Source organism: Streptomyces sp. NPDC047072 (genome assembly GCF_040643855.1).
Classification (GTDB): domain Bacteria; phylum Actinomycetota; class Actinomycetes; order Streptomycetales; family Streptomycetaceae; genus Streptomyces.
Genome location: NZ_JBEYVC010000002.1, coordinates 1 through 111,161 on the forward strand (window position 1 = coordinate 1; position 111,161 = coordinate 111,161).

At 71.4% G+C, this 111,161-nt stretch carries 107 protein-coding genes, 1 tRNA gene, 1 other RNA gene, 5 pseudogenes and 1 riboswitch (1 of these 115 running past the window's edge); of the genes and pseudogenes, 59 read left to right on the forward strand and 55 right to left on the reverse strand.

Annotated features, from left to right (window positions below; genetic code table 11):
- Positions 1–90: 90 nt before the first annotated feature.
- The 5 genes and pseudogenes from ABZ896_RS00915 to ABZ896_RS00935 form a co-directional block, all read left to right on the forward strand.
- A pseudogene (locus tag ABZ896_RS00915) lies at positions 91–495 on the forward strand (RpiR family transcriptional regulator); the annotation flags it as partial.
- 25 nt (positions 496–520) lie between these two features.
- Positions 521–847 (forward strand): MazG-like family protein, encoded by a 327-nt coding sequence (locus tag ABZ896_RS00920; RefSeq protein ID WP_360919765.1) that lies wholly within the window; start codon positions 521–523, stop codon positions 845–847.
- A 99-nt stretch (positions 848–946) separates the two neighbouring features.
- Positions 947–2,098, forward strand: coding sequence for an aminopeptidase P family protein (locus tag ABZ896_RS00925; protein ID WP_360919768.1), 1,152 nt, complete (start codon positions 947–949; stop codon positions 2,096–2,098).
- A 160-nt stretch (positions 2,099–2,258) separates the two neighbouring features.
- A complete protein-coding gene (locus tag ABZ896_RS00930) occupies positions 2,259–3,881 on the forward strand; it encodes a DHA2 family efflux MFS transporter permease subunit (RefSeq protein ID WP_360919771.1) in 1,623 nt (540 codons plus the stop codon).
- A 321-nt stretch (positions 3,882–4,202) separates the two neighbouring features.
- Entirely contained in the window at positions 4,203–6,803 is a 2,601-nt protein-coding gene (locus tag ABZ896_RS00935) for a LamG-like jellyroll fold domain-containing protein (protein WP_360919774.1), read from the forward strand.
- Here the strand turns inward: ABZ896_RS00935 and ABZ896_RS00940 are convergent.
- The 7 genes and pseudogenes from ABZ896_RS00940 to ABZ896_RS00970 all read right to left on the reverse strand — a co-directional run bounded on the left by ABZ896_RS00940 (position 6,790) and on the right by ABZ896_RS00970 (position 12,420).
- Positions 6,790–7,374 carry a hypothetical protein gene (locus ABZ896_RS00940; protein WP_360919777.1) on the reverse strand — a complete coding sequence of 195 codons (585 nt, stop codon included), beginning with the start codon at positions 7,372–7,374 and terminating at the stop codon, positions 6,790–6,792. The two genes, ABZ896_RS00935 and ABZ896_RS00940, sit on opposite strands and share 14 nt — an antisense overlap.
- A 2-nt stretch (positions 7,375–7,376) precedes the next feature.
- Positions 7,377–7,970, reverse strand: coding sequence for a hypothetical protein (locus tag ABZ896_RS00945; protein WP_360919780.1), 594 nt, complete (start codon positions 7,968–7,970; stop codon positions 7,377–7,379).
- Between the two features lie 117 nt (positions 7,971–8,087).
- An RNA gene (rnpB, locus tag ABZ896_RS00950) (RNase P RNA component class A) lies at positions 8,088–8,493 on the reverse strand.
- 85 nt (positions 8,494–8,578) lie between these two features.
- Positions 8,579–9,409, reverse strand: a pseudogene (locus ABZ896_RS00955) (DMT family transporter); the annotation flags it as partial.
- A 19-nt stretch (positions 9,410–9,428) separates the two neighbouring features.
- Positions 9,429–10,250, reverse strand: coding sequence for an AraC family transcriptional regulator (locus ABZ896_RS00960; RefSeq protein ID WP_360919783.1), 822 nt, complete (start codon positions 10,248–10,250; stop codon positions 9,429–9,431).
- Between the two features lie 46 nt (positions 10,251–10,296).
- Positions 10,297–10,875 (reverse strand): Uma2 family endonuclease, encoded by a 579-nt coding sequence (locus tag ABZ896_RS00965; protein ID WP_360919786.1) that lies wholly within the window; start codon positions 10,873–10,875, stop codon positions 10,297–10,299.
- A 114-nt stretch (positions 10,876–10,989) separates the two neighbouring features.
- Entirely contained in the window at positions 10,990–12,420 is a 1,431-nt protein-coding gene (locus tag ABZ896_RS00970; RefSeq protein WP_360919789.1) for an RNB domain-containing ribonuclease, read from the reverse strand.
- 64 nt (positions 12,421–12,484) lie between these two features.
- Between ABZ896_RS00970 and yaaA the strand changes: the two genes are divergently transcribed.
- Positions 12,485–13,267 carry a peroxide stress protein YaaA gene (gene yaaA / locus ABZ896_RS00975; protein WP_360919791.1) on the forward strand — a complete coding sequence of 261 codons (783 nt, stop codon included), beginning with the start codon at positions 12,485–12,487 and terminating at the stop codon, positions 13,265–13,267.
- 63 nt (positions 13,268–13,330) lie between these two features.
- A complete protein-coding gene (gene eda, locus ABZ896_RS00980; protein WP_360919794.1) occupies positions 13,331–13,972 on the forward strand; it encodes a bifunctional 4-hydroxy-2-oxoglutarate aldolase/2-dehydro-3-deoxy-phosphogluconate aldolase in 642 nt (213 codons plus the stop codon).
- Here the strand turns inward: eda and ABZ896_RS00985 are convergent.
- From ABZ896_RS00985 to ABZ896_RS00995, 3 genes are read right to left on the reverse strand one after another with little or no spacing between them, the layout of a single operon-like run.
- Positions 13,955–15,094, reverse strand: a complete 1,140-nt coding sequence (locus ABZ896_RS00985) for a bifunctional RNase H/acid phosphatase (protein ID WP_360919799.1) — start codon at positions 15,092–15,094, stop codon at positions 13,955–13,957. The two genes, eda and ABZ896_RS00985, sit on opposite strands and share 18 nt — an antisense overlap.
- A gap of 12 nt (positions 15,095–15,106) precedes the next feature.
- Positions 15,107–15,850: a C4-type zinc ribbon domain-containing protein gene (locus ABZ896_RS00990; protein ID WP_360920245.1), complete on the reverse strand. Its 744-nt coding sequence runs from the start codon at positions 15,848–15,850 to the stop codon at positions 15,107–15,109.
- Positions 15,847–16,704, reverse strand: a complete 858-nt coding sequence (locus tag ABZ896_RS00995; protein ID WP_360919802.1) for a Nif3-like dinuclear metal center hexameric protein — start codon at positions 16,702–16,704, stop codon at positions 15,847–15,849. Before ABZ896_RS00995 ends, ABZ896_RS00990 begins: the two co-directional genes overlap by 4 nt.
- Positions 16,705–16,892: 188 nt before the next feature.
- Here ABZ896_RS00995 and ABZ896_RS01000 point away from each other — a divergent pair, with 188 nt between their 5' ends.
- Positions 16,893–18,101, forward strand: coding sequence for a hypothetical protein (locus ABZ896_RS01000; RefSeq protein ID WP_360919805.1), 1,209 nt, complete (start codon positions 16,893–16,895; stop codon positions 18,099–18,101).
- A gap of 474 nt (positions 18,102–18,575) precedes the next feature.
- Here ABZ896_RS01000 and ABZ896_RS01005 read toward each other — a convergent pair.
- Positions 18,576–19,364 (reverse strand): annotated as a pseudogene (locus ABZ896_RS01005) (SDR family NAD(P)-dependent oxidoreductase); the annotation flags it as partial.
- On the opposite strand from ABZ896_RS01005, the pseudogene ABZ896_RS01010 reads away from it, so the two are divergent.
- Positions 19,363–20,192, forward strand: a pseudogene (locus ABZ896_RS01010) (helix-turn-helix transcriptional regulator). The pseudogenes ABZ896_RS01005 and ABZ896_RS01010 sit on opposite strands and share 2 nt — an antisense overlap.
- Here the strand turns inward: ABZ896_RS01010 and ABZ896_RS01015 are convergent.
- From ABZ896_RS01015 to ABZ896_RS01025, 3 genes are read right to left on the reverse strand one after another with little or no spacing between them, the layout of a single operon-like run.
- Positions 20,116–21,066, reverse strand: coding sequence for a 3-oxoacyl-ACP reductase (locus ABZ896_RS01015; RefSeq protein ID WP_360919808.1), 951 nt, complete (start codon positions 21,064–21,066; stop codon positions 20,116–20,118). The pseudogene ABZ896_RS01010 and the gene ABZ896_RS01015 overlap by 77 nt on opposite strands.
- Positions 21,067–21,075: 9 nt before the next feature.
- Positions 21,076–22,152, reverse strand: coding sequence for a Zn-dependent alcohol dehydrogenase (locus ABZ896_RS01020; RefSeq protein ID WP_360919811.1), 1,077 nt, complete (start codon positions 22,150–22,152; stop codon positions 21,076–21,078).
- Positions 22,153–22,165: 13 nt separating this feature from the next.
- A complete protein-coding gene (locus ABZ896_RS01025; protein ID WP_360919814.1) occupies positions 22,166–23,023 on the reverse strand; it encodes a MaoC/PaaZ C-terminal domain-containing protein in 858 nt (285 codons plus the stop codon).
- Positions 23,024–23,324: 301 nt separating this feature from the next.
- Here ABZ896_RS01025 and ABZ896_RS01030 point away from each other — a divergent pair, with 301 nt between their 5' ends.
- The 3 genes from ABZ896_RS01030 to ABZ896_RS01040 all read left to right on the forward strand — a co-directional run bounded on the left by ABZ896_RS01030 (position 23,325) and on the right by ABZ896_RS01040 (position 25,778).
- Complete coding sequence (locus ABZ896_RS01030) at positions 23,325–24,641, forward strand: sensor histidine kinase (RefSeq protein ID WP_360919817.1); 1,317 nt, start codon at positions 23,325–23,327, stop codon at positions 24,639–24,641.
- Positions 24,642–24,845: 204 nt separating this feature from the next.
- Positions 24,846–25,052: a hypothetical protein gene (locus ABZ896_RS01035; RefSeq protein ID WP_360919820.1), complete on the forward strand. Its 207-nt coding sequence runs from the start codon at positions 24,846–24,848 to the stop codon at positions 25,050–25,052.
- Positions 25,053–25,145: 93 nt separating this feature from the next.
- The gene (locus ABZ896_RS01040) at positions 25,146–25,778 is read left to right on the forward strand and encodes a response regulator transcription factor (RefSeq protein ID WP_360920248.1); all 633 of its coding nucleotides are present in this window, start codon (positions 25,146–25,148) and stop codon (positions 25,776–25,778) included.
- Between the two features lie 441 nt (positions 25,779–26,219).
- Here the strand turns inward: ABZ896_RS01040 and ABZ896_RS01045 are convergent, their stop codons facing one another.
- The gene (locus ABZ896_RS01045; protein WP_360919822.1) at positions 26,220–27,002 is read right to left on the reverse strand and encodes a hypothetical protein; all 783 of its coding nucleotides are present in this window, start codon (positions 27,000–27,002) and stop codon (positions 26,220–26,222) included.
- Positions 27,003–27,031: 29 nt separating this feature from the next.
- Complete coding sequence (locus ABZ896_RS01050) at positions 27,032–27,571, reverse strand: SigE family RNA polymerase sigma factor (protein ID WP_360919825.1); 540 nt, start codon at positions 27,569–27,571, stop codon at positions 27,032–27,034.
- Between the two features lie 216 nt (positions 27,572–27,787).
- Here ABZ896_RS01050 and ABZ896_RS01055 point away from each other — a divergent pair, with 216 nt between their 5' ends.
- The 6 genes from ABZ896_RS01055 to ABZ896_RS01080 all read left to right on the forward strand — a co-directional run bounded on the left by ABZ896_RS01055 (position 27,788) and on the right by ABZ896_RS01080 (position 33,592).
- Entirely contained in the window at positions 27,788–29,491 is a 1,704-nt protein-coding gene (locus ABZ896_RS01055) for an MFS transporter (protein ID WP_360919828.1), read from the forward strand.
- Between the two features lie 173 nt (positions 29,492–29,664).
- Positions 29,665–30,315, forward strand: coding sequence for a class I SAM-dependent methyltransferase (locus tag ABZ896_RS01060; protein WP_360919831.1), 651 nt, complete (start codon positions 29,665–29,667; stop codon positions 30,313–30,315).
- 22 nt (positions 30,316–30,337) lie between these two features.
- Positions 30,338–31,237 (forward strand): N-acetylmuramoyl-L-alanine amidase, encoded by a 900-nt coding sequence (locus tag ABZ896_RS01065; RefSeq protein WP_360919834.1) that lies wholly within the window; start codon positions 30,338–30,340, stop codon positions 31,235–31,237.
- A gap of 86 nt (positions 31,238–31,323) precedes the next feature.
- Positions 31,324–32,142, forward strand: a complete 819-nt coding sequence (locus ABZ896_RS01070) for a DUF5336 domain-containing protein (RefSeq protein WP_360919837.1) — start codon at positions 31,324–31,326, stop codon at positions 32,140–32,142.
- Between the two features lie 105 nt (positions 32,143–32,247).
- Positions 32,248–33,258 (forward strand): LLM class F420-dependent oxidoreductase, encoded by a 1,011-nt coding sequence (locus ABZ896_RS01075; protein ID WP_360919840.1) that lies wholly within the window; start codon positions 32,248–32,250, stop codon positions 33,256–33,258.
- Positions 33,259–33,298: 40 nt separating this feature from the next.
- Positions 33,299–33,592, forward strand: a complete 294-nt coding sequence (locus ABZ896_RS01080; RefSeq protein WP_360919843.1) for a hypothetical protein — start codon at positions 33,299–33,301, stop codon at positions 33,590–33,592.
- A gap of 104 nt (positions 33,593–33,696) precedes the next feature.
- Here ABZ896_RS01080 and ABZ896_RS01085 read toward each other — a convergent pair whose 3' ends face one another.
- Genes ABZ896_RS01085 through ABZ896_RS01095 form a run of 3 tightly spaced genes read right to left on the reverse strand, consistent with a single transcriptional unit; the run spans position 33,697 to position 36,877 of the window.
- Positions 33,697–34,767: a prenyltransferase/squalene oxidase repeat-containing protein gene (locus tag ABZ896_RS01085; protein ID WP_360919845.1), complete on the reverse strand. Its 1,071-nt coding sequence runs from the start codon at positions 34,765–34,767 to the stop codon at positions 33,697–33,699.
- On the reverse strand, positions 34,764–35,507 hold the full coding sequence (locus ABZ896_RS01090; protein ID WP_360919848.1) for a class I SAM-dependent methyltransferase: 744 nt from the start codon (positions 35,505–35,507) through the stop codon (positions 34,764–34,766). The genes ABZ896_RS01085 and ABZ896_RS01090 overlap by 4 nt, the downstream gene beginning before the upstream one ends.
- Complete coding sequence (locus ABZ896_RS01095; RefSeq protein ID WP_360919852.1) at positions 35,501–36,877, reverse strand: glycosyltransferase family 4 protein; 1,377 nt, start codon at positions 36,875–36,877, stop codon at positions 35,501–35,503. The genes ABZ896_RS01090 and ABZ896_RS01095 overlap by 7 nt, the downstream gene beginning before the upstream one ends.
- Positions 36,878–37,087: 210 nt before the next feature.
- On the opposite strand from ABZ896_RS01095, the gene ABZ896_RS01100 reads away from it, so the two are divergent.
- Entirely contained in the window at positions 37,088–37,723 is a 636-nt protein-coding gene (locus tag ABZ896_RS01100; protein WP_360919855.1) for a TetR family transcriptional regulator, read from the forward strand.
- A gap of 14 nt (positions 37,724–37,737) precedes the next feature.
- Here ABZ896_RS01100 and ABZ896_RS01105 read toward each other — a convergent pair whose 3' ends face one another.
- The 3 genes from ABZ896_RS01105 to ABZ896_RS01115 are packed head-to-tail and all read right to left on the reverse strand — an operon-like array spanning position 37,738 to position 40,344.
- On the reverse strand, positions 37,738–38,601 hold the full coding sequence (locus tag ABZ896_RS01105; RefSeq protein WP_360919858.1) for a tetratricopeptide repeat protein: 864 nt from the start codon (positions 38,599–38,601) through the stop codon (positions 37,738–37,740).
- Between the two features lie 45 nt (positions 38,602–38,646).
- A complete protein-coding gene (locus ABZ896_RS01110; RefSeq protein WP_360919861.1) occupies positions 38,647–38,880 on the reverse strand; it encodes a ferredoxin in 234 nt (77 codons plus the stop codon).
- Positions 38,881–38,886: 6 nt separating this feature from the next.
- Positions 38,887–40,344 carry an aldehyde dehydrogenase gene (locus tag ABZ896_RS01115; protein ID WP_360919863.1) on the reverse strand — a complete coding sequence of 486 codons (1,458 nt, stop codon included), beginning with the start codon at positions 40,342–40,344 and terminating at the stop codon, positions 38,887–38,889.
- Between the two features lie 175 nt (positions 40,345–40,519).
- Between ABZ896_RS01115 and ABZ896_RS01120 the strand changes: the two genes are divergently transcribed.
- Together ABZ896_RS01120 and ABZ896_RS01125 are read left to right on the forward strand one after the other, a co-directional pair.
- On the forward strand, positions 40,520–41,545 hold the full coding sequence (locus tag ABZ896_RS01120) for an MBL fold metallo-hydrolase (protein ID WP_360919866.1): 1,026 nt from the start codon (positions 40,520–40,522) through the stop codon (positions 41,543–41,545).
- 184 nt (positions 41,546–41,729) lie between these two features.
- Positions 41,730–42,113: pseudogene (locus ABZ896_RS01125) on the forward strand (SpoIIE family protein phosphatase); the annotation flags it as partial.
- Positions 42,114–42,135: 22 nt separating this feature from the next.
- Here ABZ896_RS01125 and ABZ896_RS01130 read toward each other — a convergent pair.
- Positions 42,136–42,444, reverse strand: a complete 309-nt coding sequence (locus ABZ896_RS01130; RefSeq protein ID WP_360919868.1) for a hypothetical protein — start codon at positions 42,442–42,444, stop codon at positions 42,136–42,138.
- Positions 42,418–42,545, forward strand: a riboswitch (cobalamin riboswitch). (Overlaps the previous gene by 27 nt.)
- Positions 42,546–42,660: 115 nt before the next feature.
- Between ABZ896_RS01130 and ABZ896_RS01135 the strand changes: the two genes are divergently transcribed.
- The 7 genes from ABZ896_RS01135 to ABZ896_RS01165 all read left to right on the forward strand — a co-directional run bounded on the left by ABZ896_RS01135 (position 42,661) and on the right by ABZ896_RS01165 (position 49,672).
- A complete protein-coding gene (locus tag ABZ896_RS01135; protein WP_360919871.1) occupies positions 42,661–43,845 on the forward strand; it encodes a prenyltransferase/squalene oxidase repeat-containing protein in 1,185 nt (394 codons plus the stop codon).
- Positions 43,842–44,459, forward strand: a complete 618-nt coding sequence (locus tag ABZ896_RS01140) for an SCO2322 family protein (RefSeq protein WP_360919874.1) — start codon at positions 43,842–43,844, stop codon at positions 44,457–44,459. Before ABZ896_RS01135 ends, ABZ896_RS01140 begins: the two co-directional genes overlap by 4 nt.
- Entirely contained in the window at positions 44,452–45,534 is a 1,083-nt protein-coding gene (locus ABZ896_RS01145; RefSeq protein WP_360919877.1) for a CbiQ family ECF transporter T component, read from the forward strand. The genes ABZ896_RS01140 and ABZ896_RS01145 overlap by 8 nt, the downstream gene beginning before the upstream one ends.
- Positions 45,531–47,348, forward strand: a complete 1,818-nt coding sequence (locus ABZ896_RS01150) for an ATP-binding cassette domain-containing protein (protein WP_360919880.1) — start codon at positions 45,531–45,533, stop codon at positions 47,346–47,348. The genes ABZ896_RS01145 and ABZ896_RS01150 overlap by 4 nt, the downstream gene beginning before the upstream one ends.
- Positions 47,345–48,193, forward strand: coding sequence for an ECF transporter S component (locus ABZ896_RS01155; protein ID WP_360919882.1), 849 nt, complete (start codon positions 47,345–47,347; stop codon positions 48,191–48,193). The genes ABZ896_RS01150 and ABZ896_RS01155 overlap by 4 nt, the downstream gene beginning before the upstream one ends.
- A 227-nt stretch (positions 48,194–48,420) precedes the next feature.
- Positions 48,421–48,840 carry a transglycosylase SLT domain-containing protein gene (locus ABZ896_RS01160; protein WP_360919884.1) on the forward strand — a complete coding sequence of 140 codons (420 nt, stop codon included), beginning with the start codon at positions 48,421–48,423 and terminating at the stop codon, positions 48,838–48,840.
- Between the two features lie 181 nt (positions 48,841–49,021).
- Entirely contained in the window at positions 49,022–49,672 is a 651-nt protein-coding gene (locus tag ABZ896_RS01165; RefSeq protein ID WP_360919886.1) for a YoaK family protein, read from the forward strand.
- A gap of 88 nt (positions 49,673–49,760) precedes the next feature.
- Here the strand turns inward: ABZ896_RS01165 and ABZ896_RS01170 are convergent, their stop codons facing one another.
- Positions 49,761–50,594: an alpha/beta hydrolase gene (locus tag ABZ896_RS01170; protein ID WP_360919889.1), complete on the reverse strand. Its 834-nt coding sequence runs from the start codon at positions 50,592–50,594 to the stop codon at positions 49,761–49,763.
- 194 nt (positions 50,595–50,788) lie between these two features.
- Here ABZ896_RS01170 and ABZ896_RS01175 point away from each other — a divergent pair, with 194 nt between their 5' ends.
- From ABZ896_RS01175 to ABZ896_RS01185, 3 genes are read left to right on the forward strand one after another with little or no spacing between them, the layout of a single operon-like run.
- The gene (locus tag ABZ896_RS01175; RefSeq protein ID WP_360919893.1) at positions 50,789–53,257 is read left to right on the forward strand and encodes a helix-turn-helix domain-containing protein; all 2,469 of its coding nucleotides are present in this window, start codon (positions 50,789–50,791) and stop codon (positions 53,255–53,257) included.
- Between the two features lie 11 nt (positions 53,258–53,268).
- Positions 53,269–54,069, forward strand: coding sequence for a hypothetical protein (locus ABZ896_RS01180; protein WP_360919896.1), 801 nt, complete (start codon positions 53,269–53,271; stop codon positions 54,067–54,069).
- A gap of 54 nt (positions 54,070–54,123) precedes the next feature.
- A complete protein-coding gene (locus ABZ896_RS01185; RefSeq protein ID WP_360919899.1) occupies positions 54,124–54,957 on the forward strand; it encodes a Fic family protein in 834 nt (277 codons plus the stop codon).
- Here the strand turns inward: ABZ896_RS01185 and ABZ896_RS01190 are convergent.
- Genes ABZ896_RS01190 through ABZ896_RS01205 form a run of 4 tightly spaced genes read right to left on the reverse strand, consistent with a single transcriptional unit; the run spans position 54,857 to position 57,537 of the window.
- On the reverse strand, positions 54,857–55,336 hold the full coding sequence (locus tag ABZ896_RS01190) for a pyridoxamine 5'-phosphate oxidase family protein (RefSeq protein ID WP_360919902.1): 480 nt from the start codon (positions 55,334–55,336) through the stop codon (positions 54,857–54,859). The genes ABZ896_RS01185 and ABZ896_RS01190 overlap by 101 nt on opposite strands.
- Positions 55,333–55,773, reverse strand: coding sequence for a hypothetical protein (locus tag ABZ896_RS01195; protein WP_360919905.1), 441 nt, complete (start codon positions 55,771–55,773; stop codon positions 55,333–55,335). The genes ABZ896_RS01190 and ABZ896_RS01195 overlap by 4 nt, the downstream gene beginning before the upstream one ends.
- 46 nt (positions 55,774–55,819) lie before the next feature.
- Complete coding sequence (locus tag ABZ896_RS01200) at positions 55,820–56,416, reverse strand: DUF6461 domain-containing protein (protein ID WP_360919907.1); 597 nt, start codon at positions 56,414–56,416, stop codon at positions 55,820–55,822.
- On the reverse strand, positions 56,368–57,537 hold the full coding sequence (locus ABZ896_RS01205) for a steroid 3-ketoacyl-CoA thiolase (protein ID WP_360919910.1): 1,170 nt from the start codon (positions 57,535–57,537) through the stop codon (positions 56,368–56,370). The genes ABZ896_RS01200 and ABZ896_RS01205 overlap by 49 nt, the downstream gene beginning before the upstream one ends.
- A 223-nt stretch (positions 57,538–57,760) precedes the next feature.
- Between ABZ896_RS01205 and ABZ896_RS01210 the strand changes: the two genes are divergently transcribed.
- From ABZ896_RS01210 to ABZ896_RS01230, 5 genes are all read left to right on the forward strand, one after another.
- The gene (locus ABZ896_RS01210) at positions 57,761–58,996 is read left to right on the forward strand and encodes a cytochrome P450 (RefSeq protein ID WP_360919913.1); all 1,236 of its coding nucleotides are present in this window, start codon (positions 57,761–57,763) and stop codon (positions 58,994–58,996) included.
- A gap of 123 nt (positions 58,997–59,119) precedes the next feature.
- Complete coding sequence (locus ABZ896_RS01215) at positions 59,120–61,438, forward strand: nucleic acid/nucleotide deaminase domain-containing protein (protein WP_360919916.1); 2,319 nt, start codon at positions 59,120–59,122, stop codon at positions 61,436–61,438.
- Positions 61,401–61,937, forward strand: a complete 537-nt coding sequence (locus ABZ896_RS01220) for a hypothetical protein (protein WP_360919919.1) — start codon at positions 61,401–61,403, stop codon at positions 61,935–61,937. The genes ABZ896_RS01215 and ABZ896_RS01220 overlap by 38 nt, the downstream gene beginning before the upstream one ends.
- Positions 61,934–63,421: a PrsW family glutamic-type intramembrane protease gene (locus tag ABZ896_RS01225; protein ID WP_360919923.1), complete on the forward strand. Its 1,488-nt coding sequence runs from the start codon at positions 61,934–61,936 to the stop codon at positions 63,419–63,421. The genes ABZ896_RS01220 and ABZ896_RS01225 overlap by 4 nt, the downstream gene beginning before the upstream one ends.
- Entirely contained in the window at positions 63,418–63,756 is a 339-nt protein-coding gene (locus tag ABZ896_RS01230) for a hypothetical protein (RefSeq protein ID WP_360919926.1), read from the forward strand. The genes ABZ896_RS01225 and ABZ896_RS01230 overlap by 4 nt, the downstream gene beginning before the upstream one ends.
- On the opposite strand, the gene ABZ896_RS01235 is transcribed toward ABZ896_RS01230, so the two are convergent.
- Positions 63,757–65,760: a bifunctional glycosyltransferase 87/phosphatase PAP2 family protein gene (locus ABZ896_RS01235; protein WP_360920251.1), complete on the reverse strand. Its 2,004-nt coding sequence runs from the start codon at positions 65,758–65,760 to the stop codon at positions 63,757–63,759.
- Between the two features lie 238 nt (positions 65,761–65,998).
- On the opposite strand from ABZ896_RS01235, the gene ABZ896_RS01240 reads away from it, so the two are divergent.
- On the forward strand, positions 65,999–66,670 hold the full coding sequence (locus tag ABZ896_RS01240; RefSeq protein ID WP_360919929.1) for an O-methyltransferase: 672 nt from the start codon (positions 65,999–66,001) through the stop codon (positions 66,668–66,670).
- A 7-nt stretch (positions 66,671–66,677) separates the two neighbouring features.
- Here the strand turns inward: ABZ896_RS01240 and ABZ896_RS01245 are convergent, their stop codons facing one another.
- The 3 genes from ABZ896_RS01245 to ABZ896_RS01255 form a co-directional block, all read right to left on the reverse strand.
- Positions 66,678–67,070, reverse strand: a complete 393-nt coding sequence (locus ABZ896_RS01245) for a hypothetical protein (protein WP_360919932.1) — start codon at positions 67,068–67,070, stop codon at positions 66,678–66,680.
- A 159-nt stretch (positions 67,071–67,229) separates the two neighbouring features.
- Positions 67,230–67,751: a hypothetical protein gene (locus tag ABZ896_RS01250; protein ID WP_360919935.1), complete on the reverse strand. Its 522-nt coding sequence runs from the start codon at positions 67,749–67,751 to the stop codon at positions 67,230–67,232.
- Between the two features lie 5 nt (positions 67,752–67,756).
- Positions 67,757–68,440 carry a hypothetical protein gene (locus ABZ896_RS01255; protein WP_360919938.1) on the reverse strand — a complete coding sequence of 228 codons (684 nt, stop codon included), beginning with the start codon at positions 68,438–68,440 and terminating at the stop codon, positions 67,757–67,759.
- 475 nt (positions 68,441–68,915) lie between these two features.
- Between ABZ896_RS01255 and ABZ896_RS01260 the strand changes: the two genes are divergently transcribed.
- Positions 68,916–69,878, forward strand: coding sequence for a peptidoglycan-binding domain-containing protein (locus ABZ896_RS01260; protein ID WP_360919941.1), 963 nt, complete (start codon positions 68,916–68,918; stop codon positions 69,876–69,878).
- A 132-nt stretch (positions 69,879–70,010) separates the two neighbouring features.
- Here ABZ896_RS01260 and ABZ896_RS01265 read toward each other — a convergent pair whose 3' ends face one another.
- Both ABZ896_RS01265 and ABZ896_RS01270 read right to left on the reverse strand, forming a co-directional pair.
- The gene (locus ABZ896_RS01265) at positions 70,011–70,676 is read right to left on the reverse strand and encodes an HAD-IA family hydrolase (RefSeq protein WP_360919944.1); all 666 of its coding nucleotides are present in this window, start codon (positions 70,674–70,676) and stop codon (positions 70,011–70,013) included.
- Positions 70,677–70,835: 159 nt separating this feature from the next.
- Positions 70,836–71,414: a TMEM165/GDT1 family protein gene (locus ABZ896_RS01270; RefSeq protein WP_360919947.1), complete on the reverse strand. Its 579-nt coding sequence runs from the start codon at positions 71,412–71,414 to the stop codon at positions 70,836–70,838.
- Between the two features lie 352 nt (positions 71,415–71,766).
- Here ABZ896_RS01270 and ABZ896_RS01275 point away from each other — a divergent pair, with 352 nt between their 5' ends.
- From ABZ896_RS01275 to ABZ896_RS01290, 4 genes are all read left to right on the forward strand, one after another.
- Positions 71,767–72,411 carry an HNH endonuclease family protein gene (locus ABZ896_RS01275; RefSeq protein ID WP_360919950.1) on the forward strand — a complete coding sequence of 215 codons (645 nt, stop codon included), beginning with the start codon at positions 71,767–71,769 and terminating at the stop codon, positions 72,409–72,411.
- Positions 72,412–72,495: 84 nt separating this feature from the next.
- On the forward strand, positions 72,496–74,142 hold the full coding sequence (locus tag ABZ896_RS01280; RefSeq protein WP_360919953.1) for an alkaline phosphatase D family protein: 1,647 nt from the start codon (positions 72,496–72,498) through the stop codon (positions 74,140–74,142).
- A gap of 168 nt (positions 74,143–74,310) precedes the next feature.
- Positions 74,311–76,503: an FAD/NAD(P)-binding protein gene (locus tag ABZ896_RS01285; protein WP_360919956.1), complete on the forward strand. Its 2,193-nt coding sequence runs from the start codon at positions 74,311–74,313 to the stop codon at positions 76,501–76,503.
- Between the two features lie 85 nt (positions 76,504–76,588).
- Complete coding sequence (locus ABZ896_RS01290; RefSeq protein WP_360919959.1) at positions 76,589–77,038, forward strand: DoxX family protein; 450 nt, start codon at positions 76,589–76,591, stop codon at positions 77,036–77,038.
- A 76-nt stretch (positions 77,039–77,114) separates the two neighbouring features.
- On the opposite strand, the gene ABZ896_RS01295 is transcribed toward ABZ896_RS01290, so the two are convergent.
- Entirely contained in the window at positions 77,115–77,636 is a 522-nt protein-coding gene (locus ABZ896_RS01295; RefSeq protein WP_360919962.1) for a superoxide dismutase family protein, read from the reverse strand.
- A 153-nt stretch (positions 77,637–77,789) separates the two neighbouring features.
- On the opposite strand from ABZ896_RS01295, the gene ABZ896_RS01300 reads away from it, so the two are divergent.
- On the forward strand, positions 77,790–78,410 hold the full coding sequence (locus tag ABZ896_RS01300) for a VTT domain-containing protein (protein WP_360919965.1): 621 nt from the start codon (positions 77,790–77,792) through the stop codon (positions 78,408–78,410).
- Between the two features lie 2 nt (positions 78,411–78,412).
- On the opposite strand, the gene ABZ896_RS01305 is transcribed toward ABZ896_RS01300, so the two are convergent.
- Both ABZ896_RS01305 and ABZ896_RS01310 read right to left on the reverse strand, forming a co-directional pair.
- Positions 78,413–78,637, reverse strand: coding sequence for a DUF2277 domain-containing protein (locus ABZ896_RS01305; RefSeq protein ID WP_360919968.1), 225 nt, complete (start codon positions 78,635–78,637; stop codon positions 78,413–78,415).
- Positions 78,638–78,666: 29 nt separating this feature from the next.
- Positions 78,667–79,677, reverse strand: coding sequence for an NADP-dependent oxidoreductase (locus tag ABZ896_RS01310; RefSeq protein WP_360919971.1), 1,011 nt, complete (start codon positions 79,675–79,677; stop codon positions 78,667–78,669).
- 111 nt (positions 79,678–79,788) lie between these two features.
- On the opposite strand from ABZ896_RS01310, the gene ABZ896_RS01315 reads away from it, so the two are divergent.
- Positions 79,789–80,337, forward strand: coding sequence for a helix-turn-helix domain-containing protein (locus ABZ896_RS01315; protein ID WP_360919975.1), 549 nt, complete (start codon positions 79,789–79,791; stop codon positions 80,335–80,337).
- Between the two features lie 130 nt (positions 80,338–80,467).
- Positions 80,468–81,382, forward strand: coding sequence for a 2-dehydropantoate 2-reductase (locus tag ABZ896_RS01320; protein WP_360919978.1), 915 nt, complete (start codon positions 80,468–80,470; stop codon positions 81,380–81,382).
- Between the two features lie 37 nt (positions 81,383–81,419).
- Here the strand turns inward: ABZ896_RS01320 and ABZ896_RS01325 are convergent, their stop codons facing one another.
- From ABZ896_RS01325 to ABZ896_RS01335, 3 genes are read right to left on the reverse strand one after another with little or no spacing between them, the layout of a single operon-like run.
- A complete protein-coding gene (locus ABZ896_RS01325) occupies positions 81,420–81,965 on the reverse strand; it encodes a GNAT family N-acetyltransferase (RefSeq protein ID WP_360919981.1) in 546 nt (181 codons plus the stop codon).
- Between the two features lie 42 nt (positions 81,966–82,007).
- Positions 82,008–82,757: a hypothetical protein gene (locus tag ABZ896_RS01330; RefSeq protein ID WP_360919984.1), complete on the reverse strand. Its 750-nt coding sequence runs from the start codon at positions 82,755–82,757 to the stop codon at positions 82,008–82,010.
- Positions 82,758–82,807: 50 nt separating this feature from the next.
- The gene (locus tag ABZ896_RS01335) at positions 82,808–83,191 is read right to left on the reverse strand and encodes a helix-turn-helix domain-containing protein (RefSeq protein ID WP_360919987.1); all 384 of its coding nucleotides are present in this window, start codon (positions 83,189–83,191) and stop codon (positions 82,808–82,810) included.
- A gap of 100 nt (positions 83,192–83,291) precedes the next feature.
- Here ABZ896_RS01335 and ABZ896_RS01340 point away from each other — a divergent pair, with 100 nt between their 5' ends.
- Entirely contained in the window at positions 83,292–83,699 is a 408-nt protein-coding gene (locus ABZ896_RS01340; RefSeq protein WP_360919989.1) for a RidA family protein, read from the forward strand.
- A gap of 90 nt (positions 83,700–83,789) precedes the next feature.
- On the forward strand, positions 83,790–84,125 hold the full coding sequence (locus tag ABZ896_RS01345; RefSeq protein ID WP_360919992.1) for a hypothetical protein: 336 nt from the start codon (positions 83,790–83,792) through the stop codon (positions 84,123–84,125).
- A 46-nt stretch (positions 84,126–84,171) separates the two neighbouring features.
- Here ABZ896_RS01345 and ABZ896_RS01350 read toward each other — a convergent pair.
- Positions 84,172–84,243, reverse strand: a tRNA-Val gene (locus ABZ896_RS01350).
- 220 nt (positions 84,244–84,463) lie between these two features.
- On the opposite strand from ABZ896_RS01350, the gene ABZ896_RS01355 reads away from it, so the two are divergent.
- On the forward strand, positions 84,464–85,234 hold the full coding sequence (locus tag ABZ896_RS01355; RefSeq protein WP_360919995.1) for a DUF4097 family beta strand repeat-containing protein: 771 nt from the start codon (positions 84,464–84,466) through the stop codon (positions 85,232–85,234).
- 74 nt (positions 85,235–85,308) lie between these two features.
- Complete coding sequence (locus ABZ896_RS01360; protein ID WP_360919997.1) at positions 85,309–86,688, forward strand: hypothetical protein; 1,380 nt, start codon at positions 85,309–85,311, stop codon at positions 86,686–86,688.
- Between the two features lie 12 nt (positions 86,689–86,700).
- Here the strand turns inward: ABZ896_RS01360 and ABZ896_RS01365 are convergent, their stop codons facing one another.
- Positions 86,701–88,374 (reverse strand): SpoIIE family protein phosphatase, encoded by a 1,674-nt coding sequence (locus ABZ896_RS01365; RefSeq protein ID WP_360920000.1) that lies wholly within the window; start codon positions 88,372–88,374, stop codon positions 86,701–86,703.
- Between the two features lie 96 nt (positions 88,375–88,470).
- Between ABZ896_RS01365 and ABZ896_RS01370 the strand changes: the two genes are divergently transcribed.
- Positions 88,471–88,686: a zinc ribbon domain-containing protein gene (locus ABZ896_RS01370; RefSeq protein WP_360920003.1), complete on the forward strand. Its 216-nt coding sequence runs from the start codon at positions 88,471–88,473 to the stop codon at positions 88,684–88,686.
- A gap of 47 nt (positions 88,687–88,733) precedes the next feature.
- Positions 88,734–89,441 carry a DedA family protein gene (locus ABZ896_RS01375; RefSeq protein ID WP_360920006.1) on the forward strand — a complete coding sequence of 236 codons (708 nt, stop codon included), beginning with the start codon at positions 88,734–88,736 and terminating at the stop codon, positions 89,439–89,441.
- On the opposite strand, the gene ABZ896_RS01380 is transcribed toward ABZ896_RS01375, so the two are convergent.
- The 3 genes from ABZ896_RS01380 to ABZ896_RS01390 are packed head-to-tail and all read right to left on the reverse strand — an operon-like array spanning position 89,365 to position 93,820.
- Positions 89,365–90,177 (reverse strand): HAD family hydrolase, encoded by an 813-nt coding sequence (locus ABZ896_RS01380; RefSeq protein WP_360920009.1) that lies wholly within the window; start codon positions 90,175–90,177, stop codon positions 89,365–89,367. The genes ABZ896_RS01375 and ABZ896_RS01380 overlap by 77 nt on opposite strands.
- The gene (locus tag ABZ896_RS01385) at positions 90,177–92,633 is read right to left on the reverse strand and encodes a phosphoribosyltransferase (RefSeq protein ID WP_360920012.1); all 2,457 of its coding nucleotides are present in this window, start codon (positions 92,631–92,633) and stop codon (positions 90,177–90,179) included. Before ABZ896_RS01385 ends, ABZ896_RS01380 begins: the two co-directional genes overlap by 1 nt.
- A gap of 14 nt (positions 92,634–92,647) precedes the next feature.
- Positions 92,648–93,820: an HpcH/HpaI aldolase/citrate lyase family protein gene (locus ABZ896_RS01390; RefSeq protein ID WP_360920015.1), complete on the reverse strand. Its 1,173-nt coding sequence runs from the start codon at positions 93,818–93,820 to the stop codon at positions 92,648–92,650.
- 164 nt (positions 93,821–93,984) lie between these two features.
- Here ABZ896_RS01390 and ABZ896_RS01395 point away from each other — a divergent pair, with 164 nt between their 5' ends.
- Entirely contained in the window at positions 93,985–94,746 is a 762-nt protein-coding gene (locus tag ABZ896_RS01395; protein WP_360920018.1) for a TerD family protein, read from the forward strand.
- A gap of 7 nt (positions 94,747–94,753) precedes the next feature.
- On the opposite strand, the gene ABZ896_RS01400 is transcribed toward ABZ896_RS01395, so the two are convergent.
- The 6 genes from ABZ896_RS01400 to ABZ896_RS01425 all read right to left on the reverse strand — a co-directional run bounded on the left by ABZ896_RS01400 (position 94,754) and on the right by ABZ896_RS01425 (position 99,328).
- On the reverse strand, positions 94,754–95,491 hold the full coding sequence (locus ABZ896_RS01400) for a Tellurium resistance (protein ID WP_360920020.1): 738 nt from the start codon (positions 95,489–95,491) through the stop codon (positions 94,754–94,756).
- Between the two features lie 132 nt (positions 95,492–95,623).
- Positions 95,624–96,772 (reverse strand): DUF475 domain-containing protein, encoded by a 1,149-nt coding sequence (locus tag ABZ896_RS01405; protein WP_360920023.1) that lies wholly within the window; start codon positions 96,770–96,772, stop codon positions 95,624–95,626.
- Between the two features lie 124 nt (positions 96,773–96,896).
- Entirely contained in the window at positions 96,897–97,472 is a 576-nt protein-coding gene (locus tag ABZ896_RS01410) for a TerD family protein (RefSeq protein WP_360920026.1), read from the reverse strand.
- 181 nt (positions 97,473–97,653) lie between these two features.
- On the reverse strand, positions 97,654–98,229 hold the full coding sequence (locus ABZ896_RS01415; protein ID WP_007381726.1) for a calcium homeostasis/redox stress adaptation protein: 576 nt from the start codon (positions 98,227–98,229) through the stop codon (positions 97,654–97,656).
- 96 nt (positions 98,230–98,325) lie between these two features.
- Positions 98,326–98,784 carry a peroxiredoxin gene (locus tag ABZ896_RS01420; RefSeq protein WP_020136458.1) on the reverse strand — a complete coding sequence of 153 codons (459 nt, stop codon included), beginning with the start codon at positions 98,782–98,784 and terminating at the stop codon, positions 98,326–98,328.
- A 112-nt stretch (positions 98,785–98,896) separates the two neighbouring features.
- Positions 98,897–99,328 carry a DUF3052 domain-containing protein gene (locus ABZ896_RS01425; protein ID WP_232646584.1) on the reverse strand — a complete coding sequence of 144 codons (432 nt, stop codon included), beginning with the start codon at positions 99,326–99,328 and terminating at the stop codon, positions 98,897–98,899.
- Between the two features lie 343 nt (positions 99,329–99,671).
- Here ABZ896_RS01425 and aceE point away from each other — a divergent pair, with 343 nt between their 5' ends.
- Together aceE and ABZ896_RS01435 are read left to right on the forward strand one after the other, a co-directional pair.
- The gene (gene aceE / locus ABZ896_RS01430; RefSeq protein ID WP_360920031.1) at positions 99,672–102,404 is read left to right on the forward strand and encodes a pyruvate dehydrogenase (acetyl-transferring), homodimeric type; all 2,733 of its coding nucleotides are present in this window, start codon (positions 99,672–99,674) and stop codon (positions 102,402–102,404) included.
- Positions 102,405–102,499: 95 nt separating this feature from the next.
- Complete coding sequence (locus ABZ896_RS01435; RefSeq protein WP_360920034.1) at positions 102,500–103,237, forward strand: potassium channel family protein; 738 nt, start codon at positions 102,500–102,502, stop codon at positions 103,235–103,237.
- 168 nt (positions 103,238–103,405) lie between these two features.
- Here the strand turns inward: ABZ896_RS01435 and ABZ896_RS01440 are convergent, their stop codons facing one another.
- Positions 103,406–103,717 (reverse strand): small hydrophobic protein, encoded by a 312-nt coding sequence (locus tag ABZ896_RS01440; protein WP_360920037.1) that lies wholly within the window; start codon positions 103,715–103,717, stop codon positions 103,406–103,408.
- Between the two features lie 262 nt (positions 103,718–103,979).
- Positions 103,980–105,599 (reverse strand): MFS transporter, encoded by a 1,620-nt coding sequence (locus ABZ896_RS01445; protein ID WP_360920040.1) that lies wholly within the window; start codon positions 105,597–105,599, stop codon positions 103,980–103,982.
- Positions 105,600–105,665: 66 nt separating this feature from the next.
- On the opposite strand from ABZ896_RS01445, the gene ABZ896_RS01450 reads away from it, so the two are divergent.
- From ABZ896_RS01450 to ABZ896_RS01460, 3 genes are read left to right on the forward strand one after another with little or no spacing between them, the layout of a single operon-like run.
- Entirely contained in the window at positions 105,666–106,301 is a 636-nt protein-coding gene (locus ABZ896_RS01450) for a TetR family transcriptional regulator (protein ID WP_360920043.1), read from the forward strand.
- 54 nt (positions 106,302–106,355) lie between these two features.
- The gene (locus ABZ896_RS01455; RefSeq protein ID WP_360920046.1) at positions 106,356–107,573 is read left to right on the forward strand and encodes an alpha/beta hydrolase; all 1,218 of its coding nucleotides are present in this window, start codon (positions 106,356–106,358) and stop codon (positions 107,571–107,573) included.
- A gap of 58 nt (positions 107,574–107,631) precedes the next feature.
- Positions 107,632–108,492: a DUF4429 domain-containing protein gene (locus ABZ896_RS01460; protein WP_360920049.1), complete on the forward strand. Its 861-nt coding sequence runs from the start codon at positions 107,632–107,634 to the stop codon at positions 108,490–108,492.
- A 1-nt stretch (position 108,493) separates the two neighbouring features.
- Here ABZ896_RS01460 and ABZ896_RS01465 read toward each other — a convergent pair whose 3' ends face one another.
- Together ABZ896_RS01465 and ABZ896_RS01470 are read right to left on the reverse strand one after the other, a co-directional pair.
- Positions 108,494–109,510, reverse strand: coding sequence for an aldo/keto reductase (locus tag ABZ896_RS01465; protein ID WP_360920052.1), 1,017 nt, complete (start codon positions 109,508–109,510; stop codon positions 108,494–108,496).
- Entirely contained in the window at positions 109,507–109,995 is a 489-nt protein-coding gene (locus tag ABZ896_RS01470; RefSeq protein WP_360920055.1) for a MerR family transcriptional regulator, read from the reverse strand. Before ABZ896_RS01470 ends, ABZ896_RS01465 begins: the two co-directional genes overlap by 4 nt.
- A gap of 97 nt (positions 109,996–110,092) precedes the next feature.
- Here ABZ896_RS01470 and ABZ896_RS01475 point away from each other — a divergent pair, with 97 nt between their 5' ends.
- Both ABZ896_RS01475 and ABZ896_RS01480 read left to right on the forward strand, forming a co-directional pair.
- Positions 110,093–110,563 carry a GNAT family N-acetyltransferase gene (locus tag ABZ896_RS01475; protein ID WP_360920058.1) on the forward strand — a complete coding sequence of 157 codons (471 nt, stop codon included), beginning with the start codon at positions 110,093–110,095 and terminating at the stop codon, positions 110,561–110,563.
- 20 nt (positions 110,564–110,583) lie between these two features.
- Positions 110,584–111,161 carry the 5' portion of a serine hydrolase domain-containing protein gene (locus ABZ896_RS01480; RefSeq protein WP_360920060.1) on the forward strand. Its footprint extends 250 nt past the window's final position, so the window shows 578 of its 828 coding nt (coding positions 1–578); it begins with the start codon at positions 110,584–110,586; its stop codon lies off the right edge, out of view.

The following is a 111,161-nucleotide window of genomic DNA, read 5'->3' on the forward strand; positions in this document are numbered from 1 at the left end:
CCAGGGCTATCGAACGGGGGTTGACCGGGGGAGTGGTGGTGGTCATGGCTGCTCCTCAAGGGGCTCGTGTGCCGGGTCGAGAGGTGTGTGGCGAGCGCGCGGGCGGCGGGGCTCGCGGAGGCGGGCGGCGGCACGCTGCTGGCGCTGGGCCTCGCGACGCCGGCCGCGGGTGCGGCGGCGGCCGGTGCGATGGCGGGCGCGTCCGCGGTGCACGCCCCCAACGGCTTCTTCAACGCGGGCGGCGGCTACGAGTACGCGGCCACGCTGGGCCTGACGGCGGCGGGGCTCGCGGTGACAGGCCCGGGCCGCCTCTCCCTGGACCACGCGCTCGGCCACACGGTGAACCGCGGCTGGATGGTGCCGGTCGCCCTCGCGGCGACGGGGCTGGTGACGGCGGCGGTCGTGGGGGCGCGGAGCCGGCGGCTGCGGGAGAAGGACACCGACGACACGCAGACGGCCCTGTTCGAGGAGCAGGAGGCGTTGTTCGGGGAGTGAGGGCCGAGGTGGCACTCTGCTCCGTATGAGCGATCACGACATCTGGGCCTGCGTCGACGAACTCTGGAGCTGGCTGGAGGCCGGTCAGCCCCTCGGTGGGCGTGAAGGACTGCTGCTGCGGATGCTGAAGCTCGCCGAGGAGGTCGGGGAGGTGTCCGAGGCGGTCATCGGGGCGACCGGGCAGAACCCCCGCAAGGGCGTCAGCCACAGCTGGGAGGACGTGCAGGGCGAGCTGTGCGACGTGGTGATCACGGCCCTGGTCGCCCTGCGCACCCTCACCCCCGACACCCGCGAGACCTTCATGGCGCATCTGGCCCGTGTCAGGGAACGCTCGCTCGGCCCTGCCGCGTAACGGGACGTTCACCCGTTCGGCCTACGCCCCCGGGCGGCCCGCCCCGCGCTCCTCGGACGATGAACCGGACGACGTGCACCCCACCGTCGGAGGATCCGGATGAACGAGGCCCCCGCCCCCTTCGCGGAGAACGACGCCCCCGCCCCTTTCGCGGAGCAGGACTACGCGGCTCGGATGACCCGCACGGCCAGGGCCGCGGCGGAGGCGGAACTCGCGGGCCTGCTGGTGACCCCCGGCCCCGACATGGTGTGGCTGTGCGGCTACCGCCCGCCCGCGCCGGCGGAGCGCCCGACCCTCCTGGTCCTCACCCCCGGCTCCGAGCCCCGTCTGCTGGTCCCGGCCCTGGAACGCCCCGACGCGGAGGCCGCGCCCGGCGCGGGGGCGCTGCGCGTGTCCGAGTGGCACGACGGCCAGGACCCGTACGCGGCGGCCTCCGGCCTCCTCCTGCCCAGCGGCCGCTACGGCGTCTCCGACACGACCTGGGCGCTGCACCTGCTGGGCCTCCAGGAGGCGCTGCCGCTGACCACGTACCGGGCGCTGACCACGGTGCTGCCGATGCTGCGCGCCGTGAAGGACGAGCCCGAGGCGGCCCGCCTCACCGCGGCGGCAGCGGCCGCGGACGCGGCGTACGAGGAGATCCTCGCGGTCCGTTTCGCCGGCCGCCGCGAGAGCGACGTGGCCGCCGACCTGGCCCGGCTGCTGCGCGAACACGGGCACAGCCAGGTCGACTTCGCGGTGGTCGGCGCGGGCCCGAACGGCGCGGACCCGCACCACGAGGCCGGCGACCGCGTCATCGAGCAGGGCGACACGGTCGTCCTGGACTTCGGCGGCCTCAAGGACGGCTACGGCTCCGACACCACCCGCACGGTCCACGTCGGCGAGCCGACGGACGAGGAACGCACGGTCCACGACCTCGTCCGTACGGCCCAACAGGCGGCCTTCGAGGCGGTCGCGCCCGGTGTCCCCTGCCAGGAGATCGACCGCAGGGCCCGCCGGGTCGTCGAGGACGCGGGCTACGGCGACCACTTCGCGCACCGCACCGGCCACGGCATCGGCGTCACCACCCACGAACCCCCGTACCTGGCCGAGGGCGAGGAGACCCCCCTCGCCCCCGGCATGTGCTTCTCCATCGAACCGGGCGTCTACCTGCCCGGACGCTTCGGAGTCCGCATCGAGGACATCGTCCTGTGCACCCCGGACGGGGGCCGCCGCCTCAACACGACGGACCACGGGATGGCGATCGTGGAGTGAGCGCGGGGTCCGCGACGGCCTCTTCGCGTCCGAAAGATGGTTGCGCCCCCGCGACCGCTCTCCCTAGCGTGGCGGCGACGAGCGAGCCGTCTCGACCGGCCCGCCGACGCTCCGGGCGACCAGCCGTCGTCCGGAGCCGCTGCCGACCGGGAGGACGTGGATGACCAGCACCGCTGCCGACACGGGAAACACCACCGAGGGTCCGGGCGACGACGACACCAGGATCACCGCCGACATACTCAAGGTGGCCGGGGCCGTCGTCGTCGGCATGATCATGGCCATCCTGGACATGACGGTCGTGAACGTCGCCCTGCCCACCTTCCTCACCGAGTTCAAGGTCGACGCCTACTCCACGGTCGCCTGGACCATCACCGCCTACACGCTCGCGCTCGCCGCCGTCATCCCCGTCACGGGCTGGGCGGCGGACCGCTTCGGCACCAAGCGCCTCTACGTCACGGCCCTGGCGCTGTTCACGTTCGGCTCGATCCTGTGCGCGTTCGCCTGGAACATCGAGGCGCTGATCGGCTTCCGGGTCCTGCAGGGACTGGGCGGCGGTATGCTCGTCCCGCTCGGCATGACGATCATGACGAAGACGGCCGGCCCGCACCGGATGGGCCGCCTGATGGCGATCCTCGGCGTGCCGATGCTGCTGGGCCCGATCGCCGGCCCCATCCTCGGCGGCTGGCTCATCGACGCCGTCTCCTGGCACTGGATCTTCCTGATCAACCTGCCCCTCGGGGTGATCGCGATCGTCTACGCCCTGGTCGTGCTCCCCAAGGACTCGCCCGAGCCCAGCGAGACCTTCGACTTCGTCGGCATGCTGCTGATGTCCCCGGGCCTGGCCCTCTTCCTCTACGGCGTCTCGTCCATCCCCGGCGAGGGCACCGTGGCCGCGACCAAGGTCCTCGTACCCGGACTCGTCGGCCTCGTGCTGATCACGGCGTTCGTGGTGTGGGCGTTCCGGCCCGAGCACCCGCTGCTGGACCTGCGGCTGTTCAAGGACCGCAACCTGACGGTGGCGACCATCGTGATGTTCCTGTTCGCCGGGTCCTTCTTCGGCGCGATGCTGCTGGTGCCGACCTACTTCCAGCAGGTGCGCGGCGAGGACGTCCTCAAGGCGGGTCTCCTGGTCGCCCCGCAGGGCATCGGCGCGATGCTGACCATGCCGATCGCGGGCACCCTGGCCGACAAGATCCCGGTGGGACGGATCGTGCCGGTCGGCATGGCCACGGCCCTCGCCGGCATCATCGGCCTCGCCCTCAGCGCCGACCCCGACACGCCGTACTGGCGGGTCATCCTCTTCCTGTTCGTGATGGGGCTCGGCATGGGCGGCTCGATGATGCCGACCTTCACCTCGGCCCTGAAGACGCTCCGCGAGCACCAGGTCGCCCGCGGTTCGACGCTGATCAACGTCATTCAGCAGGTGGCGAGTTCGGTGGGCGTGGCGGTGATGTCGGTGGTCCTGACCAACCAGCAGAACGCCTCGGAGGCGTTCTCGGCGCTCCGCGCCCTCGGCGACGCCAAGCAGGCGGGCGTACAGCCGCCGGCCTGGGCGACGGAGACCGCGCAGCGGCTGGGCGACGCGTTCCAGTCCACCGCGATCTCCGATCTGGCGGGCGCGTTCGAGACGACGTACTGGGTGGCGGTCGGCGCGATGGTGATCACCCTGGGCGCGTCCCTGCTGCTGCCGCGCAGGCGCGAGGAGTCGAAGCTGCTTGAGGGCGAGGGCGAGGGCGGCGGGGGCGAGGGGGACCGCGCGACACCGCCGGTCGGCCTCCACTGAATTGTTAGCGCACACATTCCGGAGGAGGCAAGACCACCCGGCCGCGCACACCGGTAAACAGACGGCACAGCTTTTGTTTGAGCACTCTTGACTGTTCAACAGTGTTGACCCGGTATTGATCCCGCCGTAGAAAGACGGAGCCGCGAGAACGGCGGCCCGTCCGTCCCTCCACGCCCCGATCAAGCGCTCTGACCGGCTACAACACCCTCACCCTTCCATGCGATCCGCAGGCGTGACGACGTCCGAGGGCCCGGAATGTGAGCGCACACATTTCCGTCTCCTGAGCTTTTCGTCTCCTGAGCACCGTGAAGGAACTCCCGCATGCCCGCAGAAGCCGGACCCTCCCGCAGAACCGTCCTCACCGCCCTCGGCGCGGCCTCCCTGGCCTTCGCCGGGTCCGTTCCAGCCGTAGCCGCTCCCACGGTGGTGGACTCCCCCACCGCCCTCCCCGACCCGTCGGCCCACTGGACCTTCGACGAGGGCACCGGCACCACCGCCGCCGACTCCTCCGGCAACGCCCACACCGCCACCCTCCAGGGCGCGGCCGACTGGGACACCGGCAAGGTCGGCGCCCACAGCCTCGGCCTCACGGCGGGCGGCAACGCCACAACTCCCGTTGCCGTTGTGGACACTTCCCAGGCGTTCACGGTGTCCGCCTGGGTCAACCTCGCCCAACTCGGCGGCTACCAGACCGCCGTGAGCATCGACGGCAAGGTCGTCAGCGCCTTCTACCTGGGCCTGCGCGACGACACCGGCACGTTCGCCTTCGCCCGCCTCGCCTCGGACGCGACCCAGGGCGCCGCGGTCGCGGCGGCCGCGTCCGCCCCGACGGCCGGCACCTGGACCCACCTGGTGGGCGTCAACGACCCGACGTCCGGCGTGACCCGCCTGTACGTCAACGGCGTACTCGAAGGGGAGACGGCGTACTCCGCGGGCTGGGCGGGCACCGGGGCCACGGCGATCGGCCGCGCCCTGTACGGCGGCGGCCAGGTCGACCAGTGGCACGGCCAGATCGACGACGTACAACTGTTCCCGACGGCCCTCACCCCGGACCAGGTCGCGACGCTGGCCGGGGTCCCGGTGGAGTCCACAACTCCCCTGCTTAGCGTGGACGTTGCCCACCCCGCCCACGCGGTCTCCCCCATCCTCCCTGGCCTGATGTTCGAGGACATCAACCACTCCGGCGAGGGCGGCATCTACGCCGAACTGGTCCAGAACCGCTCGATGATGGCGAGCGACACGGCGGCGGTGCACTGGTCGGCGGTGGGCGGCACGACGCTGACGCTGGACGCTTCCGCTCCCCTGAACGAGGCCCTGAACCGCTCCCTCAAGGTGGAACTGCCAAGCGCCACAGGGGCTGTTGGCCGTTCCGGTGTCGCGAACGACGGCTTCTGGGGCATCCCGGTACGCCCCCGAACCACGTACACGGCCCGCCTGTTCGCGAAGGCGTCCCGCCGCATGGGCCCGCTGACGGTGGCGATCGAGTCGGCGGACGGGGGGACGGTGTACGCCTCGGCGCGCCTGTCCCATGTCGGTACGACCTTCCCGGACCGCCCATACGAACTGACCCTGCGCACGGGGGCGGACGCCCCGGTGACCGGCGATGCCCGCCTGACGGTGACGACGGCCGACCCGTCCGCCTCCGGCGAGACCCTGTGGCTCCAGCACGTCTCCCTCTTCCCGCCCACGCACAACAACCGCCCGAACGGCCTGCGCGTGGACCTGATGGAGAAGCTGATCGCCCTGAAGCCGAAGTTCCTCCGCTTCCCGGGCGGCAACTTCCTGGAGGGCAACACGATCGCGACCCGCTTCAACTGGAAGAACACGATCGGTCCGGTCTGGGCGCGCCCCGGCCACATGGACGACGCGTGGGGCTACTGGTCGACGGACGGCCTGGGCCTGCTGGAGTACCTGGAGTGGGTCGAGGACATGCGGGCCCAGCCGGTCCTGGCGGTCTTCGCGGGTTACACGCTGAAGGGCGACCACGTCACGGGCGACGCCCTCCAGCCCTTCGTCCAGGACGCGTTGGACGAGATCGAATACGTAACGGGCCCGGTCACCAGCACATGGGGCGCGCGCCGCGCGGCGGACGGCCACCCGAAACCGTTCCCCCTGGAGTACGTGGAGATAGGCAACGAGGACTGGTTCGACGGCTCGGGCTCGTACGACGCCCGCTTCACGGCGTTCTACGACGCGATCAAGGCGAAGTACCCGCACCTGAAGCTGATAGCGACGACGACGGTGACGAGCCGCACCCCGGACTTGATAGACGAGCACTACTACTTGGCCCCGTCAGCCGCCCAGGCGGCCACCCACAAGTACGACAACAGGGACCGGGCGTCGACGAAGGTCTTCGTAGGCGAATGGGCGGCACAGGAGGGCCGCCCGACCCCCGACCTGAACGCGGCGCTGGGCGACGCGTCCTGGCTGGCGGGCCTGATCCGCAACTCCGACCAGGTCCTGATGGAGTGCTACGCCCCGCTGTTCTCCAACGTGAACAACAACGTCTGGGCAACGAACTTGATCGCCTACGACAACCTCACGAGCTACGTCTCGCCGAGCTACTGGGCGCAACAGATGCTGACGAGCAGGTTGGGCGACACGGTCCTCCCGGCAACGACGCGGGCGCTGCCGGGCCTGGCGACGGTGGTCACGCGCTCGGGTCGCTGCCTCTACCTGGCGGTGGTGAACTACGGGACGGAGAAGCTGGATGTACCGGTCGAGTTGACGGGCCTGGCGAAGGGGGTGAGGAAGGCGGCGACGGCAACGGTGCTGACGGGGCCGTCTGCTACGGCGACGAACACTCTGACGGAGCCGACGACGCTGGTCCCCAGAACCACGGCGGTGACCGGAGCGGCCCCGACCTTCACAACAACCCTGCCCCCGCTGTCGGTCACGGTCCTGGAACTCACCTTGACCTGATGTCGGTGATCTCCACGGAAGGCTCCGTACCCGCCGAGGCGGTGCTGATCAGAGACGGCGTGTAGCTCAGGCTGGTCTGGTCAGTGAGCTCGGCGGTCTGAATGACCGACCCGGACTCGTCACCGTGGATCTCGTAGGTGATCTCGTACGTCGCGTCCGGGTCGAGGACCCCGCTACTACCCAGGTAGGTCAGCTCAGGCTCCACGGTCAGATTGCAGCCCGCCGATCCGAAGCACTGGCGCTCGGTGGTGCGCAACTCGATCGAGAAGCTGTCGACGTCGACTTGGGCGTACGTCGGTTCCGTGGCGGGGGTGACGAGATCCAGGTCCGGGACGCTCGACGCGACGGCGGCGCCGGTGCTCGGCTTGTCGTCGTCGTTGGTGGACCCCTTTGTGGCCCCCACGACGACGATGCCCGTGGTGACGATCGCGGCGATGACAGCGGCGGCCGAACCGATGATGACGGCGTTGGTGCGGCGTTTCTTAGGCGGGCCGGGCGGTCCGGGCGGCGGAGGGGGGACGGGCGGCAGGGGCGGGACGGGAAGCTGCGGACTGCTCTCGACATCGACCATCGTCAGCCCCACCCTCCCAGCAGACCGGAACTGAGCTGAGCACTACAGATGTTGTAGTCCCCGGACGCGTGAGCCTTCTTGGTCTTCCCACCGACCGTGACGGAGCAGTGGATGTCCCCGGACCCCTGAAGCTGAGCGGTGACGTTGAAGTACACGGCCTCATCGTCGACCGGCAGCGTGGCCTCGAACTCACCGTTCTTGAAGGCACCGTCACGACTGTCGGAATCGGACCCATAGGTGATGTCGAGCGGCCCGAGAGCGCCGGCAGGAGCCGTACCCCACACCTTGAAAACAACGACCTTCTTGCCGGCCTTGTTCTTGCCGTCGCCCTCTTCGCCGTTGCCCCCGGAAGCGGCGGCGGCGGAGGCATCGGCCGCCTTGTCCCCCTTCGACACGGAGCCACCGGCCTTGGCACCCTTGGAGCTACCCGCCCCGCCCCCCACAACAGCACCGACAAGCGCAATGAGAACGAAGAGCCCGACAAGACCAAGACACCCCAGCCCGACGACCTTCCCCGCACCAACCTTCTTCGGCGGCGGAGGCGAGAACGGCGCCTGCCCAAAGGGCTGTTGCGGCGGATACTGCTGCTGATTCATGATTCCCCCTGGGGCGTGTGTGGTGCAGTGCAAGGTGTGTGACTTGCACCGGTCCCGCACGGTTTCCCAAAGAGAACTGATTCACCTGATCGTGGGACAGAGGCCCACAGGCAGCGGCAGACGAGTCGGGCTGTACGCCGGGTTCTGTGCCCCGGTCCCTCGCGGGAGTCGGGGCGACGGCCATCCATCTAGGGCCTACGTTGCCGTAGGCCTCGTGCGGTCTACCCGGGGGCTCGGGCGGGCAGCCCTCGAACGTCCCCGCAGAGTGCGTTTTACCGCGCTCCTTTTGACCTTGCTCCGGGTGGGGTTTACCTAGCCGCCTGAGTCGCCTCAAGCGCTGGTGGTCTCTTACACCGCCGTTTCACCCTTACCCGGTGCCGAAGCGCCGGGCGGTTTGTTTTCTGTGGCACTGTCCCGCGGGTCACCCCGGGTGGCCGTTAGCCATCACCCTGCCCTGTGGAGCCCGGACGTTCCTCGGGGAGCCCCCCGAGAGGGGATTCCACGCGGCCGTCCGCCCGGCTCGTCTGCCGTGCGGACCATGTTACCGGGGACTCGGGGCAGGCCGGTTCGGCGGTCACGCGAACCGGCCCCGCCGTCGCCAGTACCGAGCCCGCCAGGATCAGCGCGAAGGCGACACCTACGCCCACTGTCAGGGGCTCGGAGAGGAACAGCACCCCCGCCACCACCGCCACCGCCGGGTTGACGTACGTGATCACCGTCGCCCTCGTCGCGCCCACCTCCTTGATCAGTTCCAGGAAGGCGACGAACGCGACCGCCGTGCAGATCACTCCCAGGCCGGCAAGGGCGGCGACAACAGAGGCCGAGGGCATCGAGGACGGCCAGGTCAGGACCGCGGAAGGGGCGTATACCAACGCCGCCAGCGCCAGGCACGGGGCCGTCAGCTGGAGGGATGGGATGTCCTTCAGCCAGCGGGCCGCTATCAGCGGGGCCGTCGCGTAGCCCACGACCGTCACCAGCACCTCCGCCATCGACTTCGCGTCGCCCCCCGTGAGGTGCGGAACGGTCAGGACTCCCACCCCCGCCAACCCCAGCGCCAGGCCCGTCACCCTCCGCGCTCCCAGCCCCTCCGTGTCGCCGAAGAAGCGTGCCAGCAGCACGCCGACTATCGGGACGCCCGCTATTAGCAGGCCCGCCGTCGAGCTGGAGAGGTGGCGTTCCGCGTCCGTCAGCGTGTACCAGGGGCCCATGATCTCTATGACCGCGAAGGCCAGCATGGGGCGCCAGTGTGACCGTACGACAGCAGACAAGCCCCCTTGCCTCACCGCGAACGGCAGCAGGAGCAGCGCGCCCACCGCGCAGCGGACGAACACCACGAACGGGGCCGAGAGCGGGGCGTCCACCGCCACTTTGATCATCAGGTAGGGGATGCCCCACACCACTCCCATCAGGGAGAACAGGAACCAGCCGCGTGCAGTCATGCGGACATCGTCGGCGGACTCAACGGCCCGCGTCTTGAACGCTGTTGCGGTACGCCGCCGGGGTCACCCCCAGCACACGGCGGAACCAGCGGGTCAGGTGGGCCTGGTCCGCGAAGCCCACCAGGCCGGCCGCCTCGGCGGGGCGGACGCCGGCGTCCAGCAGAGCGCGTGCCCGGTTCACGCGGTATTGGGCCAGCCAGGCGTACGGGGGGATCCCCATCGCCGTACGGAAGGCCCGTAGGAGTTGGTAGCGGGACATGTCCAGGTCGGTGGCAAGGTCGGCGAGGGACGGGGGTGCGAGGAGTTCGTCGGCCAGGCGGTCTCGTACCCGTTGCGCGATGGCGTCCGCGCCCGGGATCACGCAGGGGGCCATACGGGCCGTGGAGTGGCGGCCGGAGAGGGCCGTCAGGAGCCAGGGCAGGCGGGACTCCGTCTCCAACGGGTCGGGGCAGGCACTGAGTTCGCGGTGGGCGAGGCGGAGGGCCGCGGCGAGTTCCGGGTCGTCTATGAGGGGGTCGCGGAAGTGCGGGAGGCCTACGGTGCCGTCCTTCAGCAGGGAGGACTCCGCGTACAGGGCGCGGTAGGCGTAGCCGTCCGTGGGGGTGCCCGGGCCGCCTGTGTGCATCTCGCCGGGGGCCAGGACGACGATCGAACCTGGGCCGGTGCGGATGTGTCCGCCGCGGTAGTCGATGATCTCCGAGCCGCCCACGCAGACGCCGATGGTGTACTCGTCGTGGGCGTGCGGGGCGTAGACGTGCTTGTCGAAGCGGGCGGTCAGGAGGTCCACTGGGGGGCCACAGCGGCCCAGCCTCGCCCTCGTCCACAACGCCTGCTCGGCCACGGCCCGTCCCCCTGTTCGTCGTCCACAGGGTGCAACGACGTGGGGCTCAGAGAAAGTCCGCGGTGTCCAGGTCGAAGGCGAAGGGCTCGGGGAGGGTGAGCGGCTTGCCGAGGGGGCGGGTGTCGTGTTCCCGGTAGTCGTCCCGCTCAGGGTTCCTGAACAGGGTGACCGACGAGGCTTCGCGATCGACGAGCAGATAGAGGGGGATACCGCCGCGGGCGTAGCAACGGCGCTTGGCCTCGCGGTCGGCCTTGGGCCTGGTGGACGTCACCTCCAGCACCATGGCGACGCCGTCGCAGGGCATCCAGGAGTCGGCGCCCCGGTAGAGGCGCAGCTTCCTTGGAGCGAACGTGCCGTCCGGGATCACGTGGTCTTTCGGGCAGCCGCCCCCGCTCTGCAGCTTCAGCCCCTTGTTCCCGGAAAACTGCATATCGGTCTGGGATCGCCTATACACCTGGTTCACGATCAGCTCGATGTAGTCCTCGTGGTCCCCGTCCGGCGGCGGCGTCACAACGATCTCCCCCTCGATCAGCTCAGCCCGGAAACCCTCCGGAGTGTCCAGGGCGAGGAAACCCTCCAGCAGGACCTCTGCCTGCGTGAGCGGCTCGTGGGCCACGGCAGTCATGTCACGCCCCTCCTTCTGTCGCTCGCCAGACTGGGACATCGGAAGATCACCTGTCCATGAGATCGGGAACCGTTCCCTCGATCGTGGCACACGATCGGTGTCTCGGGCACGCGGTCAAGCGGGCGCGAAGCGTACCTTCGCCCGGCTCGCAGACGTGCCCGGATCCGCCCCCACGACCCTCACCCGCAGTCGATCACCCAGTGACAGTCCAGGGCCGTCGATGCGGCCAATGACCGCCGGATCCGACAACTGCACGGTGCCAGAACCCCGTTGACGCTCCTCCAGCTCCACCACGCACCCGTCGAACACCTCCCCCACCCGGTCCTTCAACAGCGCCGCCTCGACGATGTCCACGCACTCCCGTTCGGCCTTCGCAGCGAGTCGGCCGCCTGAGGACATCTCCCCCGGCAACCCAGTAAGCGCCGCGAGCACCCACTCCGGTACGGCCGACCCCGCCACCGCCGCCAGGCAGATCTCCGAGGCGTACCGGTCCGCCAACCTCCGTAGCGGCGCCGTGCAATGCGCGTACGGCGCCGCCACCGCCGCGTGGGTCGTGAGGGGCGGCAGGACTCCGTCCCGGAAGACCGTGTAGCCCGCGCCCCGCAACAGCGTCGTGCACTCCTGGAGGAACGCCGCGTGGTGCGGGTTCCGTGGGTCCAGGGAGCGGACCAGGGCCGCGTACGACACATGATGCGGCCAGTCGATGTGCAGGGCCTCGGCCGTGCGGCGCAGGCGGCCGACCGCTCCGGACGGGGCCGCGGGGAGGGTGCGGAGCACGCCCGTGCCGTAGGCGAGCATCAGGTCCGCCGCAGCCATGCCGGTGAGCAGGGAGATCTGGGCGTTCCAGCCGTCGGCGGGCACCCCCACCCGGTACGTCAGCTCGTACCCCCCGTCCCGCTCCACGATCTCCTGTTCCGGAACCCGCAGCGAGATCCCGCCCCTCTCGACCTCCAGCGCCTCCCGCACCTCACCGACCTCCTTCAACAGCAGGAGCGGCTCCTCGGCGGTACCCGTGTCGATCGCCCTCTGCACGCCCTCGTAGTCCAGCTTGGCCCGGCTGCGGACCAGGGCCCGGTGCACCTCGGCGGCGGTCGTACGGCCTTCCGCGTCGAGGTCGATCGTCCACAGGGCGGCCGGGCGCAGCTGGTCCGGGAGGAGGCTGGCCGCGCCCTCGCTCAGTACCGGCGGGTGCAGCGGGACGCGGGAGTCCGGGAAGTACAGGGTCATCACGCGGCGGTGGGTCTCCGCGTCGAGGAGGCCGCCGGGTACGACGAAGGCGGCGACGTCGGCGATGGCGTACCGGACGCGGTAGCCGCTGCCCCGCCGGGACAGGTGCATCGCCTGGTCGAGGTCGGTGGAGGCGGGCGGGTCGATGGTGAAGAGGGGGATGTCGGTGGCGTCGGCATGCACCCCGGGTGCAGGGACCGCGGAAGCCTCGGCCGACACCTCCGGCGGGAACTCCGACCGCACCCCCAGCTCCGTACGCAGGCCCGCGCACGCGGCCCTCAGCTGATCGTCGGTCACACGCATGCGGCGGCGGGGCATACAGCGAGGGTAAGCAGATCGGGCGCCGTACGCTGTCCGGGAGCTCAACAGAAGGAGATCTTCCGTGCTGGTCCTGCTGCCGCCCTCCGAGGGCAAGGCCTCCTCCGGCCGTGGCGCCCCGCTGAAGCTGGAGTCGCTGTCGCTGCCGGCCCTCACCGAGACCCGCGCGACCGTGCTCGACACGCTCGTCGAGCTGTGCGCCGGGGACGAGGAGAAGGCGCGCGAGGTGCTCGGACTGAGCGAGGGGCTCAGAGGAGAGGTCGCCAAGAACGTCGAACTCCGGACCGCCGGGACGCGGCCCGCCGGGGAGATCTACACGGGAGTGCTCTACGACGCCCTCGACCTGGTTTCTCTCGACGCCGCGGCGAAGAGGCGTGCAGGGCGTTCCCTTCTCACGTTCTCGGCGTTGTGGGGAGCGGTTCGGGTGACCGACCGGATTCCGTCGTACCGCTGCTCGATGGGGGTGAAGCTGCCGGGGCTCGGCCCGCTGGGCTCCTACTGGCGTACGGCGATGACGGCGGCGCTGCCCGAGGCGGCCGGCGACGGGCTGGTGCTGGACCTGCGGTCCTCGGCGTACGCGGCCGCGTGGAAGCCGAAGGGCGAGGTGGCGGGGCGGACGGCGACCGTACGGGTGCTGCACGCGCCGACGCGGAAGGTCGTCAGCCACTTCAACAAGGCGACCAAGGGGCGGATCGTACGGAGTCTGCTGGTGGCCGGGATCGCTCCGAAGGGCCCGGCGGAGCTGGCGGAGGCGCTGCGGGACCTCGGGTACGTCGTGGAGGGCGAGGCGCCCGCGAAGGCGGGACAGGCGTGGTCGCTGGACGTGCTGGTGGACGAGATCCACTGAGCCGTCATTGCGCCCTCTGCAATGAGCTTTGCGCCAACTGCATCACTTGGCCATGATGACGTCATGGCATCCTCCCCGTCTCCGCTCGACCTCGCACCCGTCGTCCCCGTCGTCGTTGTCAACGACGCGTCCGACGCTGTACCGCTCGCCCGTGCGCTGGTCGCGGGCGGGCTGCCGGCCATCGAGGTGACGCTGCGGACGCCCGTCGCGCTGGACGCGATCCGGGCGATCGCCGCGGAGGTGCCGGAGGCGGTGGTCGGTGCCGGGACCGTGATCACGCCCGGGCAGGTGAAGGAGTCGGTGGCGGCGGGCGCGCGTTTCCTCGTCAGCCCGGGCTGGACGGACGTCCTGCTGGAGGCGATGCGGGCGTCCGGGGTGCCGTTCCTGCCGGGGGTGTCGACCACCTCGGAGGTGGTGGCGCTGCTGGAGCGCGGGGTGACGGAGATGAAGTTCTTCCCGGCGGAGGCGGCGGGCGGGACGGCGTATCTGAAGTCGCTCGCGGGGCCGTTGCCGCAGGCGCGGTTCTGCCCGACGGGCGGGATCGGGCCCGGCAATGCCCCCGACTACCTCGCCCTTCCCAACGTCGGCTGTGTGGGCGGGACTTGGATGCTGCCCGCGGAGGCGATCGCCGCGCGGGACTGGGGACGGGTCGAGGCGCTGGCGCGGGAGGCCGCCGGCCTTTCCGCCCTACGGCCGCAGGTGTGACGTGTCGTTGAAGAGCCGCACGCTCGCGTTGCCGTCGGCGTAGTAGGCGACCGCGGAGAGCGAGGCCGCGGAGAGTTCCATGCGGAACAGGGACTCCGGCGGGGCGCCCAGGGCGAGACGGACGAACGTCTTGATCGGGGTGACGTGGGTGACGAGCAGGACGGTGCGACCCGCGTACGCCGCGACGAGCTTGTCCCTGGTCGCGGCGATCCTCGTCGCGGTGGCCGCGAAGCTCTCGCCGCCGCCGGTGGGTCGGGCCTCGGGGTCGGCGAGCCACTTGGTCAGGTCGTCGGGGTAGCGCTCGCGGACCTCGCCGAAGGTGAGGCCCTCCCAGGCGCCGAAGTCGGTCTCGATGAGACCGTCCTCCACGGTCACCTCGATGCCGAGTCGCTCCGCGACGGCTGCGGCGGTCTGGCGGGTCCTTGTCAGCGGCGAGGCGAGGATGTGCTGGATCGTTCCGCGCGCGGCCAGTGCCTCGGCCGCCCTCTCGGCCTGCTCGCGTCCGACATCGGAGAGCGCCGGATCCGTACCGCCGCTCCCCGAGAACCGCTTCTGCGGAGTCAACGGTGTCTCCCCGTGCCGCAACAACACGAAGGTGGCAGGCGCGCCCATATCAGCCGGGGCCCACCCGGACCGAGCCACGTTGACAGCGGCCCGGCGATCGGCCTCAGCCTTGACGGCGGCACCAGAAGACGGCTCACGGATCGAGCTCGCCGAACCCCCCGAATCCATCGCCTCGTTCGCCAACCGGTCCGCCCTCTTGTTCCGTTCCCGCGGGATCCACTCGTACGTCACCCGCCCCGGCGGAAAGATCCGCCCCGCCTCCAGAGCCAGCGGCTTCATGTCCGGGTGCTTGATCTGCCACCGCCCCGACATCTGCTCGACGACCAGCTTGGAGTCCATGCGGACGTGCACCGAGGCGGCGGGGTCCAGCGCGTGCGCGGCGCGGAGCCCGGCCACCAGCCCCCGGTACTCGGCGACGTTGTTGGTCACGACGCCGAGATACTCGTACGCCTCGACGAGCACCTCCCCCGTCGCCGCGTCCAGCACCACGGAGCCGTACCCGGCGGGCCCGGGGTTGCCCCGCGACCCGCCGTCCGCCTCGACGATGAACTCCCGCACGTCCAGGGCTCCTTACAGGCCGGAGTCGGACGTACGCACGAGGATGCGACGGCAGTTCTCGCAGCGCACCACGGTGTCGGGCGCGGCCGCGCGGACCTCGTTGAAGTCCGTGATGGCGAGTTCCTGGCGGCAGCCCTGGCAGGTGCGCTGGTACAGCTTGGCCGCGCCGATCCCGCCCTGCTGCTCGCGCAGCTTGTCGTAGAGCTTGAGGAGGTCCGCGGGGACGGAGGCGGCGATGACCTCGCGCTCCTTGGTGACCGTCGCGACCTCGCCGTCGATGCCCTCGAACGCCGCCTCCCGGCGCGCGGTCGCGTCGTCGACCTTGCCCTGCACCGCGCCGACCCGCTCGGTCAGCTCGGCGACCCGCTCCTGCGCGGACTCCCGGCGCTCCATGACCTCCAGGACGATGTCCTCGAGGTCGCCCTGGCGCTTGGCGAGGGAGGCGATCTCGCGCTGGAGGTTCTCCAGGTCCTTGGGGGAGGTCACGGCACCGGAGTCCAGGCGCTGCTGGTCGCGGGCGGCGCGCTGGCGCACCTGGTCCACGTCCTGCTCGGCCTTGGTCTGCTCGCGGGCGGTGTCGCTCTCCTCGGTCTGCGCGGCCACGAGCAGGTCGCGCAGCTGGGTGGCGTCCTTGGTGAGCGCCTCGATCTCGGCGTGCTCGGGCAGCGACCTGCGCTTGTGCGCCAGCTGCTGGAGCCGTACGTCGAGGGCCTGGACGTCGAGAAGGCGGATCTGGTCGGCGGGCGCGGCGTTCAGTTGGGGGCTCCCATTGAGCTAGAGGTCGGGTTGGACGCCGCGTGGGCGGTCCAGGGGTCGGTGACCGTCTTCGAGACGTGGACGCGCAGGTCCCAGCCGTGGCGGTCGGAGATCTCGTCGAGCTGGGCGGCGGCCAGCTCGCACCAGGGCCACTCGGTGGCCCAGTGCGCCGCGTCGAGGAGCGCGAGGGGGGTCTGCGCCACGGCCTCGGAGACCGGGTGGTGGCGCAGGTCCGCGGTGAGGAAGGCGTCGACGCCGGCCGCCCGGACCTGGTCGAAGAGGCTGTCACCGGAGCCGCCGCTGACGGCGACCGTGCGGACGACCGCCTCGGGGTCGCCCGCGACGCGGATGCCCTGCGCGGTGGCGGGGAGGCGTTCGGCGGCGCGGGCGGCGAAGTCGGCGAGGCGCATCGGGGGGTCCAGCTCGCACACCCGGCCGAGCCCCCGGCGCCCTTCCGGGTCGGTCGGGTCGGGCACGAGCGGTCGTACGACACGAAGGTCGAGCGCGCCCGCGAGCGCGTCGGAGACGCCCGGGTCGGCGGTGTCCGCGTTGGTGTGGGCGACGTGCAGGGCGATGTCGTTCTTGATGAGGGTGTGGACGACCCGGCCCTTGAAGTGGGAGGCCGCGACCGTCGTCGTACCGCGGAGATAAAGGGGGTGGTGGGTGACCAGCAGGTCCGCGCCCAGCTTCACCGCCTCGTCGACGATCTCCTGGACCGGGTCGACGGCGAACAGGACCCGCGCGACCTCCTGGTCGGGGTCGCCCACGACGGTGCCGACCGCGTCCCAGGACTCGGCCCGCGCGGCGGGCCAGAGGTTCTCCAGCGCGGCGATGACTTCAGACAGACGGGGCACGGAGGAAAGGCTACCTGCCTGTTCTGTCGGGCTGAACCTGTCCGGTTCCCGGCCGCCCCGCTCAGCACAGTCGCCCCGGATTCCTCAGGCGAATCGTTCCTGGGCCACCCTTATGTGTGAAGCGGAAGCCCGCCCGTCCCACGCCCGTGCGTACGAAAACTAGTTTCGTCGCCGGAGGTGACCGGACGATGACGGCCTGTGCCATCGAACCAGCGGCTGCGGACGAGGACGGCGACGGCGGCGACGGGGAGCGCCCGTCGGCGGAGTGCGTGATCACGGCGTGCGGGGGCTACGCGGCCCGCCTGGCGAAGGACGGCGACTCCTGGTTCCCGGAGCGCTGGACGCTCGGCGGCCCCGAGCCGTACGCGGTGCCGCTGCCCGGCAACCAGCCGGAGGAGCCCGGCACCGAGGTCCAGCCGATGGGCGACGGACGGGTCCTGATCCGGCGGTTCGCGGACGGACGGCACGCCTTCTCGCTGCTGTACCCGACCGGCCCGACCACGGGTGAGCTGCCGCTGGGCGCCGTCGAGTGCCCGGACCCGGGCACGGTGCTACGGCTGCTGCCGCCCGCGCCGGGCGGCGAGAAGGCGTACGCCCTCGCCGTCGGCCGGAGATCGAGCGCCGTCTGGCTGGTGGCGGGCGGCGCCTTCGGCCCGGAGCATCTCGCGGAGATCCCGGGACGCTGCTCGGGCGGGGTGTGGCTGGACCGGGTCGGGCGGATGCTGGTGCTGGACCGGGAGGTCGGCGGGCGGACCAAGGCGGTCGTGGTCGACCTGGAGCGGGACGGCGAGGTGTCCCCGCTGCTGCAGATCACCGAGGAGAGCGACGACCGGCTGCTGCTCGCCGACCCGGACAGCGGGCTGCTGCTGATCGACTCGGACGCACCCTCGCCGGGTGAACGGCGGCTGGGCTGGGGCGTGTTGGGGAGCACGCTGCCGGTGCGCTTCCCGGACTTCCTGCGGGTGCCGGACTGTTCGGTGACGCCGTTCGCGATCCAGCCGGGGCAGGTGCTGACGCCGGAGAGCTGCGGGGTGGCGCTGCGCGTCGACGGACCGATGGGCAGCTGGGTGGGTGTCTGGCGGCCCGCCGAGCGGCGGATCCGTCATCTCCCGGCGCCCCAGGGGTGGTTGACGGGCGCGGGGCTGTGGACGCGGGACGGGGAGCTGCTGCTTCCGTACGGCACGACGGATGTGCCGTGCGGAGTGGCCCGGTGGGAGGTGCCCTGGGGGGCGGGGTCCGCCGCCGGGCAGACGGGGGAAACGGGGGATGTGGGGGATGCGGGCCCGGAGGGTCCGGACGGGGACGATGCGGCCCCGCAGCCGGACCCTCCGGAGCCTGCCGTAGCACGTCCGGTGCCGTTGCAACAGGCCCCGTTGGGCGGTCTTGTAACGAAGTAGTGCCGGTTGGCGTGGCCATCTGGATTCGCCCCGTGGGGCGTTGGTTAAAATCCCGGCTGTTAGAAAGATCATGTTGACGGGGTGAGTTCCTTCCGATGAGCGACGCCAGCACGACGCAGCAGCCTGCCGACGTCCAGGATTCCGCCGGTCAAGGCCGGCACCGGGGTCCGGTCGCGGCCCAGGACGGCGAGACGGCCCCTCGTGGCCGACACCGCCGACCGGTCCAGGAGACCGAGGGCGCCGAAGCGGCTGCCTGACGGTACGCAACGAGGATGAAGGGGTTCGCCGGGCTACCGGTGGGCCCCTTCTCCTGCTTTTTTGTCCCGCGCGTGCACTCAGAGGTAGGTGACGCCGGTCAGCTGCTCGGCCGTCGCCCCACAGGCGCCGACCGGTATCGGGGTCGGCCGCCTCGGCACTGGGACGGACCTCCGTCACCCGGCCGCGGTACCCCCAGGCCCGCGGGGTGAAGTTGCTGCGGCACATCCCCGGGTGGGCGACGACGCCGAGGACCGGTGATCCGGCGGCGCGCAGCCGGCGGTCGAGTTCGAGGCCGAAGACGGTCGTGGCGAGTTTCGAGCGGGCGTAGGCCCGATTGGCGCTGTAGCCGTCCCGCGCCATGAGGTCGTCGAAGTCGAGGTGGGCGCTCTTGTGGGTGATCGAGCTGAGGTTGACCACCCGCGGTTCGGGGGCGCGGCCGAGGGCGCCGAGCAGTAGTCCGGTGAGGGCGAAGTGGCCGACCATGTTGGTGCCCAGATGCAGTTCGAACCCGTCGGCCGTTTTCTGTGCCGTGGGCCCGAGCACGAGCGCGCCGGCGTTGTTGACCAGCAGGTCGATGACCGGGAAGTCGGCGGTCAGCTCTTTCGCACACGCGCGGACGGAGTCCAGTGAGGCCAAGTCCAGCCGCCGCACGTGCACTTCGGCGCCCGGCGCCGCGTCCCGGACGACTTGACGGGCACGTTCACCGGCCGCCAAGTCCCGTACGGCGAGCACGACTTGGGCGCCGTGCCGGGCGAGTTCGGTCGCCGTGACCAGGCCGAGGCCCGAGTTGGCGCCGGTGACGACGGCGACCCTGCCGTGCTGGTCGGGGATGTCACGGGTGTTCCACGCGGCCATGGCGGTGCTCCTGGAAGGTGTCGGGGGAGGGTGTCGGGGGACCGTTCGGCGGCGACCGTAGTCACGGCCGGGCGGGGTTCCGTCGTACCCGGGTGCCTGGGAATGGCAGACCCACCTCGGTCCTTCGCCCGGCCCGCACACTGTCCCCATGGCGACCGATCATCCGTACGCACGCGAACTCGGGGACTTCCTGCGCGCCCGGCGCGCCCGGCTGTGTCCGCGGGACGTCGGGCTGGAGCCCGGGGGCCGGCGCAAGGTGACCGGACTACGCCGGGAGGAGATCGCCCTACTGGCCGGGCTCAGTACGGACTACTACCAGCGGATGGAGCAGGGCCGCGACGTACGGCCCTCCGACGCCGCGCTCGACGGGCTCGCCACCGCGCTCCGGCTGGACGGTGACGAGAGGCGGCACCTGTTCGACCTGGCCCGCTCCACGCGGCGCCCGGCCCGCACCCGTCCGCAGCGCGCCGAGCGGGTACCGGAGAGCACCCGGCGGCTGCTGCACGTCATGGGCACGCCCGGACTGGTCCTCGGCCGCCATCTCGACGTGCTGGCCTGGAACCCGCTCGCCGAGGCCCTGCTGGGCGACCCCGACGAACTGCCGCCCGGGGAGCGCAACATGGTCTCCCTCATGTTCCGACCCGGCTGCGCTGCCCGGACGGGGAGGACATGGCCCGCCAGTACGTCGGCATGCTGCGCGCCGCCGTCGCCGAGGACCCAGACCACCCGCGGGCCAGCGCGCTCGTCGGTGAACTGAGCATCCACAGCGCCGACTTCCGCCGGCTGTGGGCCCGGCACGACGTGCGCGGGGCCGTCCACGGGACCAAGCTCTTCCGGCACCCGTTGGTCGGGGGGATCACCCTCGACTGGGACAGGGCGACCCGCGACCGGTCCCGTCGGGTCACTGACGTTTCAGCCCCAGCACCTCCACCGCCGCGAAGGTCTCCCCCAGCGGGCGGTGTGCGTAGTGCGGGGTGAGGACGGCGTCCAGTTCGTCGTAACTGAAGGTGTCCTGCTTGCTGTCGAACTTGGCCTGGACGCGCGGGCGTTCGACGATCACCACCATGCCGCCGTGCACGACGAACAGCTGGCCGTTGATGCGTCCGGCGGCGGGCGCGGCCAAGTAGCCGACGAGCGGGGCGACATGCTCGGGGGCGAGCGGGTCGAGGCCGTTGTCGGACTGGTCGGGGCCCGCTCCGGCTTCGGCGAAGACGTCCTCGGTCATCCGGGTGCGGGCGCGCGGGCAGATGGCGTTGGCGGTCACGCCGTACCGGGTGAGCGCGAGGGCCGTGGAGGTGGTGAGCCCGACGATCCCGCCCTTGGCCGCCGCGTAGTTGGGCTGTCCGGCGGATCCGGCGAGGAATGCCTCCGAGGAGGTGTTGACGATACGGCCGTACACCGGCTCGCCCGCCGCCTTGGACCGCTCCCGCCAGTGCGCGGCCGCGAACCGGGTCGTGTTGAAGTGGCCCTTGAGGTGGACCCGGATAACCGCGTCCCACTCGCCCTCGCTCATGGAGAAGACCATGCGGTCGCGCAGGATGCCCGCGTTGTTGACGAGGATGTCGAGCTTGCCGAACTCGTCGATCGCCAACCGGACCAGCTGACCGGCCTGTTGGTGGTCGGCCACGTCACCGGTGTGGGCGATCGCGGTGCCACCCGCGGCCCGGATCTCGGCGGCGACCTCCTCGGCGGGGCCCGCGGAGGCCTCGCCGGAGCCGTCCCGGCCGGGTTGGCCGTAGTCGTTGACGACCACGGCCGCGCCGAGCCGGGCCAGCTCCAGCGCCTCGGCCCGGCCCAGCCCCCGGCCGGCGCCGGTGACGATCGCGGACAGGCCCTGAAGTGGCTGTGTCATGAGGGGCCCTCAGATCTCGATGCAGGTGCGCAGGGAGGTCCCCGAACGCATCTGGTCGAGCGCCTCGTTGATGTCGCCGAGCGGCACCCGGTGGGTGATCAGGCCCTCCAGGTCGATACGGCCGGCCCGCCACAGGGCGATGGTCCGCTCGTAGGAGCGCAGCACGTCCCCACCGCCGTACATGGAGGGCAGGATGCGCTTCTCGTCGAAGAACAGCTCGAACATGTTGAGTTGGAGGTTGTCGTCCATGGCGCCCGCGCCGACGACCACGAGGGTGCCGCCGCGCCGGGTGGTGTCGTAGGCGGTGCGGGCGGTCGCGGACCTGCCGACGACCTCGAAGACGTAGTCGAATCCCTCGCCCCCGGTGACCTGTTGCTTGGCGTCGGCCAGCTCGTCCGGCGAAACGGCCTTCGTGGCACCGAACTTGAGCGCGGCCTCACGGCGCGAGACGACCGGGTCGACGGCGACGATCTCGGCGGCGCCCTTGAGCCGGGCACCCTGGATCGCGGAGATGCCGACGCCCCCGCAGCCGATGACGGCGACCGACGAACCGGCTTCCACATCAGCGGTGTTGAGGGCAGCGCCGAGTCCGGTGGTGACCCCGCAGCCGATCAGCGCGGCGATGTCGAAGGGCACGTCGTCGGGGATCGGCACCGCGCAACCCGCGTCGACGACGACCTCCTCGGTGAAGGTGCCGGTCCCGGCGAAGCCGAAGACATCACCGCCGGGGCGCTTGAAGTTGGGGGTGCCCGCGTTCATGAACCCGGCCAGACACAGCTCGGTCTGGCCGCGCTTGCAGGCGGGACAGGCGCCGCAGGCGGGCAGCCAGCACACGACCACCCGGTCGCCCGCCTTCAAGTGGCTTACGCCCTCCCCGACTTCGAGGATCTCGCCCGCGCCCTCGTGCCCCGGCACGAAGGGAGCCGGCTGCGGCAGGACGCCGGCCATCGCGGACAGGTCCGAGTGGCACAGCCCGGTGGCCCGTACCCGGATCCGCACCCGGCCGGGGCCGAACCCCGCCGCCTCTACGTCGTCGAGGACTTCGAGCTTCTCCTGGCCGATCTCGTGCAGTACGGCTGCGCGCATGGTGCGGCTCCAATCACGAGTGCTCAACGATGGTGTCGGCGAGGACCGGCGCGTCGTCCCGCTCGACCGCACTGACGGCGACCCTCGTGGCTTCCGGCGTGTGCCACATGCGGATCCGCAGGGTCTCCCCCGGGTACACCACCCCGGCGAACCGTGTGCCGTACGACCGCACCCGGGTCACGTCCCCGCCGAGCAGCGTGTCGACGACCGCCTTCAGTGTCATGCCGTAGGTGCACAGCCCGTGCAGGATGGGCCGTTCGAACCCGGCGACCTTGGCGAACTCCGGGTCGGCGTGCAGCGGGTTCCAGTCGCCGGAGAGGCGGTAGAGCAGCGCCTGGTCCTCACGGACCGGCCGCTCGACGGTCCGGTCGGGCTCGCCGACCGGGGGTTCGAGGCGGGCGGAGGGTCCGCGGTCGCCGCCCCAGCCGCCCTCCCCCCGTACGAAGATCTGGGCGTCGTTGGTCCACAACGGGCCCTCGGCGTCGGCGACTTCGGTCCGCATGACGAGCACCGCCGCCTTCCCCTTGTCGTACACGGCGGCGATCTTCCCGGTGGCGGTCGCGGTGCCCTCGGCCGGGAGCGGCCGGTGGATCGTCAGCGACTGACCGCCGTGCAGGACGCGGGCGAGGTCGACCTCGATGCCGGGCATGGACAGGCCGCTGATCACGCCGGGCGAGCCGGAGCCCGCGACGGTGGCGAAGCTGGGCAGCACGTGCAGCCGGGACTCGAGGGTGTAGCGCAGCTCGTCGGGGTCGGTGGCGGGAACGCCCGCGCCGATCCCCAGGTGGTAGAGCTGGACGTCCTTCGAGGTCCAGGAGATCTCGCCGGTCCGGGGTTCGGCGGCGAGGGCTGTGGCGGCATCGATGGGCATACGGCTCCTGACAGTGACGGATTCAAGACCCCGGTACGGCCGTCCGCACCGTCGGCCGCACCGAGGTCGTCACGGGCCGATCTAGAACGCGTTCCAGTCGGCGACCTCTGTATAGCCGAGCGCACCGCACTTGTGAAGGCTCCTGACGGGGTGTCAGGTCTGTTGGTCTCCCCGACGCCGGCACCCGTGACATTTGTCCCGCCCGGGCCCGTACATTCGCCTCTGCCGACCGGCGGGGCCGGTCCGTAGCGTGGTCCTGTCGTACCGGCGACGCGCCGGGAACGGGTGAGGGGGAACGGTCATGTCCTGGTCGCGCAAGCTCTCCTGCCGGGTGGACGGGGTCCGCGAGGACGTCCGCCGGGCCCGGGAGAACCAGCGGTACTACCAGGCGAACAAGAAGCGCCTCAAGGCCGAGTACAAGGCCGCGCTGAAGTCCGGGGAGGTCCCGTCGAACGTCGGCCTGGGCAACGGCTTCGGTCTGCTGCCCTGGCTGCTGATGGGCATGGGCGCCTTCTCCAACCTCTTCCAGGACCAGACCCCGAACCCCTGGATCGGCGGCCTCGGCCTGCTCACCTTCAACTCGCTCTACGTCTACGTCGCCTTCCGCGCCTTCCGGCAGCAGACCCGCGACGCCCGCTCCACGCGCGCGGCGCTGGTCCTGATGGGCCTGGTCACCTGCGCGCTGGCGCTCGGATACGGCGGCAACTGGCTGCTGTTCTTCCCCCTGCTCGGCCTCGCCACGGGCGCGGTCGTCCGGATGCCGCACCTGCGCTGGGTCGGCGCGATCGTCACCGTGGCCTCCGGAGCGGTCGCCTTCGTCCACGAGGGCTGGGGCGGCCTCGACACCGCGTACGCCACCTGGATCTCCACGATGGTGACGGCCGCGATCATGTCCCTGTCGGAGGCGGTACGGAAGCTGCGCGAGGCCCGCGAGGAACTGGCCCGGCGCGCGGTCGAGGAGGAGCGGCTGCGCTTCTCCCGCGACCTGCACGACCTGCTCGGGCACACCCTCTCGGTGATCGTGGTCAAGTCGGAGGCGGCACGGCGGCTGGCCCCGCGCGACCTCGACGCGGCGCTCCTCCAGGTCACCGACATCGAGTCCGTCGGCCGCCAGGCGCTCACCGAGATCCGCGAGGCGGTGACCGGCTACCGGGAGGGCAGCCTCGGCACGGAACTCGACCGCGCGGCTTCCGCGTTGCGCGCCGCGGGCATCTCGCCCCTGCTCCGCCGCTCCGGCCTCGCTCTCACCTCCCGCACGGAGGCCCTCCTCGGCTGGGTGATCCGCGAGGCGACCACGAACGCGATCCGCCACAGCGGGGCCACGCGGTGCGAGATCATCCTGGACAGCACACCGGACGGCGTACGCCTGCGCATCACGGACGACGGCACGGGCGCGAGTACGGTCACCTCACCCCCCGTACCCGGCATCGGCGGCACCGGCCTCAAGGGCCTGACCGAACGCCTCGCGGCGGCAGGCGGCCACTTGAAAGCGGGCCCGGGCCCACGGGGCGGGTTCACGGTGACGGCGGAACTCCCCGGCGCGCACCGCCGCGAGGCGGGACATCCCGTCAACTCCCCTTCTGTAGCTGCCCTTTGTTCACCCCGACGGGTAGAATGAGCGGGTCGACAACGAGGGGGATGCACATGAACACCCTGGGCCACGCAGGTTCGCCGCGTGGTCGCCACGGGCTCGCTGTTGTGAACGCGACCCCATGGCTACGGCCTCAACGCATTGGCGTCGGTCGTCCGGTTGGTGCGTGCGTCGACTCCCACGAGATCCGGACGCCGATGTCCTTCTGACAGCACTCGGAAGGATCGTCCTTTGGCTGCCTCCACCCCGGTGTGCAATCACCGTGTCTTCGTCGTCGTCATCGTCGCCCTCCTCTCCGTCATCGCGGGCATCGTCGTCGGGCTCCTCATGAGCGCCGGCGGCGCCGCACTGCCCTCGGCGCTCGTCGCCGGAGGGGGCGGCTTCGTCTCCTCCGTGACGGTGAGCCTGCTCATCACGAACGCCGTCGGTCTGACGTGACCGCCGCGGGTGGCGCGACCCGGGGACCACGCTCCCGGCGTCGCGCCACCCGCTCCCACCGGCCGTCTCTCCTACGCTGACCCCGTGAACGAGATGCCCCGGGACCACCGGCCCGCGAAGTCCGTCAGAGTGCTGCTCGCCGAGGACCAGCGGATGATGCGCGGGGCGCTCGCGCTGTTGCTCGGCATGGAGCCGGACATCCAGGTCGTGGCCCAGGTGGCGGCGGGGGACGCGATCGTGGACGCGGCCCTCGTGCACCGCCCGGACGTGGCCCTCCTCGACATCGAACTGCCCGGCATCAGCGGCCTGGACGCCGCCGCCGAGCTGCGCGACCAGGTACCCGACTGCCGGGTCCTGATCCTGACCACCTTCGGCCGCCCCGGCTATCTGCGCCGGGCCATGGACGCGGGCGCCGCCGGTTTCCTCGTCAAGGACGGCCCCGTCGAGGAGTTGGCCGTCGCGATCCGCCGGGTCCTGACCGGCGAGACGGTCGTCGACCCGGCCCTCGCCGCGGCCGCCCTCAGCGCCGGCCCGAACCCCCTCACCGCCCGGGAGTGCGACGTCCTGAAGGCGTCGGTGGACGGCGCGACGGTCTCCGACATCGCCGCCCGCCTCCACCTCTCCGAGTCCACCGTCCGCAACTACCTCTCCTCGGCAATCGGCAAGACGAACACCCGCAACCGCATGGAGGCCACGAGAGAGGCCCGCCGCCAGGGCTGGCTGTGACCGGAGCCCGTCCGGGGCCCGGCAGGAGCCCATCCGAGACCCGGACCGGAGCCCAGCAGGAGGCCGCCCGAAGCCCGTCCGAAGCCCGGACCGAAGCCCGTCCGGAGCCCGCCCGAAGCCCGGACCGAAGCCCGACAGGAGCCCGCCCGAAGCCCGGACCGAAGCCCGACAGGAGCCCGCCCGAAGCCCGGACCGAAGCCCGACAGGAGGCCCATCCGAGACCCGGACCGGAGCCCGGCAGGAGCCCGTCCGGGGCCTGGACCGGAGCCCGCGGAGCCTCTCAAGCCTTGCCGGCAGAGCGTGCCCGCGTCGCCGAGCTCGGTCCGCCCGATCCGCCGGCGCGGCCCTAGGGCCTGTCCGGCGGATCATGCCGGCGTCGCGAGGCTCACCTGCACCGGTCAGCACCCCTTCTTGCAGCCGGCCTGATCCGCCGGCCCAGCCCTAGTCGACCACCTCCGCCCCCCGAACCCCCGCCCCCTTCGGCGCCAGGCACACGATCCAGGCGTACGGGGAGCCGTCGACCTGGCGGATGGCCGGGGTGTCGGTGCTGGTGTTGGCGTCTCGTTGGAGCATGATCGCCGTTTCGTTCGTCCAGGTGCAGCTGACCTGCCAGGCCGTTGTCGCGACGCGGCCGATCAGCAGGCGGGCGGGGCCGTCGGCGGCGGGGTCGAGGCGGAGGGTCCCGGAGACGAGGTCCTTGCCGGAGAGCCGGTCCGACTCGGGGACCGTGTTCTCCATGACCGGGGTCTCCTTGCCGTCGTAGTCGAGGTGGATGAAGTACGCGATCTTCCCGACCAGGTCGGCGGCCCTGTCGACGTCGGGCGGGTTCTCGCCGTACTCCCGCATCGTGGCGATCAGGGCCCGCGCGGTCACCTCGTCCTGCGGGGCCTCCCACAGGTCGATGGTGACCCGCCAGTCCTTGCCGTCCTCGGTCCCCGTCGCCAGCGTGGTCCGGTTGGCCGGGGCGGGCCGGGTCGGGGTCGTCGCGTCGGCCGTCGGCGGCTGTGTGGCCACCACTCCCCGGCCGTCGCCCCCGCCCGGCAGCCCCGCCACCGCGAGCGTCGCCGAGGAGGCCGCGAGCACCAGTGTGGTCGCCGCGGCCACCGCCCAGCGGCGCGCCCGGCGCCGGCGGCCACCGCGCAGCACCGCCTCGTAGGGGGCTATACCGATCTCGACCTCGTCGGTGGCGTCGGCCAGCAGGAGGGCGATGTCACTGTCGCTCATGTGGTGGTTCGTCTCCCGGTCCGCGCTCATCACTTCCGCCCTCCCTGGGTCGCCATGTCAGCCAGTCCGGGTATGGCGCGAAGTTTCGCGATCCCCTTGGCCGCGTTGCTCTTCACCGAGCCGACCGAGCAGCCCATCGCCTCGGCCGTCTGGGTCTCGGTCAGGTCCTCCCAGTAGCGCAGGACCACCGCCTCCCGCTGCCGGGGCGGGAGTTGGGCCAGCGCCGTCAGCAGGGCGCTGCGGTCCTCGGCCTGGGCGATCCGGTCACCGGTGTCGGGGATCTCGCGGACCAGCCCGGAGTCGTCCTTGGGCGCCAGGAACTCCCGGAGCCTTCTGCGGTGCCTGCGGGCATGCGCGTTGATCATCACGCGGCGGACGTACGCCTCCGGGTCGTCGGCCGCGCCGACCCTGCGCCAGGCGACGTAGGCCCGCTCCAGCGTCGACTGGACCAGGTCCTCCGCGGCGTGCTGCTCCCCCGTGAGGAGAAATGCCGTCCTCAACAGCCGTGGCCAGCGGCCGACGACGAAGCTGCGGAACTCCTCGTCCCGAGCCTGCTTCCGATCCCCCATGGGCACCTCCTAGATGTCTAAAGGAGTCCATGAGCCACGCGGACCGTTGCCTCACCCGGCGGAAATTCTCGCTCCGGCTTCCCCAAGAGAACATAAAGAATTCGTTAGTGGGCCGAAGCATCGGAATAGTTGCCCATGCATACGTAGTTCAAGCCACACGCAACCCGAGTGCATGTCGCACCCAGCCACCTCTCCAGGCCCGGAGGCCTCCCTCACATGACGCACACGCCGACCGACCAGCCCACCCGGAGAGCGTCCGGCGCTGTCGTCCCGGTGCTCGCCTTCGCGGGCATCGTGGTCGCGGTGATGCAGACCCTGCTCGTCCCGGTCATCAAGGACCTGCCGCAGCTCCTGGACACCGCCCCCAGCAACGCCACCTGGGTCCTGACCTCGACCCTGCTCTCGGGCGCCGTGGCCACCCCGATCATGGGCCGCCTCGGCGACCTCTACGGCAAGCGCCGTCTGCTGATCCTCAGCCTCGCGGTGATGGTCGTCGGCGCGCTGATCAGCGCCCTGACCAGCGACCTCCTCACGATGATCGCCGGCCGCACCCTCCAGGGCTTCGCCATGGGCGCGATCCCCCTCGGCATCGGCCTGATGCGCGACATGCTGCCCCGCGAGAAGCTCGGCTCGGCGATGGCCCTGATGAGCTCCTCGATCGGCGTCGGCGGCGGACTCGCCCTCCCCCTCGCCGCGCTGATCGCCCAGCACGCCGACTGGCACGCCCTCTTCTACGGCGCGGCGGGCCTCGGCGCGCTCTCGATCGTCCTCACCCTCCTCGTCGTACCGGAGTCCTCCGCGCGCGCGGAGGGCACCTTCGACGTCCTGGGCGCGATCGGCCTCTCCACCGGCCTGGTCCTCTTCCTCCTGCCCATCACCAAGGGCAGCGACTGGGGCTGGACCTCCGGCACCACGCTCGGCCTGTTCGCCGCGTCCGCCGTCGTCCTCGTCCTGTGGGGCGTCATGGAGCTGCGCCTGAAGGCCCCGCTGGTCGACCTGCGCACCACGGCCCGCCCGGCCGTCCTCTTCACCAACCTGGCGTCGATCATGGTCGGTGTCTCCTTCTACGTCGTCTCCCTGGTCCTTCCGCAGCTCCTCCAGCTCCCGAAGGCCACGGGCTACGGCCTCGGCCAGTCGATGGTCGTCGCGGGCCTGATCGTGGCCCCATTGGGTCTGACGATGATGTTCACGGCGCCGGTCTACGCCCGTCTCTCCGCCAAGTACGGCCCCAAGGTCACCCTCATCCTCGGCATGCTGATCATCGCGATCGGCTACGGCGGCGGCCTCGGCCTCATGAGCGCGGCCTGGCAGAGCATCGTGATCGCCGTCGTCCTCGGCGCGGGCATCGGCCTCGCCTATTCCTCGCTGCCCGCGCTGATCGTCGGCGCGGTGCCGGCGTCGGAGACGGGTGCGGCGAACGGCCTCAACACGCTGATGCGCTCCATTGGTACGTCCGTGTCGAGCGCCGTCATCGGGATGGTGCTGGCGAACACGGTGGGGGGCGTCGCGATCCCCACGATGCACGGCTTCCGGGTGTCCTTCCTGATCGCGACGGCCGCGGTGGCGGTCGGGCTGGTGATGGCCCTGTTCCTGCCGAACCCGAACCGTGCGCCGCAGCTGCTCGCCAGCAGTGCGCAGGACGAGGTCGTACGGGGGTTCAGGGGCCGGGTTCTGGACGCCTCCGGTGTTCCGGTCGCCCGGGCCAAGGTGACGCTGATCGACCGGCGGGGGCGGCAGGCCGGGGCGACGGTGTCGTCGGCGGACGGGACGTATGTGCTGGCGGTGCCGGGTGAAGGTTCGTATGTGCTGGCCGCTCGCGCGGTGGGTCACGGACCGTTGGCTTCTTCCGCGTCCCATGCGGGGGATGAGCGGGCGGTGGCCCTTGATCTGGCGTTGCCCGGGGAGACGGTGACGGCGTAGTAGGGGCCGGAGGGCGGCTGCTGCGCCGTCGTGGCTGGTCGCGCCCGCGCGGCGGAGCCGCAAATCGATACAGCCCCGCGCCCCTGAGAGACGAACCCCTTGTCGATGCGTTGACCGGCGATACGGCAGCATGGGGGCCCGCAGAAGCGTACGTACGATCGAAAGGGTCCCCCATGGTCGCGGCCCCCAAGCCCGAGATCCTGGCCGCTTTCCAGGCCGCCAAGGGGTTCATGCCTCTCGACGAGGGGCTCGCCCTCTACGAGGCCGCTCTGGAGACCGGGGCGCTCGGGCTGCCGTTGCTGGAGGTCGGGACCTACTGCGGACGTTCCACGATTCTTCTCGCCGATGCCGCGCGGGAGGCGGGGGTTTCGGCGCTGACCGTCGATCATCACCGGGGCAGTGAGGAGCAACAGCCGGGGTGGGAGTACCACGACCCAGAGACCGTGGACCCGGAGCTGGGTGTGATGGACACGCTGCCGACGTTCCGCAGGACGCTGTACCGGGCCGGTCTGGAGGAGCACGTCGTCGCCCTGGTCGGCCGTTCCCCGCAGCTCGCGAAGATCTGGAACTCCCCCTTGGGCCTGGTCTTCATCGACGGCGGCCACACGGACGAACACGCCACCGCCGACTACGAGGGCTGGGCCCCCCACCTCGCCGAGAACGGCCTCCTGCTCATCCACGACGTCTTCCCGAACCCCGAGGACGAGTTCACCGGCCAGGCCCCCTACCGCGTCTACCTCCGCGCCCTCGCCTCCGGCGCCTTCACGGAGATCTCGGCCACAGACTCCTTGCGTGTCCTGCGGCGGACGTCGGCGGGGATCTGAGAGCGGGGTTAGAGTCGCAGACGTGTCGTACGCGAGCCCCCACTTCGAACCCCCGCGCCCCCGCCGTCGTTCCCTGGTCGTCGGTCTCGCCGTGCTCGTGCCGGGGGCGTTGCTCGGCTGGCTGGTGTACGAGGGGGTGGGCGGGGCCGCCGACGGCGGGCCGTCGGGGAGCGCCGCCACGCGTGCGGCCGCCGGCGCCACCCCACCGGCCGTGCCCTCGACCGCCGCCGACGTCAAAGAGGTCGGCGCCCCGCTCCGCGGCAAGGTCGTCGTCATCGATCCCGGGCACAATCTCACCAACTTCCGGCACACCGCCGAGATCAACCGCAAGGTCGACATCGGCACCAACCGGAAGGAGTGCGACACCACCGGGACGTCGACCAACTCCGGTTACGCGGAAGCGAAGTTCACCCTCGACGTCGCCCACCGGCTGCGCACGCTGCTGGAGCGGCAGGGTGCGACGGTGAAGCTGACGCAGGACGGGGACCGGCCCTACGGACCGTGCGTGGACGAGCGGGCGCGGATCGGCAACGGCGCGCACGCGGACGCCGTCGTGTCCATCCACGCGGACGGCGCCCCGGCCGGCGACCGCGGCTACCACGTCATCCTCCCCGGCCGCGTCCACAAGGGCATCGCGGACACCCGGAAGATCGTCGCCCCCTCCGCCGCCCTCGGCAGGCTCGTCGCGAAAGACTTCGGGCGGGCGACGGGCACCTCGCCCTCCAATTACATCGGCGACGGCACCGGACTCGACACCCGCACGGACCTGGGCGGTCTCAATCTGTCAACGGTCCCCAAGGTGTTCATCGAATGCGGCAACATGCGCGACAGCAAGGACGCGGCACTGCTCACCAGCGGGGCGTGGCGTCAGAAGGCCGCGCAGGGGATCTCTGAGGGAATCGTGAGTTTCCTGCGCGGGTAACGATCAGCGCGCTGAACCCGTCGTACGATCCGGCAGGGCGGACGATAGGGTCTACCGACGACGAGACGACCTACGAAGGACCTGAAGTGAATATCCGCTCCCTCACTCGAGGCGACGGCGTGGTGATCGGAGCAGCGGTATTGCTGTTCATCGCGTCGTTCCTCGACATCTACGCGGTCGACGGGGCTCCCGACGACGCCGAACTCCCCAACTCCTGGGAGAGTGGCCCGGTTCTGATGGGCGTCATCCTCGCCGGCATCATCGGCGCCGGCCTGGTCGTCGCCTCGCGCGCCCTGCCGCAGGTCCCCAAGGTGGCCGGGCTCGACCTCGGCCAGTTCGGCGTCGCGTTCACCGTCTTCGCCGCCTGGACCGCGCTCGGGAACATCTTCGACCCGCTGGGCGGCACCGACAACGCCGGTTCGGGCAGCGGCGTCAGCGCCGGCATCGGCCTGATCCTCGCTCTCGTCGCGACCCTGGTCATGGCCGGCGCCGCCATCGCCACCCCCCTCGTGCCCGCCCTCCAGGCCGGCCTGATCCCGGCCCCCAAGCCGCCGCAGCCGCAGCCCTACGGCGGTCAGCCGCCCACCGGTTACGGCTACCCCGGCGCCGCCCAGCCCGGTCAGCCCTACGGCGGTCAGCCCCAGCCCGGTCAGCCGTTCGGCGCGCAGCCGCAGGCCCAGGCGCCCGCCCCGCAGCCGCCGGCCGCGGAGTTCTCGCCGTTCTGGTTCGCCGTGCCGGTGCCGCGTCCGCTGTTCGCGGAGGACGGTTCGCCCACGCCGATCGCCGAACTCGCCCCCGGCACCTGGTACTTGGCCGTCGAGCAGCGCGGTCCGGCGCTCGTCGCCCAGACGCAGGACGGCCGCCGTGGCGTGCTGCAGGACACGAGCGGCATCCAGCGCGGCTGAGCCCCCTTCAGGAGACGCCCTCGGCCCCTCGCCCCTTCCGGGCGGGGGGCCGTTGCCGTACAGTCGCAGCCCGGTCCAGGAACTGACGTACCGTCAGGAGGGCTCGTGCGACTCGGACTCGCGCTCGGCTACTGGGGGCGTGGCCCCAACTCCGCCCATGTACCGCTGGCCCAGGAGGCGGAGCGGCTCGGCTATCACTCGGTGTGGACGGCCGAGTCGTGGGGGTCGGACGTCTTCACGCCCCTCACCTGGATCGCCGCGCGGACGTCAACGATCAAGCTGGGTACGGCGGTTGCCCAGATGGCGGCGCGCTCGCCGACCACGACCGCCATGCACGCCCTGACCCTGGACCACCTCTCCGGCGGCCGGGTGATGCTCGGCCTCGGGCTCTCCGGCCCCCAGGTCGTCGAGGGCTGGTACGGCCGTCCGTTCCCGAAGTCACCGCTGACGGCGACGCGCGAGTACGTCGACGTCGTACGCCAAGTCCTCAGGCGCCAGGGGCCTGTTGAGCTCGACGGCCGGTTCCACTCGCACCCGTACCGGGGGGCGGACGGCACCGGGCTCGGCAAGGCGCTGAAGCCGATCACCCATCCCCTGCGCTCCGAACTCCCCGTCCTCCTGGGCGCGGAGGGCCCGAAGAACGTCGCCCAGACGACCCAAATCGCCGACGGCTGGCTGCCGTTGTACTGGTCGCCGACCCGGCCCGAGGTGTACGAGGCCTCGCTCGCCGACGCGCCCGAGGGGTTTCTGATCGCCCCGATGGCGCAGGTGCGGGTCTGCGACGACGTGGCCGAGGGGCTGCTGCCCGTGAAGACGATGCTCGGCTTCTACATCGGCGGGATGGGGCACGCGGCGCGCAACTTCCACGCCGATCTGATGGCCCGCATGGGGTACGAGGAGGAGGCGCGGCGGATCCAGCGGCTGTTCCTGGAGGGCCGCCGGGAGGAGGCCGTACTCGCCGTCCCGGACGCCTTCGCCGACGAGATCTCCCTGGTCGGACCGCGCGAGCGCATCGCGGAGCGGCTGGCGGCCTGGCGCAAGGGCCCGGTGACGGACCTGCTGGTCCTGTCCCCCGATCCGCACACCCTGCGGGTCTTGGCGGAGCTGAACACCTGACACCAGGTTTCGCTCACGAAATCGCGGCCATTCGAACACCATGTCCACTGAAACCCGCCGTGGTGCGAATTCAGCCGGGACGGTCATAGCGATCGTCGCCGACATCATGGCCCTCATCCTGGGCCTGTGGATCCTGATGTACCTCCTGGACGCCAACCGGGGCAACGACTTCGTCCAGTTCATCCACGACGCAGCCCGCTGGCTCGCCGGTTGGTCCTACGACCTCTTCACCTTCGACGAGGCCTGGGCAAGGGTCGTAGCGGGCTACGGCCTGGCAGCGGTGGTCTACCTGTTCGTAGGCCACGCCATCGCGAACCGGGCCCACCGCCACTGAACCCACCTAGGGGCGCGGGACTGTATCGATATGCGGCTCCGCCGCGCGGGCGCGACCAGCCACAACAGGCCCGCAGCCGCCCGACGGCAAACCGCCCCGAGTCCCTAGGCGCAGCAGTCCGGATCCAACCCGACCGGCAAGAGATCCCCACCGAACACCGCACAAGTAGCCTCGTGCCCCCCGAGCGCCGCCACAGCCAAGAGCAACGACCCCGCGGTCCACGTCGTCAACTCCCGCGGCCAGATCGCGGCGTCCTCGAAGACGTACCCGGTCCAGTACAACCCGCTCTCCGCGTCCCGCAGATGCTGGATCGACTGCAGGATCTCCAGGGCCCGGTCGGACTCCCCCGTCGCCCACAGCGCGAGCGCGAGTTCGGCCGACTCACCCCCCGTCACCCAGGGGTTGGGGACGACACACCGCACCCCGAGCCCGGGCACCACGAACCGCTCCCAGCCCGACTCGATACGGGACTTGGCCTCCGCCCCGGTCAACGCACCGCCCAGCACCGGGTAGTACCAGTCCATCGAGTACCGGTCCTTGTCGAGGAACCGCTCGGGATGCCGCCGGATGGCGTGCCGCAGCGCGCCCACCGCCAACTCCCAGTCCGGCTGCGGCTCTTCACGCTGCTCGGCGATCGCGAGAGCGCACCGCAGCGCGTGATGGACCGACGAGGACCCGGTGAGCAGCGCGTCGGCGACGGGGGCGCCGTCGTCCTCCCGCTTCCACCCGATCTGCCCGCCCGGCTGCTGCAGTTCGAGCACGAACTCGACGGCCGCGTAGACGGCGGGCCACATCCGGTCGAGGAAGGTGTCGTCGCCGGTGGAGAGGTAGTGGTGCCACACCCCGACGGCCAGGTAGGCGACGAAGTTCGTCTCCCGCCCCCGATCGGTGACCTCAGCGAAGTCCCCGTCCTGGTACGCCGCGTACCAGGACCCGTCCTCGTTCTGGTGCCGCGCGAGCCACTCGTAGGCCCGCTCGGCCGCTTCGTGCTCACCCGCCGCGTCCAGCGCCATCGCGGCCTCGGTGTGGTCCCACGGGTCCAGGTGGTGCCCGCGGAACCACGGGATCGCGCCGTCCTCCCGCTGCACGGCCAGGATCCCGGCGACGGTCGCGTCGGCCTGCTCGGCGGTCAACACCCCGGGCAGGACGAGGTGTTCGGTACGCGGAGTCGTCACCGCGCGTCCACGGAGGACACCGCGGGCAGGTGCGGCTTCGTCGCGTACACCACGAAGCTCTTGCCGATCAGCGGGTTCAGCGCCTGCTCGGCGACCCGGGTGGCCAGCGGCTTCTTCATGATGTCCCAGACCAGCAGCTTGTGGTACGCCTTGACCGGCAGCGCCTTGTCGTTGTCGACGCCGAACGCGCACTTCAGCCACCAGTACGGCGAGTGCAGCGCGTGCGCGTGGTGGGAGCCGTACGGCTTGAGCCCCGACTCCCTTACCTTCGCGACGAGTTCGTCCGCCTTGTAGATGCGGATGTGGCCGCCCTCGACCTCGTGGTAGGCGTCGGACAGCGCCCAGCAGACCTTCTCGGGGCCGTAGCGCGGGACGGTGATCGCGATCCGGCCGCCGGGCCTGAGCACCCGGACCATCTCGGCGAGTACGCCCTTGTCGTCGGGGATGTGCTCCATGACCTCGGAGATGATCACGACGTCGAAGGACTCGTCGGGGAAGGGCAGCGCGAGCGCGTCGCCCTCCATGGCGGTGGCCGTCGCGCCCTCGGGGGCCTCGCCCGCCTCCTTCATCGCCGCGAACCACTTGGCGACCTCGCGGATCTCCTCCGCGTTCTGGTCCAGGGCCACGACCTGCGCGCCTCGCCGGTAGCACTCGAACGCGTGCCGCCCGGCACCGCACCCGAGGTCCAGGACTCGGTCGCCCGGGGCGAGCGGGAACCGGGAGAAGTCGACGGTCAGCACGTGGCCCTGCTTTCGGGATAGACGCCGGTGTCAGTGGTGGGGGGCGCGGATTCGGCACCCTGGAGGGAAGTCGTGCGAGCGGAGGCGGCGATGGCCTCGCGGTATCTCAGCGCCGTGCCCTCGGCGGCTTTCGCCCAGGTGAACCGGGCCAGTACCCGCTCACGTCCGGCCCGGCCCAGTCGTACCCGCAACTCCGGGTCGCCGAGCAGCCGGCTCAGGCCCGCCGCCAGGGCGCCCGCGTCGCCCGGCGGGACCGCCAGGCACGTCTCGCCGTCCGGGCCGGCCACCTCGGGGATCGCGCCGCCCGTCGTGGCGAGCAGCGGTGTGCCCGTCGCCATCGCCTCGGCCGCCGGGAGCGAGAAGCCCTCGTAGAGCGACGGCACGCAGGCGATCTCCGCCGAGCGGACCAGGTCGACCAGTTCGGCGTCCGAGATGCCCTTGACGAAGTCGACGGCGCCTTCGAGGCCGTAGCGCTCGATCGTCTGGGCGACGGGGCCCTCGGTGGGGCGCTTGCCCACGACGACCAGGTGCGCGGCGGGGTGTTCGGTGCGGACCTTCGCGAGCGCCTCGACGAGGAAGACCAGGCCCTTGAGCGGGACGTCGGCGCTGGAGGTCGTGACGATCCGGCCGGGTATCACCCGCACCGACGGATCCGGCTTGAACAGGTCGGTGTCGGCGCCGATGTGGACGACGTGGATACGGTCGTCGCGGACGCCGAGGTGGTCGACGATCTCCTGGCGGGAGGTGCCGGAGACGGTGAGCACGGAGGGCAGCCGGCGGGCCACCCGCTTCTGCATGCGGGTGAAGGCGTACCAGCGGCGCTTGGAGAGCCGCTGCTGCCAGCCCTCGGCCGCGTCCAGCTCCAACTGCCGGTCCACGGTGATGGGGTGGTGGATGGTGGTCACCAGCGGGGCGCCCACGTCGCCCAACAGGCCGTAGCCGAGGGTCTGGTTGTCGTGCACGACGTCGAACTCACCAGTGCGGGCCCGGAGATGACGTCGGGCCCGCAGGGAGAAGGTGAGCGGTTCGGGGAAGCCGCCGGTCCACATCGTGGCGACTTCGACGGCGTCGATCCAGTCGCGGTACTCGTCGCGTTTGGGGGTGCGGAAGGGGTCCGGGGAGCGGTACAGGTCCAGGCTCGGCAGCTCGGTGAGCGGCACGCCCTCGTCGAGGACCGGATAGGGCTGGGAGCCGATGACCTCGACCCGGTGGCCGAGGCGGGCCAGTTCGCGCGAGAGGTGCCGGGTGTAGACCCCCTGGCCGCCGCAGAACGGGTTCCCCTTATAGGTCAGGAGCGCGATACGGAGCGGTCGCTCGCCGTCGGCGGCCAGGTCCTCGAAAGACCCCGCCTGACTGGCCTCAGCGGTCACTCTGGGCCCCCTTCTGCCTGCACTGTCCCGCGAGATTACGCCGGGACGCTAATCTAGAACAAGTTTCAGACTTGATCGTCCGGGAGGCTCTGAATCTACCGGCAGGTAAGGCACGTGTGAGCAGTGGATCAGGTGATTCACGCCACGGCGGCGAGCCTGCCATGATCAGCCCGAACACCCGCCTTCACCGACTGTCACGGAACGGTGTCCATGCCAGCGCAAGCCAACCCTGACAAGGCCGAGACCAGCTCCGCACGCGCCGACTCCGCGCCGCTGACCGAGCGGCAGGAGGCCCGGCGCCGCCGCATCCTGCACGCGAGCGCCCAGCTGGCGAGCCGGGGCGGGTTCGACGCGGTGCAGATGCGGGAGGTCGCGGAGTCCTCCCAGGTGGCGCTCGGGACCCTCTACCGCTACTTCCCCTCCAAGATCCATCTGCTGGTCGCCACCATGCAGGACCAGCTGGAGCACATGCACGGCACGCTCCGCAAGAAGCCGCCGCAGGGCGAGACGGCGGCCGAGCGGGTCGCGGAGACCCTGATGCGGGCGTTCCGCGCGCTCCAGCGCGAGCCGCACCTCGCCGACGCGATGGTGCGCGCGCTGACCTTCGCGGACCGCAGCGTGAGCCCGGAGGTCGACCAGGTCTCCCACCAGACCACGCTGATCGTCCTGGACGCGATGGGCCTCCAGGACCCCACCCCCGAGCAGCTCTCCGCGGTCCGCGTCATCGAGCACACCTGGCACTCGGCCCTGATCACCTGGCTCTCGGGCCGCGCCTCCATCGCCCAGGTGAAGATCGACATCGAGACGGTGTGCCGGCTCATCGACCTCACGGAACCGAAGAAGTAAGCCGCCGGCAGGCCCTAGCCGACGGCAGTCAGCCCACTCCAGCTCCGGCCTTCCACGGACTCGTCGGCCCACCGCTCCAGCAGCTTCCGGGCCTCCTCCTCCGGCGCCGCGAGGGAGACCTGCTGGGCGCCCGCCTCGACCGTGCGCCCCTGCTCGTGGGTGCCCTCGGAGCAGCAGGCGCACAGCATGCGGACACCGCTCGCGGGTTCCGCGCCGAAGTCGTGGTCGGTGAACAGGTCGACCAGTGCCTCCATGTCGGCGGGCTCGGCGGCGTTCACCGTGACCTCCAGGGTGGGCAGGTCGGAGGACTCGAAGAGGAGGAGTTCGTCGAAGACGGGGTAGGTCGAACCGTCGATGATCCGCTCGCCGTTGGGCACGCCGTCGTGGACGACGATCTCGCCGTAGCGCCGGCCGCCGCTGATCGGCACGTTGACGACCTTGCCGCGGGTGGGGCAGAGCCGCTCGATCCACACGACCTCGCGCTCGCCGCCGGTGTCGAGGCGCACGCAGGCGTGCCCGAAGCCGTGGTCGATCTGCCCTTCCCCGTCGGGGAGTTGGATGCCGAAGCCCTGCCAGGCGTCCCGCGCGGTCGCCCAGTCCCGCTGGATGGTGGCCGCGATCCCGAGGTTCCAGTACGCCGGGTCACCCTCGCCGCGCGGGGCCCGGGCCGCCGCCTCGCGGCCCAGCTCGTACGCCTTGGCCCAGTTGCGCAGGAACTTGTGGGCGAGCGCGGCGTCGTACCACCACACCGCGCTCGCCTCGAGGTCCGGGAAGTGCGCGAGTACCCGCTCGTACGACTCGGCCGCCCGCAGCCACTCCTCGGCGTCCCAGGCCTCCCGCGCCCGCTCGATCAGCTCCTTGGCCTCGGACTTCTCCACACCCACTCCAACGATCCGTGACAACGACCGCAGGAGCCTAAGCCCTCACTCCTCCGGCGGGAACACCGGCTCCCCGCTGCCCAGCAGACTGATCATGATGGCCTCGACCGGGCAGTTCTCGGCGGCTGCCAGGACCTTCTCGTTGGCGTCGGTGTCCGGGTCGTTGGGGTGGGACTGGCGGGCCGTGTCGAGGCGGAAGCCGTCCGGGGCGGTGTGGACGCACTGCGCGGAGCCGATGCACAGGGAGCGGTCGACCTCTACGTGCCAGCGGTCGCCCATCGCTCCTCAGCCCTCCCAGCCGGCGGGGAGGTGGATCATCTTGTGCTCCAGGTACTCGCCGTACCCCTCCGGCCCGAACTCCCGTCCCAGGCCGCTGTTCTTGTAGCCGCCGAAGGGGCCGAGCATGTCGAGGCTGAAGGTGTTGACGGAGTAGGTGCCGGTGCGGACCTGGCGGGCGATCTCGATGCCGTGCGCGGTGTCGGAGGTCCAGACGCTGCCGGACAGGCCGTAGTCGGAGTCGTTCGCGATCTTGACCGCCTCGGACTCGTCGCCGTACGGGAGCAGGCAGATGACCGGGCCGAAGATCTCCTCGCGGGCGATCCGCATGGAGTTGTCGACGTCCCCGAACAGGGTCGGCTCGACGTACCAGCCGCGGTCCAGGCCCGCCGGGCGTCCGCCGCCGGTGAGGATCTTCGCGCCCTCCTCCTGGCCGATCCTGATGTAGTCGAGGTTGCGCCGCTGTTGGCGCTCCGCGACCAGCGGGCCGACCTGGGTGGCCGGGTCGAGCGGGTCGCCGACGACCAGTGAACTCGCCGCCGCCGCAAGGGCTTCGGCGAACTCGTCGTAGCGGGAGCGGGGCAGCAGGATGCGGGTCTGCGCCACGCAGGCCTGCCCGTTGTTCATCCAGGCGCACGGCACGATCCCGGCGACCGCCGCCTCGACGTCCGCGTCCGGCAGGACCACCGCCGCCGACTTTCCGCCCAACTCCAGGGTGACGCGCGTGAGATTGCGGGCGGCGACCTCCATCACGCGCTTGCCGGCGTCGACGGAGCCGGTGAAGGAGACCTTGTCGATGCCGGGGTGTCCGACGAGGTACTCGCTGACCTCGCGGTCGGCGGGGAGGATAGAGAGCACGCCCTCCGGGAGCCCGGCCTCACGGGTGATGTCCGCGAGGATGTACGCGTCCAGCGGTGACTCGGGCGAGGGCTTCAGCACCACCGTGCAGCCGGTCAGCAGCGCCGGCGCGAGCTTCGCCGCGGCCACGAACTGCGGGACGTTCCAAGGGACTACGGCCGCCACGACCCCCACGGGTTCACGGCGGACGAGGATGCGGCCGAGGACTCCGTCGCGGGTCTCCTCGTACGTGAAGTTCCGGGCGACCGTGATCGCCGAGTCCCAGACCATCATCGCGCCGAGGGCCTGGGCGAGGACGCTCCAGGAGTACGGCGAGCCGTTCTCGGAGGAGATGACGCGGGCGATCTCCTCGTGCCGGACCGCGATCGCGTCCTTGACGCGGGTGACGACCTCGATGCGCTCGTCGAGGGTCATCCGCGGCCAGGGCCCTTCGTCGAAGGCGGTGCGGGCGGCGGCGACGGCCGCGTCCACGTCCGCGCGCGAGGCGTGCGGCACCCTGCCGATGATCTCCTGGCTGTGCGGCGAGATCACCTCGATGACGTCCTCGCCCAGGGGGTCGGTCAACTCCCCGCCGATGAACAGCTGTCCGTGTTCCGTGAGCTCGGCCATGGCGACTCCCGACTCTCTGACACTCCATCAGATACGGCCACTGATACCAGTTCTGCACAGAGGAGTCCACGGGCCGTACAGCACCGCTGTTGATAACCTCGGGCTCCCATCGAAACGCGTTCTAGTTATAGTGACTCTGGCCGGAGACGGCCGGAACACGGCGATGGGGGAGCTCATGGCGCAGGTGCACGCACACGGCGGGGGCGTCCGCTCGATCCAGGTGCCCATTCCCGACAACCCCCTCGGCCACACGCTCGTGTACGTCGTGGAGACGGATCGCGGACCGGTGCTGATCGACACGGGCTGGGACGACCCGGCCTCCTGGGACCTGCTCGTCGAGGGTCTGACGGCCTGCTCCACGTCCGTCGGCGAGATCCACGGCGTGGTCGTCACCCACCACCACCCCGACCACCACGGCCTGTCGGGCAAGGTCCGCGACGCCTCCGGTGCCTGGATCGCGATGCACGCGGCGGACACCGCGATCGTGCGCCGCTCCCGCGAGACCCGCCCGGAGCGCTGGTTCACCTACATGGCAGCCAAGTTGGAGGCCGCGGGCGCCCCCGAGGACCACATCGCCCCGCTCCGCAACGCCCGCCGCAGCACCCTGCCCGGCCTCTCCCCCGCCCTGCCGGACCACGAGATCGTCCCCGGTGAACTCCTCGACCTCCCCGGCCGCCGGCTCCGCGCGATCTGGACGCCGGGCCACACCCCCGGCCATGTCTGCCTGCACCTGGAGGAGGAGCACCCCGCCCAACTCCCGGGCCACGGGCGCCTGTTCTCCGGCGACCACCTGCTCCCCGAGATCACCCCGCACATCGGCCTGTACGAGGATCCGGACGACGCCACCGTCACCGACCCGCTCGGCGACTACCTCGACTCGTTGGAGCGCGTCGGCCGCCTCGCCCCCGCCGAGATCCTCCCGGCACACCAGCACGCCTTCACCGACGCGGCCGCCCGGGTACGGGAGTTGCTCGACCACCACGAGGAACGCCTCACCGGCCTGCGGGCGTTGCTCGCCGAGCCCCTCACCGCCTGGCAGCTCGCCGTGCGCATGGAGTGGAACCGGCCCTGGGACCAAATCCCCTACGGATCACGGAACATCGCGGTCTCCGAGGCCGAGGCACATCTGCGGCGGCTGGTGAAACTGGGCCGCGCGGAGGCGGTCGCGGGGAGCGAACCGGTGACGTACGTGGCGGTCTGACCGCCTGAAGACCTTCAACTCCCGGGATTCAGCGCGTAGTCCAGCCCCTCGTCGTACGACATCGCCAACCCCTCGGCGTACGCCTGCTCGTAGTCCCGGTCCCCGAGCCGCTCCCGCAGCAGCCGCTCGCGCTCACGCTGGGCGGCGCTGGGCGGGGCTCGCCGAGGTTCGCGAGGTGGTGCGGGTGAGCCAGGAGGCGCTTCTGCGGCCGATCTCCCGGGAGTTGGCCGGCACGCACGTCTGTACGCGCTACCACTGCGCGGCCCGTGAGTCGGCGGTCGGCGGCGGCCTGTACGACGTCGCGATCACCCCGTACGGCCCGCCACTGCTGGTCAGCGATGTCCGCGGGCACGGCCTGGAGGCGCTGCGGCTGACCGCGGCGACCCTGACCGGCTTCCGCGAACTCGCCTTCACCGCCCCCGACTTGCCCAAGACCGCCGCCCTGGACGGCCGGCTCGCCCCCGAGCTGGGCCCGGAGGACTTCGTCACCGCGGTGCTCGCCGAGTTCACCCCCGGCGAGGTCCGCCTGGTCAACTGCGGTCATCCCGCGCCGCTGCGAGCCGGCCGGCACGTCGAGTTCCTCGAACCGTTCACTCCGACCACGCCCCTCGGGCTCGGTCCGGGTGGGCCTCCAGCCGGGCGACCGGCCGCTCCTCTACACCGACGACCTCACCTAGGCCCGCTCCGCCGACGGCACGGCCTTCCCGCTCCTCCCCGAGGACGCCCCGCACACCCTCTACGACCGTGTCCTCGCCCACACCGACGGCCACCCCGCCGACGACCTCGCCCTGGTCCTGTGCCAGGCGGCCGAGGCGCTGGTCCCCGCGCTGCCCCGCCGACCCCTCACAGCTGCCTCTCAGCCGACTCCCTACGGGCGAGTAGAGTGACCGGGTCGTCATCACACCCGTACGGGGGAAAGCCGGTGCAAATCCGGCGCTGACCCGCAACCGTGAGCCGCTCTGGAGCGACGAGCCGGATTGCCCCGCACGGATCGTGACCGGCTCACGCGCATCGGCACCCGGCCGGTGTGCGGCACCGTCGAGGGATACGGAGCCGAGCCGCCCGGGGTCCTCCCGTGCTGCCCGGCTTCTTCAGGGAGAGGGCATCCGCCGATCATGAACGTCCGCCGCAGCGCCGCGGTCCTGGCCGCCACCGTCGTGATCGGCACGGCCGCGCCCGCGCTCGCCGCCCCGTCGCCGTCCCCCTTCGTCCCCGCCGGGCTCTACGGCAGCACGGACCCCACGTACGACGGCGTCTGGCGCCAGTCCCTCGCGCTGATCGCCCAGCACCGGGCGGGTGTGCGGCCCGCCGCCTCCGCGACCGACTGGCTCGTGGGCCAGCAGTGCGCGAACGGCGCCTTCGCGGCGTACCGCGCGGATCCGGCCAAGGCCTGCGACGCCAAGGTCATGGTCGACACCAACAGCACGGCGGCCGCCGTACAGGCCCTCTCCGCGCTCGGCGGCCACGCGTCCGCGACCGGAAAGGCGGTGGCCTGGCTGAAGTCCGTGCAGAACAAGGACGGCGGCTGGGGATACCTGCCCGGCGGGGCGAGCGACGCCAACTCGACGTCCGTGGTGATCGGTGCGCTGGGCGACGGCGCCGGGAAGGTCCTCAAGGACGGCAAGTCGCCCTACGACGCCCTGCTCGCGCTCTCCCTGCCGTGTGCGGACGGGGGCGCCTTCGCCTACCAGCCGGACAAGAAGGGGAAGTTGACGGCCAACGCGGACGCGACGGCCGCGGCGGTCGTCGGCGCGGCGGGCCTCGGCATGGCGACGGCGAAGGCGGGCGACGGGGCTACGGTCACCTGCACGGACGCGGCCACTCCAGAGGGGGCCGCTGCCAATGGCGCCGCGTACCTCGCCGAAGCCGTCGCGAAGAACGGCCACCTCACCTCCGTCCTCCCCGGCTCCGAGAACCAGCCCGACTACGGCAACACGGCCGACGCGGTCGTCGCCCTCGCTGTGCAGGGCGGCACCGAGGCGGCCCGGAAGCCGCTGGCCTGGCTGGAGAAGAACTCCGCGAAGTGGGCCGCGCAGAGCGGCCCGGCGGCGTACGCCCAGCTGATCCTCGCGGCGCAGGCGGGTGGCGCGGATCCGCGGGACTTCGGCGGTACGGATCTGGTGAAGCGGCTGAACGCGACGGGACCGGCACCCCGGGAAGCGGCGAAGCCTCAGGCGGAGAAGGCGGAGAAGAAGAACGAGGACGGCGTCAATGTCTGGTGGATGATCGGCGTCGGCCTGGTCGCGGGCATCGGCGTCGGGTTCCTCTTCACCGGCCGCAACAAGGGCAAGCAGCAGTGACGGTCCGCCGTACGACCGCAACTCTGCTGCTGGCGCTGCTCGTCGGTGCCGTCTGCGCGGCCCCCGCCCAGGCCGCCGGCTACCGCTACTGGTCCTTCTGGGACCGTACGGCCACGACATGGACGTACGCCACGCAGGGCCCCTCCACCGCGATCCCCTCCGACGGAGACGTCCAGGGCTTCCGGTTCACGGTGAGCGAGGACTCGTCGGACGCGACGAAACCGCGCGGCGAGACGTCGTTCACGAAGATCTGCGGGAGCGCGGAGGCGCCGGACGGCCGTAAACGAGTCGCCCTGGTCCTCGACTTCGGCACGGCGGCGGACGCCCCGGCGGGCGAGAAACCACCGGCCGCCCGTACGGAGTGCGCGGTGGTCCCGGAGGACGCGACGACGGCGGAGGCCCTGGCGGCGGTGGCCAAACCCCTGCGCTACAACACGAACGCGCTGCTGTGCGCGATCGCGGGCTACCCGAGGGCGGGGTGCGGGGAGCAGGTGACGGCGGAGAAGAAGCAGTCGGACGGGGGCCCTTCGGTGGGCCTGTTCGCAGGCGCGGCGGCGGTGGCGGTCCTGGGCGCGGCGGCGGTGTGGCAGGCCCGACGGCGCCGTCATGTCTGAGCATCAGCTGCCCCTGCACCCCGGCGCCTGGTGGCTCTGGTCTCTCGCCCTCGCCACCGCCGCCACCCGCACCACCAACCCCCTCCTCCTCGCCCTCCTGGTCGTGGTCACCGCCTACGTCGTGGCGACCTGCCGCGCCCCCACCCCCTGGTCCCGCTCCTACGCCGCCTTCGCGAAACTCGCCCTCACCGTTCTCCTCCTCCGCCTCGCCTTCGCCGTCCTCCTCGGCTCCCCGCTCCCCGGCACCCATGTGATCGTCACGCTCCCCCAACTCCCCCTCCCCGACTGGGCCCAGGGCATCCGCCTCGGCGGCAGGGTCACCCTCGAAACCCTCCTCTTCGCGTTCTACGACGCCCTGCGCCTCGCCACGCTCCTCGTCTGCGTCGGCGCGGCGAACGCCCTCGCCAACCCGAGCCGTCTCCTCAAGTCCCTGCCCGGCGCGCTGTACGAGATGGGCGTGGCGGTGGTCGTCGCGCTCACCTTCGCGCCGAACCTCGTCGCCGACGTCCACCGCCTGCGCGCCGCCCGCCGCCTGCGGGGCCGCCCCGACACGGGTCTGCGCGGCCTCCTCCAGGTGGGCCTGCCCGTGCTGGAGGGCGCCCTGGAACGCTCCGTCGCCCTCGCCGCCGCGATGGACGCGCGCGGCTACGGCCGTACCGCCGACGTCCCGCCACGAGTCCGCCGTACGACGACCGCGCTCACCGTCGGCGGCCTGCTCGGCGTCTGCGCGGGAACGTACGGACTGCTGACCCCGGAGGGCGGCGGGTACGGCGTCCCCGTGCTGCTCGCCGGCCTGGCCGCGGCCCTCGCCGGCCTCCGCCTCGGCGGCCGCCGTACGCTCCGCACGCGCTACCGGCCCGACCGCTGGGACGTCCGGGCGTGGCTGGTGGCCGGTTCCGGCATCGCGGTGGCCGCGCTCATGGTGCTCGCCTCGGTGTACGACTCCGGGTCCCTCCATCCGGGCGTCGTCCCTCCGGCCGCCCCCGCGCTCCCCCTCTGGCCGGCCGCGGCGGTCCTCCTCGGCCTTCTCCCGGCCTTCGTCGTCCCCTCCATCGCTTTCAAGGAGCCGTCGTGATCCGCTTCGAGAACGTCTCCGTGACGTACGACGGGCATAGCGAACCCACTGTCCAGGGCGTGGACTTCGAGGTGCCGGAGGGTGAACTCGTGCTGCTCGTCGGGCCGTCGGGCGTGGGCAAGTCGACGATCCTCGGGGCGGTCGGCGGACTCGTCCCGCACTTCACCGGCGGGACCCTGCGCGGGCGGGTCACAGTCGCCGGCCGCGACACCCGCACCCACAAGCCGCGTGAACTGGCGGACGTGGTCGGGACGGTGGGACAGGACCCGCTCTCCCACTTCGTCACGGACACGGTGGAGGACGAACTGGCCTACGGCATGGAGTCGTTGGGCCTGGCGCCGCAGGTGATGCGCCGCCGGGTCGAGGAGACCCTGGACCTGCTGGGCCTGGTGGACCTGCGGGCCCGCCCCATCGCGACGCTCTCCGGCGGCCAGCAACAGCGCGTGGCGATCGGCTCGGTCCTGACCCCGCACCCGAGCGTCCTCGTCCTCGACGAACCGACCTCGGCGCTGGACCCGGCCGCCGCGGAGGAGGTCCTGGCGGTTCTCCAACGCCTGGTCCACGACTTGGGTACGACGGTCCTGATGGCCGAACACCGACTGGAACGGGTCATCCAGTACGCGGATCAGGTGGTGGTGCTTCCGGCGGCGGGAGCGGCGCCGGTTCTCGGGACCCCGGCCGAGATGATGGCCGTATCGCCGGTGTATCCGCCGGTGGTGGACCTGGGGCGGCTGGCGGGGTGGTCGCCGTTGCCGATGACGGTGCGGGACGCACGCCGACGAGCGGGGGAACTTCGCGCGCGACTTTCGGCTGCGGCCGAGTGGGGGCTGAGCGCGCCCCGCGGCGGAGCCGCAAATCAACACAGCCCCGCGCCCCTAAGCGAGTTGCAGGAGCCGCCGCTCGAATCTCACCGTAGCTGCGGGCAGTCGTGCCGCTCGGGCGGCTCCCGACCCACAGAGAGCGGCACCCCGCCGGCGCGGGCGAGCGCCCCCACCCCCGCCCAGCCCCCATGCCGCTGGCCCTTCCCACGACGTCAGCGCACAACCGCCCCCGAGCCCGCCCCCACCCTCGCCGAAATCCGCACCCTCTCCGTCCGCCACCCCCAAACCCAAGCCCTCCGCGACGTCACCCTCACCATCACCCCCGGCGAGACCATCGCCCTCATGGGCCGCAACGGTGCCGGAAAGTCCACCCTCCTCAACACCCTCGTAGGCCTCACCGCACCCTCCTCCGGAGAAGTCCGCGTGGCCGGCGCGCACCCCCACCGCACCGCGCCCCGGACTCTCATCCACCACGTGGGCCTGGTCCCCCAGGAACCCCGCGACCTCCTCTACACGGACACGGTCGCGGCGGAGTGCACGGCAGCGGACACCGACGCCCAGGCGGAACCCGGCACCTGCCGAGCCCTGGTCTCCGCACTCCTCCCGGGCATCCACGACGACACCCACCCCCGGGACCTCTCCGAGGGCCAGCGCCTGACCCTCGCCCTCGCCGTGATCCTCACAGCCCGCCCACCCCTTCTCCTCCTCGACGAACCCACCCGAGGCCTGGACTACGCGGCGAAGAACCGCCTGGTCACCGTCCTGAAGGAGCTCGCGGCGGAGGGGCACGCCATCGTCCTGGCCACCCACGACGTGGAACTCGCCGCCGAATTGGCGCACCGCGTCGTCCTCCTGGCCGAAGGCGAGGTCATCGCGGACGGCCCCGCGGCGGACGTGGTCGTCGCCTCCCCCTCCTTCGCCCCGCAGGTCAGCAAGATCCTCGCCCCCCAGAAGTGGCTCACGGTCACCCAGGTGAGAGAGGCCCTCGCATGACCGGCCCCACGCCCCCTCGCGGCACGACAGTCACCCCCCGCCGCCCGGCCGTCGTCCGCCTCGGCCCCCACTCGATCCTCACCCTCGCCCTGGTCAGCACAGTCGGCATCGTGGCGTTCGGCTGGCCCTTCCTCACCCCGCCCACCTCCCACCTGGGCACCCACACCCAGGACGCCCCCTGGCTCTTCGCCGGCCTCCTGGTCCTGCTCGTCGCGATCACGGCGGCCGCGCTCTCCGAGTCCGGCCTCGGCCCGAAGGCCGTCGCGATGCTGGGCATGCTCGCCGCGACCGGCGCCGCCCTGCGCCCCCTCGGCGCCGGTACGGCCGGTATCGAGCCGATGTTCTTCCTGATGGTGCTGAGCGGCCGGGTCCTCGGCCCGGGCTTCGGCTTCGCCCTCGGCTCGCTGACGATGTTCGCGTCGGCCCTGCTCACGGGCGGGGTGGGCCCGTGGATGCCGTTCCAGATGCTGGCGATGGGCTGGTTCACCATGGGCGCGGGCCTGCTGCCGGGCCCCGAGCGCCTGCGCGGCCGTACGGAGATCGCGCTGCTGGCCGCGTACGGCTTCCTCGCCGCCTTCGCGTACGGCACCGCGATGAACCTCGCGGGCTGGCCCTTCATGGGCACGCTGGCCTCGAACATCGCCTACGACCCCCAGGCCGCCGTACCCGCCAATCTGGCCCGTTTCCTCGCGTACTGCCTGGCCACCTCCCTGGGCTGGGACCTGGGCCGGGCGGTCGTCACGGTCGTCCTCACGCTCACCCTCGGCCCCGCCGTGCTCAGGGCGCTACGCAGAGCCACCCGCCGGGCCGCGTTCGAGACCGCGGTCACATTCGAGAGCCGTTGAGCGGTGAACCGTCCCACATGACCCACGTCACCCACTAGTCGCCCTAGTAGTGCAAATCGGACGCCATGCGCATGCCATAAGTGGCTCTGACCTGCCCATTGAGAGCCAGGTCACATGCGCCCAAGATCCCCCAGATGCGACCACAACTAGTAAATAGGGTCATTGCGGACACCTGGCGGGCCTGTTTCTCTGGACGGCGTCCCCAGACCCCGAAGAAAAGGTTCAGCGTGTCCGTCTCCAAGATCGCCCGCCGCATCGCTTCCCCGAAGAAGGCCGTCACCACGCTCGCGATGGCCGCCGCCACCGCCGGCCTGGTCCTGACCGCGGCGCCCGCCCAGGCGGCCACCACGGACTCCGCCTCCGAGGCCAAGGCCATCGCCCGCGAGCTGATCCCGAGCGCCGCGCAGTACAACGCGTTCAGCAAGATCGTCGAGCACGAGAGCGGCTGGGACGTCAACGCCACGAACTCCTCCTCCGGCGCCTACGGCCTGGTCCAGGCCCTGCCCGGCTCCAAGATGGCCTCCGCCGGCTCCGACTGGAAGACCAGCGCCGAGACCCAGATCGAGTGGGGCCTGAAGTACATGAACTCCCGCTACGGCAGCCCGGCCGCCGCGTGGGCCTTCTGGCAGGCCAACGGCTGGTACTGAGCCGGCACCGAGCACGCGCCTGGGCGGCGGCCCCTGACACCAGGGGCCGCCGCCTTCGCCGTACACCCGCCCCTTTCGCCGTACGACCGCCCCCTTTCGCCGTACGACCGTCCCCTTCGCCGTACGACCGCCCCCTTCGCCGTACGACCCTCCCCTTACCGTCCCGTGGTCCACTGGCCCGGTGACTGCGCACACGGAGGACCGCGGCCTGCGTCTCGTGCCGGTGCTGCTGGGGCTCACCGTCGTCAGCGGGCTGATCGACGCGGTGAGCTATCTCGGCCTGGAGCACGTCTTCACCGCGAACATGACCGGCAACGTCGTCGTGCTCGGCTTCGCCGCGGCCGGTGCGCCCGGCTTCTCGGTCGCCCACACCCTGACCTCGCTGGGGTCCTTCGTGGTGGGCGCGGCCGCGGGCGGGCGGATCGCCGTACGACTGTCCGGCGGCTCCCGGCGGACCTGGGCCCGGACCACGCTGGCCGCCGAGGCGGTCCTGCTGGGCGCGGCGGCGGTGGTCGCCTTCGCCGCACCCGACGCCACCGCCACCGCCTACGCCCTGATCGCGGTGACGGCCTTCGCGATGGGCCTGCGCAACGCCACGGTCCGCAGGCTGGGCGTCCCTGACCTGACGACCACCGTGCTCACCATGACGCTGACGGGCCTGGCCGCCGACTCCGGCACCCGCCCTCTCCGCCGTACGGCCGCCGTCGCGGCGATGGTCGCGGGCGCGGGCGGAGGCGCATGGCTGGTCCTCCACCACGGCCTGGGCCTCCCACTGGCGATCGCGGCGGGCGCGGTCGCACTGTTGGCGACGCTGGCGTCGGGCAGGGAGTGAGGGGTTGATTGGTGCGGATGTCCCGGGCCCGGCCCGCATCCCCGGCGTGTCGCCGGGACATTCGCACCAATCGCCCCCGCCTTCGCGGTTACTTCGCGAGGAATGTCAGCAGGGCCGAGTTCACCTCTTCCGCGTGGGTCCAGAGGAGGCCGTGGGGGGCGTTCTCGATCTCCACGTACTCGGCGGACGGGAGCAGCGCTTGGAAGGGGCGGCCGGTGGCGTCGATCGGGAGGATGCGGTCGCCGGTGCCGTGCAGGATCAGGGTCGGGACGTCGACCTTCGCCACGTCCTCGCGGAAGTCGGTGATCCAGGTCGGGACGCAGGCCACCGACGCGTGGGCGGAGGCGCCTGCGGCCACGTTCCAGCTGTTGCGGACGGCCTCCTCGCTGATCCGGCTGCCGAGGGTCTCGTCCAGGTTGTAGAAGTCCTGGTAGAACGCGGTGAAGTAGGCGTACCGGTCCTTGGTGACGGCGTCGAGGATGCCGTCGAAGACCGCCTGGTCGACGCCGGTCGGGTTGTCGTCGGTCTTCAGCAGGAACGGCTCCAGCGAGGCCAGGAACACCGCCTTCGCGACCCGCCCCGAGCCGTACGTCCCCAGGTACCGGCCCACTTCGCCCGTGCCCATCGAGAAGCCGACCAGGACCGCGTCGGTCAGGTCGAGGGTCGTGAGCACCTTGTCGAGGTCCGCGGCGAAGGTGTCGTAGTCGTAGCCGGTGGTCGGCTGCGAGGAGCGGCCGAAGCCGCGGCGGTCGTACGTGATGACCCGGTGCCCGGCCTCCAGGAGGGCCGGCAGCTGCTTCTCCCAGGAGTGTCCGTCGAGCGGGTAGCCGTGGATCAGCACGACGGGCTGTCCGGTGCCGTGGTCCTCGTAGTACAGCTCGACGGGCGCGCTGTTCTCCTCGCCAACGGTGATGTACGGCATGGTCTTCGTCCTCCTCGGTGTGGAGCCTCCAGCCCACCACGGGCCGGAGAGGGTCGCCAGGCAGAAAACCAGGCGGAAGTGCGGCAGAAGTGGAAGCGGAGTGGTGGGGCGGCGGGGGCGGAGTGGCTGGGGCGGGATGGCTGGGGGCGGAGTGGCCGGGCGCGGAGTGGCGAGCGCTTGTTCTAATTGACGTGATGACCAGTCAAGCCACCCCACCCAGCACACCAGACCCGTCCACCCCCTTCGGCGCCCTCCTCCGCTCCCTGCGCCGGGCCGCCCGGCTCACGTTGGAGGAGCTGGCCGCGGCCTCCGGGGTCAGTGTCCGCGCGCTCGGTGACATGGAGCGCGGCCGCAGCCGTGGCCCGCAGCGCCGTACGGTCGACGCGCTCGCCGCCGCCCTCGCCCTGGACGACGACCTGCGCGAGCGCCTGCAGCGGCTGGCCGACGCCGGCCGGGACCGGGGCGGCCCGCCCGCGCCGCCGTATCTCCTGCGCACCGTCCCGGACTTCACCGGCCGGGAGCAGGAGCTGGCCGATCTGGACGCGCTCGCCGCCGGTTCCCGCACCCGGGCCGCGGTGCTGTTCGGGCCGGGCGGGCAGGGCAAGACGACGCTGGCCGCGGAGGCGGCCCGGCGGCTGGCCGGACGGCACTTCCCGGACGGCTGTGTGTCGGTGCAGCTGCACGGCATGAGCGACTCCCCGCTGCCCGCCGCCGAGGCGCTGGTCCTGCTGCTGACGGCGCTCGGCCTGCCGCCGGACCGGATCCCGGTCGACCCGGTGGCCCGGGAGGCCGTCTACCGGAACCTGCTGGGCAGCCGCCGGGTGCTGGTCGTCCTGGACGACGCGGCCGACGAGGCGCAGACCAGGCCGCTGCTGCCGGACGCCGAGGGCGGGTTCGTGCTGGTCACCAGCCGGCGGCCGCTGGCCGGTCTGGAGGGGGTACGGCGGATCCGGCTCGGCGGGCTCAGCGGCGGCGAGTCGGCCGCGCTCCTGGAGCGGATCCTGGGCGCCCCGCGCACCGAGGGCCAGTCCGAGGCGATCACCCGGCTCACCGAGCTGTGCGGGCACCTCCCGCTGGCGCTGCGGATCGTCGGCAACCGCCTCTCCAGCCGCCCCACTTGGACCCCGGCCCGGCTGGTGGCCCAACTCGCCGACGAGGGGCGCCGGTTGAGCGGCCTGGTCGCGGGCGACCTCGCGGTGCGCAGCGCGCTCGCCCTCTCCTACCGGCAACTGACCGACTCCCGGCGCCTGTTGCTGCGCCGCCTGGCCCTGCTCCCCGGTCACGACACCGGCCCGGACCTGGCCGCCGTACTCATCGATGAACCAATGAGGGAGTTGATAGAGGACTCCCTCGACCTGCTGGTCGACCGAGGCCTGTTGGAGGAGACGGCACAGGGGCGATACGCCCTGCACGATCTCGTACGGCTCTTCGCGCGCGAGCAGCTGCACGGCGAGGAGGAGGACCCCGCCGGTGTCCGACTCCGCATGGCCGACTGGTTGTTGCGGTCGGCGTCCGCGGCGGGCCGCTGGTTCGAGGCGCCCGGCGCTCCCGAGCCCTGGCCCGGAGCCCCCACCCCCTTCACGCCGACCTCCGCCGAGGAGGCCGAGGAGTGGCTGACCGTCGAACGCGCCCACTGGGCCGGGGCGTTGCCGATCCTGTTCGCGGCGGGCCGGTACCCGGAGATCCTGCACACGGCCCGCACCCTGTACTGGTTCTCGGACCGCTGGGACGCCTGGCCCGAGTGGCGCACCCTGTTCACGTACGGCGTCCGGTCCGCGGCGGCGCTCGGCGACCGGACGGCCGAGGCCCAGCAGCTCAACTGCCTTGCGTGGGCCCACTCGGTCGGCGCCGGGCAATACGCCGAAGCCGTCGAACACGCCCGCCGCGCACTGGAGTTGGCGACCGAGGTGGGTGACGTCGGCCAACAGGGCTGGGCCTGGGCGTACATCACCGGCGCGACCCTGAGCCTGCGCCGGCCCGCGGAGGCGGCGGAGGCCGCAGCGCACGCCGTACGGCTCTTCGAGGCCACCGGTGACGCGGCGGGCAAGGCGGTGTCCCAGCGGGTCCTGGGCAGCGCCCTGCGCGAGTCGGGCCGCCCCGAGGAGGCGCTGGCGCTGCACGAGTCCCTGCTGGATCCGGGGACGCGGGGCGCGGGGACGCGGGCGCCGGACGCGGGGGCACCGGAGCCGGACGCGGGGACGCGGGCTCCGGACGCGCAGGCACCGGAACCGGACGCCGAGACGCAGGCTCCCGACGCGCAGGCACCGGAACCAGACGCCGAGACACAGACTCCCGACGCGCAGGCACCGGAGCCGGGCGTCGAGAACGCTCCCGGCTTCGACGTCTTCGCCCAGACCCTGCTGCGCCACGAGATCGGCCTGGACCTGCTGGCGCTGCGCCGCTGGGCGGACGCGCTGGAGGTCTACCGGACCGTCGTCACCCCCGCGACCCACGCGGGCACCAGCCGTTCCCAGGCGCAGACCCTCGTCGGCCTGGCCACGGCCCTGGAGCACTGCGGCGAGACGACCGAGGCCCGCGCCCGCTACGACGAGGCCCACCGCCTCTTCACCGCGACCGGCGACACGGCCTCCGCCGAGGAGACGGCGGCGGCACTGACCCGCCTCGCGGGAAATCCGGTTGAGGCCGCCGCCTCCGGTCACTGAACATGCGTACGATGACTCGCGAGCTGCTCCCCTACGACCTCACCTGGCCCGACGTGGACCCCGCGCGGCACCCGTTCTCCGCCGAGGAGGCCCTCGACGTGGTCCGGTCGCTAGAGGCGGCGGGCCGGGTGCCGGTTCCACCGCCCCGGACGCGGACGCGGGACTACGACGAGATGGTCGCGGAGTCCTCCCGGCACATCCGCTGGGCGCACAGCGAGGGCTGGGACTGGGTCCGTGACCTCACCCGGCAGCTCGTGGAGCGGTACGGGAGTTGGGCCACCGGCTGGCGCTGGTCGCACGACGAGGGCGACCTCAGCGGCGGGCCGGTGGGCGGCTGGTGCTGCGCCTCGCACTCGATCTCCACGCCCGAGGAGACACTGGCGCGGGTCGCCAGGTCGCTGTGCGAGTGGCGGGAGTGGCTGGAGTTCCTGGCGCGCCGCTTCGAGGCGTATCCGCTGGGCACGCTGCCGGTCGAGGACCGCCGCAACGCCTGGGACCGCGCCACCCACCATCTCATCCTCCAGTCGCTGGACCGCACGGGGTCGGGGGACGCCTGGTACGGCCACTGCGCCCAGGTCCTGACCTGGTTCCTCACCCGCTGGGACGTACCGCCGGAGACCGCGGAGACCCTGGTCGAGGAGGCCGTCGGCGGCCGCTTCGAGAGCTGGACGGCCCCGAAGGGCACGCTGGTCGACGACGTGGCGGAACACCTGGCGACCGCCCTGGAGCCAGACCCGGGCGCGCCGGTGCTGCGGGACGCGGACGGGTACCGGTACACGTCGGCGCGGGTGCAGGCGTATCTCGACGAGTGAGACGAGTGAGGAGAGGGCCGAGAACAAGATGACCGGCACGACCGGAAGGGCCGTATGACCACCCCCGACCACCTGCGCACCTGGCTGACCATCCGCGCCGCCACGCCCTGGCACCGGGCCCCTGAGATCGTTCTCCCACCACCCGCCGCCCTCACCTCCGGCGCCTCCTGTCCGCTGCCCGCCGTCCCGCCACCTTCCGCCCCCGCGATTCCCCCACCCGCCATCCCGGGCCCCGCGCTTCCGCTGCCCTCCGCCCCCGCGCGCCCCCTGCCCACCAACCCCACCCGCGACGGCGCCGCCCACGACATCCGCACCCACGACCACGCCCGCGATCCACAGCGCGCCGAACGCCTCCTCGACGCCCTGGCCGTCGCCCGAGCCGACGCGGCCGCCGGCACCCCGCTCTCCTTCGCCCTCCTCGCCACCTGGCAGCGGCTCGTGCTGGGCGTCCCCGAGGTCTCCTTCCGCACCACTCCGGCCTACGCCAAGCACGGCCGCGAGCTCTACGGCGTCACCCCGGACCTCCGCACCCGCTTCGACGCCTGCCTCGCGGAGGCCGCCGACCCCGCTCTCCCCCTCACCGCCCGGGCGGCCCGCGCCTACCTGGACGTCTGCTTCTTCCACCCCTTCGACGACGGCAACGCACGCGCCGCGTTCCTGACGCTGGTCCACGTCCTGGCCCGCGCCGGCGTCTCCCTGGCCCAGGTGGCCCCCGTACGTCGTCTCGCGCGCCGCGCCGACGACCCCGAAGTCCCGCTGGAACTCGCCGAGTTGCTCGCCGTCCTGATCAGGTCGACCGCTCGTCGAACCGCACCGGCACCCGATGGTCCGGCCGCCCGTCCTTGGCCAGCATCGAGTGCTCCTCCGCCACCGCGCGGTACAGCCTGATCCCGGAGTCCCCGCGCACGTCGTCCGGCGTCCAGACCCGCCCGCCGTGCCCGACGGACCGCCGTGAGAAGACCTCCAGCCCGCGCTCGACCTCGTCCCCCTGCTCCACGATCCCGGCGACGGCAGCCATGTACACCCCCTGCCCGGTCCCGATCGGCACGGACGAGTCGAAGACCGCGATCCCCACCTCGGGACGCACGGCGATGTTCCGCGAGTGAACGGCCTCCGGCGACGACACCCAGAAGAACTCCCGGCACCCGACGTGCGCGAAGTACACCGGCGTACTCCAGGGCCGCCCGTCCGCGTCCGCGGTGGCCAGCACGAGATACGCGCTCGCCTCGACGATCCCCCGCCCGTGCTCCGCGGTCGGCCCCGTCATCGGATCCGCCGGTAACTGACCCCGAAGTCCCGCTCCCACTCCCCCGATTCGACCTTCCCCGTCTCCCAGGCGCCCCGGATGGTGTCCCCGCCGTCCTCGACCCGCCCGACGAACCGCTGCCGGAAGTCCAGCGGCGAGAAGTCCGCGCGCTCGCGCAGCAGTTGCCACACCTCGCCGTCGAAGGTCATCGCGTACGTCCGTACGACCCCGCGCGAGTCGAAGTAGTGCTGGGTGTACGTCCCGTCCGCGGCCCCCGCCGCCACGATCGCCATGCTGTCCGGAACGGGCCCCGGTGCCGCCGTCCGCTGCACCAGGAACCGCCCGTCCAGGGTCCACTCGAACACGGCCCGCCCGGTGACGGCCTCCGCCCCGGGAAACTCCGCCTCCACCACCCACTCCCCGACCAGCACGTCCAGCCGCTCCAGCGCTGCGTCCATCGCACACCTCCCAGTCAGAGGTAAGGACTCCGAGCGCACCGCGAACTCATCGGCCCCCCGTCGACAGCCCCGCCGCGGGCAACCGCCACCCCTCGGACTCCTCCGGCACCCACAATCCGAACCGGCGCTCCAGATGCTCCAGGACCCGCGCAGGGTCTCCGAGATCGAGATCGGGCAGCACCCGCCCCTCGACCGCGTACGCCACCCCCCGCACGGCGTTGATGTCCCGGCTGACGACGAGGACACGGGTGTCCGCACAGAGTGTGGGCAGGAAGTTCCGCGTGGTGACGTACGACGTGGAAGCCTGGATCGCGAACGCCCACCCCTCGATCGCACCGGCCCGCACGACGGCGTCCACCGAGCGCCGCAGGAAGCCGAGTTCCTCCAGGGTCTCGACATCCGGATGGTCCAGCTCGAACGGCTCGTCCATCGAGTTGCGGACCTCGATCTCCTGAGCCTCGACCCGGGTCAGGGGATACAGCGACTCCCGGCGGGCGCCCAGTCGTTGGAGCACCTCCTCAGGCGTGAGCCCCTCACAGAAGAGAAGGGTGTATCCGAGGGGGTACGCCTCCTCCACCCACGACAACCGGATGGTCAGAGCCGCTGAATGATCGTGCCGGTGGCCAGCCCCCCGCCCGCGCACATCGTGATCAGCGCGAACTCCTTGTCCGTGCGCTCCAGTTCGTGCAGGGCGGTGGTGATGAGCCGGGCCCCGGTGGACCCCACCGGGTGGCCGAGCGCGATCGCGCCGCCGTTGACGTTGACCTTCGACAGGTCCTGCTCGAAGACCTGGGCCCAGCTCAACACCACGGACGCGAACGCCTCGTTGATCTCCACGACGTCGATGTCCTTCAGGGACATCCCCGCCTTGCCGAGCACCGCACGGGTCGCGTCGATCGGCCCGTCCAGGTGGAAGTGCGGGTCCGCGCCGACGAGGGCCTGGGCGACGATCCGCGCCCGGGGCCGCAGCTTCAGCGCCCGCGCCATCCGCTTCGACGCCCACATGATCGCGGCCGAACCGTCGCTGATCTGCGAGGAGTTGCCCGCCGTGTGCACGGCGGTCGGCATGATCGGCTTGAGGCGGGCGAGCCCTTCCATGGTCGTGTCGCGCAGCCCCTCGTCCCGGTCGACCAGCCGCCACATGCCCTGTCCGGCCCGCTGCTCGTCCTCCGTCGTCGGCACCTGCACCGCGAAGGTCTCCCGCTTGAAGCGCTCCTCGGCCCAGGCGTGCGCGGCACGCTCCTGCGAGACGAGCCCGAGGGAATCGACGTTCTCGCGGGTCAACCCCCGGTGGCGCGCGATGCGTTCGGCGGCCTCGAACTGGTTCGGGAGGTCGACGTTCCACTCGTCGGGGAACGGCTTGCCGGGGCCGTGCTTCGACCCCGACCCCAGCGGCACCCGTGACATCGCCTCGACACCGCAGCTGATGCCGACGTCGATGACGCCGGCCGCGATCATGTTGGCGACCATGTGCGAGGCCTGCTGGGAGGAGCCGCACTGGCAGTCGACGGTCGTCGCCGCCGTCTCGTAGGGCAGCCCGACGGTGAGCCAGGCCGTGCGCGCGGGGTTCATGGACTGCTCACCGGCGTGGGTGACCGTACCGCCGACGATCTGTTCCACCGCGTCGGCCGGTATTCCGGTCCGGCCGAGCAGTTCACGATAGGTCTCGCCGAGCAGATAGGCGGGGTGCAGGTTGGCGAGCGCGCCGCCCCGCTTGCCGATGGGGGTGCGGACGGCTTCGACGATCACGGGTTCGGCGGCCATGGGTGCGGGTCCTCTCCTCCGAACGGATCCCTGGAACCAGTGCATAACTAGTACGTGTTCTATTTCTTCCAGCAGTCTGCTGAGACACCCCCCACAACCGCAAGGGTCGTGCACGTAATTGGGCGCGCCGCACCCCTTGCCTCTTGTAGAACCCGTTACTACCTTCACGGCAGCCTGTTCCTGATGGACCGTCAGATAGACAGATGGCTGGAGTGAGTTGCCGATGTCGTGTCCAGCGCTTCCCGACGGGTTCGACTTCACCGACCCCGACCTGCTGCAGAGCCGCGTGCCACTGCCGGAGTTCGCCGAGCTGCGCCGGGCCGAACCGGTGCGCTGGATCCCCCAGTCGGGCAATGTCGCCGGCTTCGAGGACGCGGGGTACTGGGCGGTCACCCGGCACGCGGACGTCAAGTACGTCTCCACGCACCCGGAGATCTTCTCCTCGTACCTCAACACGGCGATCATCCGCTTCAACGAGCACATCGAGCGGGACGCGATCGACGCGCAGCGCCTGATCCTGCTCAACATGGATCCGCCGGAGCACACCCGGGTCCGGGGCATCGTGCAGCGGGTGTTCACCCCGCGCGCGATCCGGGCGCTGGAGGAACGGCTGCGCGCCCGGGCCGCGAGCATCGTCGCCGAGGCCCGCGCCCGCTCCGGCTCCTTCGACTTCGTCACCCAGGTCGCCTGCGAACTGCCCCTCCAGGCCATCGCCGAGCTGATCGGGATCCCCCAGGACGACCGGGCGAAGATCTTCGACTGGTCCAACAAGATGATCTCGTACGACGATCCGGAGTACGCGATCACCGAGGAGGTCGGGCAGGAGTCGGCGATGGAGCTCATCGCGTTCGCGATGAACATGGCGGCCGACCGCAAACAGTGCCCGGCGAAGGACATCGTGACGACCCTGGTCGCGGCGGAGGACGAAGGCAACCTGAACTCCGACGAGTTCGGCTTCTTCGTGCTGATGCTGGCGGTCGCGGGCAACGAGACGACCCGCAACGCCATCACCCACGGCATGCACGCGTTCCTGACCCACCCGGAGCAGTGGGAGCTGTACAAGCGCGAACGCCCCTCGACCGCCGCCGAGGAGATCGTCCGCTGGGCGGCCCCGGTCAACGCGTTCCAGCGCACGGCCACCCAGGACACGGAGTTGGGCGGCAAGCAGATCAAGAAGGGCGACCGCGTGGGCATCTTCTACGCGGCCGCGAACCACGACCCCGAGGTCTTCGAGAACCCCGACACCTTCGACATCACCCGCGACCCCAACCCCCACCTCGGCTTCGGCGGCGGCGGCCCGCACTTCTGCCTCGGCAAGTCCCTGGCCGTCATGGAGATCGACCTGATCTTCAACGCGATAGCCGACGCCATGCCCGACCTCCACCTCACCGGCGACCCCCGCCGCCTCCGCTCGGCCTGGATCAACGGCGTCAAGGAGCTTCAGGTCAGCGTGAGGTGACGTACCCCCGCAGATCTGTCCGATTTCGTGGGCGCTGTGTCCTTTCCCCAGGGTTGACCCTCCCCTGGGGACGGGGACAGCCTGGGAGCCGGACAGCATGACGGGGGTTCTGCTGTGAAGAAGGTGTTGTCACGATTACCGGGCGCGTCCCTCACCCTCGCGCTCCTCCTCGCGCTCCTCCTGCCCACGCCCGCCGGGTCGTTCACCCCGGTGGCCGGCTCGCGGTGCGACAAGTCGGTCCAGCTCGATCCGTGGTTCGAGTCCCCCCTGGGGCGCAGGGCGTACGTGGCCAGGGCCGCTCGGCACCTCCAGTCGCCCGCCGACGTGGGACGGAACCTGGCCACCGGCTACGTGGACATCACGGGTCTGGACGGTCTGGTCACGGACGGTCTGGAGGTCTTCGACGTCGACGAGCTCCTGCGGACCGATCCCGATCTGTACCGTCAGCTCTGTCTCGACGAGCGTCCGGACATCAAGCGGTTCGCCGTCATCACACGGACCAACACCATCCGGAAGAACCACTCCGAGATTCGCCTGCTGGAAGAGCTGCGCTACCTCGGCGTGACGGACCCCGACCGGCTCTTCGCCGTCTACACCGACCGCTCCCCCTGCCCGAAGTGCCGTGTGGAGGTGCCGAAGGGCGCGCGGGTGTACTACGCGGTCGAGCACAGGGCGAAGAACTACACGTCCGACCTGGCGAACCGGCTCGGCGAGGCGAGCAACGCCACGAAGGGGGACACGGCCTTCGAGGAGGACGTGGCGCAGGAAAAGGAACGGCTGGAACGACGCCGCCCGGTGGTCGCCGAACGCAAGCGGCAGGCGGCCAGGGAGACGAGCGACGTCTTCCGGGCCCGCTCCCAGGGCGGCACGTGCAGCCTGGGCCTCGGCCCCGCCACCCCGGCCCGCCACCGCACCACCCTCATCGCCGCCCTCACCTCCACCTCCACCTCCACCCGCCACCACACCACCGCCACCTCCGCCCTCGCCGCCTCCCTCCGCTCCGACTGCGCTCCGGACGACGCCCCCGCCGTCACCGACAACGGGCTTGTCCGGGCGCTCGCGGAACCCGTCGAGGAGGCGCCCGGCGGTATCGACCTCTCCTCGCTCGAACTGCGGTATCTCGCCGACCCCGGCGACGGCAGCGGCCTCCGCTACTCCTTCCAGGCCCCCACCTCCCCCGCCGGCGGCACCGGCCCGGACGCCGGCGTCTACGCGGCCCGTCTCACCTCGGACGCCTTCTTCACCTGGCTGGAGCTGGCCCCCTCGGCCCACTGGGTCAACCTCAACCCCAGCGAACCGGACCGCATCACCGACGCCCGGCTCGGCCGCACCGACGCCGGCCGCGTGCTCCTGGAGGCCGACCTCCAGCTCAAGCGGGACACCGGCACCCTCCTGCACCCCGACACTCCGACCGGCCGCGCCTTCTGGAACGACCTGCGCGGCGGCTGCGCCCTGACCCGGGTCTGGATCGTGCCCGCGCCCGCACGCGTCCGCACCGACGGCGACGAGCTCTACATCCTCGACGCGCCCTTGGACGTACGGATGGAGTCCGTGTACCGCTCCGACGTACCCACGGCGTTCCCCCGCTCCTGTCCGCAGGCCGACGAGGCCACCGAGAGCCACAACGAGCGGCTCTTCCGGGACCTGGTGCTGCCCCGGCTGAAGAAGAACGTCAACACGGCTACGCAGTACGCCGATCTGCGCCGCGTGTACCTCGCCCGGGTGGCCGCCGAGTGGTACCGCGACCTGAGCCGGTCCCGGGACACCGCGTACGGCGACCTGGTGGACGGGCACGACGTCGGACCCTGGGAGACGAGGACCGACTGGCGGCCCAGGGACACCTTCGACGCGTACGTCGAGTCGGCCACGGACGGCGAGTTCGACATCGAGCGCCACGAGACCCGGGACGGGGTGGTCTACCGCGGCTCGTACTTCTACGGCGGCGTCGACCTCTCGGAGGTCCCGCTGCGGCAGGAGTCGGGCGCGTCGTTCGGGTCGCGGTACGGGAGCCTGGCCGCGGACGTCGGCGCGTCCCTGCGCCGGCCCTCCGCCGACCGCGCCTCCGGCGCCCTGTGGCTCGGCTCGCCCACCCCGCGCGAGGCCGCCGGGGCCGGCCCGACGGACAACGGCCTGTCCGCGGGCGACCTCACGCTCCGGCTGCTGCCGGTACTCCTCGTCCCACTCGCCGCCCTGCTGCTGTGGCGCCGCCACCGACACCCGGCCGGCGCGAGCCCGTCGCACCCTGCCTCCGCAAGCCCGTCGCACCCGGCCTCCCCGAATCCGCCCAGCCAGGCCACCGCAAGCCCCCTCCGCCGAGCCGCCACGGGCCCGCCCCGCCGGGCCACCGCAAGCCCGCTGCGCCGGGCGGCCACCCGCGCCCGGCCCCGTTCCCAGGGAGACACCCATGTCGTCCGACCCGAACGAGACCGACCCGACGCCTGAGTCCCCGGCCGGCACGGGACCACCACCACCGTCCCCGCCCGGCACGGGACCACCACCGCCCCCGCCACCGCCCGCACCCCCCGCCCCCGGCTACCCCCACGGCTACCCGACCGAGCCGGAGGAGAGCCAACCACGCCCGTACGTACGGCTCATGGCCGCCGTCGGCGGGGTCGGAGCCGTGGCCCTCGTGGTCGCCGCTGTCCTCGGCGCCACCACGGAACCGGCGGTCCCGCAGACCGACATGCCGCCGCCCGCGTCGCTCATCCCGACGGAACTCCTCCCCTCCGGTGGCACCGGCGTCCCGCTGCCCAGCGGCTACCCGAGCGACTGGCTGACGGGCGTACCGACCGAGTGGCCCACCTCCTGGCCCACCGGCGGCCCGAACCTGCCGAGCCCGACCTTCTCCTTCCCGTCCCTGCCCGAGCTGCCGACGGACTACCGGGACCTGCCCAGCGACTGGCCGAGCCTGGACCTTCCGCAGGACGGAGACACCCGATGACCCGGCCCGTCCCACCGCCCCCGTCACGGCCGCCCGCCCGCGTGCCCCGGCACGGTCTGCCGAGCGCGATCGTGGTGGCGCTCGGCCTGTCGGTGGCCTTCGGTGTCGGACAGGTCCTCTACTGGTGCGAGCCCGGCATCACCTCGCCCACGAGCCTGATGACGGTCTGGCTGAAACCCCTGGCGGGCGTCTTCGTCCTGACCCGGACCCTGCTGCTCGTCGGCTGGGGCGTCGCGGCGGTGCTGGCCCTGCTGCTCCTGCGGCACCGGAGCACGCCCCCGGTGGACGCCGGAACGGTACGCGGACACCAGTACGGCATCCTGGCGGCCCTGTTGCTGCCGTTCACGACCATGGCCCTGCACCTGCTGGGCCGGAGCCTGCCCACGCTGCTGCTCTGCCTGCCCACCACGGCGGCCGCGCTGTTCCTCCTGCACCGCGCGCAGCTGTTCCGCCGGATGCCCGGACGGCTGCTGCTGACCGCGTTCGGCGCGGGCGCGCTGGTCGCGGGCGGATTCGGCGTGACCATGATCGTCTGGTCCTGGTGGTACCTCCCCGGCTATCTGCTCGACTGGTCGAGGCCCCGGGACACCGCCCGCTTGTTCTTCTCCGTCGGCAGCCTCGACAGCGCCCTCGTCACCGAACTGGGCAAGGCCGCCGTCGTCGCGATCCTCTACCTCCTGTGCCGGCGCCACATCGACGGTGTGGTGTCCGGGGTGATCCTCGGCGCGGCCGTGGGCCTCGGCTTCAACCTCACGGAGACCGTCTCCTACATGAGCGACTACCCGGGCGCCCTCGGCAGCAACGGCCCCCCGGCCCAGCCGTCCGTGGAGTTCTGGACCCGGCAGGTGGTCGGGCTGATGGCCGTGCACGTGGCGTTCACCGCGCTGGTGGGTGCCGGTTTCGGTGCGGCCCGCCGGCTGCCGGACCGCCGGGACCGGGCGCAGGTGGTGACCGCGGGGGTACTGGCCGCGCTGGGCGGGCACTTCGAGACGGACATCGTGCTGGGGCAGCTCGCCAAGGAGCGGGACACGTGGTTCTCCGGCGGCGACACACTCGGTCTGCTGCTGGGAGTGCCGCTGATGACGGCCGTCACCTCGGGGGTCTTCGTCGCCCTGTACGCGCTGATCCTCCGCCGTGGCCTGCGGGCCCAGGAACGGGGGCTGCGCCGGACGCTGCGCGAGGAGGCCGACTCCGGGGCCGGTGCCGTCACCGGTCCGGAGATCCCGCTGCTGCTCTCGCCGCGGCGCAGGCTGCTGCTCGAACTGCGGGTGTGGCGCAGGGACGGTGTGGCGGGGGTGCGCCTGCTCACCCGGCTGCACCAGGCACAGCTGGACCTCGCCACGCAGCGCCTGTACCGCGACGGTCCGGGCGCCGACATCCTCGTACCGCCGGAACAACCGCTGCGCGACCGGGTACTGGCGCTGAAGGGAGCCCCCATGGCCTCGGACCGGACGACCCTCCCGGCAGGAGGAGCGCCGTCATGACCGGCACACGAACACTACGGCTGCCCGCCGCCGGCGCACGTGCGCTACGGCTGCTCGCGCCGGCCGCCGCCGTCGTCCTCCTGGTCCTGGGCGACCCCGCGCCGGCCGCCGCGCAGTGTGCGCCGCCCGCCTACCACGGCGACCTGCCCGGTGCGGCGGGGAGCTGTCCGCAGGGGACCGCGGGCGGTGCCTCGGCGCTCGTCTGGGCGGTGGTCGTCCTCGCCGCCGGGCTGTGGCTCGCCCGCGCAGTCTCACGGTCCCGGGCCGCTACGGACGCGGACCTCGCGACGACGGACGCGGTGTTCGCCGAGCACGCGCCCGACGAGTCGCCGTGATCACTCCGCGCGTACGCCGTGCTGCCGGGTGCCGTTCTTCACCGGAGCACGGTCCTCGTCGGCCTCGGCCACGGCGGTCACCGTCCGAGCCCGCGGCCCCTGGAAGACGTACGACAGCCCGAACCCGGCCCCCACGACCACCGCACCGCCGACCGCGTCCAGCACCCAATGGTTCCCGGTCGCGACGATCGCGGAGACCGTGAAGAACGGGTGCAGCAGGCCCAGCGCCTTCATCCACCACTTCGGGGCGATGACCGCGATCACCACCCCGCACCACAGCGACCACCCGAAGTGCAGGGACGGCATCGCCGCGTACTGGTTCGTCAGCGCTGTCAGCGTGCCGTAGTCCGGCTTGGAGAAGTCCTGGACGCCGTGGACCGTGTCGATGATCCCCAGCGAAGGCATCAGGCGCGGCGGGGCGAGCGGGTAGAGCCAGAAGCCGACCAGGGCGAGGAGGGTCGCGAACCCGAGCGACGCGCGGGCCCAGCGGTAGTCCACAGGCCGGCGCCAGTACAGGACGGCGAGCACGCTCAGCGGCACCACGAAGTGGAACGACTCGTAGTAGAAGTCGAAGAAGTTCCGCAGCCAGTCGACGCCGACCACCCAGTGGTTGACGGTGTGCTCGATGTCGATGTGCAGCCACCGCTCCAGGTCGAGGACCTGGTGGCCGTGCTGCTCGGCGGTGGCCCGCCCCCCGGAGTTCGTGCCGCCGGTGGCCGCGAGCCGGACCTGCTGGTAGGCCGCGTAGGTCACACGGATCAGCAGCAGCTCAAGCAGCAGGTTCGGCCGGGTCAGCACCCGCCGCAGGAACGGCAGCAGCGGTACGTGCCTCAGGCGGGCCGGCACGGGAGCGGCGTACTCGGTCGGGATCGGCGTGCGGTAGTACGGCGAGGTGCGCGACAGGAAGGGGATCACGGTCGCGGCGGCGAGGGCCGCGAGCAGCACCACGTTGTCCCGCAGGGTGTACAGCGCGGAGATGTGCGGGAGCATCATCTTCGCCGGCAGGGTCATCACGAGGATGACGGCGACCGGCCACACGTACCGGTCGGAGGCCCGCTTGCCGACCCGTCCGACGACCGCGAGCAGCACCCACAGCAGCTGGTGCTGCCAGGTCGTCGGCGACACGGCGATCGCCGCGCACCCGGTGAGCGCGACGGCGAGCAGCAGCTGCCCGTCGCGCGCGTACCCGACGGCCCGCCGTACGCCCACGAAGGCCACCAGCGCGCCCAGCACCAGGAAGAGCGCGATCTCCAGCGGCCCGTTCAGGCCGAGCCGCAGCAGCAGCCCGTGCAGGGACTGGTTGGCGAGGTCGTTCGCCGGGCCGCCGAGCCCGGTGCCCGCGATGTGGTGGACCCAGTAGGTGTACGAGTCGTGCGGCAGCGCGGCCCAGGCCAGCGCCGTGCTCGCGGCGAAGGTCAGCCCCGCGGTCAGGGCGGCCCGGCGCCGGCCGGTGAACCAGAGCAGGGGCGCGAAGAGCAGGACCGTCGGCTGGAGGGCGGCGGCGAGGCCGATCAGCACCCCGCTGAGGCGCTCGCCGCGGACGGTGAAGCAGGCGACCAGCACCAGCAGGACGGGGATGATGCTGGTCTGGCCGAGCCAGAGGGTGTTGCGCACCGGCAGCGACAGCATCAGCAGGCTGATGGCGACCGGCGCGGCGAGCAGGGAGGTGCGGCGGCCGACCGGCTGGGGCAGGGCGCGGGCGACGATCAGGCCGAGGGCGACGACGAGCAGCAGGGTGCCGAAGGTCCAGCCCCAGCCGAGGGCCTGTTCCGCGGCCCGGGTGAGCGGCTTGAGGACCAGTCCCCCGAACGGGGTGCCGGTGAACTGCGTCGAGTCGTACAGGGAGCCCTTCACATGCAGGACGCCGTCCGGTCCGACCCAGGTCTCCAGGTCCGTCAGCCGCTCGCCTCTGGGGGTGCCGAGGACGACGGCGACCTGTCTCGCGGCCAGGACGGCGGCCACCAGCCACAGGGCCAGCCGGGCCGCGCGAAGCCGCGCCTGCATCTCCACCGGTTGCCCACCGGGCTCCGCATTCGCCACGCCTCGTCGGCCTCCCGTCCGTTCGTGTCACGCGTCCTGGGGAGAAGACGCGGGCAACGCAGGTTTCACCTGACGTCCGCCCTCTTTTGTCCGAATGACGGTAGTCCACCCCCGGGGGTGTCGCGCGCGCGGGGCACGCGGACTAGATTCATTAGCGCTTCTAGTTACCTCATCTAACTAGTCACATGAAAGGCACAGGCGCATGAGCGAGTCGCAGCTCTGGGACGACGTCGACGACTACTTCACCGCCCATCTGACACCCGAGGACGAGGCCCTTCAGGCGGCCGTGCGCGACAGCGAGGCCGCCGGCCTCCCGCACGCCGCCGTCACCGCGCCCCAGGGCAAGCTCCTCCACCTCCTGGCCCGGATCCAGGGCGCCCGCACCGTCCTGGAGCTGGGCACCCTCGGCGGCTACAGCACCATCTGGCTGGCCCGCGCCCTGCCCGCCGACGGCCGCCTGGTCTCCCTTGAGTACAGCCCGGCCCACGCGGAGGTGGCCAACCGCAACATCGCGCGGGCCGGCCTCGACAAGATCGTCGAGGTGCGGGTGGGCGCGGCCCTCGACTCGCTGCCGAAGCTCGCGGCCGAGCACCCGGACCCCTTCGACCTCGTCTTCATCGACGCCGACAAGGGCAACAACCCGCACTACGTCGAGTGGGCCCTCAAGCTCACCCGCCCGGGCAGCCTGATCGTCGTCGACAACGTCGTCCGCGGCGGCCGCGTCGCCGACGACGACTCCACCGCCGACGACGTCCGCGGCACCCGGACCGCCCTCGAACTGATCGGCTCCCACCCCAAGTTGGACGCCACGGCGATCCAGACGGTGGGCGCGAAGGGCTACGACGGCTTCGCGCTGGCCCGGGTACTCAGCTGATGCCCGCTCAGAACTCGTGGTAGAAGCCGACGTTGACGCTGCGAGGGGCGGTGCGGTCGCGGATCACGATCTCGCCGTTGCCGCCCCGCGGCAGCTGCACGGTCCCGCCGTACACGAGCGGCTGCGCGTAGGCGCCGGAGACCAGCTGGACCTCGGAGGAGGGGTCGGGCTGCGAGCCCTGGAGCCAGGTCACCTGCCAGACACCCTCGGGCCCACAGAGGAACTCCAGGTGCACGCGGGAGACGAACAGCCAGTCGTCCGGCGTGGCCAGCCGGCACACGCTCCGATCCCGTCCCACGCGCAGCACGGCACCCGGATCGCTGGGCGCGTCGGCCATCTGCATACCGGCCGTGGCACCCTCCTCCGCCGCGGTGACGACGGCCATGGTGAGTTCGAGCACGTGCGCTCCTCCTGAAACGTCCTTGCGCGGCACCCCGTTGGTCCACCCGCGGCCGCATGATAAATCGCCCGACGCGGCGGTGTCCGGTGCAAGGCACTCCTGACCGGCCTGTTCGCCCACTACGGCGACAACAGACCGGTCAGGTACGGCGCGCGTACGTCAGATGTGCAACAGCCGCTCCGCCAGCTCACGGTAGTCCCGCAGCGCGAGCCGGAGTTGCTCGGTGTCGCCGTCGGAGACACCGGACTTCCCGGCACCACCGTCCCCCTGCCAGGAGGTCCGCAGCGTACGCCGACGCTCCTTCACGGCCTCGGTGAACCGCGCGGCGGCCTCCTCCAGCACATGATCGGCCTCTTCTACGGCCGTCCGCGGACCGTCGACGAATCCGGCGACGGCATGCTGGAGCCGGGTGGTGAGCTTGTCGCACTCGTCGCCCGGCAGGAGCCGGACCCCATGCGAGGGGCTGCCGGTGGTGCTCCGGGCATCCCGCCCACGCACGGTCTCACCACCGACCCCGGCGGGGCTCTCGTGCCCGGCGACGGTCACGCCGTGCCGGGTGCCGGTGCCCTTGTCGGTGCTTGGCGCGCTGTCCGTGGTCCCCTCGGTGGGCGTGACCGTACGCCCGAGAGCCGTCCGGTCCCCCGCGTCCTTGCGCTCGCGTTCACGCTCGACGTCCGCCATACCCCTCAACTCCCCTTCGCCTGCCGCTTGGTGAACGCCCATGGCGCGTGCCCGTGCTGTTTCTGGGGCGCACTCGTGTCCTGCGTACGGGACCGTTCCTCGCGATGCCCCTCGCGGTGCCCGGAGCCCGACCCGATGAGGTCGTCGAAGAGGGCCCGGGCCTCGACCATGGCCTCCCGCATCTCCTCCGTGTTGGCCCGTGCGTCGCCGTCGAGACCGGCCCCCACGCCGGCCCGCGCCGCACGGTGCACCCGCCGGTAGCCGTGCACGCGGTGCGCGTGGTGCACGGACAGGGCGGCGAACTGCTCGTCGTACTGGTCGCCCGCCGGGAAACCCCGGGCCTCGGCCAGGTCGGCGAGCAGCCGGTCCGCCTCCGCCACGGCCTCCCGGGGCGAGTCGACGAACCGTTCCTGGGCCGCCGTCCAGCGAGCCTCGAACTGCTGTAGCTGCGCGGGCTCCAAAGAGTGCTCGCGCAGGGATCCGTGCCGCTCCACGCGCTCGGTGAGCTCGCGTTCGGCGGCCTTGTCGTCCCCGTCGTGCCGGGCCACCGCCCGGTCGTACTCGGGCCCGAAGCGCCGCTTCAGGCTCCGCCCACGCTGCGGGCCACGGGCACGCAGGGACAGGACGGCCGCCACAACGAGGACGGCCACCACGATCAGGATCAAAGCGATGATCAGGCCTGTTGACATAAATCCCGGGTTGCCCCGAACCCCACCTTCAAACCGCCTCCGCACAACGACCACATACCGACAGCACGGCTGTATTGCGGGTGCGGCCCGGTGGGGGCTGGTCGCGCAGTTCCCCGCGTCCCTAAAAAGAGCTCACCTGGACGCCAGTTGTTTTGTGTGGCCGCGTACGGCGGTGAGGGGACGGGGGCGGGGGGTGTCCGCCCGCAGCGGCCGGCGTCCGTTACCCAGTACTTCTCAATCGACAGCACCGCCGGACCGAGGACGGATACCCCCCGCCCCCGGCCCCGACCCACCACCGAACCGTAGGCGCATCTTTAGGGGCGCGGGGAACTGCGCAAAACGCCCGCCCCCACCGAACCCGCACACTTATGCCCCGCTAAGCCCCTTTGGAAGCTGTTATTCCGGGGGCTTCCCACACACACCTGTGAACGCGTTCTGCATAATCTCTGGGGTTTGTGAGGGGAGGGACGAACACATGGCGGAGTCGAACGGCCACCGGTGCCCGGAGTGCGGAGCGCCCAGAGGACTCGACAACACCCCGTCCTGCGCGTGCAACCAGCGCGCATCGGACGCGCTGCGCGAAACACGCGAGGCAGAGGCGGCCGCAGCGGAGGACTTCGATCCGCTGCGCATCCGGCCGTACGTGGAGCTGGACGGCGCGCAGCCGACCGGGGACGAGACCACACCCCTCCCCAGAGTCCCGCAGCCTCCCGCGGCCGAGGAGACGATGCGGATACGGGCCGTACCCGCACCCAGCACCACCGACCTGAACCTGTCCGCACCGGACGCGGACGACAGAACCGACACCGACACCGAGCCCCGCTCGCGAACCCGCCGCCGCACCGTCCTCCTCGGCGCCGCCGCAGCCGTCGTCACCGTGGTCGCCGCCGCCGGGCTCGCCAGCGGCCTGTTCTCCTACGAGACCCCGTCACGGGACACGGCGGCCCCCCAGGACGTACGCCCGGCCGTCCCGGACACGTCCACGAACGCCCCGTCGGCCTCCGCCTCCCCGACGCCGGAGTCCGCACACCCGACGTCCGAGGCGCCCTCACCCTCCGCCGACAAGAGCCCCCCGTCCTCCCCGTCACCCTCGGCAAAGCCGTCCAGCGCATCGGCGAGCGCGTCCCGCCCGGCGGCGGACCCGTCACCCAGCGTGCCGGACAAGGCCGCGGACGCGGCCCAGGAGTCCTCCCAGGACGCGAGCGAGACGGCCCCGCCGGTGCTGAGCCGCGGCGACAAGGGCACGGAGGTCGCCGAACTCCAGGCCCGGCTGCACCAGTTGTACCTGTACAACGACACGATCAACGGCGTCTTCACGACCCAGGTCGAGGACGCGCTGCGCAACTACCAGTGGTCACGAGGGGTCAGCACGGACAACCTCGGCGTGTACGACGCGGCGACCCGCGCGAGGCTCGAGTCGGAGACGACGGAACCGTAGAGGCCGGAGGAGCCGCAGCCCGCCGTAGAGCGGCAGACGTCGAACCGCAGACGCCGCAGAACCGCAGCCTCGCAGACCCGCAGACCCGCAGACACCGTAAAACCGCAGAAGTCGTAGACCCACAAAGAGCCCCTACCCCACCCGGAGCAGAATCGCCCCGCCCCCCGCCGCCTCCACCCGCACCCGCGTCAGATCCGGCACCACCACGTCCGGCCCGTGCGCCGCGGCCCGCGGTCCGATCCCCACGACCCGCATCCCGGCCGCCCGCCCCGCCGCGATCCCCGCGCCGGAGTCCTCGAAGACCACGCAGTCCGCGGGGTCGACGCCCAGTTCCGCGGCGCCCTTGAGGAAGCCCTCCGGGTCCGGCTTGCTCGCGCCGACGGACTCCGCGGTGACCCGCACATCGGGCAGCGGGAGCCCCGCCGCGGCCATCCGGGCCGTGGAGAGGGGCACGTCGGCGGAGGTCACCAGGGCGTGCGGCAGCCCCCGCAGCGACGCGAGGAACTCCGCCGCGCCCGGTACCGGCACGACGCCGTCCATGTCGGCGGTCTCCTCGGCGAGCATGCGCGCGTTGTCCGCGTGGTTCCGCTCCACGGGCCGGTCGGGCAGCAGCAGGGCCATCGAGGCGTGCCCCTGGCGGCCGTGCACGACCTTCATCACCTCGTCGCCGTCCAGTCCGTGCCGGTCGGCCCAGCGGCGCCAGATCCGCTCGACGACGGCGTCGGAGTTGACGAGGGTGCCGTCCATGTCGAGCAGGAGGGCGCGGGCGGTGAGCACGGTCGGGGCGGCGGCCGTCATCGGCGACTCCAAACTCGTCGGGAAAGACAAGGCGGCCCCGCCCGCCGGTCAGGGAAAACGGGCGGAGGCCACTTTGTTTCTCCACGGTACAAAACCGAGACGGGTTCCCGCCACCTCCCCCGGAAACCGCCGGGAACAGTTCACCGGCCGTTCAGCTCGTCAGGCGACGGCCTCGAACAGGCTCCACACGCCCAACCCGATCATCAGCAGCGCCGCGATCTTGGTGATCAGAGCCAGCGGCACCCGCCTCATCAGGGCCTTTCCGCCGACGATGCCGAGTCCGGCGACCGCCCACAGCGCGAGCACCGCGCCGAGGCCGACGGAGAGCGGGTCGTCGTAACGGGCCGCGAGGTTCGCGGTCATGATCTGGGTCAGATCCCCGAACTCGGCGACCAGGATGAGCATGAACCCGGCCCCGGCGACCTTCCAGAAGGACTGGTTCTCCGGCTTGCGGATCTCCTCGTCGTCCCCGTCCTTCTTCAGCAGCAGCACGGCCGCGCCGCCCAGGAACAGGACGCCGGTGAGGGCCTGCACGATCTGCTGCGGCAGCAGGGTCAGCACGCTGCCCGCCGCGACGGCGAGCGCGACATGCAGGGCGAAGGCGGCGGCGACGCCCGCGAAGACGTAGGAGGCGCGGTAGCGGGTGCCCAGGACGAGGCCGGCGAGCGCGGTCTTGTCGGGCAGTTCGGCCAGGAAGACGACGCCGAACACGACGGCGGTCACGGTGAAGCTGATCAAGGGTCCTCAATCGGTCGGGGCTGCCCCACCGAGAGTGCTGAGCCTTCGCGAAAAGACACCTCGGCGCGGCAGCGCACGGTCGGTGCACTGCTCTGCCGAAGGTCTCGCTGACGGACCCCGAAAGGTCCCGCCTCCGGGCGCCGGCTCAGACGAGCTGAGCAGTATGTCGACGGTCCGGCGAAGAGCTACTCCCCTTCAACACCGTCAATCGTACGTGATCGTTTCGCCGTAAACCTTGTCGTGTCATGTACGCGTCACTAACTTCTTACCGAGCGCACACCTCCCCGCAACACGGAGTCGCGAGCATTCGAACGCCCGCGCTCCAACACCCCCACCCCGCAAGGGAGTTCGCATGCCGAAGTTCTACGCGCGTCGACGGCTCAGCATACTCGGAGCTCTCACCGCCCTCATAGCCTCCGTCGGCGTTCTCAACGGCCCGTCCGCCTCCGCCGCCCTCCCCACCCCGGTCAGCGCGGCCACGGCCCGCACCTACCTCGCCTCGCTCACCGTGGCGACGGAGAACCGCACCGGCTACGACCGGGACCTGTTCCCGACGTGGATCACCATCAGCGGCACCTGCAACACCCGTGAGTACATCCTCAAGCGGGACGGTACGAACGTCGTCACCAACTCCGCCTGCACCGCGACCAGCGGCAGCTGGTACTCCCCCTACGACGGCGCCACCTGGACCGCCGCCTCCGACCTGGACATCGACCACCTGGTCCCGCTCGCCGAGGCCTGGGACTCCGGCGCCAGCGCCTGGACCACCGCCCAGCGCCAGGCCTTCGCCAACGACATCACCCGCCCGCAGCTCATCGCGGTGACGGACAACGTCAACCAGTCCAAGAGCGACCAGGACCCGGCCGAGTGGATGCCGTCGGTCACCTCGTACCGCTGCACCTACGTCCGCGCCTGGGTCCAGGTGAAGTACTACTACGACCTCTCGGTCGACTCGGCCGAGAAGAGCGCGCTGACGAGCTACCTGTCCAGCTGCTGACCACCCTGACCAACTCGTGATCCGCGGAACCTCCCCGTTCCCCTCCGTCGTTCCGTACCGTACGGGTCGACGGAAGGGGATCAGGTGGCTGATCTGCGTCTGGGACCGCTGCTGAGGTACGTCGACGGCTCGTCCGCGACCGTGTGGGTCGAGGCGAGCCGTCCGTGCACCGCCGAGGTGCGCTGCTCGGACGGCGTCCGCGCCGAGACCCACACCTTCCAGATCGCGGGCCACTACTACGCGTTGGTGCCGCTCGACGGTCTCGCCCCGGACTCCGAGCGGTCCTACGAGGTGTTCCTGGACGGCACCCGCGTGTGGCCGCTGCCCGACGCCCCCTTCCCCCCGTCCGTGATCCGCACCCCCGCCGCCGACGACGCCGTCCGCGTCGCCTTCGGCTCCTGCCGCTGGGCCGCCCCGCCCGCCGGCGAGCCGGACCCCGTCGGCCCCGACGCCCTGGACACCCTCGCGGCCCGGATGGCGGCCGCGCCGGACGGCGAACGCCCGGACGTGCTCCTGCTGTTGGGCGACCAGGTCTACGCCGACGAGACCTCCCCGGCCACCCGCCGCTGGCTCGCCGCCCGCCGCGACCTGAGCGAACCGCCGGGCGACCAGGTGGCGGACTACGAGGAGTACACCCACCTGTACTACGAGTCCTGGCTCGACCCGGAGATCCGCTGGCTGCTGTCCACGGTGCCCAGTTGCATGATCTTCGACGACCACGACGTGATCGACGACTGGAACACCTCCGCCTCCTGGCTCGCCGACATGCGCGCGACCTCCTGGTGGCGCGAGCGCCTGCTGAGCGGCCTGATGTCGTACTGGGTCCACCAGCACCTCGGCAACCTCTCCCCCACCGAACTGGCCGCCGACCCGCTCTACGCCGCCGTACGCCGATCCCCGGACGGCACCGACGAGTTGCGCGCCTTCGCCTGCGGGGCCGACGCCGATCCGGCCTCCGTGCGCTGGAGTTACCGGCGCGACTTCGGCCGGGTGCGGCTGCTGATGGTGGACACCCGCGCCGCCCGTGTCCTCGACGAGGACAGCCGCGCGATGCTCGACCCCGGCGAGGCCGAGTGGCTGCGCGAGCAGGTGCTGGACGAGCCCGGTTCCTACGACCATCTCCTGCTCGGCACCTCGCTGCCCTGGCTGCTGCCGCATCTGGTGCACCACGCGGAGGAGTGGGACTCGGCGCTGTGCCGGGGTGAACGCGGGGCGCGCTGGGCCCGGTTCGGGGAGGATCTGCGGCGCAAGGCGGACCTGGAGCACTGGGCGGCGTTCCCGGCCTCCTTCGAGGCGCTGGCCGCGCTGATCGCCGAGGCGGGCTCGGGTCCCGGCGCGCCGGCGACGGTCCTGGTGCTGTCCGGGGACGTGCACCACGCGTACGTGGCCGAGGCGCGGTGGGCCACGGGCGGGCCGGACGCCCGGGTCCTCCAGCTGACCTGCTCGCCCGTCCACAACTCCGTCCCCTCCTGGATACGGTTCGGCTTCCGCTTCGGCTGGAGCGCGGTGGCCCGGGCGCTGGGACGGCGGTTCGCCGCGCACGGCCACTGCCCACCGTCCTCGGTGAACTGGCGCAAGACGAGCGGCCCTTGGTTCGGCAACCAGCTCATGACGCTGACGTTGCAAGGGCGTTCGGCGCGACTGCGGCTGGACCGGGCGCGGGAGACCGGGAAGGGCGCGGGGACGGAGCGGCTCGTGACCGTCATGGAGTCCCAACTCACCCGCGAATAAGGGGGTTTCGGGTGGTAGCCGGTCTCATGGCCCGAGTTGCCGGTGACGCACCCCACACTCTCGGCCCCGGGTCCGGCGCCCCCTTCTCCCGACGGCATGATGAGCCGGACCGTCCGCTTCCGGTGGGCGGTTCCTGCCACGCGCCCCACACGCCCGGGAGTCCCCCTCTTGCCCGCACCGACCGCGGACCACGCGCCCGTCTCCGTCGCCCTGGTCGGCGCCGGGCCCCGTGGCACCAGCGTCCTGGAACGCCTCTGCGCTTCCGCCCCCGAACTCCTCCCGCCGGGCGCCCGGTTGAGAGTCCACGTCGTCGACCCGTCCCCGCCGGGCCCCGGCCGTGTGTGGCGCACCACGCAGTCCCCCGAGCTCCTGATGAACACGGTCGCCTCGCAGGTCACCCTGTACACGGACGACAGCGTGGACTGCTCGGGACCGATACGGCGGGGGCCGAGCCTGTACGAGTGGGCGCGCGCCGAGGCGGGCGCCGGATCGGAGCCGGGACCGCCGGACGGGCCGGCCGACCGCCGGTCCGCCGACCAGCCGGAACCCGGTGAACCGGCAGCGCGTGCCGTGCCCCTCACCGCCGACCGACCGGAACCCGGTGAACCGGCTGTGTGCGCCGTGCCCCTCGCCACCGGCCGGCCGGAGCCCGGTGAACCGGCAGCGCGTGCCGTACCCCTCACCGCCGACCCGCCGGAACCCGGTGAACCGGCAGCGCGTGCCGTACCGCTCGCCGCCGGACGGCCGGAACCCGGTGGGCCGGCGGCGCGTGCCGTGCCGCTCGGCCCCGATGACTACCCCACCCGCGCGCACTACGGCCGCTACCTCGCCTGGGTGTTCGCCGAGACCGTGCGGAAGGCGCCGGGGGCGGTCGAGGTCGTCACCCACGGGGCCCGGGCCGTGCGGCTCGACGACGCCGACGACGGCACGCAGACGCTCACCCTCGACGACGGCCGCGCCCTGACCGGCCTCGCCGCCGTCGTCCTCGCGCAGGGCCACCTCCCGGTGGCCGCCGACCGTACGCAACGCCGCCTCACCGCGTATGCCGACGCCCACGGCCTGCGCCACATCCCGCCCGCCAACCCGGCCGACGTCGACCTGGCGGCCGTACGCCCCGGCGAGCCCGTGCTGTTGCGCGGTCTGGGCCTCAACTTCTTCGACCACATGGCCCTGTTGACCACCGGTCGCGGCGGTCGCTTCACCCGCACCGACCAGGGCCTGCTCTACGCCCCCTCCGGCAACGAGCCACGCCTGTACGCCGGTTCACGCCGAGGCATCCCCTATCAGGCGCGCGGCGACAACGCCAAGGGCCCCTACGGCCGCCACCTCCCCCTCGTCCTGACCGACGACGCGATCGCCCGCTTCCGCAAGCGCGCCGACAACGGCGAGGCCCCCGACTTCCTCACGGAGATATGGCCGCTGGTGGCGAAGGAGGTGGAGACGGTCTACTACGAAGTCCTCACGGGGAAACCGGAGTTCAGGGACCTCTTCCTCGCCACCGACCACCGCAGTCCCGAAGAGGCCGCCGTGCTCGACGAGTTCGGGATCGCGCACGCCGACCGCTGGTCCTGGGACCGCGTGTCACGGCCGTACGCCGGACAGGTCTTCACGGACCCGGACGGCTGGCGCGGGTGGCTGCTCGGGCACCTCCGCCGCGACGCCTCCGAGGCCGCGCTCGGCAATGTCGCGGGGCCCCTGAAGGCGGCCCTCGACGTCCTGCGCGACCTGCGCAACGAGCTGCGGCAGATCGTCGACCATGCCGGACTCGCGGGCGCCTCCCGCCGCGACCACCTGGACCGCTGGTACACCCCGCTCAACGCCTTCCTCTCCATCGGCCCGCCCCGCCGCCGCATCGAGGAGCTGACCGCCCTGATGGAGGCCGGCGTCGTGGAGGTGCTCGGCCCGCATCTTGAGGTGCGCGAGGAGGACGGCGCCTGGGTGGCGCACTCGCCCGACGTGCCCGGATCCGCCGTACGGGTGACGACCCTCGTGGAGGCGCGGCTCCCGGAACCGGACCTGCGGCACACCGCCGACGACCTGCTCGCCCGGCTGCTGAAGACGGGGCAGTGCCGGCCGCACGTCGTGGACGGGTACGAGACGGGCGGGCTGGACGTGACGAGGCGGCCGTACCGTCTGATCGACCGTCAAGGGCACGCGCACCCAAGGCGGTTCGCCTTCGGGGTGCCCACGGAGGGCGTGCATTGGGTGACCGCGGCGGGCGCCCGGCCGGGTGTGGATTCGGTCACCCTTTCGGACGCGGACGCGGTGGCCAGAGCCGCGCTACGTGCCGCTACAGCTGGGACGGAAGGGAAAGCGGAGGCAAAGCGGTGGCCAAATGTTGAACTTGCAAGCGTAGATTAGGGCCACCTAACGTGGAGTGCTCGCTCGGTTCTGTCCCCAGACCGGTCCTCACGAGGGACCGGGACACCGAAGGAGTACCCCCCACATGTCCGGACGCCTCAACAGCGCCCAGCCATACGCTCTCGGTCTCTTCCGCATCGTCGTCGGCCTGCTCTTCGCCTGCCACGGAGCGGCCTCGCTCTTCGGCGTCCTCGGCGGCGCGGGCGGCGAGGGCCTCACGGTGGAGACCGGCACCTGGCCGGGCTGGTACGCGGCCGTGATCGAACTCGTCGGCGGCACGCTCGTCCTGCTCGGCCTCGGCACCCGGGCCGCCGCTTTCATCTCCTCGGGCGCGATGGCCTACGCCTACTTCAAGGTCCACCAGCCGGGTGCGCTGTTCCCCAAGCAGAACGGCGGCGAGGGCGCGGCGATGTTCTGCTGGGCCTTCCTGCTGCTGGTCTTCACCGGTTCCGGCGCGTTCGGCCTGGACCGCGTGATCGGCCGCCGCCGCACGGCCGACCGGCGCGAGCCGGATCGGGAGCCGGTGGCCGTCTGACCAGTTGTTTTATTGGTGCGTACGGTGCCCTCCCCCGGGTGCGCGGGGGAGGGCACCGGTGCGTTCATCGGTGCGTTCAGGAGGTCCAGCCGAAGGGGACCGTGAAGCAGGCCACGCGGGTGCCGTGGGTGCCGGGCATGTCGTGCAGAACGACCGAGGACGCCTCGCCCCGCCGGAAACCCCAGTCGTGGCGCGCGCTCGCCTCGCCGGAGCCGTCGGTGTCCGGGGTGACGTCGAGCCAGACCTCGTTGTCGGCGTTGACGTCCGCCGGGTCGGTGGAGGGCCGGTGCTGGTAGTGGCCGCCCGCGGCCGCCGGGTCCGCGGCGCACGGCTTCTGGTGCACATGGACGCCGTACGCGTGACCGGGCACCAGCCCGCGCACCCGCAGCCGTACGGTCGTCGCCCCCAGCTCCTCGGTCCGCTGGGTCACCTCGATCCAGGCGGCCGCCGGGACGAGATCCATGTCGTACGTCACCGCCGCCGAGGGCACGAAGGCGGTGGGCGGGGCGAACCGGGCGTCGGTGCGCATCGAGTAGCCGCCGTGGTCGCTGACGAGGAGGGCCGCCACCAGGGCACCCGTGCATATACCTGACACCATGCTCCGCACGCTACGGTCCCGGCACCCCGCCCGCCCCCGGACAGCGGCACCCGGGTGAACATGGCGCGGGAATCCCATGAGCCCCCCGTGAACGTCCTGTCACACCCCCGGCGTACGCTGTATGGCTGTCACGGGGGAGTTCGGGGAGTCGCGTTGTTGGAACAGATGGGGTCGCTGACCGGCAGCCCATGGATCTACGCCATGGTCGCGCTGTCGGTGCTCCTCGACGTGTTCGTACCGCTGCTGCCGAGCGGTGTCCTCGTCATCACGGCCGCGACGGCGGCGGCCGCGGGCAGTGCGGCGACCGGGCAGGTGCCGCACGAGGTGCCCGACGTGCTGGCCCTGATCCTGTGCGCCACCACCGCGTCCGTCCTCGGTGACTTCGCCGCCTACCGCCTGGCGTGGCGGGGCGGCGCGCGGCTGGACCGGGCCATCGCCCGCTCCCGTCGGCTGACGGTCGCGCAGGAACGTCTCGGCGGGGCGCTGGCGGCGGGTGGCGGGGCGCTGGTGGTGCTGGCGCGGTTCGCCCCGGCCGGACGCTCCGTCGTGTCCCTCCTCGCCGGCGCGGCCCACCGCCGGGTCCGCGACTTCCTCCCCTGGTCCGCGCTCGCGGGGCTCTCCTGGGCGGCGTACAGCGTCGCCCTCGGGTACTTCGGCGCGCACTGGCTGGGGGCGACGTGGGTGGCTACGGCCGTGTCGGTGGCGGCGCTGTTCGGAGCCGGGGCGGGGGCGGCGTATGTGATGAGGCGGCGGCCGGTGGAGACGGTGGCGTAACGTCACGCGGACTTTCTCGTCCCCCTGACCTCCAGGCCCGCCAGCAAATCCGCCGTCGCCTCCGCGATCACCTCCACCGCTCTGTCGAACACCTCTTGGTTGTGGGCGGCCGGGGCCCGGAAGCCCGAGACCTTGCGGACGTACTGGAGGGCGGCGGCCCGGATGTCCTCCGGGGTCGCTTCCTCGGGGAGTACGGGTGGACGGAGAGTCTTGATGCTGCGGCACATGCGTCCAGTGTCCTCCCGCCCACTGACAATCAGACGGCCGTGAGCACGATCTTGCCCTGGATGTGGCCTCGCGCGGCCCGCTCGTGTGCGGCTCGGGCCTCCGCGAGCGGGAACGTGCCGTCGATCGCGACCCGTACCGCGCCCGCGTCGAGCAGGCGCCCCAGTTCGGCGAGCTGCGCCCCGTTCGAGCGGACCTGAGTGCCCGAGACCGTGACGCCCAGCCGCGCGACCTCCTCGTCGTCGTACGCGCCGAAGAACACGGGGAACAGCGCGCCGCCCCGCTTCAGCGTGCGCAGGAAGCGCGCGCTGTCGCGGCCGCCGACGGTGTCGAGGACGAGGTCGACGTCGCGGACGAGGTCCTCGGGGCGCTCCTTGGTGTAGTCGACGAAGTCGTCGGCGCCGAGGTCCCGCAGGAACGACTCGTGCGCCCCCGACGCCACCGCGATCACCCGCGCGCCCTTCCCCTTCGCCAGCTGGAGCGCGAAGTGCCCGACACCGCCCGCCGCGCCGTTGACGAGCACGGTGATGCCGGGGCCGAGGGCCACCGGGCGGTGCCGCGCCTCCTGGAAGGGCGAGGGGTGATCGTGCCCGAGCTCGATCAGGAACTGCCACGCCGTCAGCCCGGCCATGGGCGCCCCGGCCGCGTGCACATGGTCGACGCCGGCCGGTTTGCGGGCGAGGTCCGACGCGGGGGCGGCCACGTACTCCGCGTAGGCGCTGCCGTCGAAGCTGGGGAAGCGCAGGAGGCCGAAGACCTCGTCGCCGACGGACAGGTCGGTGACGTCCGGGGCGACGGCCTCGACGACCCCCGACACGTCCGTCCCCGGAATCACCGGCAGGTCGAACGTCGGCCGGGTCTCCGGAGGGATGTTGGTCAGCCCGTCGCGCAGGTACCAGTCCGGGGGATTCACGCCGACGGCGTGCACCCGGACGAGCACCTCGCCGGGCCCCGGATCGGGGATCGGCACCTCTTCGTGGCGCAACACCTCGGGGCCGCCGTGCTCGTGCAGCCGGACCGCCCTCATCGTGTGTGTCGGCATCGTTCTCTCCCGCCCTGCCAGGGGATACGCTGATTCGGATCAGCGATCCAGATTATCCGGATCACTGATCCGAATATATGGACCAGTGATCCGGTTAGTCAAGAGGGACAGATGCGGGCCGACGCCAGGAAGAACCACGACCAGTTGCTCGCCGTCGCGGGCACCGTCATCACCGAGCAGGGTGTCGACGCGTCGATGCGCGACATCGCACGCCGGGCCGACGTGGGGCTCGCCACGCTGCTGCGCCACTTCCCGACCCGGGAGGCGCTGTTCGAGGCCCTGCTCCGCACGAGCTTCGACGAACTCGCGGTGACGGCAAGCGAGTTCGAGGCGTCAAAGGCGTCCGACGAGGCGCTGGTGGCATGGCTGCGCGACTTCGTCGCCTGTGCGCACAACTACCGCGGTGTGGTGGCGCTGATGGTGGCCGCCATCGAGGATCCGGAGTCCGCGCTGCACGCCTCCTGCGTCTCGATGCGCGCGGCCGGCGCCCGCCTCCTCGCCCGCGCCCAGGCCGAGGGCAAGGCGCGCACCGACATCGACGGCACCGACCTGTACGCCCTGGCGGGGTCACTGGCCTGGCTGAGCGACCAGCCCGCCCTCGCCCCGCGCGCCGACCGCCTCTTCGACGTGGTCGCGAGCGCGATCCTCACGGGCGACTGAAGCCGTCCTGCCATTTGGACGGTGATTCCGCCATATGGACCGGCGGTTCCGTCGCCCCTGCCGTGGTGCCATGATCGCCCCGAGGCGGCCACCGAACCCCGGGGCCGACCGACGAGAGGAACTGCCCGTCATGGCACACGACTTGACGCACGACCCGCTCACCGTGGCCGTCCTCGGTCCCGGCGGCACCGGTGGCCTGCTCGCCGCCCTGCTGGCCCGGGCCGGACACCGGGTGATCTGCCTGGCGGGCGAGGACACCGCGCACACCCTGCGCACGAGCGGCATCCGGTTCGCCAGCGGTGTCTACGGTGACTTCACCACCCCCGTCGAGGCGGACACCGAGCTGCGCGAGCCGGTCGACGTGTGTGTGATCGCCGTCAAGCACACCTCCCTCGCCGCCGCCCTCGACCGCGTCCCGCCCAAGGCCCTGAGCGACGGCCTGGTCGTACCCCTCCTGAACGGCGTGGAGCACCCCGCGACCCTGCGCGCCCGCTACCGCCCGGACCGCGTCGCCCCCGCCGTGATCCGCGTCGAGTCGACCCGGGTGGCACCGGGCGTGATCGAGCACGGCAGCCCGTTCGCCGAGATCGACCTGACCGGCGACGACGTACCCCGCGAGCGCCTCGACGCGCTGGCCGGGGCCCTCACCGCGGCGGGTCCCCCCACCCGTGTCCTGGGCGACGAGTCGGCGGCGCTGTGGGCCAAGATGTCGTTCCTCGCGCCCTTCGCCCTCCTGACCACGCTCCACGGCCTCCCCCTCGGAGAGGTCCGCACCCGCCACCGCGAGGAACTGACCGCCCTGGTCGAGGAGACCACCGCCGTCAGCGCCGCGAGCGGCGGCCCCTCCGACCCGGCCCAGGCCCTCGCCCGCTACGACGCCTTCCCGCCGCAGACCAAATCGTCGATGCAGCGCGACGCGGAGGCCGGCCGCCCGCTCGAACTGGACGCGATCGGCGGGGCGTTGCTGAGGGCGGCGGAGCGGCACGGGCTGCGGACGCCGGTGGTCGCGCGCGTCGTACGGGAGTTGGGGACGAGGACCTCCTGACGGCGTCCGGGACTCCGAGGCGCGCCGCGCGCGTGCCTCACCCCTCGCCGTCGACCAGGTCGTACCGCCAGTCGTTCGACGTGAGCCAGTGACCCTTCGGGTACTCGAACTCGTACTCCCCGAGCAGGGTGAACCCGGCCCGTCGGCATACGGAGTTGGACGCCCGGTGCGTCACGCTCGGGAAGGCGTGCAGATACCGGTGCCGGCCGGTCTCCCGCGCGGCCACCACGACCGCGCGGGCGGCCTGCGCTGCGAGCCCCCGTCCCTGGAACTCGGGCAGGATCCCCCACCCGGTCTCCCATATGGACTCGCCCTGCCACTCCCGCTCCCAGAACCCCACCGAGCCGACGGTCTCCCCGCCGTCCGCCAGCGTGACCCGGTACATGGTCCCCGAGTCCAGCCGGAGATACCGCCGATGCCGGTCGGCGAGCTTCTCCGGGCTCTCGGGGCCGCCGACGTACGCGGTCATCTCAGGGCTGTTCGTCCGCTCCAGCAGCCAGAAGTCGCCCTCGCCCCAGGGCACCAGCAGCACCCGCTCCGCGTCCACGCCGTCCACGCCCGCCCCCGTCCCGTCCGTCTCCATGCCCGCCACAGTAGGCGCAGGGTCTGACAACGGCCCTCGGCGCTACGTCAGCACGCCGAACACCATCGCCCCGCCGACGAACAGCCAGAAGAGGCCTCCGACGATCAGCACGAGGACCCGGCCCACCACGAAGGGCAGCCAGTCCGCGTGCGCGGCCCCCACCCGCCCGCCCGGGTCGTAGGCGAGCTGGATCCGCTGGAGCGAGCGCTTGCAGGTGTACCGGTGGGTCTCCCCCTCGGCGTCGGTGTAGACGTACACCGTCTTCTTGCCGTCCTTCCCGACCGCCTCCGCGAGCACGGTGATCCCGCGCCGGCTCAGCACGATCCGCCGGACGACCTCGGAGATCCCCGTCAGGGGCATGATGATTCCGGCCAGCAGCGGAAGCAGCCCGAGGAGCACCCCGAGAACCCGGGAGCCGTGGTTGAGGGCGACCCAGACGACGTACCCGACGTAGCCGAGCGCCAGCGCGCCCAGCCCGGCCATGGACGCGTAGAGGAACCAGTCCCGCGTGGGCTCCGCCTCCGTGACGACGGCGGCGCCCTCCGGATCCCGTTCCCTCGGCAGTACGGCGGTCAGCGCGCCGGCGAAGGCGGCGGTGGCCGTCGGATTCCCGCCCTCGACCCGATGCGCCGAACCGTCCGCCAGCTCGATCTCCAGCACCCGCTCCCCCACGGTCCGCACCTCACGGACCGCCCGGAACGGAATCTCCACCTGCTGACCCGACCGTTCGACACGGACCTTGCCGGAGTCGAACCGCGCGGACACCCCGCGCCCGTTGAGCACCATGGACATGATCACAGGACTTCCGAACCGGCCCGATGGTTGCCCCGCGCGGGAGGTCCTCAGGCGTCGAAGTGGCGGCGAGCCGTCTCGACGTGGCCGAAGTACCGGTGGGTCCAGGCGCACAGGGCGTCGACCGCGGCCCGCAGGGCCTGCCCCGCCTCGGTGAGCGTGTACTCGACCCGCGGCGGCACGGTGGGATGCACCGTCCGCTCGACCAGGCCGTTGCGCTCCAGCATGCGCAGGTTCTGGGTGAGCATCTTGTGGCTGATCCCCTCGACCTCGTTCCGCAGCTGTGTGAAGCGCAGGGTGCGGTCGCCGAGCATCTCGATGATCAGGAGCGCCCACTTGTTGGCGACGTCCGAGAAGATCTCCCGCCCCAGGGAGTCCGCGCGCCTGAGATCCGCCTCGGGGATGAGGGGGCCGTTGAGCTGTGTGGTCACCATCGGGTTCCCCAGTCACTGAAAAGTGCGTTCTTCCATGTCAGCGCTCACTCTCCTACGGTTTCCCAGTAACCACAAGAGAGCGAACAAGGAGACCGACCCCATGGCCATCACCCTGGTGAACCCCGAAGGACTGCCCCAGATCGACGTCTACCGGCAGGTGTCGGTCGCGTCCGGCTCGAAGCTCGTCTTCGTCGCAGGACAGGTCTCCTGGGACGGAGACGGGGCCACGGTCGGCGAAGGCGACCTCACGGCCCAGGTCGAACAGTCCTACGTCAACGTCGGCACGGCCCTCGCCGGGGTCGGCGGTTCCTTCGACGATGTGGCGAAACTGACCTTCCACGTCGTCGACTGGACCCCCGACAAGATGCCCGCCCTGCTGGAGGGGGTCTCCCGGGCGGCCGCGCGACTGAAGACCACCGCGGCGCCTCCGGTCACCCTGCTGGGTGTCGCGGCACTCGACACCCCCGAGCATCTCGTCGAGATCGAGGCCACCGCGGTCCTCGACTGACCACCCCCCTGCGCCCGTTGGGCACACCCTTTCGCATGAACCCTCGGAAGCCACTCGCCACCCAAAATCGAACAGGCGTAGCATTGTGCCGTGGCTAAGACCTATGACTTTCCGAGTGACCTCCTCGCCGGTCAGGAGGAGCTGCATCAGGTCCGGTCCGAGCTGTCGGCCCTGCTCAAGCGGCTCCCCTGGTCGGTCGCGCCCCTGGACGCCTTCAGCGACGACAACGGCTGGCGCAAGGTGGAACGCCCCGCCTCCCCCGGCTGGACCCCCGACGAACAGGCCGAGGTCGAGAAGCTCCGCCGCCGCGAGCACGAACTCGCGGTCTTCGTCACCACCCACCGCTTCTGGGCCGAGGTGGCCGCACCGGAGCGCGTGGACGCCCGCTCCGGCCTCAAGCACGCGCGGGAGAGGGTCGCCGACTGAACGCGAGAAGACCCCGGCCGTGATCGGCCGGGGTCTTCTGACGGTGTGGGCGCGGACGGTTTCGAACCGCCGACATCCTGCTTGTAAGGCAGGCGCTCTACCCCTGAGCTACGCACCCGAGAACGAGTCGACAGCCTACCTTGCCAAAGGCGGTGCCCCGCAAACCCTTACCTGCGGTTCCGTCGGACTCGGGGTCGGACTCGGGGTCGGTACGGGGGAAAACCCCACCCCGAATCAGGGAGCGGCCCGGATCCCCCGCGGGGCGGCGGGTCCGTAGCGTCGGAGTGTGCCGCCGGGTGGCCGGGGCGCACACCAAAAGACGCAGGGGGAGATTCGTCATGGCCCGTACCACGCCCGTCCGTGCCGCCGTCGCGGCCGGGGTCGTCGCGCTCGTCGTCGTGGGGGCCACCGCCTGCGGTGCCTCCGCCGGAGACGACAAGCATCCCGACCACCGTTCCTTCGCCCTCCAGGGCCGCACCCTGACCATCGACTCGGACGACTCCGCGCTGGAGATAGTCGCCGCCGATGCGAACAAGTCGGGCACGATCGAGGTGACCCGCTGGTTCCAGGGCTCGGTGGCCCTCGGCGAGGACCCCGAGGTCACCTGGTCGATGAAGGACGACCGGCTGACGCTGCGCATGAAGTGCAGCGGTGTCGTCGCCGACTGCGCGGCCAAGCACCGGATCGAGGTGCCCCGGGACATCGCGGTGAAGGTGGAGGACGGCGACGGAAGCGTGCGGGCGCGGGGGTTCACCCAGCCCCTGGACATCCGTACGGGCGACGGCTCGGTCCGGGTCACCGACTCCGAGGGCCCCCTGAAGCTGCGCACCGGCGACGGATCCATCCGCGCGGAGGTCGGCTCCCGCCAGGTCGCCGCCCACACCGGCGACGGCTCGGTCAACCTCCAACTGACCGCCGTACCGGACCGGGTGGAGACCCTGAGCGGCGACGGCTCGGTGACGATCGCGCTGCCGAAGGCCACCTACCGCGTGGACACCAAGACGGGTGACGGCTCCGTCGACGTGTCCGTGCCCCGGTCCGACGCCAGCGACCACGTGGTGTCCGCCCGCAGCGGAGACGGCAAAGTCACGGTCCGGACCGCGAACTGACCGGCCCGTGTGTTCGTCCCTCACCGGTGGGAGAATGACATCGGGCCGGACGGAACACAGCACGGGAGAGGGATGTGACGGCGACACCACAGCAGCCGCACTCGTCGTCGTCATCGGTGCCGCACGCGACCCGCCGGTCGCTCCGGGACACCCTCACCCTCCTCGCCCTCCCCCTCGTCGTCGCCCTCGCGCTGCCGGCCTCCTTCGCCGGCGGCGGCACCCGGCGCTGGTTCGGCGGACGGGCGGAGAGCCAGCGGGCCGAGGCGCAGGCCGCGAAGGACGACGCGGCGGCCGCGTTCTACGAACTGGACACCGCCCAGCGGGATCTGCGGATCTCGATAGAGACCATCACGGCGGTCGACGACTCGCCCGGGGCCCGGCGCGCGGTCGCCGAGTTCGAGGCGATCGGCCGGAGGATCGACGAGGTCAGCCGTCAGTACATCGAGGCCGTCGACGCCCATGACCTGGACCGGGACGACCTGGAGGCCTCGGTCGCGGCGCAGGCCCGTACGGCCCTGACCCGGGCCAAGGACGAGCTGGCGAACGTCAAGCGGGAGCTGGACCGGTTCGGGGACGGCCTCGGGCCGCTGCTCGGCAAGGCCGAGACCCAGCTGGCCCGCCTGGCACCGGCCGTCGAGCGCGCCCGGCAGGGGCTGCTGGCCGCCTCCAACGCCCTGGACGCCGTACGGGAGTCGGGGCTGAAGGCGGACGACCTCGCGGCCCGGCTCGCCGCGCTCGGGCCGGAGCTGACCCGGCTGAACCAGGGCGCGGGGCAGCACGGCGTACCGCAGACGCTGGAGCGGGCGGAGCGGGTCGCGCGGGAAGCCGGGGCGATCCGGGCGGAGGCCGAGCGGCTGCCGGAGAAGGCGGCGGAGATCGACCACCGGCTGGTGTCGCTGCGGACCCGGGCCGAGGCACTGACCACGCGCGCGGGGCAGGTCGAGCCGGTGCTGAGCGAGTTGCGGCGGCGGTTCGCGGCCGCGTGCTGGCAGGACCTCCAGCATGTGCCGGACCAGGCCGCGCGGAACGTGACGCAGGCCGAGCAGAAGCTCAGGGAGGCACGGGCCGCGCGGGACGAGCAGCGCTGGCCGGACGCGACGGCGCTGCTGTCGACGGTGCGGGCGCTGCTCAACACCACCGACGAGGCGGTCTCGGCCGCCGGCGACCGGCTGCGGCGGCTGAACGCCGTACAGAAGGATCCGCAGCAGGAGATCGACCGCACCCGGTTCGCGATCCGGGACGCCCAGCGGCTGGCCATGACCGGCCGCACCACCCCCGACCCGCGGCACGCGCGTCCGCTGGACGACTCGGTGGCCCGCCTGGACCGCGCGATCACCACACTGGAGGGCCGCCACCCCGACTACTGGCACTTCCTCACGGAGACGGAAGCGGTACGCCAGTCGGTGGCGAGGGTGGTCTCGGAGATCAGAGCGGAACGCGGCGGCGGCCACTGAGGTATCGCTGGATCAGCCTTCGACTCGGGCCGCCACCAGCGCGATGTCGTCCTCCGGGGTGTGTGGTGCCACCTGGGTCAGGACGTGGTCGAGGAGTTCGTCCGGGGTGGGGGACGTGAGCGCGCCGATGCGGGTGAGGCGGGCCAGGGACGCGTCGATGTCCTCGTGGCGGCGTTCGATCAGGCCGTCGGTGTAGAGGAGCAGCGTGTGTCCGGGCGGGTGGAGCCCGGCGACCGTCTCGTAGCAGCGGTGCCCGGCACCCAGCGGCGGCCCCGGCGGCACCGGCACCGCCTCGGCCCGCCCGTCGGGCGCGAACACGACCGGCGGCAGGTGTCCCGCGCTGGCGAGCGCGCACAGGCCCCGCCGGGGGTCGGCGATGGCGACGACACAGGTCGCGGGCCGTTCCTCACCGGTGGCGCTGAGCAGTTCGTCCAGCTCGCACAGGATGCGCCCGGGGTCGTTCTCCCGGGACGCGGCGACCCGCAGCATGGCCTGGTAACGGCTCATCGCGACGGCCGCGTCCAGCCCGTGCCCCATCACGTCGCCGACGGCGAGCAGGGTCCGCCCGTCGTCGAGCGCGACCGTCTCGTACCAGTCGCCGCCGACGAGCGCGTCCTGCCCGGCGGGCCGGTACCGGTAGGCGACCTCGAGGCCGTCGCGGGGACGGCCGGGGTCGGAGAGGAGCGCCCGCTGGAACTGCACGACGGTGTTGTGCTCGGTGGTGTAGCGGCGGGCGTTGTCGAGGCTGATCGCGGCCCGCTGGGCGAGGTCCTGGGCGATCAGGGCGTCGGTCTCGCCGAACAGCGGGGAGTCGCCGGCCCGGATCATGCTGACCGTGCCGATGTCCTGGCCGCGCGCGGTGAGCGGCACGATCAGCGCGGAGTGCATGCCCGCCGCGCGCAGCTCGGTGACCCGGTTCTCGGTGGTGGCGAGCCGGCCGAACTCCTCGTCGTCGGGAAGGTTGACGATGACAGGCCGGCCGCTGACCAGGCAGTCGGCGACCAGGTGCTCCGGCAGATAGCTGACGTACTCGTCGCGCCGGCCCAGCCGCCGTTGCAGGGGTTCCAGCTCGGGCGCGGCGGCCTCGGCAGCCCTGCGCAGCCGGACCGAGCCGTCCCGGGCCACCCGGACCGTGCCGGGCTCGGGCAGGACGTCCACGGCGACCGCGTCACCGAGCCGCTCGGCGAGGAAGACGGCCAGTTCGGAGCAGGTGGTGTCCATGTCGAGGGTGGTGCCGATGCGGGTGGCGGCCTCGTCGAGGAGGGCGAGGCGTTCGCGTACCCGCTCCAGTTCCCGGTGCTGCTGCCGGTCGGCGGAGATCTCCAGCAGGACGCCGACGATCCCGAGGATCTCGCCCTCGTGTTCGAGCCGGTGGTAGGCGCCGTGCCAGTAGCGGCGCTCCAGCGGTGAGTCGGCGCGGGTGTGGCCGCTGGAGACGGACTCGCGCGCGATGCCGTCGGCGAGGACGGCGCGCAGGACGTCGTCGCGGGCGTCCACGTCGGGCACCACCTCGGCGACCGTGCGGCCGACGTGCTCCTCGGCGGGCAGGCCGTTCATCCGGGCGAGGGTGGGGTTGACGTACAGGTAGCGCAGCTCGGTGTCGAGGACCCCGACGGCCGCCGCGGTCCCGTCGAGGATCTGCCGCAGCACCTCGCGCAGCGGCGGCGACGACTTCTCCCAGAGCACCGGACACGACTCCTGTCGACCCGTTTTCTCCCAGCATCAGACCATGAGGGGGCGGGAGCCGCACCCCGAGCCCGGGCCGCCCCTTAACCTGGAGGCATGCCTCGCTACGAGTACCGCTGCCGGACCTGCGGCGACACGTTCGAACTGAGCCGTCCCATGGCGGAGTCCGCCGCCCCGGCGACCTGCCCCACGGGCCACGACGACACGGTGAAGCTGCTGTCGACGGTGGCGGTGGGCGGCACGGCGAGCGCGCCCTCGGCCCCGGCCCCCAAGGCGGGCGGCGGCTGCTGTGGGGGCGGCTGCTGTAGCTGAGCCCCTCTTTCAGGCTCCCTTCAGGTGGGCGTCCGTAGCGTGGGCCCATGTCAGCCATCGACTGGGTCAACGGCCTCATGGACACGCTCGGCGCCCCCGGCGCCGGGATCGCCATCGCCCTGGAGAACCTCTTCCCGCCCCTCCCGAGCGAGGCGATCCTGCCGCTCGCGGGCTTCGCGGCGAGCACCGGCCGGATGAGCCTGGTCGCCGTGCTGCTGTGGACGACGGCGGGCTCGGTGGTCGGCGCCCTCGCGCTCTACGGCGTCGGCGCGCTCCTCGGCCGGGACCGCACGGTGGCGCTGGCGGCCCGGCTGCCGCTCGTCAGGGCGACGGACATCGAGCGGACCGAGGCGTGGTTCCTGCGGCACGGCACCAAGGCGGTCTTCTTCGGCCGGATGATCCCGGTCTTCCGCAGCCTGATCTCGGTCCCGGCCGGCGTCGAACGCATGCCGCTGCCGCTCTTCCTCACCCTCACCACCCTGGGCAGCGCCCTGTGGAACACCGCGTTCGTGCTCGCGGGCCACGCCCTGGGCGCCAACTGGAGCGAGGTCACCGACCTGGTGTCGGCGTACTCGAAGGTGGTCCTGGCGGCCGCCGCCCTCGCGGTCGTCGCGTTCGTCGTCGTACGACTACGGCGGCGCCCGGCATCCCCCGCGCAGGCGCCCGCCCCCACCCGCGCTACCGGCGGGACGCCCTCAGGAACTCCCGGAGAATCCGCTCCCCCGCCAGCACCCCCCGCTCGGGCAGCGCGGTGATCGCCGGTGCCGTGAAGCCCTCGTCGGCCAGCTCCCCGTGTCCCGGGCGCCAGCCCCGGTCGGCGGCGAGCAGCAGGTCGGCGTCGAGCAGGGAGTCCCCGGCGGCAAGGGTGAGGTCGGCGCCGGTGCGGCGGGCCACCTCGCGCATGGCGGCGCTCTTGGTGAGCGGCTTCGGGACGGCGTAGATCTTGCGGCCCTGCAAGGACACCGTCCAGCCGCGGTCCTCCGCCCACACGGCGAGTTCCTTCACCCAGTCCTCGGGCAGCAGTTCGCGCTCGACGACGAGATAGGCGAAGAGGTCCTCGGCGATCCGGTGCTTGCGCACCCACAACGGGTCGGCCGTGTCCTGGAGATGGGCGCGGATCTCCTCCAGCGGCGCACACTCGTCGGCGAGCCGCGCGGTCACCCGCGCGTGCCAGTCGCGGTCGGTGACACCGTCGACGAGCAGATGGCCGCCGTTGGCGCAGATCGCGTAAGTCGGGGCGGGGCCGGGCAGGTTGATGCGCTGGTACTGCTTGCGGGTGCGGGTCGTCGTCGGCACGAAGACCGCCGTGTCGCCGAGTTCGGAGAGCAGTCCGGCCGCGGTCTCCGTCATGTACGAAAGCGGTCTGCTCTCGTGCACCTCGACGCAGAGCAGCCGGGGCGCCCGCGGGTCGGGCATGGTGAGCGCGAGGGCGGCGGCGGAGTAGATGAGCGTACGGTCGAGGTCGCTGGCGACCAGCACCGGAGCGGGCATCAGACACCCACCGCCCTGCCGTCGGCACCGGTCGCGCCCCGCGTGTACTTGGGGTGGATCAACCCCACGCAGGTGTACGGGAGTTCGGCGACCTCTTCCACCGGGACACCTCTCTGCTCGGCCAACAGGCGTACGTGGTCCAGGTCGGCGCCCGCCCCGGCCCGCGCCAGGATCTTCCAGGGCACCCGGCGCAGCAGCACCCGGGTGGTCTCGCCGACGCCCGGCTTGACGAGGTTGACGTCGTGGATGCCGTACTCCTCACTGATGCGTTCGACGGCCGCCCAGCCCTCCCAGGTGGGCTCGCGGTCACCGGCCAGCAGTTCCTTCACGGTGTCGTCAACGGCCTCCACGACCTCGGGGAAACGGGCCGCGACGGCGTCCAGGAAGTCCACCGACACGTCCGCGCCCGCGAGTTCGCGGTAGAACTTCGCGCCGTGGAAGTCGTCCGGGCCGACCAGGTCCGCGCGCAGGACGGTCCGCGAGATCAGGCCGGACACCGTGGAGTTGAGGCAGGCGGAGGGGATGAGGAAGTCCTCCCGGGTGCCGTACGTGCGCACGCAGGAGCCGGGGTCGGCGAGTACGGCGATCTCCGGGTCGAATCCGGTGGCGCCGCCGTCGGCCTCGAACTCCTTGACGGCGTCGGCGAGTTCACGGGTGATCGCGCCCTTGCCGGTCCAGCCGTCGACGAACACGACGTCGGCGGGGTCGTGGTGGGCGGCCAGCCAGCGCAGGGCGTTGGCGTCGATACCGCGGCCGCGGACGATGGAGACCGCGTAGTGGGGCAGGTCGAGGCCGTGGCGGAACCGCGCCCAGCGGCGCATCAGCACGCCGACGGGGGTGCCGGCACGGGCGAGCGAGACGAGGACGGGCCTCGGTGACCGCTCGGCCAGCACGAGTTCGGTGACGGCGCCGACCGCCTGCGCGAGCCTCGCGGAAGAGGTCTTCAGCGCCGCCTGGAACAGCTCCTGGTACTGCTCGCTCGGCTGGTACTCCACCGGCAGCGACTCCGCGTAGTGCGCGCCGCCGCTCTGGATGGCCTCCTCGCGCTCCTCGGTCGGCGCCTCCAGAGTGACGTCCGAGAGATCCTGGAGCAGCCAGCCGACGTCCTCCGGGGCGTACGAGGAGAAGGCGGGGCCGCGGAGGGGCTCGGGGAGCATGGGGGGCCTTTCGGGGGTGTAACTGGGGATCACGGCGAGGACCACGTGCGGGGTGTGCGCGGCCAGCTGCGCCAACAGGCCGTCCGGGGAGTGGAGTTCGGGGGTGTCGGCGGTGTCGTCCACGACGGCGACGACGGTGTCGAAACCGGCGCCCGCGATGTTGTAGGCGTAGCGGTCGCCGGGGCCGTCGGCGGGGGTGTCGTGGGCGGGGAAGGTGAGGCGGGTGCGGATCGCGTAGCCCGCGTCGTCCACCGCGAGGACGGGTGAGCGGGTGGTCGTGGAGTAGGTGACCTCGATGCCTTGAGCCACCTGTTCGAGTTCTCGGGCGAGGCGGAGGGGGGCGTACATCAGCTCTTCGAAGCCGAGGATGTGAACGCGGGTCGCGTCTGCCGGGAGGGCTTCTGCCAGGCGGGCGGCCATCGTGGGGAGGGCGGATTCCAGGCGTATTCGGTGCGTCGGAGTGAAGCCGTGGCGTCCTCCGTCGGGGAGGTTTCGGGGCCACAGCAGGTCGACACGGTTGATGGCCGGGTGCGGGTGGTTCGTGGCTGGTCGCGCAGTTCCCCGCGCCCCTGGGTGGGTGTCCTCGAACCTTGCTACAAGGGCCTGGCCCTTTTCCAGGACGCCCTCCGGGAGGTTTACGGTGCCCGATGCCGCTGTCACCAGGTCGACCCTCGCGGCTATCTCCCGGGCGAAGTCGTCGAGGCGCCCGGCATCGACCGGAGAGCGCATGTCCACCAACGCCACCACCACGTACCGCCGGCGCGGATACCGGGCGTGAAGATCCCTGATCGTGTTCAGGATCGTGTTGCCCGTCGAGAACTCGTCGTCGACCAGGACCAGCGGGCCCTCGCCGGCCAGCAGGCCCGGATCCTCCGGGAGCAGCAGATGGGACGTGGCGTGGGAGTGGGACTCCTCGAAGCCGCCCGCCGGGGTGATGCCCGGGATCGGGCGGCGGGTGGAGTGGAGGTAGGGGGCCAGGGCGATGCCGTCGGCGACCGAGTGGCCGAGGCCCGTCGCCGTCTCCGCGTAGCCCAGGACGACCGCCCGGGCCGCCTCCGCGTCGCCGAGCAGGTCGCGGACGCGTCGGCCCAGGGCGAAGCCGTGGCCGTAGACCACCGAGGGCGACTGCGGTACGTGCTTGCCGAGGACGTTGGAGACCAGGAGGTGGGCCCGCTTGGGGTTGCGGCGCAGGGCCAGGCCCAGGAGGTCGGTCAGGCTGTCGTCGCCCACCAGTTCGACGCCGAGCCGCTCGGCGACCCAGGTGCCGGACCAGACCCCGTCGTTCACTGCCTTGTTCATGCGTCCCTTGGTGTTCACTGATGATCAGCCGGAAGCCCCGCGGCCAGCAGCTCCACGAAGCCGATGTCCTCGTTGGCCACCCCGAAGACCTCGGCGCGCAGCAGGGTGCGCTCGGCCCAGGCGCGGTGCGGCTTCACCTCGTTCATCTTGTTCGTGTACTGCGACCTCAGCACGCCCCCGCCGCAGCGCTCGGGCCGCAGGATGTCCTGGGCGTCGCTGAACTCCTCGTGGCTGACCACGGACAGCGCGTGCACGGGCAGGACGTGGGAGGGGTGGATGCAGGTCTTGCCGAGCAGGCCGTTGGCCTGGTCGAGGGTGATCTCGCGCAGCAGGCCGTCCATGGCGTGCTCGATGAGGGCCTCGCGCAGCTCCTCGGCCTGGCCCTCCAGGAAGGGGCTGCGGCGCAGCTGCGGCTTGAACATGCGCTCCTGGACGCGGAAGTACTCCCAGACGGGTCCGGTGACGGTGAAGCCGGTGCCGTCGGCGCGGCCCAGCATGTTGACCACGTCGGCGATCACGGAGGCGACGATCTGGACGTCCCACGCGGTCATGTCGGGGGCTCTGCGCAGGCCGTAGGAGGAACAGAAGTCGGTGACGCCCAGGCGCAGCGCCAGGACCCGGTCGCGGTACTTGTCGACCGCGCGGGCGATGCCCTCCAGGGTTTCTACGCGCGTCTCCCGGTACATCAGCTCGGGCGACTCCAGCACCGGCATGGCGAACATCCGGCGCCCGCTGACCGCCTCGGCGCCCGAGAGGGCCTCCAGGAAGGGGATGCCGCGCTCCTCGGTGAACTTCGGGAGCACGAAGCCGGAGAGCAGGCGCACGGCCGGTCCGAGGCGTCGTACGAGATCGGGGATCTGCTCGGGGTGACGGACCCGGATGAAGAGCAGCGGGAGATCGACCGACCGCTCCGCGAGGTCCGTGAACTGCCGGACGAGGTTCTCCTCGCCCGCGGCGACGTCCTCGTCGCCGATGGAGTCCTCCAGGCACAGCACCATCGAGACCACGCCACGCCCGGCCTGCTTGACGATGTCGTCGGCCAGCCGCGACCGCGTGGCCGGGCTGTAGAGCGTGGCTCCCAGAGCCGCGGAGAGCAGCCGGGACGGGGAGTCCGCGGTGAACTCGCAGGGCTCCTGGTGGAAGAGGCGCTGACGCACCTCAGGGGCGATGTGCCCGAAATGACGCATATGACTCCCCCGGTGGCGACTGAGCCTCCTGTGAACGCTTCACAGGTGGCCGGTAATAGTACGTACAAACCCATGTCGAGGGTTCCCGACCGGCATGAATTTCAGGTAACGCCGACACACACCCCGCGTTGTCGTGACCAGGACCGAGAGGGCAGGATGACCGCATGACGCACGCGATGCTGAAGGGGTCCAACATCCCGCTGGAGGCCACCACGGTGCGCGCTGTGCTGCGCTGGGCACCCGGGCAGGGGGTCCCGGTCGTCGACGCCTCGGCGCTGCTCCTCGGCCCCGACGGTCGTGTGCGCTCCGACGAGGACTTCGTCTTCTACAACCAGCCCCGGCACCCCTCCGGGAAGGTCTGGCTCCTCGGCAAGAAGCGCGCCGCCGAAGGTCCCACCGACACGATCCAGACAGATCTGGCCGGTGTCGAGCCCGATGTCGGGCAGATTCTCCTGGTCGCTTCGGCCGACGACGCCACATTCGACCGCGTACAGGGTCTGCGCATCCTGCTGTACGACGCCGCCGTCGCGGACGGCGAACCTCTGGCGTACTTCGACATCAAGCCGGAGACCGGCCAGGAGACCGCGCTGATCTGCGGCGAGCTGTACCGCCGCGGCGACGCGTGGAAGTTCCGCGCCCTGGGCGAGGGCTATTCGAACGGCCTCCAGGGCCTGGCCACGGACTTCGGCATCGCGGTGGACGAGACGGACACGCCCCCGGCCCAGCCCCTCCCCCCGGAACAACCGGCACTCCCGGCCCCCACTCAGCAGGCGGCCTCGGTCCCGGCCCAACAGCCGTCGTACGGCTACCCCCAGCCCACCAGCGCCCCGCCGTCCGGCTACGGCTACCCGCCTCCGGCGATCCCGGCCCCCGCGGCGACGGACTTCCGTCTGCCCCCGCAAGGCCCCCAGTTCATCGGACGCTAGAGGCCGCTCAGCGCCCCGCCCCGGTCTTGTAACCCCGCCCCCACTGCAGCCCCCACCCGTACAACCGGTCCAGCTCCCCCTGGAACCCGTACACGAACTGCACCTCGCGTCGGACCACCAGCTCGCCCTTCACGTTCTCGATCATCACCACCGCGCACGAGCGGGCCTGCGGATGCCGTTCGTCGAGGCCTATCTCGATCCGGGGACCGTTGCTCGGATACAGCGTGACGATCGCGTGCGTACGGTCGAACGCCGGCGTCTGGTCGTAGATGTACACGAAGACCAGCAGCCGCTTGATCTCGTCCCGGTGATCGAGGTTGACGTACATCGTCTCGCCGGACGCCGACCCGAACCGGTCGTCCCCGCTGAGCTTGACGTACGGCGGCGCGTTGACGTCCCCGAGCAGCCCCCCGAGCGGCTGTACGACCCCTTTCGACCCGTCCGTCAGCTCGTACAGGCACCCGAGGTCGAGGTCGACGTTGACCATGCTCTGGCTGTGCCCCATCACCTCCGGCGGCTTGAGCGCCTTGAAGGGATGCCGCAGCAACGACTCCCGCGCCGCGCCCCCGATGTCGGACGTCCGCATCCGCCAGGTCAGGTTGACGCGGAGGTTGCCGGTCGCCGCCCCCTGCTTGGTGAGCGAGACCCGGTTGTGCCGCTTGGTCAGTTCGATCGCATTGCTGGCCGCGCTGCCCGAGTCGAACTCGGCCTCGCGCCCGCCCCACAGCCCGTCGAAGAAGCCCATTCCCGCCCCACGTCTTGGAAAGACCAGCACCTTGGAAAGACCAGCACCTTGGAAGAACCGGCACTCGGAAAACCGGCGGGGCGGCCGGAGGCCCGGCCGCCCCGCTCAGAGCGTTCCTCACCCGGAGGGTCGTCACACTCCGGAAGAGACCTCAGTCTTCGCGTCCGAGCCCTGTGCTTTTCCCTCGGCGGCCGCCAGCTTCTGGTTGCGGCGGACCGAGGACCAGAAGGACCAGCCGATCAGGACGACGCCGATGAGGCCCGTGATGATCTCGTTGATCTCGTACTGGATGGTGACCAGGAGGATCGCGGCCAGGGCGCCGATCGCGTAGTGGGCGCCGTGCTCCAGGTAGACGTAGTCGTCCAGGGTTCCCTGGCGGACCAGGTACACGGTCAGCGAACGGACGTACATCGCGCCGATGCCCAGACCCAGCGCCATCAGGACAATGTCGTTGGTGATGGCGAACGCGCCGATCACACCGTCGAAGGAGAACGAGGCGTCCAGGACTTCCAGGTACAGGAACATGAAGAACGCGGCCTTGCCTGCCAGGGCGACGGCCGAGCGGGGCTTGCCGGAGCGTTCGGCGGCTTCCTCCTCCTCGTGCTCGCGTTCCTCCTCCTCTTCGAGCTTGTCCTCGAAGTAGCCGGAGAGCCCGCCCACGATCATGTAGGTGACCAGGCCCGCGATACCGGAGATCAGGACCGTCTGCGCCTTGTCGACATGGGCGCCGCCGTGCTGGTGGGCGTGGGTCGCGAAGGTCATCGCCGTGATCATCAGGACGATCAGGGCGATGCACACCGAGAGCATGTCGATCTTGCCGAGCTTGGCCAGCGGGCGCTCCAGCCAGGCCAGCCACTTGATGTCCCGGTCCTCGAAGATGAAGTCCAGGAAGATCATCAGCAGGAACATGCCGCCGAACGCGGCGATCGCCGGGTGCGCGTCGGTGACCAGCTGCTGGTAGTGGTCCTTGTTGTTGAGCGCCAGGTCGACGGCCTCGATCGGGCCCATCTTGGCGCTGACCGCGACGATGACGACCGGGAAGACCAGCCGCATGCCGAAGACCGCGATGAGCACGCCGATGGTGAGGAAGATCTTCTGCCAGAAGGCGTTCATCTTCTTCAGGATCCCGGCGTTGACCACCGCGTTGTCGAACGACAGCGAGATCTCGAGGACGGACAGGATCGCGACGACGCCGAAGGCGGTCCACCCGTCGTACAGCACCGCGGCGACCAGCCCGAGTGCGGTGACCGCGAACGACCAACCGAAGGTTTTCAGAACCACTGGCTACCCAATCCTGTGTGTACGGGCTTCCCCCGCGCCGCACTCGGCTTTACGAACCTTTGAAGCGGAGTCTAGTCGGCCCCGCCCCAGAGCCGACCGGGCCCCGCCTTTTGCTCATATCGCGTTATGAGACGTTGACCCCGAAGTCGAGCGCGATGCCCCGAAGGCCGGACGCGTACCCCTGGCCGACCGCCCGGAACTTCCATTCGCCCTGGTAGCGGTAGACCTCGCCGAAGATCATCGCGGTCTCGGTGGAGGCGTCCTCGGAGAGGTCGTAGCGGGCGAGTTCCTGGCCGTCGGCCTGGTTGACCACACGGATGAAGGCGTTGCTGACCTGGCCGAAGGTCTGGCCGCGGTTGTCGGCGTCATGGATGGAGACCGGGAAGACGATCTTGTCGCACCGGTCGGGCACCTTGGAGAGGTCGATCAGCAGCGACTCGTCGTCGCCCTCGCCCTCACCCGTGAGGTTGTCGCCGGTGTGCTCCACCGAGCCGTCCGGGCTCTTGAGCTGGTTGTAGAAGATGAAGTACTCGTCGCCCAGGACCCGTCCGCCCGCGCACATCAGGGCGCTGGCGTCGAGGTCGAAGTCGGCTCCGGTGGTGGAGCGCGCGTCCCAGCCGAGCCCGACCATCACCTGGGTGAGGTTGGGTGCGGCCTTGGACAGGGAGACATTGCCTCCCTTGGCGAGCGTGACGCCCATGCTGCTGGTCCCTCCCCGAAACGGTGCTTGTCTTGGTGCTGTCCTGCACACCCGGCGCCGCGCGCAAACCGTGCGACACCGGACCGGGAGCCCGGGAGTTTCCCAGCGGCTCCCGTCGGTTCTCCCGGCGGCCGGGCGGGCCCGGATCCGTACCGCGCCGCCCGACCGCCGGACGGCCCCGTCAGACGTTGACGCCGAAGTCCTGGGCGATGCCGCGCAGGCCCGAGGCGTAGCCCTGGCCGATGGCGCGGAACTTCCACTCGGCGCCGTTGCGGTAGAGCTCGCCGAAGACCATGGCCGTCTCCGTGGACGCGTCCTCGGAGAGGTCGTAGCGGGCGATCTCGGCCTCGCCGGCCTGGTTCACGACGCGGATGAACGCGTTGCGCACCTGGCCGAAGGACTGCTGGCGGTTCTCTGCGTCGTAGATCGACACCGGGAAGACGATCTTGTCGACGTCGGCCGGGACCGCGGCGAGGTTGACCTTGATCTGCTCGTCGTCGCCCTCGCCCTCACCGGTGATGTTGTCGCCGGTGTGTTCGACGGAGCCGTCCGCGCTCTTGAGGTTGTTGAAGAAGACGAAGTTGGCGTCGCTGGCGACCTTGCCCGCCGCGTTCAGCAGCAGCGCGCTCGCGTCGAGGTCGAAGTCGGTGCCGGTCGTGGTGCGGACGTCCCACCCCAGACCGACGATGACCGCGGTCAGGCCCGGGGCCTCCTTGGTCAGCGATACGTTGCCGCCCTTGCTGAGGCTGACTCCCACGAGTCCTCCATAGGTTCGCTGGTGGTGATGCTGCCGGATCAACGATTCGATCCTAGTGACGGGTTCCCGGCCCCCGCAGTCCCTGGAGGCGAACAATCAGAGGGTGTCGAGCGCCTTCACGTACTCGTTCAGGTCACGGGCGTCCGGCAGGGCGTTGACGACGGTCCAGCGCACCACGCCCTCCTTGTCGATGACGAAGGTGCCGCGCACCGCGCAGCCCTTGTCCTCGGCGAAGACGCCGTAGGCGCGGGAGACCTCGCCGTGCGGCCAGAAGTCGCTGAGCAGCGGGTACTCCAGGCCCTCCTGCTCGGCGAAGACGCGCAGGGTGTGGATGGAGTCGTTGGAGACGGCGAGCAGCTGGGTGTCGCGGTCGGAGAACTGCGGAAGGTTGTCACGCAGCTCGCACAGCTCACCGGTGCACACGCCGGTGAAGGCGAAGGGGTAGAAGAGCAGCACGACGTTCTTGCTGCCCCGGAAGTCGGACAGCTTCACGGTGCGGCCGTGGTTGTCCTTGAGCTCGAAGTCGGGGGCCTTTTCGCCGACCTGGATCGCCATCGCGCGGATGTCCCTTCGGTGGGGGCTGTTCGAGTGACGGAGCCACCCTACGCAGCGATCACCGCACGGAAGCGGACGGGCCGGTCATACCGGCCCGTCCGGTCCCACGGGACTACTTCTTGGACTTGGCCGCCTTGGGCGTCACCAGCCGGCTGCCGCTCCAGTCCTTGCCCACGCTGACGCTCTTGGAGGCGGAGAGCCCCGCCGTCGTCGCGGCTTCGGAGATGTCGCTCGGCTCGACGTAGCCGTCACGTCCGGTCTTCGGCGTCAGCAGCAGGATCGAGCCGCCCTCCTCGATGTACGTGGTGGCGTCCACCAGTACGTCGGTCAGGTCGCCGTCGTCGTCACGGAACCAGAGCACCACGGCATCGGCGACGTCGTCGTAATCCTCGTCCACGAGGTCGCTGCCGATGACCTGCTCAATGGCCTCGCGGAGTTCCTGGTCTACGTCGTCGTCGTAGCCGATCTCCTGGACCACCTGCTCGGGCTGGAACCCCAGCCTCACGGCAGGGCTCGTCTCCGCGTGGTCCGCGGTCGCGCTCACGGGTTGCCTCCTGATCATGTCTTTGGGTATGTCTGAGCCACGCGCGTGCGCGAAGCATTGGCCGTAGTCCACACGGGCGGGGCGGATCGCGCAAGTACCCGGCGTTTCAGACCGCCGAAACGGTGACGTTCCGGAACGTGTCGACGCAACTCCAGGCACATCATCGCGGCCACCCCGTGACGCATGCCACACCTTTCTGCCCTCTTTGTGTGTTTGGGAACCATACCCGGGTGTGGGGCCCCGGGTTACCCCGGAGTAGAGATGACGTTTGGCCCCCCGAGGTACACGATGGGGAGCGGTGCAGACATACAGAAATACGGCCCTCTGACAGGTAAGGAACAGCGTGGCTTCCGGATCCGATCGCAACCCGATCATCATTGGCGGCCTTCCGAGTCAGGTTCCTGACTTCGATCCCGAGGAAACCCAGGAGTGGCTCGACTCGCTCGACGCCGCCGTGGACGAGCGCGGCCGGGAGCGGGCCCGCTATCTGATGCTGCGGCTGATCGAGCGGGCCCGCGAGAAGCGCGTGGCCGTGCCCGAGATGCGCAGCACGGACTACGTGAACACCATCCCGACCAGGGCTGAGCCGTTCTTCCCGGGCAACGAGGAGATCGAGCGGAAGATCCTGAACGCCACCCGGTGGAACGCCGCGGTGATGGTCTCGCGCGCCCAGCGTCCCGGGATCGGCGTCGGCGGGCACATCGCCACCTTCGCCTCCTCCGCGTCCCTCTACGACGTCGGCTTCAACCACTTCTTCCGCGGCAAGGACGAGGGCGACGGCGGCGACCAGGTCTTCTTCCAGGGCCACGCCTCCCCCGGCATCTACGCCCGCGCGTTCCTCCTGGACCGCCTCAGCGAGGCCAACCTCGACGCGTTCCGCCAGGAGAAGTCCAAGGCGCCGCACGGCCTGTCCTCGTACCCGCACCCGCGCCTCATGCCGGACTTCTGGGAGTTCCCGACCGTGTCGATGGGCCTCGGCCCGATCGGCGCGATCTACCAGGCCCGGATGAACCGCTACATGCACGCGCGCGGAATCGCCGACACCAGCAAGTCCCAGGTGTGGGCGTTCCTCGGCGACGGCGAGATGGACGAGCCCGAGTCGCTCGGCCAGCTGACCATCGCCGCCCGCGAGGGCCTGGACAACCTGACCTTCGTCGTCAACTGCAACCTCCAGCGCCTCGACGGGCCGGTGCGCGGCAACGGCAAGGTCATCCAGGAGCTGGAGTCGGTCTTCCGGGGCGCCGGCTGGAACGTCATCAAGCTGATCTGGGACCGCACCTGGGACCCGCTGCTCGCGCAGGACCGCGACGGCATCCTCGTCAACCGGATGAACACCACCCCGGACGGCCAGTTCCAGACCTACGCCACCGAGTCGGGCGCCTACATCCGCGACCACTTCTTCGGTGACGACCAGCGGCTGCGCGCCATGGTCGAGGGCATGACCGACGACCAGATCCTGCACCTGGGCCGCGGCGGTCACGACCACAAGAAGATCTACGCGGCCTTCAAGGCGGCAGTGGAGCACAAGGGCCAGCCGACGGTCATCCTCGCGAAGACCGTCAAGGGCTGGACGCTCGGCCCCAACTTCGAGGGCCGCAACGCCACGCACCAGATGAAGAAGCTGACGGTCGCCGACCTCAAGGGCTTCCGCGACCGGCTGCACCTGCCGATCTCCGACAAGGAGCTGGAGTCGGGCGCGCCGCCCTACTACCACCCGGGCCGGGACTCGGAGGAGATCCAGTACATGCACGACCGCCGGCTGGGCCTCGGCGGTTACGTCCCCACGCGCGTGGTGCGCGCCAAGCCGCTCGCGCTGCCGGACGACAAGACGTACGCGACCGTGAAGAAGGGCTCCGGCCAGCAGTCGATCGCCACGACGATGGCGTTCGTACGACTGCTCAAGGACCTCATGCGGGACAAGGAGCTCGGCAAGCGGTTCGTGCTCATCGCGCCGGACGAGTACCGCACCTTCGGCATGGACTCGTTCTTCCCGAGCGCGAAGATCTACAACCCGCTCGGCCAGCAGTACGAGTCGGTGGACCGCGAGCTGCTCCTTGCGTACAAGGAGTCGCCGACCGGGCAGATGCTGCACGACGGCATCTCCGAGGCGGGCTGTACGGCCTCGCTGATCGCGGCGGGCTCGGCGTACGCCACGCACGGCGAGCCGCTCATCCCGGTCTACGTCTTCTACTCGATGTTCGGTTTCCAGCGCACCGGCGACCAGTTCTGGCAGATGTCGGACCAGTTGGCGCGCGGATTCGTCCTTGGCGCGACCGCGGGGCGTACGACGCTGACCGGTGAGGGGCTCCAGCACGCGGACGGGCACTCGCAGCTGCTCGCCTCGACCAACCCGGGCTGTGTGGCGTACGACCCGGCGTTCGGGTTCGAGATCGCGCACATCGTCCAGGACGGGCTGCGGCGGATGTACGGCCCGGACAGCGAGGACGTCTTCTACTACCTCACCGTCTACAACGAGCCGATCCAGCACCCGGCCGAGCCTTCGGACGTGGACGCCGAGGGCATCGTCAGGGGTGTCTACCGCTTCTCCGAGGGCACGTCCGGGTCGATCCCGGCGCAGATCATCGCGTCCGGTGTCGCGGTGCCCTGGGCGGTCGAGGCGCAGAAGATCCTCGCCGAGGAGTGGAACGTCAAGGCGGATGTCTGGTCGGCGACCTCCTGGAACGAGCTGCGGCGCGACGCGGTGGCCTGCGAGGAGCACAACCTGCTGCACCCCGAGGAGGAGCAGCGGGTGCCGTACGTGACGCGCAAGCTGGCCGGGGCGCAGGGGCCGTTCGTGGCCGTGTCCGACTGGATGCGGGCGGTTCCGGACCAGATCGCTCGGTGGGTGCCGGGTTCTTATCAGTCGCTGGGGGCTGACGGGTTCGGGTTCGCGGACACGCGTGGGGCGGCTCGGCGGTTCTTCCACATCGACGCGCAGTCGATCGTGGTGGGGGTGCTCACCGAGTTGGCTCGGGAGGGGAAGGTGGATCGGTCGGTGCTGAAGCAAGCCATTGACCGGTACCAGTTGCTGGATGTTGCGGCTGCTGACCCCGGGGCGGCTGGAGGGGACGCGTAGTCGTTCGGCTGCGGGTGCGTGGGGGCTGGTCGCGCAGTTCCCCGCGCCCCTAGAAGGCCCCTGCGGGGCTTCCAGGGGCGCCTAACATGCCCCCTATGCAGGAACTCTCGGCTCAGGGCCGTTGGGAACAGTGGACCCAGCGGCCTCTGCTCGCCCTCGCGATCGTGTTCGCCGTCGCCTATGCCGTACCGATCGTGGACACCTCCGCCGGGCACTCCCTGACCGTCGCGTGTACGGCGGTGGAGTGGGTCGTGTGGGGGACCTTCGCCGTCGACTACCTGATACGGCTCGGGCTCTCCTCCCGGCGGCGTGAGTTCGTCCGTACGCACTGGATGGACCTGTGTGCCGTCGTGCTGCCGCTCATACAGCCGTTGCGGTTGTTGCGGCTCGTGTCGACCTTGTTGCTGGTGGGGCGGCGGGCGCGGATGGCCTCGCAGATCCGGGTGACGACGTATGTCGCCGGCGCGGTCGTGGGGCTGCTGATGTTCGGGTCGCTGGCGGTGCTGTCCGTCGAACGGGACTCACCGGACGGGAACATCCGCACACTGGGTGACGCGGTGTGGTGGTCCTTCACGACGATGACGACCGTCGGCTACGGCGACCACGCGCCGACCACGGGCCTGGGCCGCATGATCGCGGTCGGGCTCATGCTGTCCGGCATCGCACTGCTCGGTGTGGTGACCGCGAACATCGCCGCGTGGTTCATCGAGCGCTTCGACAAGGACGACGTGGAGGAACGCGCCCAGACGGAGGCGATCAGAGCCCTGACGGAGGAGGTCCGTGCGCTGCGAGCCGAGGTGGCGGCCCTGCGCAAGACATCCGTCGGAGGGTGATCCCGCAGACGGACGACGGGAGCCCCGGGCCCAGGACGGAGGCGGCCCCTCCGGGGACAGTCCGGCCCGGTCCGTGACCACCGGCGTCCCTGGAGCCGCGCAGCCGTCGGCAGACATGGGCGGGCCCCCGGTCGTCCCGCCGGGGGCCCTTCCCTCACGCGCCCCGGGTCAGAAGATTCCGCTGCCCGGGGTGGCCGCACCCGCGATCCAGATGATCGCCAGGAGCGTGTCGATGGCGCCCAGTACAAAGGCGACCAGAGCCGGCCAGGCGCGATTGCCGCCGGACCAGCTGCGACCCATGGCCAGCCAACCGCAGACGATCGCCACCGGGCCGAGAATGATGCCCAGTACGAAGAATCCGGCGATCGCGCAGATGACTCCGACGATTCCGAGCGTTGCGCGATCCGGCCCGGTCCGTGACCACGTACGGCCACGTGAGCGGGGGTACCTGCGCGTTCCGTGTCCGAAGCCCGCCATCATCAACTCCCTGAACCCCTCGGTTGGTTGGGCTCGTATCGGGTTCAACGATGCGGGTACCCCGCTTTCGGGCCCTAATCCCGGGCCTTGCGGCGCGCCGCCCCCCTCCGGCAGCGCGCCGCAGCGCCGGTCGCCCTCCAGGACCGTAGAACCAGGCCGTGCGGAGGACTTGACCCACTGTGACCTGCGGCGCGTACCGGAAGCGAGAAATCTTTAGCCTCTTCACCCTGATAGGGGAAGTCGGCTGACGTCTCGTCAAACAGCGTCAGATGTGGCCCACACCCGCGCCCGCCTCGGCGTTCTCCCCGCGCTTGGTGAGCAGCGCGATGAAGACGGCGACGACGGCGACACCGGCCGCCACCAGGGACGCGAGGCTCATGCCGGAGATGAAGGTGTCGTGGGCGACGTCCGTGATCTTCGCGGCGACCGCCTCCGGGGTGCCCTTGGCGACCGGCGGGACACCGACCTGGACCGCTTCGGAGGCCTGGTCCAACTGGGTGGGGGTGAGCGGGGGCAGCCCCGCCTCCTTCCAGTTGACCGGGAGGTCGCTGTCGACCTTGGAGGCCATCACCGCGCCGAGCACGGCCGTGCCGAGGCTGCCGCCGATCTGCATCGCGGCCTGCTGGAGACCGCCGGCGACACCGGACAGCTCCATGGGCGCGTTGCCGACGATGACCTCGGTCGCGCCGACCATCACCGGCGCGAGGCCGAGGCCCAGCAGGGCGAACCAGACGGCCATGACGCCGCTGCCGGTGTCCGTCTGAAGCGTCGACATGCCGTACATCGCGATCGCCACGGACGCCATGCCGCCGGCCAGCGGGCTGCGCGGGCCGAGCTTGGTGATCAGCACGCCCGCGAGTGGCGAGCCGACGATCATCATCCCGGTGAGCGGGAGCAGGTGCAGACCGGCGTCGATCGGGCTCATACCGTGCACGTTCTGGAGGTAGAACGTCACGAAGAACAGGCCGCCCATGAACGCGATCGCCATGAGGACCATGAGGACCACGCCCGCCGACAGCGGGACGGAGCGGAACAGCGCGAGCGGGATCAGCGGCTCCTTGACCTTCGTCTCCCAGAACGCGAACGCCACGAAGCCGGCGACCGAGGCGAGGACGAACGCCCACGTCAGTCCGGAGCCCCAGCCCCAGCTAGGGGCCTTGATGAGCGCCCACACCAGGCAGAACATGGCGGCGGACAGCAGGGCTATGCCCAGGATGTCGAAGGAGCGCGGGGCGTTCTCCGCGCGGTGGTCGAGCAGGATCAGCACGCCCAGGACGAGGGCGAGGATGCCGACGGGCACGTTGATGAAGAACACCGACTGCCAGTTGACGTGCTCGACCAGCACGCCGCCGAGGATCGGGCCGCCGGCGGTGGAGGCGCCGATGACCATGCCCCAGATGCCGATCGCCATGTTCAGCTTCTCGGCCGGGAAGGTGGCCCGCAGCAGGCCGAGCGCGGCCGGCATCAGCAGCGCCCCGAACAGGCCCTGGAAGACGCGGAAGGTGACGACCGCGGCGATGGAACTCGAGAGCCCGATCGCGCCGGAGGCGGCGGCGAAGCCGACGACGCCGATCAGGAAGGTCTGGCGGTGGCCGAAGCGGTCACCGAGCTTGCCCGCGGTGATCAGCGCGACCGCGAGGGCCAGGAAGTAGCCGTTGGTGATCCACTGGACGTCGGCGAAGCTGGCCTTCAGGTCGGACTGGATGGCCGGGTTGGCGATGGCGACGATGGTGCCGTCGAGGGCGACCATCATGACGCCGACCGCCACGGTCAGGAGGGTGAGCCAGGGGTGGCCGCGCAGACCGGCGGCCGAGGGCTGATCCGACGGGGTGGCCGAAGATCCGCCCCCCTGCCCCGTCGTATCAAGGGTGGTCTGACTAGTCATGTGTTCGAGGCTAGTGACAGCCGCTGACAATTGACAAACGAGTTCACAAGACGGTAACTGACACCAATGGAAACACTGCGCGAACGCAAGAAGCAGCGCACACGGGACGCCCTGATGCGGACCGCGATCGAGCTCTTCATCACCCGGGGCTACGAGCGGACGACCGTCGACGACATCGCCGACGCGGTCGAGGTCTCGCAGCGCACCTTCTTCCGCTACTTCGCCGGCAAGGAGGACGCGGCCCTCGCGCTCGACGAGATGACGGTGGCGCACTTCGTCGACGCCGTACGCGCACGCCCCGCGCATGAGCCCCCACTGGAGGCGCTGCGCCAAGCCGTGCTGGACGGCTGGGACAGGATCAACGACATCGTCGAGTCGGTCGTCCCCGTGGAGTCGTTCCTGCGGATGTACCGGGTGATCGAGTCGACGCCCGTACTGCTCGCCGCCCATCTGCGGCGCTCGGCGGAGGTCGAGGAGGTCCTCACGGGGGTGATCGCCGAGCGCGAGGGCCTGGATCCGGTCGCCGACCCGCGCCCCAGGCTGCTGGTGGCCGTGTTCAGCGGGGTGATGCGGGTGACGGAACGGCAGTGGTTGACCGGCGGCGAGTTCAGTCTGGAGGCGATGCGCGCGTTGACGGTCTCCCACCTTGAGCTGCTGGGACCCGCCCTGACCGGCAAGTGGACGCGTTACACCGAAACGTGATCCCTGTCACTCGATTAACCCGAGACCGTCTCGTTCTCCTAGTGTGTCCTTTCAGTGACTTCCTTCGACACCTCCCCGCAACTCAACGTCTGGCGCGCGCTGCTCGCACTGGCCGTGGTGTTCGTGATGCTGGCGACCACCGGCTGGACCGCTCTGCGGGGCCAGCGGGAGGTCACGCCGCTCCAGGCCTCGCTCAAGTCCTGGAGCCACGGCCGCGTCCATGGCCACGGTCTGCCGGACCCGGACACCTCCCCCGGTGCCCTCGCCCGCTTCTTCGCCACGCTCACCGAGCAGGAGCAGCTCCTGCTCGCCCGGCGCTACCCGCTCGCGGTCGGCAACATGAACGGCGCCCCCGTTTTGCTGCGCTACCGCGCCAACCGCATCGCCCTGTTCAAGGCCGCCGTCCAGGAGCGCAAACGGATGCACGACTCCCGGCTGAGCCCTGAGGGTCAGCAGGAGGCGGGCCGCCGTATGCACCGCTTCGAGTCTTTGATGTCCGACGGCCGGCAGATCCTCGCCTTCGACCCCGACGGCTCGGGCCGGGTCGCCGAGGTCTTCGGCGACCTGGACGAGGCGGAGCGGGTGTCGGTCGTCGTCCCCGGTGTCGACACCGACCTGCTCACCTTCCAGCGCACCAACCGCAGCTGGTCCGCACCGGTCGGCATGGCCCAGGCCCTGTACGGCGCCGAGCGGGCGGCGAGCCCCGGCACCCGGACCGCCGTGATCGCCTGGGCCGACTACACCGCGCCCGCCGGCCTCGGCATCGACTCGGCCACCGCGATGCGCGCCGAGCAGGGCGCCGTACGGCTGAACGCGCTGCTGCGGGCGCTGCCCGGCAGCGCGCCGGTCTCGCTCTTCTGCCACAGCTACGGCTCGGTGGTGTGCGGAGTCGCCGCGCACGCGCTGCCGGAGCGGGTCGCCGACATCGCGGTGGCCGGCAGCCCCGGCATGCGGGCCGCGAACGCCGCCCGGCTGCGCACCTCCGCCCAGGTGTGGGCGATGCGGGACGCCGGGGACTGGATCCAGGACGTGCCCTATCTGGAGGTCGGCGGGCTGGGCCACGGCGCCGACCCGGTCTCCTCGGCGTTCGGCGCCCGGGTGCTCTCCGCGCGGGGCGCGGACGGGCACGCCGGCTACTTCGAACCCGGAACGGAAAGCCTGTTCAACTTCGCAGAAATCGGTATTGGCGCATACCGCTCGGTGCGGTGTGCCCATGAGGACGAAGCCTGCCGCGCCGGTTTGTCCGGCACGGCCATGGCCGGACGCGCGTAGAGACTTCAGGAACTGCGGTCTGCGCGGGGAGGGGACGAAGAAGCTCGTGCCGCATACGATGAGCCGCATGGGTGACGTACTGGCCGGATTTCATGCCGCCTGGGAGTTCGAGTCCGACTCCGTGCTCATCCGCTACGAACGGGGGATCCGGACACCGAAGCTCTTCCAGGCGCTGGGCGAACGGCGGATCCCGCTGGAGGCGATCTCCGGGGTGACGCTGACTCCCGGCAGGCGCGGGACGGTGGTGCTGCGCGCGGAGCCGCGGCCCGGTGCGGACCCGGTGATGGAGGCGGCCGCCGGCCAGCTCAAGGAGGGCAGCGACCCCTACCGGCTGGTGCTGCCCGCCGACAAGGAGACGCTCGCGGAGTACTACGCCGACGAGCTGCGGGCGCTGGTGGGACCGGGATACGAGGAACCGGCGGAACGCTTCCTCGTACCGGCGCCCGAGGTGCCGCTGCAGTTCAAGGCGTACGACGGGAAGGCGTCCTTCGACGGCCGTACCGTGCACTTCCGGTGGTTCTGGACGGGCGCCTCCTCGGCGAAGTGGAAGGCGGGAGACCAGAGTTTCCCGGTGTCCGAGCTGACGGGTGTCGAGTGGCGGTCGCCGGAGGTCTTCGAGGGGCATCTGCGGCTGCTCCGCGGGGAGCCGGAGCCGGAGCAGGCGGACCAGGACCCGGCGGCCGTGGTGTTCGGTCTCGGGTACGGGCCGGTGCACGAGTCGCTGCCGTTCGCAGCGGCGGTGCTGGCCGCGGTGCGGCAGCGGGGGCCCGGCGCCGCGGTCCCGGCCGCGGCGGTGCCGCGCCGGGATCCTGCGGATATCGCCGAGCGGATCCGCCACCTGGGAGAACTCCATCAGGCCGGGCTGGTGACCGACGAGGAGTTCTCCGTGAAGAAGGCGGAGTTGCTGGCGGAGCTCTAGCTCACTCGCGGCCCGCTGAAGAGAACCGCATGTCTGCGTAACGGTCTCCTGCCACCTGACCCGCGATCGGCTCCAGGAGTTCCAGCTCCTCCTTCGTCAGTTCGATCCTCGTCGCCGCCGCGTTCTCCTCCACGCGGCTCGGCTTGCGGGTGCCCGGGATCGGGACCACGGGGAGGTCGTGGACGGTCGTCTGCTGTTGGACCCAGGCGAGGGCGATCTGGCCCAGGGAGACTCCGTGCGCCTCGGCGACCGTGCGGATCGGTTCCAGCAGGGCCGCGTTCGCCGCCGCGTTCTCGCCCGTGAAGCGGGGCTGCTGGCGGCGGAAGTCGTCGGCCGTGAGGTCCTTGTCCGCGTTGGTGAAGGAGCCGGTGAGGAAGCCCCGGCCGAGCGGGGAGTACGGCACCAGCGTCACGCCCAGTTCACGGGCGGCCGGGACCACCTGCGCCTCGATGTCGCGGCTGAACAGCGACCACTCCGACTGGAGCGCGGCGATGGGGTGCACCGCCTGCGCGGCCCGCAGCTCCGCCGCCGTGACCTCGCTCAGGCCCAGGTGCTTGACCTTGCCCTCGCGCACCAGCTCCGCCATCGCGCCGACGGACTCCTCGATCGGCACGTTCACATCGCGCCGGTGCATGTAGTAGAGGTCGATCGCCTCGACGTCCAGCCGCTTCAGGCTCGCCTCGACGGCCTGGCGGATGTAGGGCGGGTCGTTGCGGATGACCCGCCGGGTCGGTTCGCCGGGCGGGATCGACAGGGCGAACTTGGTGGCGATCACGACCTCGTCGCGGTGCTCCTTGAAGAACGGGGAGAGGAACTTCTCGTTCTCCCCCGCGCCGTACGCGTCCGCGGTGTCGTAGAGCGTGATCCCGAGTTCCAGGGCGCGCTCCAGGGTGGCCCGGGACTCCTTCGCGTCCGAGGGGCCGTACGCGAAGCTCATGCCCATGCAGCCGAGGCCCTGTACGCCGACCGCGGGGCCGTCGTCGCCCAGCTGTGCGGTGGGGATCCTGCCGTCGGTCATCCTGCCTTCTCCTTCTCCCACTCCGTGCGGGTGTTCTCGCTGTCCGTGCCGCCGGCCCCGGCGTAGAAACCGATCTTGTGGTCGAGCACGGCGAGCGTGTCCTGGAGCTCCGCGATCCGGGCCAGTACGTCCCGGCGGGTCGCCTCCAGGAGCTTGAAACGGTCCCCGAAGGTCTGGTCGCCCTCCCGGACCAGTTCCGCGTAGCGCACCATGTCGGCGACGGGCATGCCGGTGAGGCGGAGCTTGCCGACGAAGGCGAGCCAGTCGAGGTCGCGGTTGCTGTAGCGGCGCTGGCCGGTGTGCGAGCGGTCGATGTGCGGCATCAGGCCGATGCGCTCGTACCAGCGCAGGGTGTGCGCGGTCAGGCCGGTGAAGGCGACGACCTCGCTGATCGTGTAGCTGTCCTGCCCCGCCGGGCGCCGGTGGGGGTGCGGTGGTGCCGCGCAGCTGTCGGTCCTGGTTCCCGTGGTCTCCATCACCGTCATGGCTCCAACGCTATGGCCTTGGAGTGCACTCCAAGCAAGCGGAACCGGTAAGAAATCGGCAGGACGACACACGGCCGACACGGTTAGCGTGCGGGGCATGAGTCTCGCACGCCGGGCCGGGCCCGAGGACGCCGAGGAAGTACTGCGGCTGCGTCAGGTGATGATCGACGACCTGCCCGGCGGGGACCCGTCCGTGGCCTGGCACGCCGAGGCGCTGCCGGAGCTGCGCAAGCGGCTGGGCGAGGCGGACGGCGACTTCGCGGCGTTCGTCGTGGACCGTCCGGAGCGGCCGGGGACGCTGGCCGCGCTGGTCGTCGGGACGGTCGACTACCGCATCGGCAAGGCGAGCAGTCCGCAGGGGCGGTCCGGGTACGTCTTCAGCGTCGCCACCGACCCGGAGGCGCGTCGGCGCGGGTACGCGCGCGCGTGCATGGACGAGCTCCTCGCGTGGTTCCGGGAGCGGGGCGCCGGACAGGTCATGCTGACCGCGTCCGTGGCGGCCGAGCCGCTCTACGCCTCCCTCGGCTTCGCCCCCAAGCCGGACCCCGTGATGATGCTGAGGCTCTGAGCCCGCTTAGGCTCGACGGCATGTCCTTGAAGAGCCTCGCATTGATCGAGAACTGGCCGGTTCCCACCGCTGCGGCGGGGGTGGTGCGGGCCGACGGCACGGTCCTCGGCACTCATGGTCCGGTGGCCCACCGCTTCCCGCTGGCCTCGGTCACCAAGCCGCTCGCGGCGTACGCCGTCCTCGTCGCGTACGAGGAGGGGGCGGTCGAACTCGACGAGCCGGCGGGGCCGAGCGGATCGACGGTGCGTCATCTGCTCGCGCACACCTCGGGGCTGGCCTTCGACGAGCACCGTGTGACGGCGCCGCCCGGGGAGCGGCGGCTGTACTCGAACGCCGGTTTCGAGCAACTCGGCGACCACATCGCGAAGATGACGGACATCCCCTTCGCCGAGTATCTGCGCCAGGCGGTCCTGGAGCCGCTGGGCATGACGGCGACGGCCCTGGAGGGCTCCCCCGCGAAGGACGGCGTCTCGACGGTGGAGGACCTGCTGCGGTTCGCGGCGGAGGTCCAGGCCCCGCGGCTGCTGGACCCGCGCACGGTCGCCGAGGCGATGACGGTCCAGTACCCGGGCACCAAGGGCGTGCTCCCCGGCTACGG

Excerpts from the sequence above, each read along its gene's own strand:
- ABZ896_RS01120 (WP_360919866.1), top strand. The coding sequence starts at position 40,520 with ATGGCGCAGGTGCACGCACACGGCGGGGGCGTCCGCTCGATCCAGGTG.
- ABZ896_RS01395 (WP_360920018.1), top strand. The coding sequence starts at position 93,985 with ATGACGCACGCGATGCTGAAGGGGTCCAACATCCCGCTGGAGGCCACC.
- ABZ896_RS01000 (WP_360919805.1), top strand. The coding sequence starts at position 16,893 with ATGACGGCCTGTGCCATCGAACCAGCGGCTGCGGACGAGGACGGCGAC.
- ABZ896_RS01180 (WP_360919896.1), top strand. The coding sequence starts at position 53,269 with ATGACTCGCGAGCTGCTCCCCTACGACCTCACCTGGCCCGACGTGGAC.
- ABZ896_RS01410 (WP_360920026.1), bottom strand. The coding sequence starts at position 97,472 with ATGGGCGTCACGCTCGCCAAGGGAGGCAATGTCTCCCTGTCCAAGGCC.
- ABZ896_RS01465 (WP_360920052.1), bottom strand. The coding sequence starts at position 109,510 with ATGACCGACGGCAGGATCCCCACCGCACAGCTGGGCGACGACGGCCCC.
- ABZ896_RS01040 (WP_360920248.1), top strand. The coding sequence starts at position 25,146 with ATGCCCCGGGACCACCGGCCCGCGAAGTCCGTCAGAGTGCTGCTCGCC.
- ABZ896_RS01195 (WP_360919905.1), bottom strand. The coding sequence starts at position 55,773 with ATGGACGCAGCGCTGGAGCGGCTGGACGTGCTGGTCGGGGAGTGGGTG.
- ABZ896_RS01375 (WP_360920006.1), top strand. The coding sequence starts at position 88,734 with ATGTCAGCCATCGACTGGGTCAACGGCCTCATGGACACGCTCGGCGCC.
- ABZ896_RS00940 (WP_360919777.1), bottom strand. The coding sequence starts at position 7,374 with ATGGTCGATGTCGAGAGCAGTCCGCAGCTTCCCGTCCCGCCCCTGCCG.
- ABZ896_RS01100 (WP_360919855.1), top strand. The coding sequence starts at position 37,088 with ATGCCAGCGCAAGCCAACCCTGACAAGGCCGAGACCAGCTCCGCACGC.
- ABZ896_RS01475 (WP_360920058.1), top strand. The coding sequence starts at position 110,093 with ATGAGTCTCGCACGCCGGGCCGGGCCCGAGGACGCCGAGGAAGTACTG.
- ABZ896_RS01290 (WP_360919959.1), top strand. The coding sequence starts at position 76,589 with ATGTCCGGACGCCTCAACAGCGCCCAGCCATACGCTCTCGGTCTCTTC.
- ABZ896_RS01050 (WP_360919825.1), bottom strand. The coding sequence starts at position 27,571 with ATGGGGGATCGGAAGCAGGCTCGGGACGAGGAGTTCCGCAGCTTCGTC.
- ABZ896_RS01310 (WP_360919971.1), bottom strand. The coding sequence starts at position 79,677 with ATGCCGACACACACGATGAGGGCGGTCCGGCTGCACGAGCACGGCGGC.
- ABZ896_RS01400 (WP_360920020.1), bottom strand. The coding sequence starts at position 95,491 with ATGGGCTTCTTCGACGGGCTGTGGGGCGGGCGCGAGGCCGAGTTCGAC.
- ABZ896_RS01275 (WP_360919950.1), top strand. The coding sequence starts at position 71,767 with ATGCCGAAGTTCTACGCGCGTCGACGGCTCAGCATACTCGGAGCTCTC.
- ABZ896_RS01420 (WP_020136458.1), bottom strand. The coding sequence starts at position 98,784 with ATGGCGATCCAGGTCGGCGAAAAGGCCCCCGACTTCGAGCTCAAGGAC.
- ABZ896_RS00925 (WP_360919768.1), top strand. The coding sequence starts at position 947 with ATGAACGAGGCCCCCGCCCCCTTCGCGGAGAACGACGCCCCCGCCCCT.
- ABZ896_RS01225 (WP_360919923.1), top strand. The coding sequence starts at position 61,934 with ATGACCCGGCCCGTCCCACCGCCCCCGTCACGGCCGCCCGCCCGCGTG.
- ABZ896_RS01355 (WP_360919995.1), top strand. The coding sequence starts at position 84,464 with ATGGCCCGTACCACGCCCGTCCGTGCCGCCGTCGCGGCCGGGGTCGTC.
- ABZ896_RS01325 (WP_360919981.1), bottom strand. The coding sequence starts at position 81,965 with ATGGAGACGGACGGGACGGGGGCGGGCGTGGACGGCGTGGACGCGGAG.
- ABZ896_RS01340 (WP_360919989.1), top strand. The coding sequence starts at position 83,292 with ATGGCCATCACCCTGGTGAACCCCGAAGGACTGCCCCAGATCGACGTC.
- ABZ896_RS01145 (WP_360919877.1), top strand. The coding sequence starts at position 44,452 with ATGTCTGAGCATCAGCTGCCCCTGCACCCCGGCGCCTGGTGGCTCTGG.
- ABZ896_RS01060 (WP_360919831.1), top strand. The coding sequence starts at position 29,665 with ATGGTCGCGGCCCCCAAGCCCGAGATCCTGGCCGCTTTCCAGGCCGCC.
- ABZ896_RS01185 (WP_360919899.1), top strand. The coding sequence starts at position 54,124 with ATGACCACCCCCGACCACCTGCGCACCTGGCTGACCATCCGCGCCGCC.
- ABZ896_RS01305 (WP_360919968.1), bottom strand. The coding sequence starts at position 78,637 with ATGTGCCGCAGCATCAAGACTCTCCGTCCACCCGTACTCCCCGAGGAA.
- ABZ896_RS01025 (WP_360919814.1), bottom strand. The coding sequence starts at position 23,023 with ATGCCCATCGATGCCGCCACAGCCCTCGCCGCCGAACCCCGGACCGGC.
- ABZ896_RS01205 (WP_360919910.1), bottom strand. The coding sequence starts at position 57,537 with ATGGCCGCCGAACCCGTGATCGTCGAAGCCGTCCGCACCCCCATCGGC.
- ABZ896_RS00930 (WP_360919771.1), top strand. The coding sequence starts at position 2,259 with ATGACCAGCACCGCTGCCGACACGGGAAACACCACCGAGGGTCCGGGC.
- ABZ896_RS01045 (WP_360919822.1), bottom strand. The coding sequence starts at position 27,002 with ATGAGCGACAGTGACATCGCCCTCCTGCTGGCCGACGCCACCGACGAG.
- ABZ896_RS01110 (WP_360919861.1), bottom strand. The coding sequence starts at position 38,880 with ATGGGCGACCGCTGGCACGTAGAGGTCGACCGCTCCCTGTGCATCGGC.
- ABZ896_RS01460 (WP_360920049.1), top strand. The coding sequence starts at position 107,632 with ATGAGCCGCATGGGTGACGTACTGGCCGGATTTCATGCCGCCTGGGAG.
- ABZ896_RS00935 (WP_360919774.1), top strand. The coding sequence starts at position 4,203 with ATGCCCGCAGAAGCCGGACCCTCCCGCAGAACCGTCCTCACCGCCCTC.
- ABZ896_RS01190 (WP_360919902.1), bottom strand. The coding sequence starts at position 55,336 with ATGACGGGGCCGACCGCGGAGCACGGGCGGGGGATCGTCGAGGCGAGC.
- ABZ896_RS01390 (WP_360920015.1), bottom strand. The coding sequence starts at position 93,820 with ATGCGTCATTTCGGGCACATCGCCCCTGAGGTGCGTCAGCGCCTCTTC.
- ABZ896_RS00965 (WP_360919786.1), bottom strand. The coding sequence starts at position 10,875 with ATGACTGCCGTGGCCCACGAGCCGCTCACGCAGGCAGAGGTCCTGCTG.
- eda (WP_360919794.1), top strand. The coding sequence starts at position 13,331 with ATGGCATCCTCCCCGTCTCCGCTCGACCTCGCACCCGTCGTCCCCGTC.
- ABZ896_RS01380 (WP_360920009.1), bottom strand. The coding sequence starts at position 90,177 with ATGCCCGCTCCGGTGCTGGTCGCCAGCGACCTCGACCGTACGCTCATC.
- ABZ896_RS01220 (WP_360919919.1), top strand. The coding sequence starts at position 61,401 with ATGTCGTCCGACCCGAACGAGACCGACCCGACGCCTGAGTCCCCGGCC.
- ABZ896_RS01080 (WP_360919843.1), top strand. The coding sequence starts at position 33,299 with ATGTCCACTGAAACCCGCCGTGGTGCGAATTCAGCCGGGACGGTCATA.
- ABZ896_RS01255 (WP_360919938.1), bottom strand. The coding sequence starts at position 68,440 with ATGTCAACAGGCCTGATCATCGCTTTGATCCTGATCGTGGTGGCCGTC.
- ABZ896_RS01240 (WP_360919929.1), top strand. The coding sequence starts at position 65,999 with ATGAGCGAGTCGCAGCTCTGGGACGACGTCGACGACTACTTCACCGCC.
- ABZ896_RS01385 (WP_360920012.1), bottom strand. The coding sequence starts at position 92,633 with ATGAACAAGGCAGTGAACGACGGGGTCTGGTCCGGCACCTGGGTCGCC.
- ABZ896_RS01175 (WP_360919893.1), top strand. The coding sequence starts at position 50,789 with ATGACCAGTCAAGCCACCCCACCCAGCACACCAGACCCGTCCACCCCC.
- ABZ896_RS01030 (WP_360919817.1), top strand. The coding sequence starts at position 23,325 with ATGTCCTGGTCGCGCAAGCTCTCCTGCCGGGTGGACGGGGTCCGCGAG.
- ABZ896_RS01170 (WP_360919889.1), bottom strand. The coding sequence starts at position 50,594 with ATGCCGTACATCACCGTTGGCGAGGAGAACAGCGCGCCCGTCGAGCTG.
- ABZ896_RS01130 (WP_360919868.1), bottom strand. The coding sequence starts at position 42,444 with ATGACGACCCGGTCACTCTACTCGCCCGTAGGGAGTCGGCTGAGAGGC.
- ABZ896_RS01445 (WP_360920040.1), bottom strand. The coding sequence starts at position 105,599 with ATGACTAGTCAGACCACCCTTGATACGACGGGGCAGGGGGGCGGATCT.
- ABZ896_RS01135 (WP_360919871.1), top strand. The coding sequence starts at position 42,661 with ATGAACGTCCGCCGCAGCGCCGCGGTCCTGGCCGCCACCGTCGTGATC.
- ABZ896_RS01440 (WP_360920037.1), bottom strand. The coding sequence starts at position 103,717 with ATGATGGCGGGCTTCGGACACGGAACGCGCAGGTACCCCCGCTCACGT.
- ABZ896_RS01235 (WP_360920251.1), bottom strand. The coding sequence starts at position 65,760 with ATGCAGGCGCGGCTTCGCGCGGCCCGGCTGGCCCTGTGGCTGGTGGCC.
- ABZ896_RS00920 (WP_360919765.1), top strand. The coding sequence starts at position 521 with ATGAGCGATCACGACATCTGGGCCTGCGTCGACGAACTCTGGAGCTGG.
- ABZ896_RS00945 (WP_360919780.1), bottom strand. The coding sequence starts at position 7,970 with ATGAATCAGCAGCAGTATCCGCCGCAACAGCCCTTTGGGCAGGCGCCG.
- ABZ896_RS01435 (WP_360920034.1), top strand. The coding sequence starts at position 102,500 with ATGCAGGAACTCTCGGCTCAGGGCCGTTGGGAACAGTGGACCCAGCGG.
- ABZ896_RS01020 (WP_360919811.1), bottom strand. The coding sequence starts at position 22,152 with ATGCGCGCAGCCGTACTGCACGAGATCGGCCAGGAGAAGCTCGAAGTC.
- ABZ896_RS00970 (WP_360919789.1), bottom strand. The coding sequence starts at position 12,420 with ATGCCCCGCCGCCGCATGCGTGTGACCGACGATCAGCTGAGGGCCGCG.
- ABZ896_RS01370 (WP_360920003.1), top strand. The coding sequence starts at position 88,471 with ATGCCTCGCTACGAGTACCGCTGCCGGACCTGCGGCGACACGTTCGAA.
- ABZ896_RS01295 (WP_360919962.1), bottom strand. The coding sequence starts at position 77,636 with ATGGTGTCAGGTATATGCACGGGTGCCCTGGTGGCGGCCCTCCTCGTC.
- ABZ896_RS01265 (WP_360919944.1), bottom strand. The coding sequence starts at position 70,676 with ATGACGGCCGCCGCCCCGACCGTGCTCACCGCCCGCGCCCTCCTGCTC.
- ABZ896_RS01330 (WP_360919984.1), bottom strand. The coding sequence starts at position 82,757 with ATGTCCATGGTGCTCAACGGGCGCGGGGTGTCCGCGCGGTTCGACTCC.
- ABZ896_RS01320 (WP_360919978.1), top strand. The coding sequence starts at position 80,468 with ATGGCACACGACTTGACGCACGACCCGCTCACCGTGGCCGTCCTCGGT.
- ABZ896_RS01055 (WP_360919828.1), top strand. The coding sequence starts at position 27,788 with ATGACGCACACGCCGACCGACCAGCCCACCCGGAGAGCGTCCGGCGCT.
- ABZ896_RS01115 (WP_360919863.1), bottom strand. The coding sequence starts at position 40,344 with ATGGCCGAGCTCACGGAACACGGACAGCTGTTCATCGGCGGGGAGTTG.
- ABZ896_RS01210 (WP_360919913.1), top strand. The coding sequence starts at position 57,761 with ATGTCGTGTCCAGCGCTTCCCGACGGGTTCGACTTCACCGACCCCGAC.
- ABZ896_RS01260 (WP_360919941.1), top strand. The coding sequence starts at position 68,916 with ATGGCGGAGTCGAACGGCCACCGGTGCCCGGAGTGCGGAGCGCCCAGA.
- ABZ896_RS01015 (WP_360919808.1), bottom strand. The coding sequence starts at position 21,066 with ATGACACAGCCACTTCAGGGCCTGTCCGCGATCGTCACCGGCGCCGGC.
- ABZ896_RS01450 (WP_360920043.1), top strand. The coding sequence starts at position 105,666 with ATGGAAACACTGCGCGAACGCAAGAAGCAGCGCACACGGGACGCCCTG.
- ABZ896_RS01315 (WP_360919975.1), top strand. The coding sequence starts at position 79,789 with ATGCGGGCCGACGCCAGGAAGAACCACGACCAGTTGCTCGCCGTCGCG.
- ABZ896_RS01470 (WP_360920055.1), bottom strand. The coding sequence starts at position 109,995 with ATGACGGTGATGGAGACCACGGGAACCAGGACCGACAGCTGCGCGGCA.
- ABZ896_RS01155 (WP_360919882.1), top strand. The coding sequence starts at position 47,345 with ATGACCGGCCCCACGCCCCCTCGCGGCACGACAGTCACCCCCCGCCGC.
- ABZ896_RS01250 (WP_360919935.1), bottom strand. The coding sequence starts at position 67,751 with ATGGCGGACGTCGAGCGTGAACGCGAGCGCAAGGACGCGGGGGACCGG.
- ABZ896_RS01335 (WP_360919987.1), bottom strand. The coding sequence starts at position 83,191 with ATGGTGACCACACAGCTCAACGGCCCCCTCATCCCCGAGGCGGATCTC.
- ABZ896_RS01230 (WP_360919926.1), top strand. The coding sequence starts at position 63,418 with ATGACCGGCACACGAACACTACGGCTGCCCGCCGCCGGCGCACGTGCG.